Genomic DNA, 115,343 nt, shown 5'->3' with positions numbered 1-115,343 from the left:
ATCCAAGGTTACAGGCCCCACCATCTTCCAACGGAACTTCAGCACATGGATTAGTACTGGAAATAGGTCTGTCCACATAATTAGATGGTGAATACTTGCTCATGTGGCTCCAGAAAATCAAACCGGGTTCTGCTGTTTTGTAATTTCCTTCAACAAACGCATCCCACACTTCGCGAGCCTTTATCAGGCGGCGAATTTCCCCGGAAGGCTCACTTCCAAAATAGAGTAAAAAGTCACCACTGTAACGAACGGCTAAATCATAAGGCTGGTCATCAAGTTGAACGACAAAATCGCCAAATACATCGCGTTTTTTCGCATCAGCTAAATCATCATCATTCAACATTTTTTCATGATTTTTATATAGAAAATCATTTAATGAATTCAAGTTTTGAAAAACATTTAATTTCTCGTAATCGTTTATGTCCTTGGAAGGAATAGTAATTGAATAGTGATGTCCCGCATCCTGGTAAGCGCTTGTAACCAGTTTTTTATTGTACTTTTTGTAGACAACGATTTTATCCGTACCATAGCTTTTCTGCTCTTCTACAGCCTGCATAAATTCATCTGATACTTTTATGCTGATGTTTGCAAAACGCACCTGGGTATTTTCCATAACCTGGCGTTCAATTTCTTTTAGCTGTGGTTCATCAAACTTGCCGCTCCAACGTGCTTGCTCTATGATTTGCTCTGTCACCCAATTAGGAATTTTCTTAACACGAATAAATTCTGTGATATCAGGATGTTTTACATCGATGGTTAGCATTAAAGCACCACGGCGGCCACTTTGACCAATTAAACCGGTTGTTAAAGAATAAAGCTCCATAAAGGAAACTGCCCCGGTCGAGCTATCGGCAGCATTATGTACAACAGAATTTTTAGGACGCAGCGGAGAGATGTCAACACCAATACCACCACCAAATGAATATGTTCGCGCACATTCATAAGCGGCATTATATAAAGATTCGATATTGTCTTCTTCAATTTTGGAAACAAAACAATTAGCAAGGGTTTTTAGACGAAAAAGATCACCAGCACCAGCTAACACACGGCCGCCAGCAACAAAGTGGCCTTCATACAAAGCCTCGTAAAAAGTGGAAGCCCACTCCTCACCTTTAGCTTTATTACTTTCTATTGCAGAGACAAATGCAGCGAGCCTTGTAAAAATATCTTCAGGCCTTTTTTCAATCAGCTTGTTATCAAGATCTTTTACATAGTATTTTTTTTCATATATGTTCTTGGCAAGTTCATTATCCCCAAGGTACTCATTAGTTGGATGAACAGGTAGCGTGCCCTCTTCCTGTTTTTTTCGCAGCATTTGATACAATTCCTGGTAGAGTTTCAAACTCTCAAGGCTAATCAAATCCTTATATTTGCCCTTATGTGCGAACATATTTGTAAACATAATCTCTCCCGAATGATCTGTTTAAATCCTAATCCGTTTTGCCATCCTTGAAATCCGAGTCTTTCAAAACAGATACTTTTACATTTTTTAATAGTTTTTAGCCGAAGCAGGGGACATCAATAAAATATTTAAATATTAATCAATTAACTGCTTTTATAATGGAACAATAAAATTGTGCGGTTTTTATTGATTTGTTATGTCGTGTGAACGGAGTAAAATATGCCACTTTCAGAAACAGAATTCAAGGAAAAACTTAATTATTTTTTTCTCAATCCATGATGATTTTTCAACAAATAAAATTTGATTTTGGAAAGAAATATTGCACCAATCAATTTTTAAAGGATAATTCCGACATTCCATATTTTTTCATGCAATTATTCCAACATACGGATATGATATTGCTCTAAAATTTTGTGATACTCTTTGGCTAACAAATACATTCTTGGCCCGGGTATTAAAAAGTGATTGCCTGTTATCACAAAGATAGTATTATTTTTTACAGCAGGCACTTGCAGATCGCCCCACTCTTCCTTATTCAGTTCAACCTCGGATAAACCCCAGTTTTTATTGGACTTAAACTCAATTATTATTTCTGGGTCAGCATGCAACAAATCTTCCCGGTTAATCTGTACAAAAGGTGAGTCTAAATCGGGGAAGGAATTTCTCCCTCCTGTCCAAACCCAAAGTTCATTTATAAATGCACCAGGACCACTTATCCCTATATTACGGGTTGTCCCTGCATCACGCCCCAAAACAAGTATGGCTTCCGGTGTTATGTCCATGGATTTAGATCTATAAAAATCCAATGAATCCCTGATATCTGAGACCATCTTTTTGGCTTTCAAACTTGTCCCGGTTAGCACACCGATTGAGTCGATAGTAAGATAGATATCATCAACCGTTTTCTCAGGCAAAAGGACTATTCTAAATCGATCTTTTCCAAGCTTCTCAGCAAGGTTTTTATAGGACTCTGTGGCCAGGATTAAATCGGGTTTTAAAGCTGTAATTTTTTCAAGATTTGGATTAAAAAGCCCTCCAATGCTCTCTTTTTCCTTTGCCCCAACAGGAAAATTACAATAATCTGAAACACCAACAATTTGGCCCTGTACGCCTAACGAAAATAAAATCTCTGTAATATTTGGCGCCAGGGATATAATTCGTTGTGTTTCCCCACTTGGAGCTTTACCCGCACATGAAAACAGGAACGTTAGTATTGCTAAATAGAACAAATTTTTCAAAAAAATATTTCCTTAATTTACAGAGAATAATTTAAACCAAGGTATAAACCTCTGCCTCGTGTTGAATACCCTCTTATTTCTGAATATTTTTTATTCAGTATATTCTCAATACGAACATTCATTTTTAGTTGGCTTATAAATCTATAGCTGGTACTTATGTCTATGATTGTATAATCTGACACAGCAATTTTGTCCAACGAACCATAAGGACCAATTGTTGTATTGTAAAACACATCATCCCGTTTGCCCACATGGCGGATTTGTGTGTTAAAAATTAAATTGCTCTGTGGCTTAAAAGTTATGGAAAGATTTGCTGTAGTTGATCTCCTGGTCAATCCATCAATTTCAATATCTTTTGTTATAAAAGATCCGTTATTATAAACCTGAACATGATGTCCCTGAACTTGCTCTACATCGGCATCATTTATTGAATATTTTTGTTTCCCGGAAAGCAAACTGGCATTTCCACTAATAAAAACATTATCAAAAATTTTGGATATAAAACCAAATTCAACACCCATAGTTGTCATCGTTCCAGCGTTAATATAAGTATCTCCACGATCATCAAAAAAGGTTAATGAATCAATCGCTGTGGCGCCATTCCATAAATAAACATACTCATGAATATCACTAATTTCATTATTAAACAAGGCTGCAAAAAAACTGTGATTCTCATTAAAATTGTATTTAAATCCCAATTCTTGAGAGAATGATTTTTCAGGTTTGAGATTTGCATTTCCGCGGGTTATTCCCGATGAAAAATTTGCATCTGGTGTGTAGAGGCGATACAGTGATGGTGCGTTATAACCGGTTGCAACCGATCCATAAAGAAGTGCGTTTTCAAATTTGTAGGATGGATTTACTTCAAAAGTAAAAGCTTTGCCAAAAGTTGAATGATCGAGGTATCTGCCACCAAAGGCAAGGTTGAAAGCTTGCATTGACTCATTTAAAAGTGCACCATTTATATCAAAATGTGTAAACAGGCTTTGTGTTTCGGTTTCTAAATCCAAACTATCCAAACTGCTGCGTGCTTCATAAACTCCCCAAACACTATTCGAATAGATGTAATTGTTTGAGGTCATTGTTTCTTTACTGAGCCCGGCCCCCAAAAGTATGCCCAAATTATCTTCTTTATACTTAATGTGGAATTCATTATTTGACGTACTTCCATCAAAAATTGCGCTTACATATGTCTGGTCATAATTACCCAAATTATCAATTAATGAGGAATCATCAATTGCTTTTCTGTTCATGTCGGAATAGCCACCTAGAAAACTAACCTTTAAATAATCATTGATTTTATAGGTAGCATTATAGCTAAGCAGTGCACGTTCAAAATCCAGAATATAGTTGTCATCATCCGCAAAAGCACCATCATCAATATCCGTTTTTTGATCTGTGTTTTTGTAGGAAATAAAAGCATCCCAATAATTATTAATAAATCCTATTTTGGCAGAACTCTCCAATTTTTCGAAATTGTCTTTCTCAGAATTTCTGAATTTCAAGCTATCCGGCACATTGTTTATTGTTGCGTTCTGGCCATTGATTTTTGAATTGAACAACTCACCATTCAAATAAAATCCATTTTTGAAAGTATAGTTTAAAAAGAGGTTTTGATTGAAAAGCGAAGAGTTATTACCAAAGACTCCGGCCTGGGTTGAAAAATCAACATTAAATCCCGTTGCTCGGTTTTTCTCACTGATGAAGTTTATTACACCCCCGATTGCCGATGAACCATAAAGTGTAGAATGCGCACCTCTGATTACTTCGATTCGTTCAATATTCATCAGGGACATTTCAGAAAAATTGATACTATTTTCAATAGAAGATGGATCAGTGATACGCACACCATCAATCATCACCGCAGTGCTATTTGAATTAACTCCGCGCATAAAAATATTCTGTGCCGCTCCCGGGTTTTGACCATTGCCAATTATGGAAATGCCCTCTTTTTGAGCAAGAATTTCTGCCGGTGAAAGATAGACCGAATTGTCAATTACCTCTTTGGTAATAATTGAAAGGCTTCGGCTTACATCCGATGCTTTTTTCTCTGTGCGTGTGGCGCTGATAACAATTGTTGAGTCATACTTAAAAACTTCAAGTGAATCGTTTGTTTGGCTAAATAAATTTGATGACAGTAAAAACAGAAATAATAATTGAACAAGTTGAGAATAGTTGCCGGATGGTTTTTCCATTAGAATAATCCTTTAAACAGGTGAATGATGAAGCCACAAAAGGGGCGCTCTGGCGGAAAAGATATTCTATGAAAAAAGGATGTTTGACTTTGAAATGAAGTGTAAAGAAAGGTCATCCGGTTCTGCCCTCGAGAACATTTTGTGGATTAAAAATCTCAGCCGGTCTCCTGACTTAAGCTTCATCCTACTCACCCGCCTTCCCGTCCCGAGTCTCATCGGGTTAGTGGCGTGTTTGGGTTTTCGTCTGCTATTACAGTTGCGGGGCAGTGGCGGATTTACACCGCGCTTCCCGTTGCTAAAATTTGTTAATTAATTTTGATGAATGGAATATACAGGTTTGATTTTTTTTTTACAACCTGATTATTATTTAAATTTATTCATTCACAATACCAGGATTATAATTTGAAATTAAAACAGGCTTTTTTTCAAAGGGAAGATGTTGACCAAATTGCCAAAGAATTACTGGGCAAAATATTGGTAACAAATTTTGATGGTCAGCTAACATCAGGGAAGATTGTTGAAACAGAATCTTACGCCGGAGTTACTGATAAAGCGTCTCATGCTTATAGTGGCCGGCGCACAAAACGAACCGAAATTATGTATGGCCCGGCCGGGACAGTTTATGTTTATCTTATTTATGGCATTTATTCGCTGTTTAATATTGTAACCAATAAAAACGATATTCCCCATGCTGTTCTGATCCGTGCGATTGAACCAGTTGATGGGATTAATAAAATGCTGGAGCGGCGAAAAATGGAAAGGGCGAAATATAATTTATCTGCCGGACCGGGATTGTTAACCCAGGCTTTAGGCATCTCTACAATACACAATGCACAAAATGTAATGAATGGAAATATCTGGGTTGAAGACCACGGCTTAAAAATTCATGAAGGTGAAATCATTTCGCGGCCAAGAGTAGGCGTGGCTTATGCCGAGGAAGATGCAAAACTCTTAAGGCGATTTAGTATTAAGGATAATCCATGGGTCAGCAAAGCAAAGTAGTTTTAATATCCCTTTTATCCACTGATTCACACGGATTAGCGCTGATTAAAAACATAAAAGTTTTTTTAAATCCGTGAAAATCTGTGTAATCCGTGGCAAGCATTTATTTGTCATTCAGAACGGAGTGCAACGAAGCGAAGAATCTTTTATAATGAGATCCTTCACTCCACTTTGTTCGCTCAGGATGACACAAGTTTTGGAAATCCGTATTTATCCGTGGTAAAGGTTTGCCTGTCAATTTTTTGCAACAACTTGTTCCCCAACAAAAACACGGTAGGCCCAGGGTTCCAGCTCAAAATCTTCACTGTTTTCGAAAACAACATTTACGCCACTAAACAATTCTTTATAAGAGCCACCCAATAAACCGGAATCTAACTCTATCTCCTTTTGCTGATCGGAAAAATTTAAAACCACAACTACTTTATGCGGATCGGCAATCCGGGCAAAAGCAAAAACATCCTTATCATCCTCAGCATCAATTTTAACCATATTTCCCAGATGCAAAGCCGGATTATTCTGGTACAGATTAAACAGCCTGCTATAAAACTCCCGGAATGTACTCTCCTTCCAGTCTATCTGGTCCTTATCAAAAAACTTTAGCGGTCTGTCCAAACCGGCTTCCTGGCCGCTGTATAAAAGTGGTTTACCCGGAAGTGTAGCTGTTAAAACGGCACTTACTTTTGCAGCATCTCCCAGCCGCTTGGCTACTGTACCGTTCCACGAATTCTCATCGTGGTTGGTTGTAAAACGCATCCGAAAAGCGGACTTTGGGAATAATCTTTCCGAAGCAAGAAGGACGGAATCTATTTGAGTTGAATTGCTTTTACCTTTGGCAATCTTGTTTAATGTGTGAAACATTTTCCAATCATACGTCATGTCAAAAGCACGGTTGTGTAGAAAGGCAGTCTCTGATTCTGCCAGCATAAACACCTGTTTTATAGCATCTAAATCTCGCCGCGTCTGGTCCCAAAAATCCGTTGGAACCAAATCCGCCATATCACAACGGTAGCCATCGATATCGAACTCAGTAACCCAATATTTCATTGCCTTTAGCATATAATTGCGCATATCAAGATTATCATAATTAAAGTCAATCACATCCGTCCAATTCGGATCTGGTAAAGCAAAGTTTCCATTTTTATCTTTTGTATAAAATTCGGGATTGGATTTTGTCAACGGATTATCCCAGGCGCTGTGGTTGGCAACCCAGTCAATAATCACAAACATCCCGGCTTCATGGATTGCTTTTACCAAATCTGCAAACTCTTCCTTGCTTCCAAAATCCGGGTTAATGGCCATAAAATCCCGAACAGAATAGTAACTGCCTAAACTTCCTTTTCTTTTTTCCTTACCGATTGGATGGATTGGCATAAGCCAGATGATGCCTACACCCAAATCCTTAAGCGCAGGTAAATGTTTTTGAAACGCTTTAAAAGTTCCTTCCGGAGTATACTGACGGATATTAACTTCATAAATTGTTTTATTAATACTCCAAACGGGATGGTTAACTACAGATACTGGTCGATAAATTTTCTCTTTTTTCTCTGAGCAAGCGTAAAAAAATGAAATAATTAAAAATAAAATGATTAACTTAGAGGCGTGCATAATAATCCTTAAAGATTGGTTATTTTGACCGCTTGAAGATAAAAGGCTGATGAGACAATTTCCATAATATTTTTATTTCACACCAAAATACTTTTGTGATACTTTTATTATTGTTTTCGTTGTAACCGGCAAAACAATTTCTCATCTACAGAAACAGAAAAAAGAAAAAATCAAATCCCGAAAAGGGAAAAAAAGAGGAGTATAAAATGTCCAACAATCATTATGAAGTACTTGTTCTTGGCTCAGGACCGGCAGGACTTACTGCGGCCATTTACGCGGCACGCGCTGATTTGAAACCACTCGTTTTAGAAGGCCACCAACCTGGCGGACAGTTGACAATTACTACCGATGTAGAAAACTATCCAGGCTTCCCAACCGGAATTATGGGCCCGCAACTTATGGAAGATATGCGCAAACAAGCACAAAATTTTGGAGCTACAACAAAATTTGAACGCGCAGAAAAAGTAGATTTTTCCAAACGGCCATTTACGGTTTATGGCGAACAGGAAACTTACACCGCCGATTCTGTAATCATTTCAACGGGAGCTTCGGCAAAACTTTTGGGCCTGGAATCCGAAACACGATTAATGGGCCGTGGCGTTTCTGCCTGCGCAACATGTGATGGTTTTTTCTTCCGAGATAAGGAAATTATTGTAGTTGGTGGTGGCGATTCGGCCATGGAAGAAGCAACATTTTTAACCAAATTTGCAAGCAAAGTTTACTTGATGCACAGACGGGAAGAATTTCGAGCATCAAAAATTATGGTTACCAAAGCCAAGGCAAATCCTAAGATTGAATTTCTGTTAAACAGCACGATTGATGAAATTGTTGGCGAAGAAAATGTAACCGGTGTAAAAGTTAAAAACACCAAAAACGGCGAAGTTAATGAAATGAAAATTGATGGTGTTTTTATGGCGATTGGCCACGTGCCAAACACCCAAATTTTTGAAATGCTGGATCAGGATGAAACAGGCTATTTGATCACCAAACCTGATTCTACCTACACAAGTATTGATGGTGTTTTTGCCTGTGGTGATGTGCAAGACCATACGTATCGCCAGGCCATTACTGCTGCCGGCTCCGGTTGTATGGCGGCCATTGATGCCGAGCGTTGGCTGGAAGCGCAATAATAAATATTATGATAATTTTCAAAGTGTCTTCAATTTTTTTGGAGGCACTTTTTTTACCTCAAATCATAGCTCCGCAATAATAACCTGAAAAACATAAATCCACTATTTCTTTTACAGTTTAACTTTGTAACTTATGTATGTTTTATTGCACATAATTGAAGGATTGCTGGACCATGCCCATAAACCAGCAGAAACTGACCAGAGGATAATATGGCAAATCGAAAAATATATTGGCTTATAATAGTTTCCATCCTTTTTACGGCCACTTTTTCTTTTGGCCAAAATAAGCAATGTTTGGTTAATGCCTTAACCGTTTCACAATCGGCTTATCTTGATGATCATAGTTATTTGGAGTACTCTATCCCTGATATGGAAACCCTTTCACATATTAGATATACTGCTAATTACGACTCAAGCTATAGTTTTAATATAGGGCTGGGTTATTTAGTTTTTGATTTAGGCTTTACTATGCACCTTTTTACAATTGGAAACAAACCTTTTGTTACCCGTTTCAATATTGGATCAAGTATTGTTGGGGACTATTTTCAGAACATTATTGCCATTGGCTTAGCGGATAACAAGCACTATCAAAGTAATATAAATATTTCTTTTTCTTACCAATGGTTAGGTTGGGGAAGGTTAAGTAGTTGCATTGCGAATACTGAGAATTTTCAAATCAGTGAAACATATTACCATATATATAAAATTACAGAAAACTTCAATATTGGGTTTTCAGCGGGTATTACTCAACGTTTTATAAGAGATTCTTTTGAGAGAAGCAGAAAATATTACAACTTGTTAAATTTTAACCTGTCTATATCTTACAAACTTAAATGAGGTCTTTATGTTTTAAACAAAATTTGGAAACAATGAACCCACATTCTCTTGTAGTCTTGCACAAACAAAGGAGAATGATAAAGGTTGGAATGTTTTTAGCACACCAAACAGGTCTTCTTAGAACTCTTCTCCGCCATTAAAATCTTCTCCATCTCCGCCGCCTCTGTTTCTGTCTTTTTTATTTTGCTGGCGGTTTATAAAATAGCGCACATTTAAAGTAATCTCAGGAAATTCCCGTTCATACAATCGATAGGTATAAAAATCCGTTCCTTTGGAAGTATGTTCGTAATTTGCCGTACCAAACATATCTCTTATTTGCAGTGTGGCAGAAAGCGTTTTGTTAAAGAACTCCTGTTTTAGAGCAAGGTGTGTATAAAAGAATCCCTCTCTCTCGCTTTGAGATGAAACCGATGCACTGTTGTAATTCATATTTAATTGCAGTTGGGCAGATTCCCACAATTTGAAGCGATTATTAAATCGTACATTCCAATTAAAACTTTCCCTGGAAAATGCTTCTTCAAAAATAGCACCTTCGATGCGGTAATTATACAGGTTACCCAATAAATTTACATTCCAATCCTTAACAGGATCAAAGTTGACCATCAGTTCTGTCCCGGATGAATAATCTGTGCCAACATTTTCGGTTGTATGCAAAGTTACAGTTTCATCATAAACAGAGCGCAGGCGTTCTATTTTATTATGATTTATGCGGTAGTAAAATTCCGTGGATAAAACAGTTTTTCCAAGCGCCGCCTGATAACCAGCTTCATAAGAATCTATATATTCGGGTATAATATCAGGATTTCCAACGCGCACATTAAAAGCATCAAACCAGGTTTCAAAAGGTTCAAGGTACCAGCCTCTGGGACGATCGATTCGCCTGGTGTAACTGGCCATTACCTGATGCCCATTTGCAAATTTATAGGATGAGTGAATCGATGGAAAATAATCCCAGCGGTTTAAAGTAAATGTATTAGTCGTTTCAACAAGCTCGATCTTTCGGTCTGTGTATTCTGCCCTGAACCCGAATTGATAGCCGAGCTGTCCAATCTTGGAAGCAAAAAGAGAATAAAGGGCATGCTCGTTACGCTGAGATTTTACATGATTGCTGAATTCATCGTGCAGCTCGTAACGGCCGCTTGTCGGATTGTAGGTTGAATACCCGGTAAGCTCATCGGACAGATCAAGTTCATTCTGGTACCCGGCTTCAAATTTGGTATCCTTGTTCAAAGGCAGGGTATAATCGAGCTTCGCCTGAAATTCTTCGTCCGGACCATCTTCGGTAGTTTTGATGCCGTTGACAATTGCAAAATTATTATCCAGCAATTCCGTATTTGTCGACTCTTTGCTGTCACCTGATTCATACTGGGCTTCGGCCCGGATTAAATGACCGGATTCATTAAATTTATGATCATAACTAGCATAGACTGAATATTCATCTCCACCGCGGCTTCTGAATGTATTGCTGGCCGTATTGATTTTCTCTGGTGCGAGATCAGTCCATTCTGAAAAATTTATATTGGCTATTCGTCTTCGTTCACGGTCCTGAAAATTTCCGCCAAAGGATAAAAAATCCGCAGGACTTAGTTGAATGCCAAGCTCACCACGTACCCGGAAACGGTCTCCTTCACGGTCGGATGTACCTTCGGAGTTTCGAAAAGACGATACATTTTCCTGCGTAGTGATATTCTCTTCCCTTTCATCACCATAACGCGCCCGCTGGCCATATCCGGCATCCATTGTAAGCTGATACTTTCCCGATTTATAATTAAGAATTGCCTGGCCTCCATAGCGGTTTCTGTACCCGCCGTTGCCCTCAACCAAACCATGAAACCCCAACTGTTTATTTTTTTTCATTACAAGATTTATAATGCCCGTGGTTCCTTCTGGATTAAATTTTGCCGATGGATTTGTAATAATCTCAATATTATCAATTGAGGCGGCCGATATCTGCTGCAGGATATCATTCGCTTCCAGAATGGTTGGCCTGCCATCGATTAAGACCGTAAAATTACTACTGCCGCGCAGGCTTACATTGCCTTCAATATCCACGGTAACCGATGGAACATTCTCCAGAATTTCAACAGCAGTCCCGGATGTTGCAGTAATTTGTTCATCAACATTAATTATTTTTTTATCGATTTGATATGTGATTGGCGAGCGCTGCCCCAAAACTTCAATATTATCCGTGCTCAATAAATCGGGCTGGATTATTATTTCTCCCATATCGAAGAGATCGTTTTCTTCTGTGATTTCAATATCTTCCACCTGTTTTATTTTGTAGCCGATGAAGTGAATCTCCATAAAATAAACACCAGGCCCGATGCCGTTTAATTCGAAATAACCATCATCATTGGTAGCAATGCCGCTGGTTTGTTTTTTCGTTTCCGAAGAAAATAAAAGAACATTGGCATATGAAATTGGGTGCTTGCTTTCAGCATCAATAATATATCCATGAATTACATGATCATTCTTTTTATTATTATTTTCAGGATAGATATTTGTGGCAAAAAGGAATAGAAATATTAGGACTATTTGTTTGAATCTTGGGATCATAAATAACAAGCCTTTTTATTGGATAAAAAACAACCCGGAATTCCTGGCTGTAACAAAATCAATTAGTGCTGACACAGCTTAACATTGAGCCGCACAATCTAATAATTTTAACTGTTTTGGCTATTTAAATAATCCTGCAATTTCAATAAGTTTTTATCTCAACAATAACATTTTTTTGGTCTGAGCAAAATCCTGTGCTTTCATTTTATAAGAGTATATTCCACTGGACAAAGTTTGTAGCCATATAATCATCGCTTGTGTAAGTGGTTGTATTTGCAGGTTTTCTATATCGTTTATAAAACAAGAGCCTTCATCTACTAAGATCCATGCCATACCGGATTTGTTAAAATCCTATCTCCCTTGCCTTGAGATCATCAATTTCCCAATCGAATTAACACCAGGTTTTTCCCGAAGCAAAACTTACAAACATGTTTTGAAAAATTCACATGCTTGCTTTAAATAGTCTTAGAATACAGACTCTCCATTCAATATTACTTATGAAAAGAATGTCCGGATTTTTAAAAATTTTACCAGTTGCCAAATCACAATGAATTACATATATTTTTTAATATAATTTTTAGATGATCGATATGATAAATATGAAAAGTATATTTCATCCTTTGAAAAAATCAATTTTGTTATTCTCGGTGGTAATGTGGTCTTGCTTTGGGGATGCTCCCCGTAACAACCCATTAGACCCTGAAAATTCGAATAGTTCAATCTCCAACCTTAATGGACGAGTACTTACCTATCGTGTACCTCATCAACCAATTCAAAATGCTAAAGTAATTTGGAATAATAACCGCTACGTTTTCTCTGATGACAAAGGCAATTTTAACTTTGATGATGTAAAAAAAGAAAATGGTTGGCTGGTATTTGAATCCGAACATTATTTTAACGACTCTCTGTATGTTGACTGGAATGAAATTAAACCTGGAATAGAACAATATCTTAATGCTATTCCAATTTTAAATACAGTCATATTTTACAGCAGTATTGAAAATGGTTACCCTGATCGCCAGGATATTAGTTTAAATTTCAAAGTAGATGTTTTCGATCCGGATAATGATATTGACAGTGTTTTGATAAACAGCAAATCAATGGGAGTAAAAACTTTTTTAGGTTATAACTTAGAAGAAAAGGTTTTTGAAAAAAGCCTGACAATGGGTGAATTAAATATTAATTCTGCTGAAGCTGTAATTGGGCAAGAATTTTTAATTAGTGTCAAAGACAATTTTGGTAATTTAATTCTGCTTACTAAAGAAGTTGTAAAACGAATCATAAAAGAAGAAGTTATTTTAGATAATCTTGAAGGAAGCGACACGCTTTCTGTGACACCTACGCTAAATTGGGACCCCATTGATCCGGGTTTCCCTTTTGAATTTATGGTAGAAATATATTTTGATGAACCCAACCCTCGGGTTGCTTATCGGTTAACCAATATCGCATCTACAATTACATCAATAACTCTGGAAACAATACTTGAAGAGAATCAATATTATTGGGTTGTCTGGGTAATAGACGAATTCGAGAACCGCTCTGCTTCTAAACAGAAACGCTTTTATGCCCGATAAAATCAACTTTACTTCCTCATTAAAATCTCTCCGCGAACTAACTACAGAACAGTATAATGTATTGTATCAGGTTACCCGTTTATTAAATGCACCAGAAATGCATGAACGGCTCATCGAAGAGGCGCTTGATCTTGTCGTATCCGGTATAAACGCAGAGCGTGGGTTATTTGTGCGTTATCTGGACAAATCAAATGATTTCCAGGTAATAGCTGCACAAAATGTTCTTAAAGAGCAAATGAAAGATGTCAGCCACTTTTCATCCGGGGTTTTGCAGGAAGTTATTTCCAAAAGAGAAGCCTGCCTATATCATGATGTTCAAAATGATCCACACATTTCACAATTTGAGAGCATACAGATTCAACAAATTAAATCCATTATAGGCGTACCTGTTTTTTATGGTGAAGCCATTTGGGGTGTTATTCTTGTTGACAGTATAAAGAACCGCCAGGAATTTACAGATGAAAATATGGAATTCCTGCATTTTTTTTCCAGCCTTATTTCACTTGGACTAAACAGGATTGAGCACCTGGAAAAGTTGCAAACCGAAAACCTGCAACTGCGCAACCAACTTGAAGCTTATCAAAACATTCCTCAAATGATTGGTGAAAGTGCGGCAATGAAAAAGTTTTCCGCAATGATTCATCGTGTTGCCCAAACCAATGCTACAGTTTTAATAACCGGGGAAAGTGGTACAGGAAAAGACTTGGCCGCACGGGCCATCCATACTTTAAGCCAACGCAAGGATCAATCTTATATTGCCCAGTTTTGTGGTTCTATCCCGGATACGCTTTTGGAAAGCGAATTATTTGGTTATAAAAAAGGTGCGTTCACCGGGGCAACTACAGATAAAAAAGGGCTGTTTGAAGTAGCAGATAACGGCACCTTTTTTCTTGATGAAATTGCCGACATCTCCATGGCCTTACAAGCAAAACTATTACGGGTTATTGAAAATCAGGAGATAATACGGTTAGGTGCAACTGAGTTTAAAAAAGTGGATGTACGTTTGATTGCTGCCACCAACAAAAACTTAAAAGAACTTTCCAAAACCGGGCACTTCCGCGAAGATCTTTTTTACAGGCTTAATGTTTTTCCTATTAAAATACCATCCCTGAGAGAAAGATCGGGCGATATTGCATTACTTGCCAGATTCTTTATCCAAAAGCATAGCAAAAGTAACATCACGCTTTCTACTGAGGCTTTAAAAACACTCGAATCATACAACTGGCCTGGAAATGTACGCCAACTGGAAAACACAATTCAACGGGCACTTATTTTATGTGATTCCGATAAAATCTATAATGAACATATTGTGATTGAGGATGAAGATAAAAAGTTTGATGAGTATGGCGGAACCTTGCGTGAACTGGAAAAACAAATCCTGTTAAAACGATTGGATAAATTTAACGGTAATCGCACACATACGGCAGAATCACTTGGTGTTTCCGTACGTTGGATTCAGAAACAACTAAAAAAGTTTGAAGAAAATGAAAGTTAATTATAAAACCATTCTTACTTGCTTATTTATTTTTATTATTCTTGGTTCATCTCTTAGCGCAAAAACAGGAAATGAAACCTCAGGAGTTGGAATTATCCTTGGTAATCCAACTGGTTTAAGTTTTAAATTTCTTGATTCAGGCGCAACACATTTTAATGGCGGTTTAAGCTGGTCTTTTAAAAATGAAACCAATCTTCAGATTCATATTGATTATATTTTTAAACGGTTCACTCCAATTTACATTAACAGGGATTTTTCATTAACTCCAACAATGGGTATCGGCGGCCATCTAAAAACAAAAGATTCAGAACTTGGTGTTCGTGTTCCATTTGGGCTGATGTATGAGTTTAGAGAAACACCTTTTGATATGTTTATCGAAATTGCCCCTGCTTTGGATTTAATCCCGGCAACAGATTTTGAATTTAGCATCGCAATTGCAGTGCGTTATTTGTTTTAAATTTTAATAAACCTTATTTTGGAGTTAACTATGAAGCACCTATCCAAACTGCTTTTATCGATTTTGTTGACCCTATCTTCAACTGCCTGTGTTAGCTTTAGTACATTGCAAACTCCAAAAGTTTTAGAAAATGATGAAAAAACCTTTGGGCTTGGAATTACTTCTCCCATCGACCAGGATGAGCTGGTACCAATACCGGAGCTTTATTTGCGTTGGGCTGCGTTTCAGGATATTGATATGGGAGCAAAAGTTACAGGTATTCCTTTTGCATTGGGCGTGATCGGAATGGATATAAAATATCAGGCCTTGACTATCGACTCCTCATTTTATGTTTCATTAGATTTTGGGCTTTCACATTCCAGTGGCGATTTTGGCTCTACGATTGGCTATTCGCCGGCAATACTTTTAGGAAATGAGCGCATTTTCGGCGGGGCAAAACTAATTATTGCAGATATTGAAAATGATGATGGTTTTCTGGGTAGTAAGAAGGGCGAAACTATTGGAACAATTTCTGAAATATTTATTGGTACTTCCATTGGAGACAAATGGCGAATTATGCCTGTCGCAAATTTAATGTTTTCTGATGATTTTAAAGAATCAATATTTCTTGCAACAATAGGATTTGAATACAGGTTTTGAAAAATCAATAATCAAAATATTTCTTTCCTGATGTAATAATTAACTCCTACCGAAAAAATCAGAAAATTGCTTTCATTAGAAAAACGAATTTTATGTGTTTCACTTCCTATGACTGATTTAAGTTCGGATTTTGTTACAAATCTGTCCATTTCAAAAACAACCTGAGGTTCAATTGAAACAAACTCATTCATAAACATCGCCAATCCACCACCAATTACATACCTATCTGAGCTTAGTGAGCTTTTTGTTTGAGAAAGAGTATAACCTGGTTCGCCAATAGTTGGGTCAAAATAAAGCAACTCTCTTTTAGAAGAAAGATCACTTATTGAGTGAGAATAGCTGGCTTTTAAAAATGAGAAAACATTTTCATTCACTGGAAAGAAAAATTGAATGATCGGGCCAAAATAAAGCAAATCACGATCCATTTCCTCTTTCGATATTGATGATGAAGATGATGAAGAGCGGTAGGCTAATTCTAATCCAACTGAAAAATTGTCTATTAAAAAAAATGACGCCTGAGGACTGATGTGCCATTCTGTAATATCAGTTTTACTATCACCCTTGCCTGTACTCCCCGTCTGAAAGCCAAATCCACCGCCAAGCTGGTAAGTGCCTTGTTCAATCTGTCCAAAAGATATCGTTGCCACAGCCAAAAAAATCAGAATCGTTTTCGTCATTATTCTTGCTCCGCATTAGGCTTTTAGAATCCGTACAAATTTTCGTTTTCCAACCTTTAAAACTTTTTCAGAATCATTTGTAATAATCTGAAAAGGATCATTTATCTTTTCACCGTCAATAGAAACTGCCCCGCCCTGAACCAAACGTCTCGCTGCGCCTTTTGACTCAGCCGTCTTTGTAAAAACCATTAAATCAACAATACGCATCTCCGGTTCATCCATTTTCATTTCGGGCATTTCATCCGGCACATCTTTTTTAACAAACAGGTTTTCAAAAGCTTTTTCGGCGGCATCAACCTGTCCTTCACCATGATACATGCGCACAAGTGTCCGGCCCAAATATTTTTTCAAATCACGCGGGTTTACAGAAGCGGTGTCCAGCTGATTTTTAATGTTTACCAACTCTTCCGCATCAACATCTGTGATTAGTTCAAAATAGCGGTAAATCATCTCATCAGGAATGGACATTGTTTTGCCGTAAATTTCATTACCTGGCTCATCAATGCCAATATAATTGCCCGTGGATTTGCTCATACGCTGTTTGCCGTCCAGCCCTTCCAAAACCGGAAGAGTTAAAATGCATTGGGGTTCCTGTTCATATTCTTTTTGAATGCTGCGCCCAATTACCAGGTTAAACTTTTGCTCAGTTGCGCCTAGCTCTACATCCGATTTTATCACAACCGAATCATAGCCCTGCATTAATGGATAGAAAAATTCATGAATACTGATCGGCTGCTGTCCGGCATAACGTTTTGAGAAATCATCGCGTTCAAGCATGCGCGCAACAGTAAATTTCCCTGCCAGGTTCATAACCTGCTCAAAGCTCATTTCCTTAAACCAGTCACCATTAAAACGAACCTGTGTTTTGTCCTCATCCAATATTTTAAAAAACTGATCCTGATAGGTTTTCGCATGGGCCATCACTTGTTCATGAGACAATCGTGGACGTGTACTTTTTTTGTCACTGGGATCTCCAACCATGGCCGTATAATCACCAATAATTACAACGACCTGGTGGCCTAAATCCTGAAAATGTTTAAGTTTGCGGATACCAACTGTGTGTCCCAAATGGATATCCGGAGCGGTTGGATCAAATCCCTGTTTAATAATTAATGGCTTTTCTTTTTTTATGGAGCGCTCAATTTTTTTTACCATTTCATCTTCGGGCAGCACTTCAATTGTTCCCCGTTTGATGAGATCCATTTGTTCATTTAAAGATGGAAATTTCATTTAAACTCCGGTTTGTTTTTGATATTGGATACTGGATTCTTGATACTGGATTCTTGATACTGGATAATTTATTGATTGTGTTGTACCGTTACTGAACTTAAAAATTTATTTAGTTTTTTTCCTAATATCTCAAGTCCTTCATGTAAACTTTTATACAATTTTTCATCGTTTAAAGAGCCTGTTTCAAAAATAGTTTCAAGATGATCGATAGTTTCATCATTTGAAGCTAGAGCATAAATAATAAAACGGAAAACCCACTTTGCTTACAAACTAGTGTCATTTCCAGTATCCAGTATCTAGTGTCCAGCATCAAGGTTAATATCTAATTTTACTTTGTCGATCCTGATCCCGTTTCATATCGCGTTCTGCTATGGAAGCACGTTTATCATATTTTTTCTTACCACGGGCCAATGCCAGGTCAACTTTTACAAGATGCCCTTTAAAGTAAAGTGTCAACGGCACAAGAGTAACGCCTTTTTCGTCGATTTGGCGGCGCAGTTTTTTTAGCTCCATTTTTGATACGAGCAACTTTCGGTCGCGCAATGGATCATGATTTACAACGGTTGACTTAGTGTATTGCGAAATATGCAGATTTATCAGCCATAGCTCATTTTTAACCATTCGGGCATACGCGTCAGTCATATTAGCTTTGCCATCCCGCAGGGATTTTACCTCAGTGCCAACCAGGACAATTCCTGTTTCAATCGTATTAACGATCTCATATTCATGCCGCGCTTTCCGATTGTTTACAATTGTCTTACTCATAAGCCTGTTTGAAAAATTGATGTATGGTTTAAAAAGGGCTAAGTTTACCTAAATAAGCTCAGATGATCAAGATCAGGAATATACAAAAAGTTACTTTTAATTTCTTTGGAAAAATATGAATCTCGAGAACAATTCTCTCTCTTTGGAATTGCCATTAAGCTGGGTTAGATCCAATACCAAACATATTAATAAAACAGAGCAAAAATTTTTAATAAATGGGATAAATTGGGTTAGCCTTGCTGAAATCCCCCGTTATAAAAAAATTAACTCAATAATTTCAAAACTTAAAACGCAATCACCACAAGGTTTAATTATCCGAGGATGCAATCCAAAACTAGAGCGGTTTTTAAAAAGCCTAAATTTTGAATCTTTTGCAGTAGGACAAGAAAGCATTATCGATTTAAATAAAAATGCCTTTGAAAAAAAATCCTTAAAGGAATTAGTAAGACGAGGAGAAAAACAAGGGCGGTTTAAAAAGGTAAAATTGGATTTTGAAAATATTAAACGGTTAAATGCATTAAGAACAAAATCTGCTCATGCAAACAAACCTCAACTTAATAATCTTTTTATAACCCAACCATCGATAAACACAGATATTTTTATATGGGAAAACGCAGGTGGGAATTGGGATGCAGCCATTTCACTATCAAAAACAAATAACTTTAAAATACAGACCGAACTTTTGATTCGTGATAAAAATGCCCCAACCGGTACAATGGAGGCGTTAATCTATTCTACATCTTTATGTCTAAAAAATGATGGCTTTAAAATGTGGAGCCTGGGAGAAGTACCTTTTATTTTTCCTAAAAACTACGACTCTAACTTCAGAGAAAAACTTGTTTCAATGCTTGGCCGCAAATTACCTTTTGCATATAACGCACAAGGTCTTTATGCATTTAAAGACAAGTTTACAACAGAATGGCAACCAATATATATATGCGGATTTCCCAATATATCAATACTGTCTTTATTTCAACTTGCATATTACAGTAACTATATGCGCCTTGCCTGCCACCAGCTTCTTAATAAACTAACTCTAAAAAAATAAAATCAGATATTTGTTTTCTTTAAAGGCCAGTAAAATGCGCCCGAATACACTATTTGTTCATCCGCTTTAAAAGTACATTTCATTACTACTAATTTTCCCAAACTGGGGCTAAAATGAAAACTCGTCAATCTGTAATAGGAGTCAATCTAGAGGTTCCTAATATCCAAATAGGAAAAATCTGTAATAACAAATTAGAAAACCTAATAGAAACTCAAATCGATCAAGGTGAGTCTCAAAAATTTATTTTAAATAAAATTGCTGACCATATCGGCGATTTAATGTCTGAGGATGTCGTTGGCATTGGCATTGGGTTGCCAGGTTTAATAGATCTTGAAAAAAATATTGTAACTGAAATTCACCGTATTCCATCTTGGAAAAACGTTAATGTAAAGAGTTTTTTTGAAAACAAGTTTAATGTCCCTTGCTATATTAATAATGATGCAAACTGTTTTGCCCTGGGTGTAAAATATTTTGGAAAAGGAAATAAGTGTAAAAATGTAATCGGGCTAATTGTAGGAGAGGGTTTTGGTGCAGGTCTTATAATTGATAACAAACTTTTTTCCGGCGGAAATTGTGCTGCTGGAGAATTTGGAATGATTAAATATTTAGACCAAAACGTTGAATATTATTCTAGTGCTTTATTTTTTAAAAATGTACATAAAACCTCATTTACTGAAATTCTAAGAAAGGCGCGAAAGGGAGATAAAAAAGCGCTAAAGATTTTTAATGAATACGGACACCATTTGGGCAGCGCATTGCAAAATATAATTTTATCTGTAAATCCCGAATTAATTATAATTGGAGGGATTGTTAGAGATGGATTTGAGTTTTATAAAAAAGCTATGTGGGGAAAAGTTAATGATACATTTTTTACGCCTTCAACAAAAGGCATCAGGATAGAACCACGAGCATTGCCAAACCTTGCTGTTTTAGGTGCTGCTGCATTGTATTATGACGAGCAACAAGCAAAAGTTCTTGAAATAGAAAAACAGCTTCGTACGCAGGCAGAAAAGGAAATCGAAAATCTTCTAAAAAATGTTGAGGAGGGAATTTTTATAATAAAAAATAGTCTAAAGTTTGGATCACAATACTCTGCTCAATTAGAAACGATTCTTGAATCAAAACGGCTGGCGGACAAAAATTTTATTAATTTTTTAAAAAACAAAATTAGTAATTCGGATATTACCACTACAAAAAACTATCTGGAAATGATGTTTGACGATAGTTTAGATGAGAAAATGATAGAAGAGCTAAACCCTTTGGATCAGATTAAGGTGAGATTTAATGAAAGCGCCAAAGCCAAAGAACTAATGTTTAGTTTTAAACGAATCCGCAATAAGAATATGAAAACCACAGAATTGTTTACAATGGTCAAAGATATAACCAAACAAGTGGAACTGGAAAACAAAGTTAAAGAATCAGAAATAAAAGCTAAGCGGCAAACAGAATGGGTTTTAGCTATTCTTAAAACAGAACCGGTAATGATGCGTGATTTCATCGAAGGAATTCAAAATGAATTTCAGTCAATCGATAGCATTTTTGAGTCTGCCGAACAAAACAAACAATATGAACCTGCATTATTAAATATTTATAGCTCTATGCATTTAATAAAAGGTAATGCCAGTATGCTGGACTTTTCTTTTTTTGCTGATAATGTCCACCAATTTGAAAACAAAATATCAGATGTTCTTTCAAAGAAAAAAATAATGTCAAAAGATTTAATAGAGTTGGTGAATGATTATTCTGAGATTAAAAATGCTGTTTACGAGATAAAAGAGTTTCTGGCCCAGGTAGGTAAATTAAACACTCAAATAAAACCAGAAAGTAATCCTCAGATAGTGAAAAGCCTGGAAAACTTTGTAGATAAAATGGCAAAAGAAAAGAGTAAAAAGATTATATTGCAAAGTGCTAATTTTTTAGAACCTGATATTCCTAAAAGGCTGCAGATATTAGTTAAAGATATTTCAATCCAACTGATTCGTAATTCGGTTGCACATGGTATTGAATCTCCAAAAGAAAGAAATAAAATGGGGAAAGAGGATCATGGAACACTCACTCTTAAATCCAAGAAAAATCAAAAACAATTTTCTTTTTCAATACACGATGATGGCCGTGGTATTCAAATTGATAAACTAAAAACAAAAATGCAGCAAAAGAAAGAATGGAAAGACATTAACCTTGACACTTTACCTGATAATGAAATTTACAAATCGATGTTTTTAGCCGGAATATCTACAAGCGAAAAGACTGACATGAATGCAGGGCGTGGCATTGGATTGGATGCTGTTCTTAAAAAAGTTGAGGGGCATAATGGAACAATTGAAGTAGAATCTAAGCAGAATAAATATTGTAAGTTTTCGATCGTTTTACCGTTATCATCAAATAACTAATAAAGAAAATATTTGCTGACAGAAGGATAAACAAGTTCCAGATAAACAATCTTCATTTCGGTTTTGTCAGCAATCAACTGCACATGCAGGATATCGCCAATTTTTATTTCAGCAGATTTAATCACTCCAAGATTTACATTATCATGAACAGTACGTTGATCAACATTTTTCAACTGGGCAAATCCATCCTGTAAAGCGGAGACTTCAAAATAACCTTCCAGCAATGTGGGATTAGAAGCTTCATTCGACAATAGAAAATCAACATAACTGTAATGCAACTGGAAATTCTGGGTTAAAGAAAAAGTTCTTTTTATTTCCTTAAGCTCATCCTGTTTAAAAATCACAAAAGCTTTGGCAAGTTTCGTATTGCCGTTTTGATCTATATAATCAAACAGCTTTGAAAAGAGACTTTCAAATTGATCAAAATCAACATTGTCATCCAGCAAGAAAACCTGTGGGAATATTAATGAGAAGAATTCTTCGATATATTCAAATTCAAAATCATCCAACCGGTTTACTTCAAGATAATCGTTTAAAAATGCCCTGAATTCTTTTAGCAGTTTTTTAGAAAAAGGTTTTTCAAGGAGATCAAAACTTTCAGTTTCAAAATTAGAGAATATTGCATTTACAGATACATGGTATACTTTCCATGCCTCGGATACGTCGTCATCAAGCTCTTCATTTTCCGGAACAATTTCTTCCCAAACATCTTCATCACCTTGTAAATCTTTTGTAAAAAGATCCGTGGCCAGATCGTTTGGTTTTTCGAGCAATTTAGGCCCATTGGCTTGAGTAAAGGAAATAATATGATCCATTGTAAATGTTGCCAGCTTAATCAGCTTGGGATCTTTTTCGTGTAAAACAACACCCATTTCATAATTATAAAAATCCAACAATGCATCAATAACAACATAATTCATAACATCGTGATATAAACAATCTTCACGGTTTGTGCAAGATGAGGTAATGCCATCAAATTCTGTAGTTACAAAGTTAATGCGTATTTCATTCTCTTCACTGGAAAAGGGTTTGCTAAGTTTATTTGGGCATCCTAAGCTGCAGCCGCCAAAACAATTTTTATCAAGAAAAAGCTGCAGGCCATCACCAATGTTAAATGCAAGTGCAGATATTTCATCACTGCTTAGATAAAAAAGCTCCTCCCGGTCAATTTTCGGAAAAAAGTCTCTCTCTAAAAGCAGACCTAAATCATTTATTAACAGGTAAATAAAATAGTCGAGATATGTTAATTCGTAAACTTCTTTTTCCCATGAGTTTACAAATTCTCTCGCAGTGATATATCCCTTGTTATAATTACTTTGCACTACATTCCTTCAATATTTTAACCATCATAATTTCTACAATTTTTAACTTCTTATCAACTCAAAGTTAGATGAAGTTCATAATATATTCTCGGTCATTAATTAAAGACAAATTAGCCTGTTTAACGTAATGGATAAATTAATAATTCCCTTATTGTCTTTATTTACAATTTGGGTGTATTTATGAAAATAATCTTGTTTATTTCTCTGTTGTCATTACATTTGGAAGCAATGTTTTACTTATGCCCACATTGATTTGGATTTCAGGAATAAAATTCACTTTTCAAACGTAATTAATAAATAACCCTACCCAAATTTAGTTTAATATTTTATAGGAGCCTGGTATGAACTATTTACCAAGATTAAAATGGATTCTATTATTTTCAACAATTGTTTGGTCTTTATCATGTTCTGAATCTTCAACAGGATCAAAACCTTTTACAGTAGACATAAATGATATTTGGATCGACAGTTCCACAGATATGGATCAGGATGGCTATCACTCTACTGTCGATATTGGTTTTAACCTTTCATCAAACCGGAATGCAACACTTGTTGCCATGGTTGGTATTCGTTCGACCGGAGGTCAGGATCCTACATTTTATTTATATAAAACAACCGAGTCTTTTACTCATGAAGGTACTGCGCCATTTACAATTTCGCTTGGAGATGAAGGCCAGGAGATAAGTACCGGCTGTTATGATTTTATTCTTCAAATATTTCTGGCTTCTGATTTAGAAGGATCGAGGGCGGCAATCTCATCGGAAGAAAACAGTGTTTTAGCAAGTATTTGTTTTGAAGAGCATGCCAATGATGAGTCACTGATTATTGCGCTGGAAAATCCTCTTTTTACTCCAATGGAAATTACACTGACAAATTATGGAACTAAAACAGCCAATCCTGGCGAAACGGTTAGTTTTATTATTACAGCGCAAAATCCGGGAACAGTAAATATTACTGCTTCAACTTATGGTAAGACAAGTGTAGGCGATCTAATTGGATCAATGATGGGATGGGATTTCAATTTAGATGTGTCGGGCTTAAGCACAGTTTCACGGCAGCTTGGCTTAACCCAGGATTACATTTTCTATTATGTAAATAACAGCAGTGCAACAAACCTTACACCATTTTGGGTAAACTATGAATCGGTTGAGCAAACAGAAGACAACATATTTTTCCCAAATGACAGCCAGACTTATTCAACCGGGTATTATAGAGCATACGGAAACACAAAAATTGCTGCAGGAATTCAGGGAACCCAAAATATCGTTCTTTGGGATGAGGCTACCCAAAATTTTATACCGTGGACAGAAAATCAATCCGTATTATTGACATATGCGGGAGGGCTGGTTATTCCAAGTTCTGATCCAATATCAAACAAAGGCCCTGTAAAAGCCGCGTCTGCTTTATCAAGAGTACAAAAAAATAAAAATAATGCCGATCAAAAAAATGAGATCATTTACGGGAAAGAAATAAAATAATTTTATTGATCAACCGGAGATCCTTATTCATTTATATCCGGTTGATCTTATTTTAAAACCTATTTTGTTGCCAGCTTAAAAACACGCATAAAGTTACCACCCAAAATTTTGCGAATAGATTCTTCTGAATACCCCCTTTTTACAAGCTCTTTGGTTATCGCCGGCATTTTAGAAATATCTCTCAAACCAATCGGAGTAAGTGAAATACCATCAAAATCTGAACCCAATCCAACATAATCATCGCCAACAAGTTTTACCACATAATCAATATGATCAACTACTGTTTTTACTGATGGGTAGATGGGATTGATTTTAGAATAGATATAAGCCGATCTGTCAAAATCATCAAATTTATCAATAACTCTCAAAGAATCCTGAATCACATCTGCATCTTTTCGGGATTGCTGGTAAGTATCATGAAAACCCTTTACTAAAAAGCCAGGATAAAAATTAATAAACATAACCCCACCGTTTCTTGCCAGGGCTTTTATCTGTTCATCTTTCAAATTGCGGCTATGCGGACAAATTGTATATACCGACGAATGCGAGGCAATTATTGGCTTTGAGCTAGTTTCAATCACATCATAAAAAGTTTGTTCACCGGAGTGAGAAACATCGACCAGCATCCCAAGCGAATTCATTTTTTTAACTACTTCACGTCCAAATTCATTCAACCCTTTGTTGCGCTTCCATGATTTTTTTATTTCATCCGCTGCACTTGTTGCCCAGGAAGGGCTGTCATTCCAGGTTAAACTTAAATAACGAACACCTCTTTTGTAAAAATAATCAAGGTTTTTTAGATCATCATCAAGGGCGCTTCCACTTTCAAGGCCAATACAGGCAACAATTTTATTTTGAGATGATATCAGCTCTATCTCCTCGATAGAAACAGCCTTTTCAATTTTCTGCGGATTACGTTTTAAAATCATGTCGAGCGAATCCAGCAAAGTAACTGATTGCTTATAAGTTGATTGCTTCTTTTTAGGATCAGGCCAGATTGCAAAGAATTCTACATCAACGCCACCCTGTTTTATACGAACCAAATCCACATGACCTTTTTTTGAAAACTTTTCAAGGTTTCTACCCGATGAAATTGAACTGTACAAAGCGTCGGCGTGCATATCTACAACTAACGCATTTTTATGGATTTGCTTATAATTGCTTTGGCCAAATATCAACAGTGGCAAAAAACTGATTACAAATATTCTTAGAAACATACTGCCCTTTATTTTATTATTACAATCTTACGTCCGCTTGAGACAGCTTTATTTTTAACAATTGGTGACACAAAATATATTCCGTCTGCTACCCTATTACCATGCTCATCAAGGCCATCCCATTTGTAATAATATTTATGAATTGTTGAAGCATAAAATGGTTTTAGCTTTTTTATCTCTCGTCCCAGATAATCAAAAACCTGTAGCTCCAGATTTCCCTGACCCCAATATTTTGCAACAATTGTAACATCCGAATTTGATGGATTTGGGTAAATATTTTCAATTTTAATCTCCGATGAATAACTACCGCCGGATTCATCCTGAACTGATTTCAAAACCCAGCCATCCGGATCAAAATTTACAGATAAAGGAACCTCAGAAAACTCCATCATATATATTTGTTCAACCCGGTTGTTTAAAATCTGGATAACTGTATCGTTTCCGGATGGAAAAATGAATTGAAGATCGATTGGCATTTCATAAACCGGATATGACTGTTCCTGCAATATGGTAATTTGAATCAAAGACTTTTTTTCTTCAGAGCTTGCTTGCTCCCAGCTAAAAGCATATCGTGGAAAAAAAGGATAGTTTAACCATTGATCAAAAAAAGCATCTAACTCTTTTCCTGATATTGTTTCACAAACATTTTTAAAATCTTCTGTACGCACAGATGTGTATTTTAATTCAGAAACATATGTCCGTAATGATTCAAAAAAAGCTTCGTCACCCAGAACATAACGCAGCATATGCAGAACCCAAGAACCCTTGTCATATACAATTCGGTCAAAAATATTAGAAACGACGCTGGTATCAGAAATTGTCAAAGCTCCATCGCCTAAATATTTCTGTGTTCCCATATATGATTTGTATGAATCAAATCCCGGTTCAAGACCCTGGAAGCCGGCCCACTCCGCATACAGTGCTTCGGAGTAAGAAGCAAAGCCTTCGTTTAGCCAAATGTCAGTCCATGAAGCACAAGTCAACGCGTCTCCAAACCACTGATGCCCTAGCTCATGCACATAAACATATTCCCAGCTTTCTCTTACATTGCCAATACTACTAATGGTTTGATGTTCCATGGCACCGCCCCAGCCAAATTGAGCCATGCCGTATTTCTCATCCGAAAAAGGATAAGACCCAAAGTAAAAAGTCAGAGCATCCAGATGATTTTTTACATTTGGAAAAACTGCACGGGCTGTTTCCTCAAACTGAGGATAAACATAATAATCAAGTAACATGGAGCTGTTGTCAGGCAAGGTATAACTATCGGTAAAGTGGGCATAAGGCCCAATGGCTAAAGAAACAAGATAAGTAGCGATGGGATATTTTTCTTGCCAATGGAATGTTCTTTTTTCACCAGCGATAATGTCAAATTGCAGCGTTCCATTTGAAGCAACAATTTGATCCTGCGGAACAGTGACAATAATATCAACCGAATCGGCTTTATCAGCCGGAAAGTCTTTGCAGGGCCACCAATATTTTGCACCGTAAGGTTCACTCAATGTCCACACATGGGGCGAGCCATCAATAAGCTGATCAAAAACAAACCATCTGTCATTTCCTGAATCTGGGATGCCGGTATATTCAATTTTAATCTCAATAATATCACCTAATAAAAGGGATTGGGATAGTTCAATTTCTATTTTTTGATTGCTGTGATGATAGCTTTTTACCGGGCCGGAAACCGAAGTAATGTGCATCGCATTATCCAGATCCAAAACCAGTGTATCTAAAACGTTTGTATTACTTTGAAACCTGCCGGTTACTTTGCCACTCAGTAGTTTTGGATTGAATTGAATATCGAGTTCGAGCTTATAATACAATGCATCGTATTTATTTTGAGGGTTATCGGATGTGCTTGTTCTATTTAATGACCTGGAATGCTGCCACAGTTTTTGTTTGTGTTTAAAAAGTGCTTCTTGCGCTGAAACTTCATTTTGAGAGAAGATATTTGTTGCGAGAAGAAAAATTATAGCAAATGTTTTCATCAGTGCAAATCCGTGAAAATCTGTGGTTAAAAACATTGTCCTATACACGATACTACTCTGTCAACTCAAGTGTTTCTTCCAGCTTTTGTTTTTCATAGAGATTGGCATACAACCCATTATTTAACAAAAGATCTTCATGTGTTCCCTGCTCTTCAATCTTTCCTTGCTCCAGAACAATTATTTTGTCTGCCCCTTTTATGGAAGAAATTCTATGAGACACCCAAAGACATGTTTTGCCCTTCATTACTTCGCGCAAATTGTTTAAAATCGCTTCTTCGGTGATTGTATCTACGGCGGATAATGCATCATCCAGTAATAAAATTCGTGGCTGTTTCAAGATGGCCCGGGCAATGGCCAGTCTCTGCTTTTGCCCTCCCGAAACATTAATACCTCTCTCGCCCAGCATAGTATCATAGCCATCCGGTAAGTCCAAAATCGAATCATGTATCTGGGCCATTTTTGCTGCCCATTCAATTTCTTCATTAGAAGCACCATTTACACCAAAAGCAATGTTATCGCGAATTGTCTCAGAAAAAAGAAACGTATCCTGCGGGATGTAACCGATGGCAGCACGCAGGCTTTCCAATTCAATATCCAGGATATCCCGGCCATCCACAAAAACTGATTTTGCAGGAGCATCAAATTCGCGCGTCAATAAATGCATCAAGCTGGATTTACCGGCACCCGTACGTCCAACAACAGCAATTATTTCACCGGAATGAATGTCGAGCTGGATGTCATTAAGTACATTTAGATCTGTTTGTGGGTAAGAAAAGGTGAGGTTCATAAACTGGATTTTTCCATCCACTTTTTCGAGAAGTTGACTATCCCTCTCTTCGATATCCACGTTTGCATTATAAATTCCCTGCAATCTTTTAAAAGCCGCTGTTCCTTGCAGAAAAATACCCATCACCCAGCCAAGAGCAATCGAAGGCCAAATCAACATGCCCATATACAAAGTAAAGGCCACAAAATCTCCGAGGGTAATAACGCCGCTTATTATAAGTTTACCGCCGAACAATAAAATTAACGCAGAGCCAATTCCCACAATCAACATCATAGAAGGTTGAAACGCAGCTTGTACGCGGGCATGTGCCATATTTTTTTTGATATAATCATCATTCAATTCATTAAAATGGTTTAATTCGCTGTCTTCTAAAACATAAGATTTTATTATGCGCATACCAGACAAGTTTTCCTGCGCTTTTGTACTTATACGTGCGAATTGTTCCTGTACTGCCAGATAACGTTTGTGGATTACAGCACCAATTCGATTTACAACGATGCCCATAACCGGGACCGGTAAAAGGGCGATCAGCGTCATTAATGGACTAATATTGAACATCATTACCGTTACAAAAATAAACATGGTGACAAGGTTTACCGTGTACATAACACCTGGACCCAGTACAGCCCGGATAGCATTTAAATCATTTGTGAGCCGGGACATTATGTCACCGGTATTATTGTGTTGATACCAGTTTCGATCCAGTGATTGCAGCTTTTTAAATAAAGCATTGCGAAGATCATTTTCCACCAGGCGGGAAACCACAATTACTGTCCGGCGCATCAGGAAACGGAAAAATCCGCTTAATGCTGTGAAGACGATTATTAAACCTGCAAACTTAAGCAGCTGGTTTATCTCAACAGTGTCTTTAATATAATCGATGGCATTTTTAACAATGGCCGGCGGGACAATGCCAATAAAATTTGAAAGGCCTATAAACAGGAAGCCGAAAAATACTTTTTTCTTGTAGCGCATCATATAGGGCCACAAGTAGCGCATCATTTCTAAAATGGAAGTTCTCCTATGTGTTTCTAGTAACGATGCAATCATTCAAAGTGATAGCATCGATTTTTTGAATGGCCAAGATTAAAGATTATGAGGATGTGATTCAAATACAATTTAGTAAATGGAATAGCCTTGTAGTATTTTGCAGGGCGCTCTGACATTTATACTCGATAAAATCGGTGTAAACAGTTTATCTCAAAATAAAAAAGGCGTGCAGGTGAAAAACCAACACGCCTTCTGGGAGAGAGTGAATGTGAAATAAACACTATATAAAGCTAAATGAAGATTTAGCTACCTCTGGAATGCTCCCAAATTCATTTTCTTCATCTGCTCCTTTTAGAATCATGAGAATTAGAAGTACTACCGCACCAATAACTGGGACAAAAATAATTAGAAGCCACCAGCCAGATAGGCTTATATCATGTAATCTTCTAACAGACAAAGCTATTCCAGGAATTAGAACCGCCAAACTATAAATTATCGCAACAACACCTGGGCCTCCCAATAGACCTTCAATAAATCCAAGAAAAAATGAAATAACTAAATTAAATATCCCGAACGTAAAGTATTCTCGCCGCCTTGCTCGACCAGAAAAATTAGCGTACTTCTTAAACACATCAAAATAAGCTGCTACGGCTCCTCCAAGAATCAGTAGACCGATAAGGTTTGGAACGGCCATTAAAGCATTTCCAATATTACCAAGATTCCAAACAATGTTTAAGTATTCCAGGCTTTCACCTGCAAGCGGCGTAATAATCGCTCCAACAAATAAGAAAGCAATAAATGTGTAACGGAATGGCATTATTACCTTATCACCACCCAGGTATTCGATACACTTTTCACCGTAATAAGACCAACCTATAAGTGTTGTATAACCAAATATAAAAGATGAAAAAGCGATAATGGTTCCACCTAATCCCCATGGAATAACACTATCAAATGCTTGCTGCGTAACCAGGATGCTGGTAATATTTCCCTCAACACCTGCACCACGCCATGCTTGTGTAAATGTGTATGCGCCGGTCAAAACAATTGTTAAAGTTGTCATTGTATTCACTAAAATTGTATCAATAAAAACACCGGTCATGGCTATAAGACCATTTTTTTCCGGGGCATCAGAGGCAGAAGCACCCTGCGCAATAGCCGCCGAACCAAGGCCTGCTTCATTGGAAAGCAATCCGCGACTAACCCCATTTTGAATTGCCAAACCAACCGAAGCGCCAACCAAAGGTTGCAGACCAAAAGCAGAAGCAAAGATAACAGAGTAAGCTGCAGGAATTTGATCAAAATTTGCAATAATAACCCACAAAGCAAAAAAGATGTAGAAAACAATCATGGCCGGTACAAGTTTTTCAGAAACATGGCCGATTTTTTTTATACCACCAATTATGACCATTCCTACCAACAGTGCGATTATTGCCCCAATGATGAAATAATAATAATCCGGTGCCTGCTCCCCGGAAACGCCACCAAGAAACATTTGGTTAATTGTATTTGCAAGGGAGGCTGTCATTGAGTTGGACTGGGCCATATTTCCAGTGCCAATTAAACAGGCAATCACACCAAAAATTGCAAAAGCGCCGCCAAGAATTTTTCCCCATTGCTTATTTTTCAAGCCGTTTTTTACATAATACATTGGTCCGCCGGCCATTGTGCCGTTGGGTGCTACTTCACGATATTGAACACCAAGAAAACCTTCAGCATATTTTGTAGCCATCCCGAAAATACCTGCAATCCACATATAAACAGGTGCGCCAGGCCCACCAATAGCAATGGCTGTTGCTACACCGGCAATATTACCGTTTCCAACAGTTGCTGCCAGTGCTGTCATCAAAGCGGCAAATGGTGAAATGTCTCCTTTTCCCTCTTCGGAACGGGATTCTTTGGAAAAGATTAATTTTAAGGAATGCCACATATGTGTGAACTGGATACCACGGGTCCAGATTGTAAGGATGATACCAGTTATTAAAAGTAGGCCAATCATTAGAGGCCCCCACATTATGCCGTCTATCTTCGTAGTAATTTGTAGAAACCAATCAAAAAATCCCATGTTTTTCCTTTCAGGTTTTTGTTGTTAACCGCAAAATGCGGGAAGAACGCGAAGAAGAACTATTTTAGAAATTATTTACAAAACGATGCATACCATCTTTAAGAAGCTTCACATTAAAATTAAAAAGTAATGCAGGTTTAAGATTCGTTACTTTTAAATAGTTTATTAATTGTGCTGAATCAATTTCAGTTATCTTTTTAACAGCTTTTGTTTCGATAATAATATTTTCTTCAACTAAAAAATCGCATCTAAAACCAATATCTAATTTTATATCTTCATAAGCTACCGGTAATCCCTTTTCCTTTTCAAAGGCAATATTACTTTTGCTTAATTCATAGGCAAGGGCTTCTTGATAAACAGATTCTAAGAAACCTGGCCCCAATGTTTTGTGCACCTTGATTGCCAATTCAATTATTTTATTTGAAAGTTTATTGAGTTCATCCCTTGTCATTGATGCAATCATCTCTTTTATTTCTTAGCGTTCTCTCCACTCTTTGCGGTTCAGCAAATCTAAAATATTTGGATGGTACTAAGTAACACAATAAAAATAACCAGAGGAATCACAAATTTTATTAATATTCCCCAAATGAGTTTGGCATTCCCAAAACCGGGTGAACCAATTTCAATCTCTTCATTTGCTTTATTTAATCCCCACTTCCAGCCAATAAACAGCGACAAAATTACTGCTCCAACAGCCAGTCCTATATCTCCAAACAGAAAACTCATCTGGCTAAGAAAATCAGGGTCCGCAAAAGATTCCGGGAAGATGGCGATATTTGTTAAAAATTCAGATGCCCCCTGCGACAACACAGATGGGATACCTAATATAAATGCGATAATCGCCACAATCCATACTACTTTTGGGCGTGATAATTTGTGTTCATCAATTACATAAGCCACCGGTACTTCAAGCAATGAAATCGTTGAAGTTAAGGCAGCTACTGAAAGCAGTATAAAGAAGATTGTACCAACAATTAATCCGCCTGGCATTGCGGCAAAAAGTTTTGGTAATACAACAAAAACGAGAAGTGGCCCTACCGCCGGATCTTCGCCCATGGCAAAAAGAGCTGGGAAAATTATTAGTCCGGCCATGATAGCAATCATAGTATCAAATATTGCCACGGCAATACCCGATGTAATAATATTATCTTCTTTACTGATATATGAGCCGTAAGTAATCATAGTGCCCATACCAAGGCTAAGAGAGAAAAATGCCTGACCGAGTGCGGCCAAAACTGTCGAAAATGTTATCTTCGAAAAATCTGGTTTTAAATAAAATTCTAACCCTTTTGTGGCTCCATCGAGAGTGAAAGAAAAAACAATAATGCCAATTAGCAATAAAAAAAAGACAGGCATTAATATTTTTGACCATCTTTCAATTCCTTCAGAAACGCCACGATAAACAACAAAACCGGTTAGAAATATAAAGAATGCAAAAAGTGGAACAACAACTGTTGGGTTCGCAATTAATTCCTGAAAACCTCCGGGATCACCCAACATCATTTTATAGATGTATAAAATTGTCCATCCGGCAATAACGCCATAAAAAGACAAAATACCAATCCCAATGAAAACGCCAAGATAACCGCCAATTTTCCAAAGAGAACCCGGTAAGATTGTTTGAATTGCTCCAACCGGATTTTTTTTTGTTGCACGCCCAAGAGATAACTCGGCATACATGTATGGCAATCCTATGGCAAAAACAAAAGCAATGTATAATAAAACAAAAGCTCCTCCGCCATTTTCACCTGCTACGTACGGAAACCTCCAAATATTTCCTAAACCAATTGCCGAACCAGCAGCAGCCATAATAAAACCAATTTTGGAATTCCATTGTCCCCTGTTTGCGTCCATGGGCGTTTTCCTCCATAAAATACTTTTATATGTTGAGTTTTGTTTTGATGAGTTTGGTAGTGCCGGAAAAATAAAGCATGAAATATATAAAAAAATTCGAAGAAAATGAAAGACCTATTTTTAAACAAGGAAAAATGTGATAAAAATCTAAATAAGCCTATTTTATCTTTAATAATGTCAAACCTACTCTTGCTTTCCCAAAAAACATGAATTAAATTTACCCCCCAAAGGGGTAACAAAGAATAATATTAAATCATTTTTAATTGATATGACCAACAAGTACCTGGAAAAATTAAAAGAATTAGGCATTTCCGAGAGGGAATCAAAAGTTTATCTCACAATGATAAACAAAAAAATGTTCTCTGCCGGAGAACTCCAGGAAGCAGTTGATATACCGCGCACAAAAATTTATGAAGTCCTGAAAAAAATGGTTAAACGGGGTATTTGTAAAGAAAAAAAGGTTGGTGTCACAAATATATATATTGCAGAAGATCCTAAAATTGTTTTGCAAAAGATAATAGAATATCAAAAAAAGGATCTTATTAAAAAGGAAAAAATAGCGGCCGGTTTATCAAATGTTCTTTCGCCTGTTTTTGAAAAAGGAAAAGAAAATAACCTTTCACAAGATTTTATAGAAATACTAAAAGACAAAAAACAAATCCATCACAAATATCTCAGTTTAGTTAATAATACTAAAAATGAGCTGCTAACATTTAACAAAGGTCCGTACGCATGTGATACAACTGACAAAGCTGTTGAACAGCAGGATTATGAAATGGACATTCTTAAGCGCGGGGCAAAATCACGAGGGATATACGAACGGGAAGAACTTGAAAACTATAGTTGGCTTTCTGATGGTCTTGAAAATGAAATCAACCTAGGCCATGATGCGCGGGTTATTGAAAAGCTACCGGTTAAGATGATTATTTTTGATAATGAAGCAGTGATGTTTGCGCTGGACAGTCTTGAAAGTGAATCAACTGAATTAACCATGATAGCCATCGAACATAATTCTGTTGCAAATGCCTGTAGGATTTTATTTGATTTTATCTGGAGCCAATCCACAAAACTAAAGATTTAATAACCAAATGAAACGTAATATATTATTCCTGACCTTTTTGCTTTGCTTGTCATGCGGGATTAAACAACCGGTAGAATTTACAAACAATATAGAAAAAGCTAAGATCATTATACATTCCGATCCAAAAGGCGCTCTTATATTCTTAAATGATGAATCTACGCAGAAATTTACGCCAGACACACTGACTGTAAATCCCGGAAACCACAAAATACAAGTTGCTTTAAATGGTTACCAATCAGACCAGGATAGTTTTTTAGTTACCGTGGAGCCTGATTCTGTTAAGTCAATTTATTTTCTATTGAGAAAACTAAATTCTTTTGGCGAACTGGTTGTTGAAACGACACCTGCAAATGCTGTCCTAATAATTGATGGAACTCCACAAAGTAAAACAACACCAAACGCATTTAAATTATCAACAGGCCCTCATACTATTATTATCAAAAAAAATGGCTATAAAGATTATAAGTTAAGCACAAACATTTCGGAAAATCAGCAACTAGTTGTCCAGAAATCATTACAAGTACAAAATGCTGTATTGCTAGAGTCTTTTGCGAATGTTTCTTGTGATCCTTGCGTACCTGCCACGGAAAACCTAGAATCTTTTAGCCATAACAATAACGATTCTACATTTTTCATTCTTGAATATTTTGCCAATTGGCCAAAATCAAACGATCCATTCTATCAAGTTGCGCCAACTGATGTTATTGAAAGAGTTATGCGTTATAACATTGGTGTACTTCCGGGAGTAAGGGTTGCCGGATCCTGGACAGATCCCTACTCCTTGTCTAAAATAACTGATTCTTATTCTGAAAAATATAATGAGATGAATGACGAAATTGGTGTAAGCGTAAGTAAGCTGCTTAGTAATGATTCTTTGAAAGTTGAAGTAGAATTGTTCCAAATGGAAGAAGTTGCCAATCTGGATGAAATGGTTTTGTTCTGTGCAATTACAGAAAACAATATTTCTTTTGATTCGCCGCCTGGAAGCAATGGCTTAAAAGATTTTAACTGGGTTTTCAGAGGATTTTTAAGTGATAAAAAAGGCGATAGTTTTGCAATAACAGAATCGGTGTATTCTAAATCTTATTCAAAGTTATGGAATAATAATTGGGACTATTCAAATATTAAAGTGATCGCATTTTTACAAAATAAAAACGACAAATCCATTAAATATGTAAGTGGACAATAACGCAGGAGTTCAAATGAAAAAGTATTTTACTTTAAGTGCATTGTTAATATTTATTTTTCTGTTTTTTAGTCAATCTCAAGCACAAACAAGGCGTATTGTTTTATTGGAAGAAGCAACAAACGCAAGTTGCGGACCTTGTGCTGCAAATAATCCCAGTCTGCAGGAATTTTGCTCTAAAAATTTTGGCGGTGTAATTACTGTACGCTATCATGCCTGGTGGCCAGGAAGCGACGATCCCATGTACGGCGCTAATAAAAGCCATAACGAAAACAGGATAAATTATTATAGTATAAACAGTGTCCCGGCTTATACAATTGACGGCATCTCGAAAGGAACGCCGGGAAATATCCCCAAAATGAGATCAGAGATGAATTCCCAACTAGCCAAGTTTTCACCAATAAAAATAAACGTTTCTGCTAAGTTTGCTGAGGACAGCGTAAAAACAAATATTCAGGTTTTGGGCTTACAGGATGTTGCTGCGACTAACTTAAAGTTAAGGGTTGCCATTATTGAACGTAAGAAAACTTACAACTCTCCTCCAGGATCAAATGGTGAAAAAATTTTTCATGATGTAATGCGCACAATGTTACCGACAGCACAGGGTACATCAATAGAGTCAATTACAAATAGTGATAGCTTATATTATTCATTCTCAGTTGCTACAAAAGGATACTGGCATTTGGATGATTTGGCCGTTGTAGCATGGGTACAATCTGACGACACAAAAGAGATAATTCAATCCAATATAAATATTCCCACCTTTTTTATGGAATCCGTCTCTGATGTTGAAAACCTGCATATTGTTGATCCTCAAAAAACGATAAACAAAGATTACTTTATAGCCAATGATAATTTGGACACGCTTAGTCTTTTACTTAAAACAACAGATGCAAAAGGAAAAGGTGATTGGCTATATGGGTTATCAGATAAAGTCGGCAGTTTTGACCAAAAAGAAGTTACGCTTGCCCCGGGAGACACATTGCATTTCAGCCTTGAAATCACAACTCCGGAAAGTGGTTTTTTTGAGCTAAACGTTTTCGCGGAAAACTTAAGCGATCCGGGAAATTTTGGATATGGGGTCAGCACAAATTTTTCAGCCGTAATTACAGCCAACAGCGATATCCTTTTTGTTGATGATGATGGTGGAGCATCTTTTGAAAACAACTTTTTCACAGCTTTGGATAAACTGGCGCCAGGATATATTTCAGTGGCACAAGGTAATCTTCAGGAATTCTTATCCAAAACTGATGTGCAATATGAAGCTGTTATCTGGAATGTTTCCTGGGGATTTCCTGCATTTGAAGCTGCAGATATTACTTTTATGTCAAACTACCTGGATAATGGCGGTAACCTGATGTTATTTGGACAGGATATCGGTTGGGATATTTTTGATTCAAATGGTTCTTCAACATCCCAAAGCGCAAAATCATTTTATCAGAATTATCTGGATGCAAACTATGATGCAGATGATGCCGGTGCATCAAAAATTGTTGGTGTTGCCAATGATCCTATTGGCGATGGTTTCAATTTTAATTTAGCTACTCCATATGGCTCAACAAGCAACTATGAAGAAAGTATTTCATCAAAAAGCGGAACATCGGTTGCAGCATTAAACTATTCCAATGGCAAAGGTGCTGCCCTGCGCCATGATAGCGGAACTTATAAAACTTTTTATATGGGCATTGGGCTTGAACAAATCAGTGGGCAGGAAAACAGGGATTTACTTGTTGATCGTGTTTTGAGTTGGTTTGGAATTGTTACCGATCTTGAAAAAGAAATAGTAATAAACCCAACGGAATTTAAACTTGCACAAAATTACCCAAATCCTTTTAATCCAATTACAACAATAAATTATACAATCCCAAAGAGCAGCGTTGTAACTTTAACGATCTATGATTCTATGGGAAAAAGTGTCCGGACTCTTGTTCACAAAAAACAAAATAAAGGTGCCTATAGCATTTCAGTTGATGCAGATAATTTAGCATCCGGGATTTATTATTATACCCTTAAAGCCGGAAATTTTAAACAAACAAAGAAAATGTTATTGGTCAAATAGCTATTGTTTCATGCACCCTTCGGCAAGATCAGGGTCCGATTAAAATACCAATTAGGACATTATTAAAAAGAGATAAAAATGAATAAATTAATACGTATGTTTTTTGCTTTAATTATGATTAGCGGAATAAGCTTTGCACAATCATACAGTGTTCACTTCGAAGATTCCAGCATCAGCGGCCAACCCATGGAAGAGCTGATAATTGAGGGAACTATTACCAACACGTTGGAAAGTGAAATAGTAGTTTTCATAACACGGGAAAATCAGAACCTTCCGGATAACTGGAGCAGCTCACTTTGCTTCAAAAGTTGCTTTGCACCATGGGTTTCTACTATTAGCGATACAATCCCCGGCGGAGGAGTATTGAATTTTAGTATTCATTTTAATACAACAACCGAACCTGGCAGTGGAGAAGCAACATTGTCAATTTCCCTGGAAAACAGTGCAGAAAAAAATGACTATAAATTAGCTGCCTCAACAAATCCTACCGGATTGGAAACGCCAGATGGTGAAATAACTTCTTTCAAACTTCTTGGTAATTATCCAAATCCGTTCAATGGGGAAACGCAAATTCAGTTTGAATCAAATCTGGCTTCAAATAATGCGCTGTTTAGGATTTTTAATATAATCGGAAAGGAAGTTTTTGCTGACAATTTCGCTGTAAAAACAGGTCTTCAAAAATATCATCTAAATTTAAACCAGGCGGATTTAGCAAGCGGCATATATTTTTACCAAATAATACACCCAGGTAAAGGTCATTTAAAACAAACTTTGTTTGGAAAATTTAATCTCATTAAATAACACATAGGTTATCATGTTAAAAAAAATCATTTTAGTCCTGTTTTTTGTCCCACTATTAAGCCCCGCCCAAAATATATCTCATTTAACTTTGAATGATATAAATGGCGAATCATTTTCTATCAATGAAAACCTGGATCATGATGCAACTGTAATTTTGTTTTGGGCCACCTGGTGCAAACCCTGCAAACTGGAATTTCCAAAAGTGCAGAAAGTTTTAGATAGAAATGAAGATATTGATATTCAGGTTTTGACTATCTCTCAAGATTCGCCCCGCAGCCTGGTTAAAGTAAAAGCATTTGCCCGCTCTCATAAATACGATTTTACGTATTTGATTGATCCGGATAAGGAAGTCGGCGAATCGCTTCTTGTAAGCGTTGTCCCACACTCTTTCCTGGTAAATAAAAAAGGAGAGATTGTTTACAGCCATGTTGGCTATCGCGAAGGTGATGAAGAAGTCCTTGAAAAAGAGATTTTAAAACTGCTTAAAACAAAAGAATAATTGAATACGATTAAATGAAAAAGATTCCATATTTACTGTTCCTTCTGTTTTTACTGGTTCACATACTGCCTGCCCAGCTGATCATAAAAAACCAGAGTGAGTACTCCAACTGGCAAAATGAAAACCGTACCATTTGGGAAAATTGGACCGACATTAATTATCAATATGATTTTCTTAAAACAGGTCTTCGCTTTGAAGTAAATGATCCGCCTGACCCTTCCAAATTTCAACAACCTGATCTTGTTAAAAAACATGAATTAACATACAAATTTGTTGAGCTAAACTACGAAGGTTTAACGGCCCGCTTAGGAAATTTTTATTCTATGTTTGGGCGAGGTTTGATTTTACGTACTTATGAAAACCGAAATATACCGGTAGACAACAATATTGAAGGATTGCAATTAAAGTACAGGACAAAAGTTTTTAACAGCCAAGTAATTGCAGGCAAAATACGTGATTCCTATAATCGCAGAGCAAAACTTTTTTATGGAACTGATTTAGGTGTAAAGTTAAATAAGGAATTAAAAATTGGTGCCAGTGCCCTTGTACAGGATAAGGACAAAAAGAAATCCATAATGGCCGCAAATATAAATTATATTTATGATTGGTTCGATATTTATCTGGAAGTTGCCTCCCCGCAATGGGAAAGGAAGTTAAGTAATTACATAGCCCTAAATGCCATTTTTGAAAAATTTACTTTAACAGCTGAACATAAGAATTATAATAATTTATTATTTCCTAATAAATATCAAATCGAATATGCTGCAGGTCCATCACTTTTACGCGAACATTCCTTTACACTTCTTAACCGTCATCCTCATCTGGTTGAAATGAATAACGAAATGGGTTATCAATTTGAGCTAACCTGGTTCCCTGATGACCTCTGGCAATTGATGCTTAATTACAGCCTTACAAATAACCAAAAAAATCAACGCCAGTTTGAAGAGTATTACTTTGAGGTAACCAGGCCATTTGGCGATTCCTGGGAAGTTTTAACCGCTCTTGATTGGAGTTATGATTTATCTAGCGGCACAGAAAATATTACGCCTCTGGTTGACTTATATTACAATTTAAATTCAAGAAACCAGATTCATGTTTCGCTTCAACACCAACATACATTAAACGTTAAAGATAAAAGTGAGTTTGACAGTGAGCTGGCGTTGCTTGAATTTTCACATTCACCTTGGTTAACAATGGCCTTGGTGGGCGAGATTACAAATGAAAACCAATTGAACAATGTTCCGAATAACAAAAAAAATACATGGCTATATGGAAATGTTATTTTTAGTTTTGGGGGCAGCCATCAACTTTCAGTTTTATATGGATCGCGCCAGGCCGGATTTGTGTGTGTTGGAGGCGTTTGCCGTTTAGAACCTGAGTTTGAGGGAGTTGAAATAAAACTAACCAACCGATTTTGATTTTTTGTAAAGTCATCCTATATCACCTCAACAATTGTAGCAAAAGCCTCCATATCAAATACGGGGATTTTCTTTACAAAACTTTCATCTATGTCACGTAGAATATAAGGTGGAATTGCCCTGAAACGAAGACGCACATTAACTGTCAATTCACTTCCGATAGATTGCGGTACAAAAATTGAGTATTGAGCTTTTTTAACTTCCAAAGGGGCAATACTTCCGATATAAATAGAATCTGCTGTAAAAACATCCGCCGAGGAACCGCCATTAAACAGGGCACTTTGAAAAATTACCAAGTTTGGGTCAGCACCGGGCTCCAAAACTGAATGCCCATCCTTAAGATCGCCATTGGCATCAAAGAAACCGCTTTTATAGATCGTATCGCCACCCGAACTTACAGATACTTCTAACCAGACTTGCCGGACAAAAGTTACAGAAGATGGTACATCGTGCCCGGTTAAAGTATTTTTAACTTTTACATCAACTTTAAGGACAGAATCCGGATTTATTGATGATGGGACATTAACTTCCATTTCCAAAGCGGTTTTTAAAAGTTTTTCAATCTGTTGTCTTTGTTTTTCCTGGTTTGGAAAATCATCAAGTAAAGAAACATCAACACCGACAAAATCGTGGCGATGCAAAAATGGTCTTTCTGGACCGTTAACCGCTGCTTTCCCGGAATAGGTTTCCATATGGCATCCCTGGCACTCTATATCCCAACTTTTATAAGGGCTTCTCTCCCACTCGGTAAAAGTAATTTCTGCTTCAACACCATTTTGGTTGATCAGGTCATGGCAGGGCAGACATATTTCCGATTTTGAGAAAACCTCTTTGCTTTCAGTTTTATGAAATGCACTTTTTACAGGTTGATCCAAATTAGCATACCGTTTTCCACTGGTAACATCAAAATGGTATTCCGCTTCCCCAACCGCTGTGGGCGATGCTTTTTCCATGAGATGACAGACATCGCAGGTTATGCCTTCCATAACTATGGGATCAGCATTTCCCCTGTCAAAGCCCATTTCAGTGTTACCTGTAAGTACGGCAATCGGGCTATGGCATTGCAGACAAAAACCGCCAAGGGTTTCTTTACCAACTTTAATGCTCAAATCACTCCTCATTTTAGTATTAAGAGGGTCTACAAAAGCATAGGCATGCATCGAACCTTTCCATTCATCATAATGTGTTGGGTGGCATCCTTTACAGGTAGTGGCCGATTCAAAATCAGAAAGGCTAAGTTGAGTAGGGTTCTCTTTCTTTTCCTTGTCAGTTCCGGAAGGTTCGGAACAGTTTTGAATGAGAATAAAATTTAAAACGCAAAAAAATAATATTTCAGATAATGAAGTAGTTCTTCTCATCTTGTCCTTTTCTAAATAAAGGTGCCAAAAATAGTACGTGAAATCATTCAATGTCAAACAGAAATGTACAAATGGCAAAATATAGTTTTACCGTTTTGATAAGATTATACTCGAAACATAACAAAAGACGATGTAGGATTTATATTAAAGTATAAGTGAAATCGTTTTTACCGTCATTATTCCGTCCTAAAATCGTATAGGAAACAAATAATTCCTCTATAAAAGAATTATAATCATTTTAATTTCATACCGTCAAATCTATGGACACCTAATAGCCATTATTTTTGCCTTCTATTCTATAATACTGAGCAGTAAGTTAGCTTCTGCAAAAGATTTTAAATAGTAAATTTGTTTTCTCATTAAAATATTCTTACACTTGCAAAGTAATTGAGCTATCAAGCATATGTCAATCAAAAAAAACAGGAAGAGAAAAACAAAATGCAGCAAACAAGTTCAAATCTAAAAATGTTCATGAACCTTTCAATGGTTCAGACTACAATAAATAAACGTTTTGACGCGCACTTGGGCGTGCATGGGATAAGTTTTAGCGAATTTATAATTATGTTTCACTTAAGTATTGCCCCACAACAAAAATTAAGGCGCATTGATTTAGCCGGCCGGGTTGGTTTAACAGCCTCCGGGATAACACGGCTTTTAGCACCAATGGAAAAAATTGGTTTGATAGAAAAAGAAACGAATCAACGGGATGCACGGGTTAGTCTTGTAAGACTATCAAATACCGGGACAAAGATATTGGGAGAAGCTTCTTTAACTTTGGAACATGCGGCAACCAGTATATTACAAAACGCCGATAATGAATCATTAGAAGCCTTGCATCGGCTTTTAAATAATCTTGGTGCAACGATAGAATAATACAAAAAAATAACTGAAAAGATAATTGTCCTTTCAGTTATTTTTATATTTGATTTCTATTTCGTTTAAATAATCAAACACCTGTTCAAGGCATTCAGTTAAATGTTTTTTTATTTCAAAATCCCAAAACCTAAAAACCTTATAACCCATATTTTTAAGTGTCTCATTATTATGCCTGTCCCTTTGCATGTTACGCTCAATTTTAGGAATCCAAAAATCCCGATTAGATTTTATCTTTTGTTTTTTCTCATTCCAATTATAGCCGTGCCAAAACTCACCATCAATAAAAATAATGAGCTTATATTTTTTACTTACAATATCAGGCTTTCCTGGGAGCTTTTTGTAATTGATTCTATACCTTATCCCTCTTCGCCAAAGTTCTTTTCTAAAGTCTAATTCAGGTTTCGTATTCTTACCTTTTATTTTAGACATTAACTCGGATCGTTCTTTAGTTGTATAAAAACCTTCAACATCCTTGAAACGCGGTACTTTTATTATTTCTTCATCATCATATTTCACCATGATTGGGGCCTTTGAAAAAAAATTTCAGCAAAATACAAAATCTATTTGCAAGACAAAACATGACTATCTAAATTAATAACCATGTATAATGTTTAACAACTTGGTTATTATGAAGGAATTCTACACTTTATCAGAAGTTGCTGATCTTTTAGGTAAAAGTAAAGAAACTTTACGACGGTGGGACAATAACGGAAAATTAAATGCAGTTCGAGAACCCATGAGCAATTACAGGGTATACCGAAAAGAGCAGCTCTCAATTTTTGATGAGCTCGATTTTTTATTTAATCCCGATCACAAAGACAACAAAATTGAAGCAAATTTTAAATACAATGTTATCGAGCTTTTTGCTGGTGCTGGTGGTTTAGCTATTGGATTAGAACAGGCTGGTTTAAGCTGTTTAGCGCTGAATGAAATAGACCATTGGGCAGCAGAAACACTAAGAACAAACAGGCCAAAATGGAATGTGATCGAGGATGATGTCAAAAATCTTAATTTAAAAAAATATGAAAATAAAGTAGATGTTGTAACAGGAGGGTTTCCTTGTCAGGCTTTTAGTTATGCAGGCAATAAGCTTGGGTTCAAGGATGCCAGAGGGACTTTATTTTATGAATTTGCCAGAATTGTTGATGAAGTGAAACCGTTGATTTGCGTTGGTGAAAATGTAAGGGGACTTTTAAATCACGACAATGGGCGCACACTAGAAGGTATGGTTTCGATACTTGATGAACTTGGATATAAGGTTCTAAATCCAAAAATACTTAAAGCAATTTTTTATAACGTACCGCAAAAGCGTGAAAGGATTTTAATTGTCGGAATACGAAAAGATATTGAAATAGACTTTGAGTTTCCAAAACCTTATAAAAAAATATATAACCTGAAAGATGCCCTGAAAAAAGGTGAACTTTATCCGACTGATGTTCCAAAATCAGGTGGTACAAAATATCCGAAACGTAAAAAAGAAATCTTGAAAATGGTGCCTCCTGGTGGATATTGGCGTGACTTACCACTTGAAACCCAAAAAGAATATATGATGAAAAGCTTTTATCTTGGTGGTGGCAAAACAGGAATGGCACGTAGAATGAGTTGGGACGAACCAAGTTTAACTTTAACATGCAGCCCGGCACAGAAACAAACAGAACGATGTCACCCAGATGAAACAAGACCATTTACGGTTAATGAATATGCACGTATACAAACTTTTCCGGATGATTGGAGTTTTGCCGGTTCAATTAATCAACAATACAAGCAAATTGGCAATGCGGTTCCGGTAAACTTGGCCAAAGAAATTGGGTATTCACTTGTTAGATTTCTAAATGATGTATATAAAAATCACCCAGAATTTTTGCCAAAAAAAGTCATCTATTCCTAAAAACTATATTAAAGATATTGTTTTGGATTTCCTGAAGGTGTGGCTCAAGCAAGACAATGATTTCATCAATTAAAACTGATATTTCTACTGCTTCGGTTTCAAATAATACATCATTTATTACTTTTGGTAAAATAGAATATACTTCTTCTAATGAATCAGGGCTACCAGTAACAAGTTCATAAACATTTGCCCCCCATACTTTTTTAACATTATCAATCTTATTAAAACCCTTTTTTATCCAAACATCTTCACCAGACCGCAATACTGAGTTTGCAATAACATACGCCCAATATGCTCTTGCTTCATGATTAGCTCTTGTAATTTCCTCTAATTTTCTACGGACACCTTTTAGGGCATCAGAACTACATGTGTTGAACTTATTTTTAATTTCAATAAAAATATTTTCCTCTTCATTTTTTAAATCTACTTCATTTCCAACTTGTAAATCTTCCCAGCCTGATACACCTCCCAATAACTTCTGATGAAACTCACCCATTTTCTGTTCAACAGATTTATCTAATTGACGCAGTATTTCTTTTTTTACCCATTCTGTTATTCCAATTTTCTCAATTTCAAAAGTCATTTTAAATGGATCGACTACATTGCTAAACAAGCTGCTCATAAATATATCACCTCGGTCAATTGCTTCTTCCAAAGAGATTTTTAATTGAGTTGCATTATTGTATGGTTCTAATACATGTCTTACACAATCCTTAAAATGATCATCTGAAACAAAATCTACATACATAATTATCAACCTTTTTAGAAATAAGGTGAATATACAAAACGATTTTAAATAAAGCTAAAATGTGACTCATCAATTCTTCCCGCTAAAAAAGTGGCGTTCTGATTTGCGGCCATTTTCATCAACTAAAACCAGCCTGTGCCAGCCATTTTCAAGACTCAGGTTTTTTACATGGGATTCGCTTGTTTCACCTGCATAAAAATCATCCAGATACCAAAAAACTTTTATATTTTCCTGGCGGTGAACAGCACGGATGGTCACTTTTTGATATAATCCATCATAATCACGCGGAACCCAAATGTGCGCATTTTCCGTAGGGTAGATTATCTCCAAAACGGGTTCATTGTGTTCTCCCGGGCATGCAGGATTGTGCATCGGCACCTTTTCAATTATCTGGCCTTGCTGGCGCAGGTATTGATTTATATCCGCAGGCAGAATAAGTTTTTGAACTTTATGATATGCACCTTCCTGCCAGCACAAAGAACAAACCTCGTATTTTTCTTTTGTGTCCACAAAAAGCGAACGGTGCCAGGGACAAAGGCGCATGGTTTTCATTAAGCGTGGTGCATCTGCAATAACCGGATCAGGGCAATGTTCTGAGTCGAGATTGCCACTCCATTTACAGATTTTTACATCACTTAATTCATTCTCCGGACGCTCAAACCAGTGTAAAGATTTGTCTTTGGGCAGCATGTTAAACAAATCAAAAAGGATAGGTCCGGCGCTGCGTGAACCGGCTAATTCAGGGTTACCTTCCCCGGTAAAATTTCCGGCCCAAACTGCTATTGTCCATTGGGGATTGACGCCAACTGCCCAGGCATCGCGCTGGCCATAACTCGTTCCGGTTTTCCAGGCCAATGGCCATTGGTTTTGAAACTGCTGCCAGTAGTATTCCGCTCCCGGACGGTTTACTTCTTTAAGCATTTGAAGAGTTAAATATGCTGCACCTTTTGAAATTATTGACTGTGACTCATTTAACCGCGGAGCCCGCTGAGTACGCCCCGATTGAAATCGGGATTTCGTTTCACTCAACAGAGTGTAATCTAAAATATTTTCTTTGATTTTGTTTTTGTTTATTGCATTTTTTTTCTTCGTGCTTTCTACGTCCTCTGAGGTAAACTGTTCTCTATTTATTAATGGAGTTGCCAGGCTGCAATACATTTGTGCCATTTCTAAAAGCGTAACTTCAGCGCCACCCAAAATAAGAGGCAACCCATAATCATCCGCTGATCTGAAAAGATGGTTAAGACCTGACAATTTCAAATATTCATAAAAATCTGCATAGCCAAATGTATTTAGTAAACGTACAGCAGGAATATTTAAAGAATGTGTCAAAGCTGTTTGCGCTGTTACAACACCACGAAATTTTTCATCAGCATTAGACGGTGAGAAAGGTCCATAAAAAGTTGGGATATCACGCATTTTTGTAGTTGGCAAAATCAGGCCGTCATCCATGCTTAAAGCATATAAAAGTGGTTTTAAAATAGAGCCGGATGAACGAGGTGCAAGAACACCATCAACCATTCCATTGTTTTCTTTGTCCCAAAAATCGTGAGATCCAATATAAGCTGTTATCTCGCCGGATTGTGTATTACACACTATAGCGGCCGCATTGGAAATACCTTGCTGTTGTAAATACCCGGCATGATTGCTTATTATTTCCTCAGCTCTTTTTTGTATTTTTTGATCGATTGAGCTAAAAAATACCCTGCCCTGTTTTACAGTTTTATTTATTTTAGTTGTAAAATGTGGCGCTTCAAAAGGCAAATCAAAAACTTTTGCAGGGATTTTTTCCAGCCGGGCCAATTGTAAATCCTGTTCAGAAATTATGCCCTCAATTTCCAGATTTTGTAAAAGCCGGTCACGTTTGGTTAATAATTTTTGCGGGTTGCTCTGGGGAGAAATTAGCCCAGGAGCGTTTGGTAAAACAGCCAATGTTGCAGATTCTGCCCAGGTAAGTGCGGTTGGTTCTTTACCAAAATAACGCCAGCTTGCAGCGCGGTAGCCAACAGTGTTGCCGCCATACGGCGCATGGTTTAAATACATGTTAAGGATTTCTGATTTGGAGTACCAAACCTCCAGTCGCACAGCATAAAACATTTCCAAAATCTTGCTCCAGATTGTTCTTTTTTTAGGATTACTTAATCTGGCCACTTGCATGGTTATTGTACTTGCACCACTTATAACTTTTCCCGATGAGATATTTTGCCAGGTTGCCCGCGCAAGGGAAATTAGGTTCACACCCGGGTGATAATCAAAATAACGGTCTTCAAATTGGGTAACACTTTTCTTCAGTTTCTCAGGCACAATCAGAGAATCATTAGGTGGGAAATGCCATTGTTCGCCTTTATTTAAAAAAACCGATAACATTTCTCCATTTCGGTCATAAACAATTGTGGAATAATCAACCGGGAATGGCTGGCTTACCGGCCATAAAATCAAAGACAAAAAAATGAATATCAAAGAAATAAAGACTATTGATTTTCGGTTTTTATAAAATGAGCGGGGCTTTGGAAATAATAGGTTCACATCAATTCTTTGGATTCCTGATTTGTAAAACAAAATTATTGAATATCTAACATCCAATCAAATAAGTAAACACACGCTGCAGTTTGGTTTTTATTATTGGTGATTATATTTTGCGCTATTCATGTGAATTCAACTCAATATCCGTGGAGATTTTATGAAAATTAAAGGTTCTATAGATATCAGCCAGCCTAAAAGTATGGTTGCAAAATTGTTTGCTGATCCGGGCAACCTAAAAGAGTACCAGGATGGATTTGTCAAGAAAGAATTGATCAGCGGCAGTGAAGGTCAGGAAGGTGCCGTTTCAAAAATGTATTATTCTGATGGCAAGCGAGATATGCTGCTCACAGAAACAATCACATCCAATCGTCTACCCGATTCATTTGAAGCATTCTACCATCATGAGCACATGGACAATACTATGAAATGTACGTTTTCATCACTTTCTGAAAACCAGACACGGTACGATTATGAATTTGAGTATACACGGATTAATTGGGTGATGCCAAAACTGATGGCCATTTTATTCCCGGGAATATACCGAAAACAAGGCGAAAAATGGATGAGACAATTTAAGGAGTTTGCAGAAAAACAATGAGTACATGGAAAGAACAATTAAAAGTTTACGATGAACTTGTAGCAAAATGCTCAAGATTTGAGCGTAAAGGTAAGACCATGCCCTATACTTCCGCCAACGGCTATATGTTTTCGTTACTAAATAAAGCAGGCGAAATCGGAATCCGGTTTTCTAAAGATGTCCAGGAAAAATACATGGATGAGTTTAATACAACCATCTATAAATCTTATGGCGCGGTTATGAAAGGATATATTTTGGTACCAGATTCAATGTTGCAAGATTTGGACAACCTGGCTTCCTATCTGGATGAGAGTTATGAGTATGTTATGACCCTCGAACCAAAATAAACCGGTCCATATTTAGACTGAGTAAACATAATTTACTACAAAACATTCGCGCGCTTTAATACAGGTAAAATATCTTGTTTAATTAAGAAAAAATTATGAAAGAATTGTTTAGGGAAATATTTGAATACCACTTTGAATTTAATCAGAGAATGTTTAAAGAAATAGAAAAGGAAATAAAGCATTTGCCTGAAACAAGTTTCCCTTTATTTTGCCATATTTTAAACGCCCATCAAATTTGGAATGCACGAATTTTATCCGGTGATTTATTTGGAGTAAATCAAATTCATGAAATATCAGAGTGCTCTAAAATAAATCTGGACAATTATCAGAATACGTTTAATATTTTGGATGATGTAGATTTTGGTAAAATAATTCATTATCAAAACTCAAGAGGTGAGAAGTTTAACAACAAGGTCAGTGATATTTTATTTCACATTGCCAACCATTCAACACATCATCGGGGACAAATAATATCAGATTTTAGAAAAAGTGGAATTCAACCCATCGTTTCAGATTACATTTTTTATAAAAGATAGTTTGAGGCAAAAAAATATAAGGTTAAAAAACATAACCATAAAAGCCGGATTATAAAACTATGAAATTTTTAAAAGCCTTGATTAGCAAAAATATAAATGGGAAGAAGGTACTTTTCCTTTTTGTTCTTACAAACCTTGTATATTCTTTTATGCTGGCATTTTCAATCCCAAAAGTAATGGCCCATTCAAACGGCATGAAATTACTGGATATGATGCCAACAGGATATAACTTTGAATACGTTAATTCACTTTTCAAACTCTTGGGGGAGAATGGTCGGGAGCTCTACTTATTCCTTCAAATTCCTGCGGACATGTTTTATCCTTTTCTCTTTGGAATCGGCTACTGCCTGCTTATTGCTTTTTTCTTGAACAAAATAAACAAGCTTGATAGCATTTTTTTCTATTTATGCCTGGTTCCACTTCTTGCGGGAATGGCTGATTACATAGAAAATATTGGGATAATCTTTATGCTAAATAGTTACCCTGCCATTACCAATTTTTCAGTGGAAATAACAAACTTATTTACGATTGTAAAAAGTGTGGCAACAACTATTTATTTTTTCGCCTTAATTATAGTATTAGTTTTATTTGGGATTGATTTTGTAAAGAGAAAGAGAGCGTAGGATTTCATTTTGTTATAGATGAGTGTCCGGCAAGCCACCCAGTTGAATATGCAATTTGCAAATTATAACCGCCTGTCTTGGCATCCACGTCAATCATTTCACCGGCAAAATAGAGATTTTTTATAATTTTGGATTCCATGGTTTTCTGGGATATTTCACTGGTTGGAATGCCGCCTGCTGTAATGATTGCCTCTTTAAAAGAACGGTGATGTGAAATTTTAAAAGGCAGATTTTTTAGTAAATGCCGGATTTGTTTTCGTTCTTTACCGGAAATCTGATGGCATTCTTTCTCCGAATCGATTCCCAAAAGCTCTATAAAAACCGGGATCATTTTTGAGGGCAACCAAAAACTGAAAATATTACCAATCTTCTTTTTGCCATGCTCATTCAAATCACGTTGTAAACGACGATCAAGTTTTTGTTCATCTAGCGCCGGCTTAAGATCAATGCTGACATCTACCCTGTTTTTCTTTTGAAGCTCATCAACTACAGTGCGGCTTAAAGTAAGGATAATCGGTCCCGACAATCCAAAATGCGTAAATATCATTTCACCAAATTCTTCAGCTATTTTTTTGTTTTCTACCCAAACAGATGCCCGCACATTTTTCAGATTAAGACCCTGAAGTTTTTGTGCAATGCCCCCTTCTGTTTCCAATGGTACCAATGCCGGCCGTGCTTTGACAATGGAGTGACCCACTCGCCTTGCCAACTCATAACCATCGCCATTGGAGCCTGTTGCCGGATAAGATTTGCCACCGGTTGCAATGATTATTTTTTCAGCCATAAGATTTTTACCATTGGCCTGAACCCCTCTGACAATATTATTTTCAACAAGCAGTTTTTCAACTTTTTCGCCGCATCGTATTTCCACTTTTAATTCGTTGACCCATTTTAATAATGCTTCCAAAACATCAGCCGCTTTATTGCTGGTTGGGAAATATCGGCCACCACGGCTTAAGCTGGATTCAACGCCATATCTGTGCAACAATGCCATAATATCATCGGAATAAAAATGCGAAAAAGCGTTACGTAGAAAACGGCCTTTGGGGTAGACATGTTTTATAAACTCGGTAATTGGTTTATTGTTGGTAATATTACAACGCCCTTTCCCGGTAATTAAAAGCTTACGCCCCTCAGAACGCATCTTTTCCAAAACCAACACTTTCGCACCTAATTCAGCTGCTCTTCCTGCAGACAGTAACCCGGCAGGGCCTGCGCCAACAACAATAAGATCAAAATTATTCATAAGAATTTTACACATGATTGCAAAAGGAGAATATAGCAAATTCGCTACAAACAAGGAAAGCCATTTGAGTAAAAACCATCCGTTTGAAAGATAGGACATAATTCGTAATCAAACGCGGTTTGCTTTTTAGAAAACCCAATTTAAATGGTTGAATCTACTAATTTTATATAGTATAGTTAAAGGGTGTGGGGAGATTGACTCACAATGGAAGTAAAAAACTCTAAACCGCATTTTGAAAGTGTATTAAAATGTCCCGAATCATAGTTTCAATTATTATTGTGGTTGAATTTAATAATAATACTCTTGCACATCGCAACTCACGTTTTAGACAGCTTAATCAGAAATGATATCGTAACAGTTTTCCCATTTGACCTTGACGGTGATAGCGATCTTGATATTATTTCTTCATCACTTATAGCAAATGAAATTATTGAGCTCTGATATTGTTGAATATTTCAAATCAAAAGGAAAAGGTGTCTACTTTTCTTGGGCAAGACCAACGTAAAAAATGAGGATATATCATGACTGGAAAATCAATTTTTGTAATTTTCTTTTTGTACTTAATTACCGGGTGTGTCACTCAAAAAGAAATTTCTGGCAAAATAGATATACCTAATTCGATTTTCGAGTATACAGCTGAGGGAAATGGGATACCATGTGTTGCTTTTACAGGTAGCGAGAATCTTGGGCATAGATTATATTCAGAGAAATTTCGAAATAAATTCTTATTAATCCACGCTGATCCAAGCCAATTAGATTCAACTATGGTAAGTACCTTAACTGTCGACATGATTTTAGATGACATAGAAAAGGTCCGTAAGGCACTTAATTTACCCCAAATAGCAGTTATTGGACACTCAATGTTTGGCACATTGCCTCTTGATTATGCATTGAAATACCCACAAAAAATTTCTTATTCAATTTCAACAGGATCAAAACCATCCAGAGCAAAGAAATACAAAGATATTATAAAGGATTACTGGGAAACAAATGCTTCAGATGAGAGGAAAGAGGTCTATACAAAAAACATGGAAGAATTTTCAAAGTTAAACATGAACAAACTTACTCCGACTCAAAAATTTGTTAAGTACTATACAGCAAATATCCCTAGATTTTGTTTTGATCTTCAATTCGATATGTCAGAATTTTGGGGAGATACAGAAATCAATATGGATTTTCTTGATCATTTTAGGAAAGAATTATCTACTTATGATAATTCTGCTAAATACAAAACAATAAGCACACCTGTCTTAGTCATATCTGGGCGTCATGATTATTCAGCTCCATATGTCCTGTGGGGCGAAATCAAAAATGAAAATCCTAGTTTAACTTTTCATGTATTTGATAATTCAGGACATAATCCAAGTATAGAAATACCAGAACAGTTCGATGATTTTGTGATTCAATGGCTTTACAGAAATTAAAATTAACCAAAGCTAGGGCCAACAACGGTTAACCACAAAACACCCGAATGTGCTGCAGAATTTTATTTTTTGTTCCTTCAAACAGATTGATGCAAATTAATATCCTAAATTGTATACCCGAAATAAAGTAACTCCGTTATTCCATAAATCATTACAAGGTTTTACAGGTCTGAAAGGACAGCCATAGTTTATGCCAAAAATACAAACCAAAGGAAATATTCAAATGACATATCTTAGAGAAAATCCAATTGAAATGAAGAGCGATGAATTCAAAAAAACAGGTGAGCAGTTAATTCATTCTATTTCTGACTTAATAAATAAAATTGGAGAAGGCCCTGTTACAAATGGTGAATCTCCAAAGCAACTACAAAACATTTTAGGATCATCACCCTTACCAGAAGAAGGCACTTCAGCCCAAGAACTGCTTTATAAAGCAACCGATTTGTTATTCAATCATTCGCTTTTTAATGGCCACCCGAAATTTCTTGGCTACATAACATCTTCTGCTGCTCCATTAGGCGCTCTTGCAGATTTGCTGGCAGCCTCTGTAAATCCCAATGTGGGAGCACAAATATTAAGCCCGATAGCAACTGAAATTGAAAAACAAACAATTCAGTGGCTTGCAGAATTTATTGGTGTTTCACCTTCTTATGGCGGTGTTTTGGTAAGTGGTGGAAACATGGCAAATTTCACCGCTTTTTTAGCTGCACGGACAGCCAAAGCCCCATCGAATTTTAAAGAAGATGGTTTCTCTGCTTCTGCAAAAATGACTATCTATTGTTCTAAAACCACACATACATGGATTGAAAAAGCAGCCATTTTATTTGGACACGGCACAAAATCTATACGCTGGATTGAAACTGACGAAAACAACAAAATGAATATAGATGCTTTAGAGAGTACAATTAAAAATGATTTAAAAGAAGGTGCCCAACCATTTATGATAGTTGGCACAGCCGGCGATGTTAGCACTGGCGTAGTGGATAATCTTTCTGCGATTGCTGCGGTTTGCAAAACCTACGATTTATGGTTTCATATTGATGGTGCTTATGGTATCCCAGCTGCAGTTATCCCTGAACTACGCTTTGTTTTTAGCGGTACCGAAGAGGCGGATTCTATTGCTCTTGATCCACACAAATGGTTGTATAGCCCTCTAGAAGCCGGTTGTACATTGGTTAAGAATCCCCAACATTTAATAGACACATACAGCTCAAATCCGGAATATTATAATTTTAGCAAAGACGAGGAAATCCCATCTCAAAACTTTTTTGAATTTGGGCTACAAAATTCCCGAGGTTTCAGGGCACTAAAAGTATGGCTCACTCTGCAACAAGCTGGTAAAAATGGTTACATTAAAATGATTAACGAAGATATAGAATTGGCAAAACTGTTGTTTGCCCTGGCGCTAAAACACCCTGAACTGGATGCTGTTACCCAAAACCTAAGTATCACAACTTTGAGATATATTCCTTTGGAGCAAACATTGGACAATACAAAAAAGGAAGAGTATCTAAATAAATTAAATGAAGCTTTACTTGATGAAACACAAAAGGCCGGTGAAATGTTTTTATCGAATGCAATCGTAAATGGAAAGTATTGTTTAAGGGCCTGCATCGTTAATTTCAGAACAACAGAAAAAGATATCGAAGAAATAATTGAAATAATCGTTAGAGAAGGACGAAAAACACATATCAAACTCTCTTCCTGAATTTATTTTCATAATTTGGAAAACAGAAATATTACAAATGATAATTAGATTAAACTTATTAACCCTAATAACTGTCTTGTCTGTTTAGGAATATCTTAAAGGTTCACTTGGTTTTCAATAGAAGAAAAAGGGAGTTCGGTTATTAAAAAATCAATCTTATATATTCTTGTACTTACAGCAGTAATTTATCTTTCATATGCCGAATTTAAAACGTCTGAAACAGAAAGAGCTGACTATACAAGTGCCATAAAACTGGATATTCCTCCCGGTTATAAAAATCTTTCTGCGTCTTTAAACCAAGATTCCATAGATGTTAATTTGGTTGCTGAATTATTTCTTAAAAATTTGGACATGGCGAAAGGCAAGCTTGGTGTCAAATATATTTCTGATGGAGGGGAAATAATTTATCTCCTAGATACTGAAGATAATTTTATCCGTAAATTCAAAACAAATATCTCCGGAACTATGTTACAATACACATGGCGTGGTGAGTTTAGGGAGCGTCTTAAATATGCAAGTGAGAATAATACTTTTAAACAATCGGGGTTGCCTGAAGTAGAAGTAAAAAACCTCTATCACTGAAACAGCACATAATAAATTTAATTAAGGGTGTTATGAAATATACCATTTATTTGTTAAGCCTTGTTTTATTTTCATCCTGCCAAAGTATCAATTCCGAATCTAAACTTTCCTTTTCAAATAATCTTGTAGGCCATTGGAAGGCTGCTGCATTTTCCGGAGAATTACATGAAAAGTGGAAGGTCACAAAAGATGGCTGGATTTTGCAGGAAGGGCATTATATTGAAAACAATGATACCACCTACAGCGCTAAAACTAAAATTGAAAAAATTGGGAAAGATTTAATTCTGTTCAGCGTAATTAAAAATTCTAATCCCAAAATATTTAAGGCAACACTGGACAACGCTGATTCAATAATTTTTGAGAATTCTGATTATAAAAATCCCCATAAAGTAAAATATGAATTTCTGGGAAACAGTAATTATCGGAGAACCATCACAGGAGTTGAAGAAGGCAGCCTGGTAACTTACCAATTTGATTTTGAAAGAATTAATTGAACTATCTTTACTATATCTATCATCCTAAATTGGAACTGCCCGAAAGAGGAAACCGAAAGGTGTTATTTCATATTAACAAGAAGTTCACTAAGCATAGTTTTAGCAATTTCATCCATCGTTTTTGTATTACTGGAATCAATTAGTTTTGAGGTTCGCTTTACCCCCGCATAAGAAACGCTTAATTGTTTATTCCCTTCGGTTTCCGTCAACCAGTATAATCCTGAATAATTTTGATTATCTACTGTAACAAATATCTTATTAATATCCATAATCTCTCCTAAAAATATAACACTATTAATAACTTTTTCAGCTACGACCTGAACCCCATTGGAAACTATTAGATTTTTTGCGTTCTGCCGCCTCATTCACAATTAATTGATTTCCATCAAGTTTGCTTTGGTTCATTTTTTTGATTGCCTCAATCGCTTCCGGTTTTGCTGGCATTTCTACAAAACCAAATCCGCGGTTTTCATGTGTGTGTTTATCTCTAATCAGTTTAACCTCACCTACCTGCCCAAAAACCGCAAAAGCAGCCCGGATAGATTCTTCCTTTGTCGTTTTTGAAATATTACCAACATATATATTCATTTTAGCTCCTAATAGTTCTTCTACTAAAAAAATACATAATAAAGCTTGCTGTTCCTATTATTAATTCATTTGTAAATATTCTATCTTTTAGCCACTTTTATAATAAGTGATATTGCACTACTTTAGCACTTTATTGCTTTGTTAACTTATCTGGTTCATAAATAATTTGTCATGAAAAAATGTTTATTTCCCATTGTGCTTGTGTTGGCTCTTTTAGTGCATAAACAAACAGAGGCTCATCCAACCGGTAATTTAATAATGGCCGGGGACAAAGTTTTATGGTCTTATGTTTATCCCATAGAAGATAAAGGGCATTATGCCTGCGTGATGATGTGGGATAAAAATTCTCAAAATAAACCAAAACCGCTCATTGTTTCTGAATTTAACGCCAGTGATTTTATGCTTTATGCCAATGATACCATTCTTTATATAATTGAAAGACGCTTCATTCAATCTGCTGATAAATATAAATTTCGAATTTTAAAATCGAACCAGGGTACACAACCCACAGAAATCTGGCCATGGCAGAATGATAAAATGCGAATTGGTGAAGGCGGTTTTAGAATGAACTCGGATAATGAGATTGTTTTTTGCAGATACCCAAATATTTATATCAAAAAAAAAGAAGGACAGACAAAACCTTATTTTGAATTTGCTGAACCCATAAAAAAAATTCGGGCAATCGGAAAGAACAAATTTTTATTAATCTCCGATAACCAAGTCTGGCTGACAGATAGCAGTGGAGATATTTTGCAAAATTGGAACAATTTAACAGAAAATGTAGAGGGCGAGATTGCCCTTAACCGTAACATGATTTTTGATGCGGATTGGCAAAAAGGCAAATTATTAATTGCCTATTGGGGCAAAAGATCTTTTGAGATTATTGGAGAAAATGGAAAGAGGAAAGTAATAAAACAGTATTCAAAACCGTGGGTGCCACATTGGGTTGCTTTTGATAATAGCCAAAAATTTTTATTTTCATCAAAAATGGAATTTAATGGAAATAATCCTGAACCAGAGTTGCTATTATTTAAAAATGAACCAATAGAAATTTGGACAAAACAATAAATTGGGATTAATTATTTCTAAAAGATAAAATTGAATAGAATAACCCGCCTTTCCTACATTTAACAATGCCAAACAATTATATCACTACAAAGAATTATCACACCCCAGGAAATCAACCAAGAGCATTCCTTGATAAAATGTCAATGGGTACATCAGCTTATTTTGCAATTCGTTTTATCAGCAAGTTGCTTGGAAACAGGCGCCTGGCCGTTGCAAATAATTTTGATACCCAAATGTGGGCAACCCGCTCCATGGATATTTTTAAGCTAACCGAAATGTGCGGTGCGCGTTACCATCTTGAAGGTCTTGATAATATAAATAAAACCAGCGAGCCGGTGGTATTTATAGGCAACCATATGGGTATGCTGGAAACAATGATCTTTCCCGGATTAATCGCCTCCCGTCGTGAAGTCACTTTTGTGGTTAAAGACAGCCTCGTATCGCACCCATTATTTGGGCCGGTTATGCGTGCACGCAAGCCGATTACTGTAGAACGCAAAGACCCAATGGCTGACTTTAAAAAAGTTATGAGCGATGGTGTAAAAAACCTGAGTGAAAATATTTCAGTAGTCGTTTTTCCTCAAAGCCAACGCAAAGTGGAGTTTATCCCGGCTGAGTTTAATTCCCTGGGAATCAAATTGGCAAAAAAAGCAAAAGTACCTGTTGTCCCTGTGGCTATCAAAACTGACTTCTGGAAAAATGGAAAATGGTTTAAAGACATTGGCCACCTGGATCGCAAGCTGCCCATTTACATTAATTTTGGTGAACCCTTTATTGTTGAGGGTCCCGGAAAAACAGAACATCAAAATGTAATCGATTTTATTAAAGATAATTTGAATAAATGGACATAATCTTCGCCAAGGAAAAAACCTATTGTGTAAGATAATACCCACAAGGTTTTTTGAGTAATTAACAATGACAAAAATCGACTACTTTGAAATCAATAAAAAGTCATGGAATACACGAACTGATTTTCACTATAATTCAAAGTTTTATGACAACGACAAATTTATTGAAGGGCAATCTTCCTTAAATGAAATTGAATTAAAATTACTGGGTGATATAAAAGGAAAATCTATACTTCACCTTCAATGTCATTTTGGGCAAGATACAGATTTCTCTTGGAAGGCTTGGTGCAAATGTAACAGGCGTGGATTTTTCTGAAAAGGCAATTGAAAAAGCCAAAGAACTTGCCTCCACTTCAGAAGTAAATGCAGATTTTATTTGTTGCAATATTTATAACTTACCTAAAAATTTAAATAAAAAATTTGATATAATATTTACAAGTTATGGCGTAATTGGCTGGTTGCCCAACCTAAACAAATGGGCAGGAATTATTTCACATTTTTCTAAGCCTGCGGGCAAATTCGCTTTAGTTGAATTCCACCCTTTTCTTTGGATTTATAACAATGATTTTACAAAAATCAAATATCGCTATTTTAATTCCGGACCAATTATTGAAGCCGAATCAGGAACCTATGCTGAAAAAAACGCACCAATAAACTTTGAAACTGTTGAGTGGAACCACAGCTTTGGTGAGGTTATAAACAGTCTGATCAAAAATAATTTTGAGATTAGTGCACTGGAAGAATTTGATTACAGCCCCTATAACTGTTTTGATAATATGATTGAATATGCGCCTAAGAAATTTCGAATAGAACATTTGGGTAATAAAATTCCAATGATCTATTCTATTGCTGCCAGCAAAAAACCAAATCCGTAAAATACATTAGTGTAGTTCAAAATGAGGTAATAGATGACTAATTTTGATCTTAGAAAACTTCAATATCCGATCGGGGAATTTAATAAACCTGACGTGATTGATGAACTAATCATAAAAAAATGGATTGCAGATATTGAGAATTTTCCGGACAATGTTGAATCATTAACAACTGATTTAAATGTTGATCAACTCAACTGGAAATACAGACCTGGTGGGTGGACGATTAAACAAGTTGTTCATCACTGTTCGGATAGCCACATTAACAGTATCATCCGTTTTAAACTTGCCCTTACTGAAGACCAACCTCAAATACGCCCTTACTTTGAAAACCGCTGGGCTGAATTGCACGATTCATTAGACAATGACATTTCTGACTCTCTTGCTTTGCTTAAGGCCCTCCACAGCAAATGGGCAAAATTATTGAAAAGTCTATCAAATATTGAATTGGACAGAAAATTTATTCACCCGGAACATGTAAATGCTATTTCTTTAAAAGAGAATATTGGCCTTTATGCTTGGCATTGTAACCATCATTTGCAGCATATCAGGCAAGCTTTAAAACATAAAAACAGTTTTTAGATTAGTAATAATGAATGACCAACTTGTTAGGCCTGAACATAAGATTCGAATTATTATTGGCATCATAATTTCCTTAACCATTGCAGCAGTTCACGCTTTTAGAATTGGCAGTTACCTGGATGGAGATTTATATATTCTGTATTATAGTTATGCTTCTGATATAATTATTCCGTTTGGGTTCTATTTTCTTTTAGTAATCAGTGAAACGGAAGTGCGCTTTCTTCAAAGATGGTTTATTAAAGCTTTTATCGTTTTTGGTGCGGCTACATTTACAGAAATTATGCAGGCTTTTGATTATTATTTTCTGGGCGTCACATATGATCCGGTAGATATTTTGATGTTTGCCATTGGCACACTGACTGCAGTATTTTTTGATAAATTCATTTTTGAAAGATTCTTACCAAATTGGAAAATTGAATCCTGATAATAATTTTCAACATAAGGAAATATCATGTTTAAAAAAGAAACCTATAAAAGCAGGCGTGCCCAATTAAAAAATCAATTTCATTCTGGCCTTCTCCTATTTTTGGGAAATGATGAAAGCCCGATGAACTATGCTGATAATACATTTCATTTCAGACAGGACAGTACTTTTCTATATTATTTTGGATTGGACAACCCGGGCTTGGTGGGTTTAATAGATTTAGATAACGATAAAGAAATTATCTTTGGGGATGATTTAACCATCGACGATGTAGTTTGGATGGGTTCACAACCTTCAATTATGGAACGCAGCGAAAAAGTTGGGATCTCCAAAACCGGCTCGCTAAACGAAATGTATGATTTTTTACAACAGGCGCTTACCAAAAACAGAAAAATTCACTTTTTACCTGCATATAGAGCAGAGCACCAAATAAAGCTTTTTAACTGGCTAAAAATCCCGGTAAATGAAACAAATAATAATGCTTCTATTGATTTAATTGTTGCAGTTGCTGAGCAGCGAAATATTAAATCTGCTGAAGAAATTGAACAGATTGAACAGGCAGTTTCCGTTACAGCTGATATGCATTTCGCGGCCATGCGCTTTGCAAAACCGGGGATGACTGAAGCACAGGTTGCAGCAAAGGTTCATGAGGTTGCTTTGGCAGACGGTGGGAATCTCTCTTTTCCAATCATCGCAACAATCAACGGACAAACCCTGCATAACCATTATCATGGAAATACTATTAAGGATGGCGATCTATTTTTACTGGATGCCGGAGCAGAAAACGAACTACATTATGCAGGTGATATGTCCAGCACTTTTCCGGTTTCGGCAAAGTTTACTGAGCGGCAAAAAGAGATCTACCAAATTGCCCTTGATGCACACAATGCAGCCATCAATGCTTTGAAACCAGGAATTGATTTTAAGGAAATTCATTTTACCGCGTCGCGCCACATTTTTAACGGATTAAAGGAAATGGGTTATACAAAAGGAGATACTGAAGAAGCAATTAACGCCGGCGCACATGCACTTTTCCTGCCATGTGGCACAGGACATTTAATGGGGTTGGATGTCCACGATATGGAAAATCTTGGAGAACAATATGTTGGTTATGCCGGTCAACAAAAGAGTACACTTTTTGGATTAAAGTCACTTAGGCTGGGACGAGAAATAAAACCCGGATATGTTTTTACTATCGAACCCGGGATATATTTTATTCCCGAACTTATTGACCTTTGGAAATCTAAAAAGAAGTTCACAGAATTTATTAATTATGAAAAAGTTGAAGAATACAAAGATTTTGGCGGTACACGTAACGAAGAAAATCTTGTGATTACCAAGGACGGATACAAAATACTTGGCAAACCTTTAGCCAAATCTATTGAAGATGTAGAAGCTGAACGCGCGAAAGCATTTTAAATACATGTTAATTATAAACGAACAAGACATTGAAAGTGCTGTTGCTCCACTGGAACTTGTTGGTGCAATTGAAAAAGCATACTTGATTCAGGATAAAAAAAGCACCCAAATTCCTGACAGGATGCACATTAATTCTGCTGGAAATACTTTGCTTGTAATGCCGGGGTTTATTGAATCTGCTTTTGGTACAAAACTGGTTTCATTGTTTCCTGAAAACAAAAAACTAAATAAACCGGTTTTAAGCGGAGTAATGATTCTTAATGATTCGCAAACTGGCGAGCCACTTGCTTTAATAAATGGGGCTAAGTTAACAGCAATGAGAACCGGCGCTGTTGGAGCAACTGCGGTTAAACATCTTTCCCAAAATTCTGCAAAAACATTTGGCATTATTGGTGCAGGTGTTCAGGCTTATCATCAGGCGCTTATTGTTGGCCACGTACAACCTTTTCAAAAACTTTTAGTTTGCGATAAAGAATGGCAAAAGGCAGAGCAGCTAAAAAACAAACTGGACTCAAAACTTGAAAATATTAAAATAGAATATACTGTTGATCCGGACAAACTGGTTTTAAATTCCGATGTAATTATCACTACCACAACATCCAACACACCTGTTTTTGATGCCGATGTAAAAAATCTCAAAAATAAAACTTTTATCGGGATTGGATCTTACAAACCGGATATGCAGGAATTTCCTTTGCAATTATTTGGAACTGTGGAGAAGGTTTATGTAGACACTCCTTTTGCAAAAGAAGAATGTGGAGATTTAAAAATCCCTATCGAACGCGGGATACTGAAAGAACATAATGTTCTCTCATTTTCTGCATTATTGACAAAAAAACAATCGCTAAATAAAACCTCAATTCGGCTATTTAAATCTGTAGGAATGTCTCTTTTTGACTTAACAGTGGCCGAGTTAATTTTTAATAATGCAAAAGAAAAAAATCTTGGAACAGAGGTACAAATATAAATGAAATCCATTCTGAAAAATTGGAAGTGGCAACCACCGAAAGATTGGCTGACAATTAAAACTATTGATCTTCATACAGGTGGCGAACCTCTTCGTGTTTATACGGATGGCCTGCCTGAGATCAAAGGTAAGACTATTCTTGAGAAAAGACGTTTTTTTCGGGATAACTATGATTATATCCGCACCGGAACTATGTTTGAGCCACGCGGACATGCAGATATGTACGGAGCTGTAATCACTGAGCCCACAACTGACGATGCCGATTTTGGAACTTTCTTTTTGCATAATGAAGGTTACAGCACCATGTGCGGCCACGCCATCATCGCCTTAACAAAACTTGTTTTTGATACCGGGATAATTAAAAAAGAAGCTGACGAACCTGAGTTAATTATCAATGCCCCGCCGGGGAAAATTTATGCCAAAGCTCTTCGCAAAAATGGAATTGTTCAAAAAGTATCTTTTAAAAATGTACCCTCATTCCTTTATCTGAAAAATAAGGAAATCGATGTTCCCGGGATCGGGCCGGTTCAATTTGACGTGGCTTTTGGAGGTGCTTTTTATGCCTTCTGTGATGCCGATAAATTGGGTCTTAAAATGGATGAATCGGATTATAACAAATTGATTGAATTCGGGCGAAGAATAAAACACGCTGTCATGGAAAATTTTGAAATCAAACACCCATTTGAAGAAGATTTAAGTTTTCTTTACGGCACCATTTTTACAGGGAAAGCATTTAATCCCAAAAACCATAGCCGAAATGTTTGTATATTTGCAGAGGGCGAAGTCGACCGATCTGCAACAGGATCCGGAGTTAGCGCCCGGGCCGCATTACATCATGCAAAAAGTGAATTAGCCCAAAATGAAAAAATAACCATTGAAAGTATTCTTGGGACAACCATGGATGTTCGGGTTTTAGAAACGACCAAATTTGGTCCGCACAAAGCTATTATACCGGAGGTTTCCGGGACAGCTTTTATCACGGGGCAAAATGAATTTTATTTCGATCCGGCTGATCCGTTAAAGAATGGATTCATATTTAGATAAATATTTAGAAATGCCCTGAAAGGAAAATCATGTTAAAAAAGATATTATTAATTCTGATCGTTTTGTTATTAGGATACCAGACTAACCTGTTTGCATGCACAATAATAGTTGTTGGTAAAAAAGCTTCGGCAGATGGTTCTAACATTATTTCACACACGGATACAGGCCAGGATTCGAGAATTTTTGTAGTTCCGGCAATGACATTTAAGCCGGGAGAAAAAGCAGCCGTTTATTGGGGCATTCAGGATGCAGACAGGCCTTTACATGATGATGGAGAAATCCTGGGATATACCCCTCAGGTAGAAAAAACCTACAAATATTTTCAATCAGCATACTCACATTTAAACGAATTTCAACTTGGGATCGGTGAAAGCACGACGGCCCAGCGCAAAGAGCTAATATGCACCCGCGAAAATGGCAAACAAATAATGACCATCGAGCAAGCTCAGATTTTTGCCTTGCAACGGCATAAAAAAGCAAAAGAAGCTGTGCAGTTTATTGGTGATTTAATGATGACTTACGGCTTTTTGCCATCAAGTGGTGATGGATCTGAAACGTTGGTAATTGCCGATACGGATGAAATTTGGGTTTTTGAAGTTTTTGGTGTTGGACCGGGCTGGACACCGGAAAGTGGAAAACCGGGAGCCATTTGGGCAGCTCAACGCGTACCTGATGACAAAGCAACCATGATTCCAAACTGGAGCATCATCAAAGAAATAAATGAGGAAGACACAGATAATTTTTTGGTTTCTAAAAATTATAAGCAGGAAGCCATTGACCGCGGCTGGTACGATCCTGCATCCGGAAAACCATTTATCTGGCAGGAAGCTTATACTCCCCTTCCTGTTGAATATGCCACCGGTAGGTTTTGGCTTTTTCATCAAAGATTTGCTCCAAATTACAGAGAATGGCCTGATCGTTTTATTAAAGATGATCCATACAAAAGCCTTAAACCTTATTATCAAATAGTTGAACCGGTTTCAATTTATCCCTTTGCTGTTAAGCCAGAAAAAAAGATCTCCGCCCATGATGTAATTGCATTTCAGCGTTCAACTTTTGAAGGTACTATATATGATATGACCTCCGATCCGCACTGGTTGGTCCCGGCCGACAGCGGGAAATATGTTAAAAGCCCTTTGGCAACACCGTTTCCCGGTAGCGACTTGCGAAAATTATTAAAACTCACCTATCGTCGCCCTGTTGCCAGGCATCGCGGGCATTACGGAATGGTGCTTCAACTGCGCGGTTGGCTGCCAAACGAAATTGGCGGTGTTTACTGGGTTTATCTGGATAATCCATATTTTAGTCCCTATGTACCAATTTACTCCGGAAATCTTTCAGTAGCAGAAACATACAATATTTATGACCCGGAAAAGTATGATGAACGGTCAGCTCGCTGGGCAATTGATTTTGTTGATAACCTTGCCAATTTAAAATTTCAGAATATTGCTGAAGATGTTCGTGCTGCACGAAATCCCTTTGAGAAAAAAATAATCGATGGTCAGCAAAAGATTGAAGAAGAGGCCATGAAGCTATATAAAAAAAATCCTAAGGAAGCACAGAAATTCTTAACAAACTATTCCAACGGATTAATGAATGATGTTACTAAAATGTATCTCAATTTGCGTGATCAAATAATTACAAATTACAGCAACAACCACGAATAAAATATAGGTTTTGAGATCAAAATTAATGATGCCAAAGTGGGCGATTTAGAAGTTCTAAATGCTATAAGTATTGAATCGAAAATGCATTGGGGCTATCCAAAAGAGTGGATCGAGAAATGGGTCGATGATTTAACCCTGACCGAAAATGATTTTGCAGATCAAAAAATTTTTAAACTTGAAAAAGACAAAGCCATTATTGGCTGGTGCTCAATCCAGGAAAATGAAACAAGTTATGAAGTAATGAATTTGTGGGTAAAACCAGATTTTATTGGCTCAGGATATGGGAAAATTTTACTACATGAATCTCTAAAAAAAGTAGCTTCTAAGAAGAAATCCATAATCGTTGAAGCTGATCCAAATGCAGAGGCGTTTTATGCCAGCCAGGGATTTGTTACCTACGACAAAATAGAGAGTTATCCCAAAGACAGCTTTTTACCTTTAATGAGAAAAGAACAATGAGCAGCACAATTTTAAAATTCTTAGTTATAATTTCTTTATTTCTATTTTCATGCAAAGAAAAATCAAATCCACAAACAGAGCACGACCAAAACCCGACAATAGAAGAAACATCATTAATTATTTTGGGCACAGTGCAAGATGCAGGCGCACCACACATTGCTTGTTCAAAAGATTGCTGCCGTGGTTTGTTTAAAAATCCTGATCCGGATAAAAAAGTAGTCTCCCTTGGAGTGATCGATCCTCAAAATAAAAAAAGCTACATCTTTGAAGCCACTCCAGATTTTCCTGAACAGATGAAGATGTTAAAAAATCTTTCCACTTTTTCCACAAAAGAAACACCGGATGGTATTTTTCTGACTCATGCACATATCGGGCATTATACGGGTTTAATGTATCTTGGCAGAGAAGCAATGAACGCAAATGACGTTCCAGTTTATGCCATGCCTAAAATGAAATCTTTTCTGGAGCATAATGGGCCCTGGAGCCAACTGGTTAACATCAAAAATATTTCTATTCATGAAATTCAAAACCGGAAGGAAATAAGCTTAACACCAAACTTAAATGTTGTACCGTTTTTGGTGCCACACCGCGATGAATACTCTGAAACTGCTGGATTTAAAATTAGCGGGCCTAATAAAAAAGCATTATTTATTCCGGATATAGACAAATGGGAAAAATGGGACAGCGAAATTATTGCAGAAATTGCCAAAGTAGACTACGCCTTTTTAGATGCTTCCTTTTTTGATGGAGAAGAAATAAACAATCGTGACATTTCTGAGATTCCACACCCGTTTATAATTGAAAGTATGAACAAGTTTGAAAATTTGTCTGCCCGTGAGAAGAGCAAAATTTATTTTATCCACTTTAACCACACAAATCCGGTATTAAATTTAAAAAGCACACAGGCAAAACAAGTTATTTCAAATGGATTTAACATTGCCAAAATAAATGACATTTTTGGTCTGTAATTTTTAATGGACAAATTTAAATTTACACCTTTCCCAAACCTTAATTCACCGCGTCTGGCTTTGAGAGCATTGCAAATATCTGATGCTTCTCAGATATTTCTAATCAGGTCAGATTCTTCAGTGAATAAATATTTGGACAGGCCTGCTCAAAAAAGTAATAAAGAAGCTGAATCATTTATTTCAAAAATAAATCTTGGTGTAAAAAACAACGATTGCGTTTATTGGGCTATCTCAAAAAAAGACAACCCAAAATTGATTGGCACAATTTGTTTGTGGAATTTTGCTTCTGACAAAAATAGTGCAGAGGTTGGTTATGAATTACTTCCGGATTTTCAGGGTCAAGGAATAATGAATGAAGCCCTGAAGTCGGTAATTGAATTTGGATTTAATGAAGTTGGCTTGGATTTTATTGATGCCTATTCTCACTCTCAGAATATCCCCTCCAAAAAATTATTAGAAAAAAATAACTTTGTGCAAAATCTTGCCAAAACTGAAACAAGTAATATAAATACAATTGTTTTTACTTTATTTAACCAGAACCGAACAGGAACAAACAATGCTAAATAGACTGATTTCCGAGTGCCCAAAATTTGTAGACCTAACAAACACAGATCATCTTGAGTTGGTAAAATCGACCGTAGATTCTTTGCTAATGAATTATTCTGAACTAACAAAAATAATTGAAATTGAAAAAGAACTTATTGCTAAAAATGACACGTCATTAATTTTTATTCTGTTGGCATTGAAAATTGCTAAATCCAAACTGATGGTTGCAGAAATAAAAGAACCTGTAAAAATTTCTGTTGTTTTTGCTGTATACAAAGAACACAAGCGTATTTTAGAAAAAAGTGAACATCCACACGGTGAAGATTTTCTAAGGAAAAAAGTTACTCAGTTAGAATACCTTTTTAATGATTTGCCAAATTTCCAATAGGAATTAATAATTGTAGATGATGGATGTCCGGAAAACAGCGGTAAAATTGCACAAGATATTGTGGATAATGATCAATTGAATGACAAAGTGAAAGTCCTGTTTCTCGAAGAGGCAATCGAACAAAAACTGCCTATAATTAAACCCCTATCATCGACCAGCGAGAGTCAGAAAGGCGGCTCCATTATTTATGGAATGGACTATGCGGCCAGACAAAGTAGCTCAAAAAATCACATCATTATTTTCACAGATGCTGACCTATCAACACATTTAGGCCAGGTTGGTTTGTTAATTAACCCGATTTTAAATCAAAACAAATCTGTTGCGATTGGATCACGGCGTGAGGAAGATTCTGTTGTTATTAAAGCAGGTAAACGAAATGATCGGGGGAAGCTGTTCATTTATTTGTGGAAAAGATTAATCCCAAATCTTGGTAAAATTATTGATACTCAGTGTGGTTTTAAAGCCTTCAAAAAAGATATGGCCTCCACAATAATCGACAATATAATCGAGAAGAAATTTGCCTTTGATATTGAACTGCTGCTAAAATCGGAAATGGAAAAAAGTAATTCGATTGAAAAAGTGGCCATTGCCTGGATTGATAGCGAAGCCGCTTCTACCACTTCTGATTTACAACCCTATTTGCCGATGCTCAAATCTATTGTAAAAATGCAGAGAAAATATTTCCCGGATAATATACAAGCTGAGAAATTTGCCAACTTTATTGATGGACTTGACGATTCCAGTTTTGATAAGCTTTTAAATAATATTCCGGCTGGAATTCTTGAGAGAGAACCTTTGGAATATAGCACATATGATGGCGTTTCTGTTTCGGATTTAATTAAAGAATAATTTATTCTCGATAGCATTTGTTACATTGAAATAATTTTCCAGAATACGTGTTATAACCCTATAACAAAAACTTATAATCAACTTTGGAAAATTTTATGAGTAATCAAGAATCAAATCCATTCGAAGGTTCTGAGCTTACAACAATATTAGTAGTTTCTGATTTGGCCAAATCCAAGAAATTTTATATTGATCAGTTGGGAGGAAATCTTTTCAGGGAATATGGCGGAAGCTCTGTAGTTTTGGAGTTATTAAAGCATTGGATTTTATTAGTAACTGCCGGCGAACCGACCAAAGACAAGCCGGATATTTATTATAAACCTCCTTATGACAAAAACAGTGTCAGCCACTCTTTTACAATCCGGGTAAAAGATTGCCAAAAATCTTACCAAATTCTAAAATCAAAAGGTGTTTCATTCGTTACTCCGCCTTATAATTGGGGTGCCGAAACGCGTTGTTTTTTCCAGGACCCTGATGGTCATTTATTTGAGATAAGTGAATATAGAGAAGGATAAGAACATAAAAAAAGGCGGCCAATGCCGCCTAATTTAAAAGCTGTCATTCCTGAATTCTTTTATCAGGAATCTGAAGCTTGATAGAAGTATCAATAAAAACTACTTATATAAATCCACCAATTCCTGCAATTTTTCAAACAGCTCCGTTTTATAATTCTCCGATGATGGATCAGCGCTATAAGTCGCATCCAACAATTGAATTGTAACCAGACAATCATCAAAAAGCTTTGCTGCATATTGGCTAAGAGCAATATTTAGTAGAATATCATTTTTATCAATTCCGCTATCATATCGAAAAATAAAATCGGTTGACTTATTCAATGTTTCGCGGCCATAGTCAATCGCATTATTGTAATTTTCCATGATTGCATATTCAAGCAAACTCAGTCCGGCAATTGCATCCACATTTGATGGATTTAATCCACGACTGGTTTTCAGGTCATTGTAACCATATTCATTTTGCTCATCGCCTAAGCGCATTCGGCTAAAACCCAAACCCATGTATGCATCCGAAAGTGAGGCCGTTGCATTTTTTGCTATCACTAATCGAAAGTGTGACTCTGCCAAGGCATAATCATCTGACTGGAAATAATTAACAGCTCGGTTCATCGCTTCTGATGCAGCAATTGAGCTGATACTAACCGTAAAAACATCATCACGAAAAACGGCTCCGCTTCTGTTTCGGATTGTAATTTGCGTACTCCCGGTCTGGCCAGGATTTAAAGTCAAAGTTAATATCCTGTTTTCTATAACAGCCTGCAATAATGTGGGATTTGTGTTTCCATATACTTCATTTTCAGGAAGAACATTAGGATCATTTTTAATCGTGTAAACATCATCCAGAATATAACTGTAAACACCAACACCTTCTTCGGCAACAATGTTTTCAATATGCCCCTGGATATTACGAATATCATTGCTGCTGATAACCGTTTTCTTACATCCAAAAGCTAAAACTATTAGCGTAAATAAGAAGAAAAATTTTATTGTTTGCTTTTTCATTTTTAGTCTCCTTCCTACTTAATTAGTATCATTTTTTTGTTAATTAGTTTTTTACCGGCTTTTATCTGGTAAATGTAAATTCCTGAAGCAACTTTAACACCATGTTCATTTAAACCATTCCACTCTGTTTTATGGTAGCCCGCATCAAGTTTTTGATTTAATAATTGCTTTACCTTTTGCCCAAGAACATTATAAATATTCAACGATACATTTTGCTCTTTTGGCAAATCAAAACGGATTGTTGTAACCGGGTTAAAAGGATTCGGAAAATTTTGATACAATCTGAACTGTTTGGGAATCGGAATTCGATCGCTGTCATAAAACACCGCAAAGGTACCTGTCTGGTTTGCCAATTGCATTAATTGATTATTTTCACCTTGTCCGCCAATAAAAACCCATTCTCCGTTTTCCTTATCCAACCGGTATAAACCAATTTTTCTTTTTTCTTCTTCAGGTATATCAATTTCTTTTAGATCGTATTTTACAGTGAAACCCTCGTCAACAGTGCTTGAAGCAGAAAATGTCATATTTTGACTTATCCGCATCATGTTCTTTTCAAGCTCCTCTTTCTCTGCCTTATAATACTCTCCATAAAAATTTCCATTTGCATTAAATGAAGCCGGGCTTAGTTTTATGGATGTATTTTCATTCAGCGAAATCAATGAAGATTTGCCCAAACTAATTTGATTAACACTCAACTTGCGGACATCTTGCGTCAGGTTTTCAGAGAGATCGCTGGCCAGGATATAAAATGTATTTTCACCATATTCCTGTACGTGATATTTCGCCAGATAAATATTTTCTCCACTATCAAAAACTTCTGCCGCAAAGGCGTCTTCTTTTCCAGTTGGCGACACCGCTCTCACCAAAGGGGCTTCTTTTAATAGCTCGCTTGATGTAATATAAAGCCGTACATGATCCGCCAAACCGGGTTCAGTGGAATATAAAAACGCACTTCTTATTTCGGGCGCAACTTCATCAATACCCGCAAATGAATGTGGATTTTCAATGCTGCCGACAATACCATCTGCCGTAAATGGGATTGTTGTGGTAACCGGCAAAGACACTCCGTGTGATGAATTGATGACTTCAAAAGTAAGTTCTTCTCCCGAAATAGAATTACTGTAAACCGTCATAAATACCATGGCCTTATTAATTTCCGGATAAAACTTCACATCGGCTTTGCCACGCAATGAATCATTTACAATGGCCAAAACGCTGTAGTTTGAATCACTGATTGTTGTACCGCCCAACTGAACTGATCCGATTATTGTCATGTTATTTTCATAATTATAGGCGGACAATTCATTACCGGCAAGATTGGGTTGTTGATTGGGTTGAATGTTTTTACCCGGATTTATAATTGAGGATCCTGAACCGGAAAAAGAGATAAACCCATCTTTTGCAGATTTTAGCAAATAGCCTTCACCAGGATTTAAAGTTGTTAAACCACCTTGCCAGGAACTTGAGGAAGCATCATATACAGAAAATGCATCCTGGCTTTTTAAACGGTCACCATCTGAGTAACTAAAACCTGTAAAAGCATTGTTTAAATCCACATTGTTCTGCTGCAAATAACCAATCCAGTTCCAGCCGCTAAACACCTGGATAGATTCTTCTGAAACATTTATTGTATCCCCGGCAAATCTCAGGTTTTGCTCATTGGCAAGAAAAATGCGGTATGATTTTCCAACTTCAATATTTTGCAAATCGCCTATCCAGTTTGTTTTGTCCGATTCGCTTGATAACTCATTGTTATAAAAGGTTGCAATTCCCTCCTGGCCTTTTATAACATCACCGGAAGTAGCATTTAAATTACTTAAAATGTTTTCAACACTCATATCACTTTGTTCAAGATTAAGGGAAAACCAGTTCCAGTTTGGTGCAAGCGTAATATTTTGTGCTTTACCCGATGGTGTTAAAACAAATGGGCTTAGCAATAATCCAACAGAGCCATTATTCTCAAAAGTGATCGTTTCTGCAATAAAGCCGGACTCTTCTCCCTTTGAGGCATCCCAGCTTCGGAAAGTAACTGTCTCACCGGATTGTTGGTGGCTGTAAATAGTAATAAATGCCAGATGGTTATCCTGTTCCGAAACATGAGTTAGGTTTACTTTGCCCCGGATTTCATTCCCGACAAAAGCCGCCACAATATCTTTTTCATCTGAAGAAAATCCATCACCTTCTTTTAGCTGTGCAATAACATCCATTGAGTATTGATAATTTGAAAAATTGAAAGCCCAGGATGGTGGCTCCGATAAAACAGTAACATCTATAAATAATGGATCATCACCCTGCCCGCTTACCTGAACGGCAACTGTATCCAAATAGCTGCCCTGTTCTAACTGATCACTTATTGTAAAATTAATTTCTATTTGCCCACCAGATGGTATGGTGCCATTGGTCGGATCAGCGGTTAACCAGCTTGGAATACCCGTCAGGCTAAAACTATTTTGTGCACCACCTACATTAACCAGCTTTGCTTTAAATGTTTCCTGGCTGCCTTTATACACATTTATATTGGCATTTGAAACCACCCAATGCAAAGCATTCTGGTTTACTGTAAACGACCAGCTTATATCTTCTTTTAAGCCATTGCCGTTTTTATCTTCCACGCCGGATACTGTAACTTTCAGATTTTCGCGTTCAAGAGTTGCTATATCAACCAGTGGTGTTATAATTAACGTTTTGCCACTGCATGCAACATCTATCGGAATGTCAATACTGGTTGCTGTGTTTATCATTTTAACATTATCAGAGTTTATTTGCGGACAATTCAGATTCGCCGTAAAGCTAATTGAAATATCTTCACCAATATTAAGGACGCCATCCGAAGGTTGTGGTTTTCCAAAAACCAGTAAACTGCTGCGGTCGATTACTCCCTGGGAAATTTTAGAATAATTGACGCCATCAGTTCCGCATTTTGTTTTTGCCCGAAGCTCATAATTTCCATCATCTAATCCGGAAACATCCCAGAACTCGTAAATAAACTCAGCAGGTAGCTCAGAGCGTAATTTTGCGATTGCCGTTTTCCAGCTGCCACCAACCTTTCGATACTCCATACTTACACTTTCAAGTTTTGGATTAGTTGTATCATACTCTCTCATAATTATCAGCAATGAATCGTTTGAACTTTGGTTTACCAGCCAGTTATTATCCGGCTTAAACAATTCCACACCCGAACAAGGACTTTGATAATTCACAGAAAAAGTAACCGTATCAGAGATAGACGGATCGCAAAGCGCATAAAAACGTAGTTGCAGGTTTTCATACGAATATGAAACGGGACCTCTGCGTACAGCCATAGTTGCAGTTATCTGTTGTCCGGCCGGAATCCTGTAATCAATAAAATCCTCAATCACCACACCGCCAACACTAATTACAGCACCATCAAAATTGCTGGATTGGATGACACCTAATTTATAATCTCGTGTTTCGCCACTTTGGCTTAAGTTACCCAGGTTCAAAACGAAACTGGCTGGGTCAAATGGAGGAATATCATTTTGCTCAAATTTATCGATTGTCAGGTTTGTTGCATCGCGTGGCTGAGTTCCCGGTTCCCATGGACAACTGCTTGTCCCTGCTACAAGATCAAAAACAGGTGTTGAATAAACATTATCTTTCTTGATATCCACACTAAAGAAGTCACCCGGATCATTATCTCCCAGAACATAGCCAACGGTTGTTGATTGCGAAAGAGTTGTGTCACGTGCTTCAGAAGTCGACCAGCGGAATTTTGCCGCTGCACCAATTTCAACATCTGCAAAATCACCATCCCCAATACCAACACCTATTTTCAGTTCCGAATCTATAAATATGGTGAAATCAATGCTGATCGTTGAATCCTGCGTGTTTGTCTCAGAATACTCACGCGTTGTGCCGGCGCTAAAAGAGATATTTCTTTCAAAAGTGGCACGCTCTTTTTGCTGATCGTTTTTCTCCAGAACCTGCTCCCAAACATCAATAAAGGAACCCAAAAGCGCTACAGAATCAGGCGATGCAAGGCTTCTTAAAAGGTGCAGATTTGGCAAGAGGGTTTTTCGAATATGATTTTCGGTATAAATGTAAGTTGTATTAACTTCCTCAGAACCCCAAACCAGTGAAGTATCCTGGATAACCGTACAACTCGCTTCATCATATCTGATTTCATCCGTCAATGCATAAATCATATTAAATGAAGCGCCCATAAAAACATCACCCTTTTCACCCGTGATATCTTCATTGCCGGACGTTGAGAAACGTTCTGTTTGGGAAAATGTGGTAGAAACAGTTGTGCCATTATTATTATCGCGCCCAGCTAAAATCTGGCCTTCGATATGTGTACGGGCGCCAATCACAATCCCGGTAAATGGAACGGGAATACCGGCTCCGATTTTTATATCCGTATAAAGCCCTGCCGCACCGCCAACAGAATGTGACATTGTAAAATTTTGGCTAAGTGAACTACCTTTTTCAAGATAAGCATAGCTTTCATCACCGGGAGGATCTCTAAGAATTAAGAGGGGCAATTCCGGGGTTTTTGTTACAAAAGTTTGTTCACGCGGTTTATGACCTGTTACCACAACCCATTGTTCAAAGGCAGCATTCTTCCCTTCCACATCTGCAGTAACCTGAAATAGTTTTTGAAAAGGATGTGCACCGCCATCGAGGATATTAGGCTCGCCAATTTGTGTTGTATAAAATGCCCGGCCATCTTTCAATGGCAAAGTAACAGGCACAGCAGGATTGCCACCCAGATCATCAAAAATCTTAATGGATCCTGTATCTACCAGGCATGTATCGCCGGAATATTCTTCAAAAACTTCAATTTGAAAAGTGTAAACATCGTATTGGTTTATAATTGGCACATTAAACGGCGCTGAAGCATCAGCACAAACACCCGGGAAGCCGCTTACTTTTATCTGCGGTGGATTGCGGTAAATGTAATTTAAAGTTGTGTCCTGAAATGTAAGATCAGTAATTACAATTGGGAAAGTTTCCGTAATAACCGGGTTTGGCGGATCAAGCGAAAGCACCTCAACGATATATTCCTGAGATGGCAAATTAAGACTATAGTTTCCATTTACGTCTGTTGTAATCTCTTTTGAATAACAACCCACCTGGTTTTTAGATGTAATGCTGATATTTGCACGCCCGATAAATGCATCGCAACCACCTCCAACACGGCCGGCAAGTTCACTTGTTGTCATATCAGTAAAATCCGCATTTGCAACATCATCGGTGATGGTAAAAACCAACTCTGCCGGTTCAAATACATGTGGAAAAGAAGTGTCTCCAAAAACAGGAGTAATTGTATAATTGCCCGGCTCTTCAATGGAAAGCAGATATTCACCCTGGGCATTTGTTTTTATGCCGGTAAAAGTACCATTTCGATAGATATCAACACCTGCTACAGCACAATTCGTTCCGTTCAAAACAATTTTTCCGGAAATTGCAAAAGAGGTAGTGTCGGTAAAATCTACATTGGCCGAAGCAGGCGCATTTAATTCCAGAGTTCTTTCCTGGCTGGTAGGATCAAATCCGTGACGAAGTTTAAAAACGCTTATATCAAAAGGATTACTTTCATTATAAAAAATATTGTTAACTGAATAAAACCCAGTGGGATCAGTTAAAACAATTGTTTCTACCGGGGCATGATCTGTTGAAAAAGAGACTCCATAACCTTGAACATGGTTGCCACCAGCTTTGGAGAAATCACCTGCGATATTTAGCGGTTGCCTGCCTTCGGAATCAAATGGCCAGTAAGATACAAGACCATCTTCATCGCCTCGTAAGGTCAGATTTATTTGACTATTAATTATGGAATCACTGACAACATGATCCCATAATTGAATTTCATCAAGTTGCCCAAGATAGGCCTGAACCGGATCAAAACCTCCGCCAAATGAATCCTGATCCTGGCCTAAAACAATTGACCCGTTATTTTGTAATGTTGCTCCTGTTGCCAATGTACCGGACCAAACCTGAATACCATCCTTAAGCAGCCTTATTGCCCCATCAGATTTTTGCCAGGTAACTGCAATGTGATGCCAAGCGTTGTCAACAGCACTAATATTTGTTGTTCCTGTCCCTGCACCATTTATAAAAAATTCAAAATTGTTTGGATTGTAAATCAAAACTGTATTATCACTGGCAGGTGTTGCATAAGAGAATATAGCTCCCGTTTGCGAAGTGGCATTCGACTTCATCCAAAATGATAAAGTAAATGCGCTTTCGGCAAAAGATTTAATCGGTTTACGGATCATATAATCCTGGGTATTATCAAAAAGTAAAGATTGGCTTGAATCGCCGTTTGCAGGATTAATTGAAACTTGTACATTTTTAACACCAGCGCCACGTACTGTTTTTACTTTTCCGGAAATCTTACCATCTGGTCTGATAAATCCATAATCGCGGGCTGCGCCAAGTTCAGCACCACCGGAGATTGGAACGATACTATACTGATAGAGTTTGCCGGGAACCGCATCATAATCAAAATAAGAAGTAGCATTTTTACTGGTAATCCCAATTTCTTCATCACCCCTAAGTATTTTAATTTCTTCTGCAAAACTGGCAACATTTTTCCAGGAAACTTTGACGCGATTATTATAAATCCCATCCGCTGCATTTGGAAACATTGGGAAAGTTTTTCCATTAACACTAACTCCACCGGATTCAACCCCGGCAGATGCATTATAACCCTTAATTGTATACGTGTATTCTTCTCCATTAATAATATTTTCATCTGTATAGGTTAAGGTTGCTCTTGGTACTGTAGCAATCAACGCACCATCTCTGTAAATCCTAAAATGTGTGGCATAATCAGAATTACTATTCCAGTTTAATACGATTTCTCCAATAAAATCTTCGTAAGAAGCAGTTTGGCTGTAAGGAACCCTGAATGATGATGTGGATCCTCCGTTTGAAACGCCACCAGATGTAACAGAATAACTGAAAGTTGAATGAGTGCGCACATTCCATGTATCAGACTGACCTGGAGTAATGTAAGCCCTGTAGGATAAACTTGTTGTACTGGCAAAAAAACTACCATTACGATAAATATAATATGTTACATAGCTGGCAGGAATATTTGTCCCTTTGCCCCAACTCAAATCCACCCAGTAATCACTTGTCGCATCACTGGCAGAAAAACTGGTTGGGTTTTTCAAAGCAGCTGTTGTAGCGTTTGCATCCGAGGAGTAGGAACCATCGCAAAGAGTTCCTGAATAGGTGTATTTATATGTAAAATCAACCCTTCTGTTTGGCCCGGGATAAACTGTTTTACTACCATTATTTGCATTTCCTGAAATAGGGTCACCGGCCCAACCTGGAGACCAGCTTATATTTCCGCTTGAGCTGGATGGAATAACACATGGGTTTGAATAGCCTGACCAGGAAGCGGTGATGTAATAATCAGAACCGCCGGCTGATGCACTGAAACTACCCTGTGCGTCTGTCCTTGGCAATGAATCAACAGAAGCTTCGGTTTTTTGCACTGCACCTGTTTGTTTCGGATAAGTTATTGTGATGGATTCTGTACTTGTTCCAGAAGCTGGTTCGGTAGCCAAATCCTGGGCAACAGTAAAGTTTATAAATAAAAAATGAATCAAAACTAAATAAAATAGTTTTAGATTTTTGGTGAAATTGATTTCAGCCATACCAGCCTCCTGATGTTGTTGGGTACATCATCTACAAAAAAAATGTGATTTGAAATAGGGATTGTCAGATCGATTCGAAAAATACTATTTCAATTAACTAAACTAATAACGCAGTAAATTCCCTACAAAGTGATAATCGTTTTTTTGAATAGATGATTATTCAATAGTAAACAGCCGGAAGGGTTAAAAACTGTGGGTGAAGATTAGTGCGCTAAAAAATACCAAATTAAATATCTATCCAATTATTACGATAATCATAAGTAAACAAAAACAGACTTCGAGGTAAAACAAATGCCTATTTTATGGACCAGCTCAATGAGTGTTGGAAACAAAATTGTTGATTCCGATCATCAAAAATTATTTAAATTAATTAATATTGTTGAAGAAGAATTAAACAGTGAAAAAAAAGAAAATATTGAAAATGCTCTTCGTGAATTAGAAAACTATACAGAAGAACATTTTACTAGAGAAGAAGCTTTAATGAAACTGGGAAGTTATTCAGGCCATTTTCAACATTTCAAAAAGCATCATAATTTGAAGAACCAATTGAAAATTATTAAAAAGGATATTTTAAATGATCTGAATAACCCAAAAAACTATGACAATCTAATCGAAGTATTAAGAAAGTGGCTGCTTGACCATGTTTTAGTAGAAGACTTAAAAATGAGACCATATTACAAAAAGTTAATTTAATCCCGATTTGTTAAGCCACCGTTTCAATTAAATACCAACTTTCAAAACACCTTCTTCTAAAATCACATCATATGAATAGCCAGCTCCAAAATCTTTATTAAGTATTACCTTACCTTCAAAAATGACTATATCACCTACACTCACAACTTCATTTGTAGTAATTGTAATATCATTATTTTTACCGTCTTTTGTTCCATCTTGTAAATGCACCCAATTTTTACCCATAATTTGTGCGTTAAATTTTACAACCTGGCCTTTTATGATAATTTTGCTATTTGCATAATCGTCTTTTTTAGAAAATAGTTGCTCGATGGTAATCCCGCCTTTTGCGGGGCTTACAGAAATATCTTCCAACTGGGGTGTGGTTGACCGGCCATGCGCTGAGCCCATTGATGTGCCGGTGGATGAAAGTGCCGGACTATCACTTATCTTGTTGACAAAATATATTTTATCAAATGTGCGGTTTACTTCTTTGCTTGTAAAGTCTCTCATTTCCATGGCTGAAGCATAGTAAATAACCTGGCCTTCTTTTACATCTTTGGGAGATGTTGCAATCCAATTTTTCTGGTCATTTTCTTTCACTTTTAAGTACATATATGTTTTGCCGTTTACAATTTCCTGTACTACAACTTTATGCATATTTGGGCTTAATCCCTCGGCTGACGTTTGCTGATCCTCTGTTTGACAGGCATTCAACATTGTAAATAAAACTACCATTACAAATAATTTGAGTTTCATATTATACCTTTCTTAGCAATACTTTATTAATTGATTTATCTTTATTTGATAAATCCCAATTTAATAAAATTTTCTTTGTCTTTCATTTTTTATATTACAGTGTTTGAAAGCTAAAAAATCTATTGGAATTTGGTGGAAAACAAAAAAAGGAGATTAATGATCTCCTTTTCTGAATTTCTTTTTGGATTTCAATTATTATTTCATCAAAACCATTTTTTTAGACTGTTCAAAATTATCTGCTTTGATTTTATAAAAGTACATGCCACTCGAAACGGGATTATTGGAATTATCCCTTCCATTCCAGACAACCTGATGAGTACCGACTTTCTGATTTTTGTTAACAAGACTGACCACCTCTTGGCCTAAAATGTCATAAACAACCAAACTAACGTCACTACTTTTAGGAATAGAATAAACAATTAAGGTTGTTGGGTTAAATGGATTCGGGTAGTTTTGTTTTAAAGAAAACTTTACAGGAATATTTAAATCTTCCAGGCCAGTAGCCTTCTCTACTTCTACAACAAATGTATCCATTACAACAGATCCACTGTCATCAGCAACACTTACCAAGAGTGTATCAAAACCGCTAAAATTACTACTACTTAGAAACAGCGAATCTGCTGAGACCACGCCGTTCACATTTCCGTTTGATGAGATTGAAATCTCGCTCAAAAAACTATCATTTGCATCCACATCACTAAAATAATCATTAATTGTCACATGAAAAACATCCATGCTATTTTCGGCTATTATTGCATCCGGAATTAATGCAATACGTTGTGGCGCATCATTTACCGGGCTAACTGTAATAACAACTTTTGCAGAATCGCTGCCTCCATTGCCATCAGAAATGTGATAATAAAAACTGTCGGCCCCATTGAAGTTTAAAGCTGGTGTGTAGAAAATAAGGCTGTCTCCATTAGTAAAAGTTACATTGCCTTGTGTAGCAGCTCCAACGTTGGTTATCATTTTATCGTGTCCATCGGCATCTGTATCATTAAAGGTTACATCCATTGCAATCTGTGAGTCTTCATCAACCACATAATAGTCATCAATAGCCAATGGAGCTTCGTTTACTCTAAACTCCCGGTAATTGACTCCAGGCTGCGAGTAATTATAAAAGCCAAACCGGCCGGCACGGAATTCACCGGAAACATCAAATATTTGTGTAGTATCGATTGAAATTCGAACCCTGTTTGATTCATAAATTAATTCAAAATTATAAACAACATTGCGGGCCCAACCATTGTCACCATAGTTTGTAGCAAGAACTGTTTGTGTGGTGTCCATGTGATCCCAATATGGGTGGGATGTATTAGTACCGGATGGCACTTCAACAATTCCTTCCACCTTAGACAAAGTAAATCCCTCCTGCGCACCTGACTGTGTATTTCCCTTCCAGTCCATCAGATAAAAATCAAAATACTCTTCTGCTGAATCCGGACGCAAATAGCCAAAAACAAAGCCGATATAATCGTCATCACTGCTATCAACAAAGAAACTGCCCCTAATGGTTACATTACTAAAAGTATCCGGACTGACAAAAAAAGTAGGTACATCGTTTTTACTTTGGCGAACAGAAGTGCTGTCCTCGGAAATGGTCCAATTACCACTGGATGGCAGGCCTTCGTGTTTCCAGTCGTATAATTTAACCGCTGTTAATTGTGCAAAAAGTGTGGATGTTGAAATGAATAACATAAAAACCGCAAATAAATAGCGCATGGTTGTCTCCTTTTCAAACACGTTTATTACAATAATTTCTAATTAATGAATCAACAGAAACCCAAAAACAAGTATAATTTGAAAAGGAAACAATCGCCGTGACAATTCTCAAGAAAAGGGACGTCAGATTATTCAGTTCCTGTTACATTTAGACCTAGTTTGCGCGCAATATCCAACGTGATGTCGACAATTTTGTCCTGATTGACATAAAGGATAATAGGTTGTGCTGCTCCAATATTGGATCGCAATACTATGTCGATGCTCTTTTCTTTGGCGGTTGCCTGGATTGCCTGGTCCACTTTTTCAAAGATTGGTGCATAAAGATCTGACTGTCTTTTAGCAAGCTTCTCCTGGCTCGTACCTTCAGTTCTCTGTATTTCTTGTTGAAGCTGAATCAACTCATTTTCACGCTCCTTGCGGCGCTCTGCTGAGAGCAATGCTTGTTGCTTCTGGTAATTATCTAGCTTAGTCTCATAATCTTCGTACTTTGCCTGGAGCAAATTTTGTTCTCTTTGGGTCTCTGCCTGGAGGGTCTGTTGCACCTGCTGAAACTCCGGCATGGCAGCAATAATACGTTCATGATCAGTATAGCCGATTTTGAGGCCGGCAAGCTGAGCCAGAGCATTTGTGCTTAACACTGAGAGAAAAAGCAAGGTTATTATTGCGATGATTGCGGGTCGGTGCTGAAAACTTAATCGTGTTTGCTTTACCGTTTTTCTTATAAAAAAATTGGAAATACTTCCCATGGCCAGCCTTCTTTCTTTTGGTATTAAAGTATAATGTGGTTTCTTTATTCTAAATATAGGTTAATAAAGGATAATGTACATTATGTCTTTTTACCAAAAACCTACTATCGATTTACGATAAGATGATTTGCCACAAAAAAGAAATCATATCCGAGTGGAATTCAATTACGACACCTGTTATGCTTTTTATATTGATTGGATAAAAGATTTAGCCAAGTTAAACATCCTTTCAAAATCATCCCATTCTAAAGTTTCAAATTTATCATTCACATGATGATAAGGTTGCTTTCCGTCTTTTGTAAAAAGGTAAAACCCCTTTATTCCATTTCTAATAAAGAAATAATGGTCACTATTCGGAGCATTCTTTCTGCTTCCAAGCTTTCCTAAAGACAAATCATCGTTTATTGATTTCAACTTTTGAAAGAATTCGGGGAAATTTTTTCCACCAACCGCCATAATTCCATTTTCAGCTGAAGCAGCCATATCAAAATTAATTAAAAATTTCACCCTTTCTAATTCAATTTCTGGGTTTTTCTGGAAATATTTTGATCCAACTAAACCAACATCTTCCCCGGAGAAAAATGTAAATAGTAATGAATTCTTAATAGGATTGTCTTTGAAGAATTTTGCAAGGCTCAAAAGAAGTGAAACACCACTCGCATTATCATTTGCACCAGGAAAGTAAACACTATCTCCCAAGGCTCCTAAATGGTCATAATGAGCGCATAGCATGATAATTGAATCTTGAATTGATGTACCTTTTATAAATCCAAAAATATTCTTAGTATCAAAATCATCAAAATCAGATTCGACTTCCAGTTCAACTTTTTCTATTGGATTTTGTAGAGAACTCTTTAATACTCTTACTATCGGAATTTGCAATCTTGTGTACGCTGCTCCGAAGGTTAATTTATCTTGAATCAAGACTATAGCTTTTGCTCCTAATTTTTGGGCAATTAAAATTCTGGTCGATTCAGAAGTAAATTTTGAAAATTGTTTGTTCTTTTTAAGATGTTGTGGAAGTTCATTATCAATTATTATAATTTTCCCATTTGCTGATAGTCCATTGTAATCATTTAACCCTGCATCTGGTATGAAAATACCATTATCTACATATACAACTTTATTGCTAGAAATATCGCCTGATGAGCTGTGTTCATGTGGAATGAAATCAGTACCTAATTTTAACCATTTATCATTTATTATTAAATGGGGTTCTCTTTCAAATATATTTACTTCTACTTCAAATTCTTGACTGTAAGAATCATCTATTTTGTCAAGTCCAATATTTAACAATTCACTTTCGATAAATTTTGCAGCTTTAATATGACCATCATGTGTATAGCCCCTTCCCATTAAATCTTTCGAAGTTAAATATTTTACAGATTCTTTGGCGTAATTGATATAATGATCATTTTGAGCAAATGAAATTAAAGGTAATAAGAATAGTAGTAGTTTTTTCATTTGATTTCCTTAAAGGTTTAACGTTTAGGTTTAAATGAATTAACAATGAAACACGAAATCTTACTTCTCGTGTTAATCCCTGTACAAATATTTGCTATGTTTTATTGATTGACCAAATAAATAACCCTGAGGCTTTAAAAATTGAAACTTACCCACCATTCAAAACTGCCAAAGCCTCTTCTGTTTCACCGTTCATCAACACCTGCAAAGTGTTGCCCTTAGTAGAAGCTGGTATATCAACAACTTTTATTACTTGTGCAAGGTTGGAAAAATCCGGCAATATTTCGGCAAACTTGTTTTCAGATTTTAGCAGAAAATCCTCATTAAATAAAATTCCTTCATCATCCGGGTAAAGCGGAAGATATCGAATATTTGCTTCAACCAAATCCTGGAAAAAATGTGTACCAAAAGAAAGATCGGGAGTATAGTCTTTTTGCTTGCGGGCAATTTCAATCAGCATGGAGGTATTATTTATATCCGAATAAGTTACGCTTACTCCAAGTTTTATATCTCCACGGCTGCCCCAACGGCCTGGGCCCATTAAAATAAATTGTCGTTTTGGCAATAGTTTGTTCAACCTGCCAACAGCACGACCGACAGCATGCAGTTGCTGATAATCCGAAATTTCGCTGTATTTTTGCGGGCTTACATAAACGAGGTGTGAAATATCCTGAACATTCCCGTTGGAAATATAGCGGTTGGCCGAAAATAAAATCTTATCTTTGGGAATGTTTACCGGAATGATCGCAGGTTCGCTATGCACACCATAACTTTGGCTACGGCATTGTAACAGGTAAAAATTTTCACCGTCATGTGCAAACTCAATATCTATAGGATGATCATATTTATCCTGCAAAATTTTCAATATTTCCCTGACTTGTTTAATAAATGGCGTGCTTTCCATCAACCCTTCAAAAGTCACTACAATATTTTCATCATCGTAATTTGTACCGATTACCCGTGGTTGCTGAAGATGATCTTCCTTGATTATTGAAACCAGTTTATTGATGGATGGAAAATCATTACCGCACTCTTTAAACATTGTTTGAATATCCAAAGATTCGAATGTACAGTTTTCCATATTTATGGCATCGATATATTTGGGTGAGTAGCGGATTATTTCATCGAGCGTAACATTAACCCGCAAATTTGGTTGCCCAGGCGCCACCAGCACAGGATAATCATCACTAAGGCGATCAACAGCCCGTGTGCCCAAACCGGGTACAATTCGCAACAGGCCATCATTTCGTTTAATACGGCTGGACCAACGAAACTCATTTTGGCTGAATGCAACCCCGGCAAAAGCCGGAACAAAATATTTACCAACTTTTTTGCCCACCACCTCTTGGATTAAAATACCCATCTCTTCGTGATAATCCAGTATTCCACGTCGTGTACGATACTCAATTGGATTGGGCCCAAAAGTCGATGCATATACTTCGGCAATGGCATCCATAATTTCAGCAAGACGATCTTCTTTGCTTCCCTGGTTGGCGATAAACAGGCTTTTATATTTCCCGGCAAAAGCTGAACCCAGGCGGTCTTCCAGCAAACTGGAGCTGCGTACGATGAGTGGAACTTCACCAAAATCATCCAATGCAAGAGAAAGCCCGTTGATGATCTCCGGAGAGAATGTAGAATTTTTAAAGACATTCACCACATAAGGATATTCATGGCGAACCTGCTCAATATCTTTATATTTTTGCTCAATAATATCTTCCAGATTATTGTAAGCCATGAACTTTAAAATGCCATCTGAAGTTAGGTACCACGTTTTGGGGGTCTTTATTTCCCGAAACAGCTCATTTTCGCGCGAGGCATTCTTAAGGATTTGTTTGGCCAAAAACAACCCGGAGCTTTTTCCCCCTAATTTTCCATGGCTGCCAACAGGATAAATAATGCTGTGTAACAAATCATTAAAATCATCCACCTCAATCGATTGTTTGGCAATATTTATAAATCCCGGCTGGTCACTTAACATGCGGCGAATCAGGGCCACTCGAAAACTCATTTCTCTTGGAATTGAAAGTTCCAGTCCGTGAGGTGTTAGATGATGATAACGCTCTATGGCGCTGCTAATCTGCGCAAGAGAAGAACCGGTATCTTCCAAAATATTAACCAGAAACCCGGAACGGTCTTCCTTAATCCATTTTTGAATGCTGGTTAAAACATCAGCAACACCCATATTTTTAACCGCCACTTCAAAAATATCATAACTAAGAGCAAGCAGATCGATCCCTTTCTGCCTTTGATATGGGACGTTCACTTCTTGCAACAATTCATTTTCCTGCTGGTAGGCCGGGCTAAATTGTTCAAGTAATTGCTGCGCCTCCTTAACTCCGGTCCAACTGAGAAAATTAACCATTTTTCGTGAAATTCGGATTAATAGTCTTGGATCTGTTTTTGTTAATAAATCGAGTATGACGCCCCACTCACTTTTGCTTTCTTCCTCGCTGCCTTTCTGTTCTTCAAAAACTGTTTTAAGCTGTTGGTGCAATACATACATACCAAATTGTTCGGCAATTGTATTTAGCAATTTACGCTCTTCTTTAAGAAATGGGCCTTCTGTTTCCTTTGGCCTTTCTTCAGTATAGTAGACTGTAATATTCCCAACAATCTCATCTTGTACTTTTATATCTGCAGATTGAAACCAGGCTGATTCTTGAAAACCTTCTGTCTCAAAAACAGATCTGTGCAATAACAGTTTTGCATGGCAAATATCTGGAAACTGCCATCCGGGAGGAATTGATTTTACCAACAACTCGCAAATTTCTTTTGTTGATTTTCCCGGGTTGCTTAATAATTCCTGGATTTCATAAAGACAATTAAGTTCTTTTGCCCGCTCTTTTAAATCGAGGACTAATTTGTCTACAGGTTTGTTGTTATTCATTTTTTGCTTCTTTTATTTAATCAATTTCCAAACAGTCAAGAGCCGATCCAACTGAGTGAATCTGGCTGTCTTTTTAAAAAAAAGTGATTACGGTTTATTTATAATTCCGCTTCCACTCCGCCCATCAACTTTTATCTGCAAAGGGGAATCCAACTTAACATGACGTACAAAATCTGTTTCTTCTTCGGCCGGCTGATTGTTTAGCCAATCCCAATCAATATTATGTGGGCCATTAAATTGCACCGAGAAGTATGTTACTCCGAAGCTGGTTAGGTTATGAAAAAAGTGCGATCCCTGGCTCAACTCTACATTCATATTTTCCAATGTGGCTTCTACAATTGTCTTTGCTGCTGATACCTGGCTCCAGTCGACCGGAATTCCCAGCCATGGATCAGAACTGCCCCAACGTCCAAAACCAATCAGCACATAATCACGATTTTCCCTCACCATTTTTTTATTTATGGATTCAATCTCATACGCAATTTTTTGAGTATACTTTGCCTCAAATTTCTCCGGCCGTACATAGACGATTTCCTGAATAGATTCATTCAATCCATTACCCAGCGTTTTTAGAGAAGCCGCCAAATTAGAGTCCTTGTCAAACTCATCCGGACTTATTTCAATTTCATCATTTGAAACAACCATATGCCGCACCTGAAGCAATCCAAAACGGTGTTTTTGATCTGCATCTTTGCCGTCATTAAAAGTCATAGCAAACTCAATTTCAACAGGATTTTCAAACGCTTTTTCACAAATGTTTAACAAAGATTTTATACAATCGTTTAATGGAATATCATCTAACTGCAATAACGGTGCAAAAGTCAAAATCCTCGCTCCATCTGCTCCTGTACCAATAGCCAGACGACCTGAATATTTATCAACCGTGGAAGCTAAAAACGGTAGTGCGCCATCCTTATCCGCGATAATAATATTCTCATTGTTCATGTATTCTGTTTCATTTATGGGATCATAAGCAGGCGCTTTCCCCATATTGACAGCCCAGAAATTTGTCTGCGTCTGTTTGAGCATATCGCCAACATTTGCAAAAGGCGGATTAATTGTTGGATAAGCCGGTGAGTATGTCCAGCATAGACCGCCATCAACAATTGTTTTACCAAGCCCTAATGCAAGATTTACAACACCGTCTTCCGGATTTGCCCGGCTCATTGGATAAAAATTATAAGATCGAGCCACACCTGAAAGCTGAGGATAATATCTGTCATCGTGTCGTTGGCCAACCACTTCCTGAATAATGACAGCCATCTTTTCATCTTCAATTTTGTGCTTTGTAGCTTTAATATAATTCTTAGCTGCCTTAAAAAAGGTGGATGCGTAAACAAATTTTATAGCTTCAACCAGTTTCTTAAATCGTGTATCCGCATCATGCTGATTATTGGGAGTCATCTTTGTTCCGTAAATACCGGCAAAAGGCTCAAACATGGCATCTTCCAATCTGCTGGATGAACGCACTGCCAGCGGAGAATGGACTTCGTTTACCAGAGCACGCAGATCGCCAAGTATGGCAAATGGCAATTCTGCTTTCTGGAAAGCATGGGAAATACGGTCATCCGGTCTTTCCGATAAAGCGATTTCATAAAGATTATTATTCTTCATGAAGGCATCAAACACATCGGTGCGGATTACTGCAAGTGTTGGAATATTAACCTGGATGTTAGAAAAGGAATTCAGATCATCTGATTCATTTAAAGAATTATTTATATCTGCCAAACTTTGGGCTTTGCCGCCAAGCGAACCTGTCCCAATAAATGTGATGCGTTTTTCCGGATCGAAAAATTTTCGGTTAAATTGAGAGACATTTTTTTCAGGCATAATTATTACCCATTTTTTTATTCACAAGAAACGACTTAACAACTTACCTGTCATTCCTGTATTTTTAAGCAGGAATCTAAAAACATTTCAGATTCCCGATTGAAGCATTCGGGAATGACACCCCAATACAATTTGTGATTCTTTGCTTTGTTATACCTCGCTCTGAATGTCAGTCATTTCCATTTATGCGTAATTCCAATCCACTTTACTTTCACACCCAGCCGCGGTCCTTACAAGCCTGGGCAACACGATCCACCGCAATAACATTAGCAGCATCGCGCATGTATAATTTATTCGAAAGTGCAAAATCACTTACAGCTATAAAAGCTGATGTCATTTTTACATCAAGCTTGCCCAGGACCTCATCCTTTTCCCAGAAATAATTCATATTGCTCTGCACCTGTTCAAAATAACTACAAGTAACCCCGCCTACATTAGCCAGCAAATCCGGGATCATAAAAATATTTTTCTCTTTGATAAATTTATCGGCTGCGGGCGTTGTTGGGCCATTGGCCGCTTCCGCGATTATCTTTACACTACTTCTTATTTTGTCTGCGTTTTCCCCTGTAATCTGGTTTTCCAATGCAGCTGGCACCAGGATATCAACATCCTGCTCCAACCAGGCATCACTATCTAAAACCTCATAACCAAGATCTGCTGCTTTTGATTTTTTGATGCCGCCAAATGAATCAGTAATCGCCCTCAACTGCTCCAGATCAAAACCGTCTTTTTTACGATAAGAATAACTTTTTTGCTCTTCCTGATCCCAACATGAAACACAAACAGCTTTGCCTCCCATTTGTTGATAAAGCTCAATTGCATGCTGAGAAACATTTCCAAAACCCTGGAAACTTGCCCGTGTATTTTCCGGGTTGATATCCAACTCTTTTAACGCTTCGCGCACGGTGATCATCACGCCATAACCGGTTGCTTCTTTTCTGCCAAGCGAACCACCCATGCCAACTGGTTTGCCAGTGATAAAACCAGGCCTTCGTTCACCGGTAATTTTTTCATATTCATCCAACATCCATAACATGTGCTGGGCACTGGTCATCACATCAGGAGCGGGGACATCAGTATAAGGACCAACATTTTTTACAACCTGCTGCACCCATCCGCGACAAATCTGCTCCTGCTCATTGAGGCTCAAATTATGCGGATCGCAAATAACGCCACCTTTTCCACCACCAAGAGGTAAATCTGCAACCGCTGTTTTCCAGGTCATCCACATGGCCATAGCGCGGATGGTGTCAATTGTTTCCTGAGGATGAAAACGGATACCGCCTTTTGCCGGGCCGCGTGCATCATTATGCTGGATGCGAAAACCACGAAAAATTTTCTTGGAGCCATCGTCCATTCGCACCGGAATAATAAAATTGAATTCGCGGATTGGGCTGCGCAAAAGATCACGCGTTACTGTTTTTAGCTCCAATAAATCAGCGGTTTGGTCAAATTGTTTTTGGGCTGTTTCGAAAGGATTGTAGGCGGAATTGTTCATTTTCAAACTCTCTTTTAAATATTGTTAAATCAAAATCTTTGTAGATTTCTCTGTACTAATTTAACAAATAAAAAAGTGTTTAAAAAGGATAGAATTGGAAACTTTTAAAAATAACCTAATAGTTTTGGGCATAAACCCAATCAGGAATACATGGTTACATCCCGATATTTAATGAAAGTTTATTATCCATTTTAAAAATAATATTGGCTCACCCATTAAATTTATTGGAAGCATCACAAAAATCTACTATAATTAAACCATTAAAATATATGTCTCCAAAAGTATCGGGATATCCGAGTAAGATTATGAACCTAATTGGTCTGGAGCCCAAATAATGAAACGAAGAACATTTATTACAAAAACCTCTCTGGCCACCGCCGGGATTTTATCGCTTGGGAAAAATGTTTTTACCATGCCAGATAAAGCTGACATACTTATAAAAAATGCCCAAATTTTAGATGGCACCGGTGTGCAGATCTGGCAAGCCGATTTGCTCATTCAAAATGACAGAATCCGCGATATCGGGCATTTTAATTCTACTACAGCCAAAAAAACAATCGATGCCAGCGGTCTTTATCTTTCACCCGGATTTATCGACATACACACCCACAGCGATGATGATATCTTGCTTTATCCGGGTGCAGAAAGCCGCATCACACAGGGAATAACCACCGAAGTAACCGGTAATTGTGGCTATTCGGCTACTCCTTTAAAAGGCATGGATCGAGAAAAGAGAGCGAAGTCATTTAAAGATGATGGTATTGAAGAAAGCTGGACAGATGTTGACTCCTACTGTAAAATTATTGACGAAAAAGGCATTGCACTAAACCAGGCTCTCTTATTGGGGCAAGGTACTTTGCGCAGAAATGCTATCGGATTGGTTGACCGCCATCTCACCAAGGATGAGTTAAAATCAGTTTTGTACGAGCTTGAGAAGGGTATGGATCAAGGCGCTTTTGGCTTTTCCACGGGTTTGGAATATACGCCCGGGGCTTTTACCCCAACCGAAGAATTAATTGAGCTGGCAAAAGTTACAGCACGGCTTAATGGGCTTTATGCCACACACATGCGCGATGAAGAACAACGTCTTTTGTCCGCCATCAGCGAAGCACTAACGATCTCTCGCAAATCTGGTGTACGCCTGCAAATATCTCATCTAAAAGCAAATGGAAAAGCTAACTGGGATAAACAAATTGCTGCACTAAATATGATTGAGTTGGCCCGTGCAAAAGGCGTTGATGTTATGTTTGATGCTTATCCTTACAACGCATCTTCGACAACTCTAACCGTCTTCTTGCCGCACTGGTCACGCGAGGGAGGTTCAAAACAATTGGGTCAAAGATTAGCAGATCCGGCAACCAGGGAAAAAATCAGCAAAGAAACTGATCATAAAGTTATGTTTGATCTTGGCGGTTATGAGCTGATTGTCATTAACAGTTTAAAAAACAACCAGAATTTGATTGGTAAAAATATAATTGAAATTGCTGAACTTTGGAATGCAGAACCCATTGAGGCTGTTCTCCGGCTTCTCGAAAAAGAAAACTTTTCGGTTGGTTTTGTCGGGCATGGTATGAACCCGCAAAATGTAGAAAAAATTCTGGCCCATCCATTGGCAATGATTGGTTCCGATGGTGATAGCCAGGCACCATATGGACCCGCAGCAAAAGATCGTCCGCACCCACGAAGCTATGGTACATGTACGCGTGTTTTGGGTTATTATTGCCGTGAGCAAAAAATATTCGATTTACCGACAGCCATAAAAAAAATGACTTCCATGCCTGCCGATCAACTTGGTTTAACCGACCGTGGAAGAATAGCCAAAGGCAACATAGCAGATCTTGTACTTTTTGATTTTGATGAAGTCAAAGACCTCGCAACATTCAACGACCCGCACCAATACTCAACCGGGATTGAATACGTTTTTGTAAATGGTACAGCAGTTATCCAAAAAGGTGAAATGACAAATGCGAAGCCCGGGAAAATGTTACGGAGTTAAAAAAAAGGACAAATTCCATGAAAACATATTTTATACTTTTTCTATTTTTCTTTTTTGGGTGTAGTTCTAATTCTAAGACTGAATATAAAATCGTCTACAACGTCGGCTATGATATTGAAGCTGATGATTACGAAATATTTATCATGGATATGGATGGCTCTAATAAAAAAAATATTTCCAACTGGAAAGGCGTGGATTGGGTTTATCATGCGCATAAAAACAAAATCTTTTTTATTTCTGATCGCGACACTACCCACCGTTTTTATTATCTCTATGAAATGGATATAAATGGGCAGAATGTTAGGAAAATTAGCAAATTCCGCTTACGGGATAGCTGGCTTGACAGCCGTAAAAATGGTCAGGAGTTGATTGTATCGCCTCACAAATCTGTTGATTCGGTTTTTTACTTGATTGATCTGGATGGGAAAATCCTGCAAAAAGTTTCGACCGGATTGCCTTATAATAGCGATCCATGTTTTTCCCCAGATGGCAAACAAATCGTTTTTAGGGGCGCTACGAAAAAATCTAAAAGGGAAAAAGGATTTATTGATGAATTGTACCTGATAAATGATGAGGGAAAAGCTCTTAAACAATTAACCCATTATCCTCCAAATGATACTACCGCTGAGTGGTATGCTTATAAAGCAGGAACGCCAAGATGGAATTCAAAAGAAAATTTTATAAGCTATCAATCAAAACAAAATGGCTCGTATAAACTTTTTGCTGTAACCCCGGATGGCAAAAAACAATGGCTGCTAACAAGTAGCGATAAGGAAGAAGGCTGGCACGACTGGAGCAGCGATGGCCAATGGCTGGCTGTTGAAATTTTTGACGCCGGACAATCGCAGTTTGATATTGCTTTAATTGACTGGCAAACAAAAAATATGAAAATATTGACTGATACAACTTACAAGTACCAGCAAGCACCTGTGTTTGTAGAGATTCCCAATAAATGATGTTCATGGTCTATGAGTCTAAGATAGCTTAATCTTGTTATCTTAAATCCCAAAACCAAAACCAATTTTCATTTCTAAAATATAGTCTGATGCTTTTGCCTTTTCATCAAAAGGTATTCCAAGCAGGATTGTTTTGTCAAACTCAATTCCGTATCTTTTAAAACTTCCGCTTATTGAAATATTTTTAGAAATGAGGGCATACTCGACACCCAGAATCTGGCTTGTTCCTGTAAAACCATCGTTATTCTCATCCTTCCAAACAACATCTCCTTTGCCCCATACCAGGAAAAATGCTGAGATTGCACCACTCGGGGTTTTAGATTCTTGCCAAAAAAACGGATTAATTTTTAATTGAAAATCCTCCGTATCATAATCCATTTTTATCACTTTGTTTGGGATACTTTTAATAATGCTGTTATTGTTAAAATTATGATCCGAAATACCAAAATTGTATTCAAACTGAATGATGTTTTGATATCCGGTAATGAAACCGTAGGACCAGGTTGGAAGACCAATTCCAATCCCAAAATCATCTCCTAAAAGTTTTTCAATTTTAGAAGAAGAGAGAATTGAGAACCCCATTCCACCATAAACATGAACATAGCCGATTGAGATTGAATTATCAGAAGTTGACGATGATGTATTGTTTTGGTTTATTAGAGATTGAGACTTTTGGAAAGTATCTGAAAAGTCATTCCTCAAAGTTGGTGAAAATTTGCCTTCAATCTCTTGTTGTGAATACGCGTTTGTAAAAAAAAGAAAAATAGCAAAACCGGCAATTAATCTGAGAACTGGAAAAGCATTCAACATGGTTTATCCTTTTGAAAACATTTAAGTGAGCCATAATTAATATTTAAACTTAGGTTTTATTTATCCGACCAAACAGCAAACTCGTTTCCATTTGGATCGCTAAAATGAAAACGGCGGCCACCCGGAAATGAAAATATTGCTTTGGTTATTGATCCACCTTTTTCATCAATTTTTGTCTGGGTTTGTTCCAGGTTATCGCTATATAAAACAATCAATGCGCTACCCGTTTCAGTTGAAACATTTAACCCGGATTTAAAAAAACCGGCATCGATCCCCGCATTTGTAATTGAGCAGTAATCCGGGCCGTAATCTACAAACTCCCAGCCAAAAGCGGCTGCAAAAAAATCCTTTGTTGCCTGGATATCTTTTGCCGGAAATTCCACATAATTTATTTTTTCATGATTGCTCATTTGCTTGCTCCGTTTAGCTGGTAATAAAATCAAGCACATTGCCAAGCGTGCTGGCTTCGGCTTTGTAGATTTCCGTGTACTTGCAGCGGGTACAGGTTACAGTTGTAAATTTTTTATTTTGCACATCAAATATTTTTGCAAATCCGCCACCGGTTGCAGCAAATTGGTCGGTATCAAATTCCTGATTTCTACATTTGGGGCATTGCCAGTTTGTGTGTTGCATTTTTTCTCCTATTGTTTTAGCACCTCGCATTAGAGGTTTAACCGTGTAAAACCTTAAACATCTGAATCATTTTGTGATTTAAATTTTTTCTGTTTACAAAAGTATTCTTCATAATACTTAGCTCCATATTCGTGAAAGCCAAGTTTTTTATTTTTTGATGAAGCCGTTGCAAAGTACTCCCAGAAATCCATTGAACTAAAAATCTTTCCTATTTTGTCAGTTGGTATCGAAAAAAGCTTATCTTCAAAAGTGCTGTATTTTTTATGCTTAAACTTTACAATAAAATCTTGGGCTCCTGAATAAGATTGTTTTGCTAAATTTAAAGTATCTTTAGCATTGTCAGCATCAACTATATTATTTTGGAATAGTAATTTCACTTTTATTAATATCTGTGTAAAGAGATTTTTCTCTCCCCTGAAATAATTGAAGAGATATGTCAGTAATAAGGTCTAACTTATCTATAGGAAATGGTGGCTTTGAGAGTAAAGTCATAAGAGCAGAAAGTAATTTTTTATTATGATCTTCGAAGTTTTGAATAAGCGTTTTCTGCACCGCTGGGTCTGTTAAATTCCTTCCAAGCCCCAAAAATGCCTCGACAGCTTTACCACTTTCTTCGATGCTTGAACATGCTAAGAAATAGCACCGTGCATATGATTTATTTTTAAATAGTAAATTTGATTCTTCAATTAATGCGTCACTATTCTTTAAAGCTCCTGAATAATATTCAACCAACAATTCTTCAGTAAGAGTAATTTTTCTTTCTGATTTTAGAATTCGTCCTATCTTCATCCCTACCATAACCTTTTTTAGACAGCATATGCTAATACTTATATTTTTGAATTGTGTGAACTCTTCGGATAGTAAAAGTTAATACTATCTGATAGATTCTTTATGACTTTATTTATTCGCTCAATACTTGATTCCATAAACTTTTCATATATTTTATTCATCCGCAGTATATCCTTATGAGCTTGGCTAATTTTAATAGCATAATTTAGAAATAATACGGCAATATGATTATGCAGATGATTTTTACACAGCTCTTTTAGCGGTTCAGCATAGATGTTAATAATTGTATCTAAATCTTCATTATCATCACTTTCTCGAAATTTTTTCTGAATTTCTACATATCCTAAAAGAAATGGATCTTCAGGATTAACTTCCCCTCTCTGAACAGCCCCAGCAATATTATCAAAAGTGCGAAGAATGAAGCTTAATGCATCATTTATCTCATTATTATATCGTCTTAAATCAGCCTTATAATTTTCGAAATTACGCTCTGATATCTCATTCGTTTTTAGATACTCAATTATGATGATAATACTTTTAAATCGTTCATAATTATAATCCTTTTGTAAAAATATTTTGTGGAGATCAACGTATTCAATTTTTTGTAATGCATAAAATGGTGCTTCATTTAATAACGGAAAATATAAGCCTTTTTTATCGGCCATCAATTGATCTTTTAACTTTACATATTCTTCTTTATATCTAATTAGTTCATCTTGTACTTCTCTGAGCAACGTATAAATACTCTTTTTAAGACTTTTAATTTTTAAGATTTTTAAAATGAAGGGAACAGACAAAGCTAAAATTGAAATAACAATTGAAATGATTGCAACTATTACTGCGGGATGCGTCCACATATTAATAGGTGTCTTAATTTCAGGCGGAGCTGTTTTTGCAATATAAATACTGTCAGCTAAAGTAGATATTGCAACATGAATTGAATCCATATTCATATTCCCTAATATATTTTAAACTAAATGCATCTAACAGTTTAAGCGAGAAATTTTCTTGTTTTGATTTGATAACTTTAAGTCATAAAAAGAATATATACAACCAAAAATAATAGTCTAAACCCTCATTCAAAAACCGCCGCAACCAAAAAACATCAATTTTCCCCTCACTTGATTCATCTGCTAAAAACCGGGTTTCATCGTAAAAACCGCGACATCCATCCAAAAGAGAAAACAATCTTTATACCTGTCCATATATTTAAAGCGAAAACACAAACCCAACCCGGAGGAAGTTATGAAATTTTTAATTATCAGCTTTACACTTTTAAGTGCCCTTTTTGCCCAGGAAGCAGAAATTGATTCACTGGAAAATATCGTCAAAGCTGATGATCAAAATATTGAGGCCATGTTTGAGCTGGCAAAAATATATCATGACATGGTTGTAGTGGAAGAAAACGATGATGCTGATGAGCGCCCGGAAGAATTGTTTATGGCTATCCTGGAAATAAAAAAGGACCATGCTCATGCGCTGGCTTACACTTAAAGGCCGCGATTTCTGACTAACTATAAAACATTTCATAGTGAAAGTCTATTGCGTTTTATTTCAAAGAAAGTTTCTTGTTAGATAGTATCTCAAATTTAGTTGAATACCCCAGGATTTATCTTCCTCATAATATGGGTTATAATAAGAACCATTATAATAAATCGAAACGTCATCGGAAGTACTTTCTGTAAAATTATAAGATATTTGAGTATTAAGTGATAAATTGTTTTCAATAAAGTAAATAAAATTAACATCTGCAAAATACTCATCAACGCGCTCCCAGGATTCACTTGAGGCAAAACCGGATTCAAGCCCAATGTCCAGTTTCAATAAAACTCTATCTGTTAAGTTCCACAAGTTAAATATCTGCAACCCGCCTTTACCAAAATAATCATATGGTGTATTTTCGTTTATTGTCTTAGATACAGAACCAAAAAAGTTTGTACCAATTTGATAAGAAGTATTTATGTTATGATAGTATTCTTGCTCAAAATACAACCCTAATAGAAATAATTCTGTGTCAACCCCATTTGAGTAATCCCTTTTTTCATAGTTTATTAAAAGTCCACCATTCACATCAAAACCTTCGAACCTATCTCCAGTTATTTCATTAAAGGCTTCACCCAAATACATAATTTCCCATGGTTGCATTTCTGATAGTTTACTTAATACACTTTTGGGCAATTGAGAATAAAAATATTTTTCCGGCCTGTCATAGATTCGGTTGTATATAGATTTTTTACTAAAAAGTTCGGCAAGCTCCGCTAAATCATTTGATGTAAGATCATCAATATGAGTAATATTTTTAAGACGTTCATTAAATCTCAGTGCTCTAAAAACCGGTGTAATATTGCGCACCCTTCCATAACCTGTTCCAAATTGAATTGAAGGCTGGTATTCCCTGATAATATCCAAGCTTTTTGATTTGTATTGGTTTCCTGAATTTATTTGATTTGATTCATTCTCTCTCTCGTAGTATCTAAAATAATTTTGTGTGGAAAATTTTAAAAAAGAGTTACTCTTTAAATACCGCCTTATATCTAAGTTCAAATTATAATTTAAATTCAAAACTGAACTATTGTAATCTCTTGAAGAATAAAAGTCATCATCCTCTCCTTTTGAATAGTTATAATATGAGGATAAAGAACTGCTGATTGAAAAAATTTCTTCCTCACTTTCAGAGTAACTAAAATAGCTTGGCCTAAAATTAATACTCAACCCGGTTCTATCTCTTAAGTCTTTATCCTTTAAAGTTTCCTTTCCTGAAATCGATCCATAAAAATCCAAATATAATCTCTGATAGCCCCAATCAGGTAATCTATAATCATAAAGTAAATGTTTCTTTGTGCTATCAATATCTTTGTTCAAACTTACAAGACTGTCTATTTGGTCCTGACTTGCTGCAAATGAGTAGAATAAAAATATTAGTGCAAAAATTTGAAAAGTTTTCATGATAGGCCTCTAAATGTAAAATGGAATTATTGTAGTTTTATATTTAGTTAAAGGCTACAAAAATAATGCCATTTTTAAATTGACAGGATTGGTTGTTGTTACGCAGTTTTTTCCCGTTTAAAAACTAAATAATCTGTTAATTGAATTAACACTTATGATAACCAAGTATTCATATTAATTGAGAAAACTATTTTGCCCATTTTTCAAATCCTTCTGCAGGTTTCCATTCTAAACCCGGCTCAAAATAGTCCCACAAAAGATTTGAAATTTGCCTGATTAAAACATAACCGGCATTATCAAAATCCCAGCTTGTATCTTTTTGGTTTTTTGTAATCACACAAAAAACATAATCCCCAGATGGCCCATTTACCAGAACTACCTCAGAACGTGATTGACTAACGGCACCTTGTTTTGATGCTGCTTGTACAAAAGGTGGTATTTGGGTGAGCGCAACATCGTTCAAATAAATATTACACAAAACACGGTACATTTCTTCATCTGCAGATTTGCCTACTGCTTTACCCTGGTGAATGCTAACCAGTAATTCTGCCATTTCTTTTGGAGTGGTTTGCCCCCATCCATATTTTTGCCAATCCTCTTTTCGCCCCTCAGTCCGGGAATTGACCCGTGTCATTTCAAAACCATTATCAGAAAGGTAGCCATTAATATCTGTTCCTGTTCCTGCAAGGTGTTGAAGCCAAAGGCTGGCCGTATTATCACTCGTTGTAATCATTAGCATAACTAGTTTGCTGAGAGTGATTTTTTCTCCATCTTTAAATGAACCCAAAAGATCGGATCCGGGATAAAGCAATGAATCTTTGTAAATCAATTCCTGGTTATATTTTAATTCACCCAAATTAATTTTATCAAAAATAGTAAGCAAAATGGGTACTTTGATCATACTGGCTGTAGGAAATATTTTTTCAGAATTAATGGAAGCAGATTTTCCCGTGGAAAGATTTTTAACAAAAATGCCAACCTCCCCTTCAAAACCAACAACCGTTTTTTCAAGTTTTTTCTGCAATACCGGATCTACTTTTGCTGTTGTAAAAGATATAAGTCCGGCAACAATAAAAATTATTAACATAAAAATGTTTTTTATATTCATAGGAAAATCCGTTTAGTTTAAAACTTTATTAATTTAGCGATGCCTCAAGACCAATGCCAAGAACACCTTCAACCATTCTTTCAAAATCTTCATCCACATAAATTTTGTAAAAAAGTTTAGGTGTTATGTTTTTACCTTTGTAGGCAACACCAAAATCCAGGGCGTTAATAAAACGGTCTGTAAATTCATCAACATCTTCAGAAATAATAGCTATTCCGATAAACTCTAAACCAAAATATATTTTGGGTGTTTCGATACCCATATTTAAACCAAAATGGGCAACAAACTCCGTGTCAGCTTTATTGTCACCCGTGGGTACAAAAACACTTGGGCCAATTTCAAAACCAAAACGAAAACCATTATTATTTGTTTTTTGAACTGCATAATTAAAATATAAAGTTATTATGTCAGGAGAATATTTTTGCATTTCATACGCATTTGGAAGTAAACCAAATGGTGCTGCTTTCTCATCAGCTGTTGGTAAAAAGACCCCAAATAAAGCACTGGATCTTCTGCCGTCTGTAACTTCATTGTTTGATTGGACCCCAATAAAAACGTTCCCCACTCCGCTTTCTTCAAACTCTGGCTCATTCTCTACACGCAGGTTCACTTCCCACTTAACATTACTGATTGGTAACGATGTTACAAAATTATAATTTAAGGTGATTGGAATGTTTGCAGACAACTCATAGAGGCCGGAAAAAGTTGAATAATCTGTTGGACTATCTAACCATGATTTCATAAAACTGACCGCAAATTGTGCCCTATTCGATGGAAAGCCTTGCATGTTAAAAGTTTGGGCAAAAATGCCACCTGTCATGACAAATAAAATCAAAAATGTTTTACTCGTTCTAAAAAGATATCTCATTATTCTACTCCTGGTTCGGTTGAATAGTATAGGATTTGTTACCTGGTTATACGATTTAGGAGACGTATTTAAATAAACCTACAACCTTTAATTGCAAAAGGCAATTCAATTAAAGGCTTTTTATGTCTAAAATGGAAGCAAAAAATAAATAGGTGTAATAAAAATTCTTTTTTCATACTAAAGAAGAAAATTGAAAGTTAATCCAATACAAGGAGCTTAGTATGAAGACAATTATAAATCTTTTCATTTTAGTAGCTATCTCAACATCAACCATTTTTCCTATAAAAGAAAACCCGGCTTTTAAAATAAAAATATATGGCGATGGGCCAAACATGTTTCTTATTCCGGGTGCCACCTGTTCCGGTGAGGTATGGAATGAAACAGTGGAAAAATACAAAAATGATTACCGGATTCATGTTTTTACGCTTGCCGGATATGGTGGTGTAGAAGCTTTAAAATCTGATGAGATTTTGCCGGTAATTAAAGATGAGCTAACGAAATATATTCTTAAACATAAAAGTGAAAATAGTATTCTTATCGGTCATAGCATTGGCGGCTTTCTGGGAATGTGGATGGCCTCAGAAGACAACAATCTTGTAGATAAAATTATTATTGTCGATGCCTTGCCTTTTTTACCAGCCGTAACAAATCCGGCTTTGACGGAAGAAATCGCAAGAACCTCATTTGCAAATTTTAAGGATTTTTACATTAATATGGATAGCACCACAGTGGAAACAAACCAGCGTATGGTTTTGCAGGGTATGATAAAAAACTCCGGGAAAATTGAGTTTGTTCTTCAACAGTCCATCAAATCCGACAAGCGTACAATGGGCGTAACCATGTATGAATTAATGAGCCGTGATTTGCGAGATGATATAGCGGGTATTACAATCCCAACATTAGTATTAACAAGTTTTGACGACAGTTATGATACTTTAATCGGAATGACCGAATCAAAAAAACAGGCACTCTACCAGGATCAATTCAAATTATGGAAATCAAGCAGAGTAAAATTGATCGGCAACTCGCGCCACTTTATTATGCTGGATAACCCTGTAACGTTTTTTGAAGAGATCGATGCTTTTGTGAAAGAAAAAAAGATGTCATTCTGAGAGAAATGAAATGTAACGAAGAATCCCGTTGACGTAGAAAGTAAAAATACCTGATAAAAAACGATGGGATGCTCCACTTTCGTTCAGCATGACAGGATTAATAAAAACAGAAGAAGATATGAGCAACAAAGACCAACTATTTCAGGAAATAATTGACAAGCACAAAGATAAAATCTATCGCATTTGTTATGCCTATTTGTATAATAAAAAACTGGTGGATGATCTCTTTCAGGATGTATTAATAAATATCTGGAATGCTTTGGACCGTTTTAAAGGTGAAGCGCAAATCACAACCTGGCTTTACAGGATTACAATGAACACCACAATCACCTTTAATAAAAATTATGAGAAACAGAAGAAACTCTTTACAAACGAAATCCCGCTAAACATAAAGGATGAATGTGCCCAGACAAGTGAGATTCACAATCAACAAAAAATTGACAAACTAATGCAGTCAATCCAAAAATTAAAAAAAGATGAAAGACTGATTATCAGTTTTGTATTGGAAGAACTATCCTACAAAGAGGTTGCTGAAATCCTTGGGATTAGTGTAAACAGCGTTGGTGTAAAAATTAATCGTATCAAAAAAAGATTATTGGGGATTTATAAAAATGGATGAATTTAAAAATTTAGTTGAAGACTGGAATAGCATCAAAGGTGAAACACCTACAACTTTGAAAGACGCGGATTCGCTTATGGAAAAGCTAAAAAAAATTCAACGCAAGATCCTGTTCTCCAACTTGTTTATGAGCGTTGCCTTTGCATTAACTTTTATCGTACTGGGCTGGGTTTATACTTCTTTTCCCGATCATGGCCCATATTTTTATGGCAGCCTGATCTCAATGTTTATTTTAATGATTGTCACGATGGGATTTTCCTGGTACCAGGTCTTGTTTTGGAGAACACCGGATATGAGCCAGGATATGCTCAGTTTTTCAACGCACATGATAAAAAAATTGAAATATTTGATTTGGATGACAAAAGTATATGTTCCGTTTTACACGCTTATGCTGGCACTGGCTTTTCTATTCTATTTTCAGGATTTACTTGCCGATGCAAGTTTTCAGTTTAAGCTGATTGCTTACACGCTAACATTTGGCTGGATATTTGGAATAGGCATATTTTCCTGGATCCGCAAAAGGAAAAAGCAGAAAATTGAGATTATCCCAATTATTGAACAACTACAGGAAATACAGAAATCCCTTTCATCCGTTTAGAAGGCTAATACATGTCCTTGTAATCACGGGATACTTTGGCAATAACTCACCTCAAAATGATAATGTTTTATAGTTTTAGGGTGGACATAAATATAGAACATAAGTTCAAAACCCACCTGGATTAATCATTTCATTCCCCACAATTACCTTTTAGGTTATGAAGCAAAAACAGCTAGCTCTGCCCAGAAGGAAAAATGCTAAAACAAAAAAACAGATCGTAATTTGTATTAGTAGTAGTAAATTATTATATTTTTGTCTTTTGGAGAGATATTTATGAAACAAGACCGTCTAAAATTGTTGGTATCACTTGGGCTTAACCAGTTGGAAGCAGAAGTATACACTTTATTATTATCTCAAGAACCGATGACTGCCTACCGCGCTGGAAAACTTTTGGGAAAACCTACAGCTAATGTTTACAAAGCAATCGAATCTTTATCCACAAAAGGGGCCATAATTGTAGAAGAAGGAAATAACCGTTTATGTAACGCTATTTCCCCGACAGAATTTTTAAATCAGCTAAAACGGGATTTTTTAAATAAAACAGAACAAGCATCAGATGCCCTATCAAACCTAAAGCCAGAAATTGATGATGAAAGAATTTTTCAGTTGAAATCATTGCCCCTTATAATAGAACGATGCCATAATATGCTTGAAAATTGCCAAACCATTGCAGTGATAGATGCATTTCCAAAACCGCTAGATGCTATTAAACCGGCAGTTGAGGCTGCTACCAAACGAGGTGTGGAAATATTTATTCAAACCTATCAACCTATAAAAATAGAAGGGGCACAAATTACGCTAACACATCAATCTAAAAAAGTGCTTGAATATTGGAAAAGCCAACAGCTTAATATCGTCACAGATGGAAGGGAACACTTAATAGCCCTATTTAACGAATCATTTTCTGATGTTTATCAGGCAACCTGGAGTAAGAATCTGTATTTATCATGTATGCTGCATGCCGGGTTTATTAGAGAACATACAATTCACAAATTAATGGCTGTAGAAAAAAATGAACAGATGGTAGAAGAAATAAACAAGATACTCACTCAGCAAAAGTTTTTTTACAATAGCATGATTCCGGGACAAAAAGAGTTGTTTCTTCGCCACGCGACCCTTTAAAATAATCAATCAATAATTAAATCCGGGGTAAATTATGAACATAAAGAAAACACCATTAACCGCCTTTATTCTTGGCAGTATAATTTATGTTCTTTCGATAATGTTAACTGCCCTATTTTCCCTGATTTTTATTGAAAATTTGGCAACAAAATATATTTGGTTGGATCAATTTGTCCTTAAGTCAATACTTGTGGTGTTGTCGGTTTTGGCAATTATATTTATTGGAAAGAGTACTTTATCGGCCTATGGCTTTAGAAAAGGAGAAAATGTAAAATGGCTCTCTGTTTTCTTTACCGGAGCCGGTCTTGGAGCATTGGCAACAGTTTTAATTTTAGCAACTCCGGCTAAAGGAGTTCCTGAATTAAAGAATTACGGTATAATTCAATTAATCCTTTTAGTATGGTTTTACTCAAGTATCACAGAAGAAATTCTTACAAGGGGGTTTGTCCAGGGTTTTCTTGAGCCATTGAAAACACAGACAATCTCATTTGCTGGAAAAACAATTAGCATTCCGGTTTTTACAGGGGCTTTACTTTTTAGTCTGTTGCATTTAAGTCTGTTTTTTAAAGGGGCAGATATTTACACAGCCGTAATAATTATTTTCTTTACATTCTTGTTAGGCCTATTAGCCGGAACCAATAGGGAAAAATATAAAAGCATTTATCCCGCAATTGTAACCCATATTGCATTTAATATAGGCGGATTATTTGCTGGTATTATTTTCAATATTTTAAAAATAATTATTACAGGACAACATCCTTAATTAAAGACCAATCTTTAGAAATGGAAATTGCAACGGTTTAACTTAAAATGAAAATACTTATATTTTTAATATTCATAATTGTACCTCCAATCTATTGTCAAACGCTTTCAGGATTAATTTTTGATGAAACCCAGGAACAACCTCTGGTAGGTTGCAATATCTCAATCCTTGGTACAAACCGCGGGGCAATTAGCAATAATGAGGGGGCCTACATTCTGGATTTAGTACCAGGAAAACACCAAATAGTTTTTCAATTTATCGGTTACAAAACAGATACACTTTCCTTGACGATAAAAAATAAAAATATCACCAAAACCATTTCATTAATAGCACAACCTTTTATCTCAGATCAAATTGTTGTATTTGCCGGGCAGTATTCTGAAGCCGAGCAGCTAATCCTACGCGCCTCACGAGAGAAAAAGAAAAACCTGAACCTTGTTCAAAACTATTATTGTAAATCCTATACAAAAACATCTATTTCCGGTTGGGCCGACAGTTTAAAAGACCAATATGCGATGCTCATCGAGGCCTATTCTGAACTCACCTGGAATGCTCCCGATGCCTGGCATGAAACAGTGAAAAGCATTAAAACCAGCGCCAATATACCACATTCACTTCCCTGGTTTAACAGCAATACTTTTTTAGATGTCAATGCTGACAGGATCAATCTTGCCAAAAAGGAAATTGTTGGGCCAACTGCGCCAGATGCGATAGAATTTTATCATTATGAAATTGTAGACACACTTTTTCAGGATAATCATCGCATTTTTAAAATGGAGGTTAAACCAAAAGAAAATTTACGGCCACTTATGTCAGGCTACATTTTCCTTATCGATAAACTTTTTCTCATTCAAAAAGTGGATGTCCAGCTCAATCAAAATGCAAATCATGAAATGTATGAAGATATCCATATTATTCAGCAATACAGGCCTTTTGAGGATAATATCTATTTGCCATATTATTCCCACCGGGAAAGTGCCTGGAAATTTGGGCTGCCTGGCTTTCCAAAAATGAAATACCGTAAAAGCAATTTTCGCGAAGATTATCAGATCAACAAAGACAAAAACACATCACTTCAAGGAATTACCAAAATAGAAATTGAGGAAAGTGTATCTTTCGATTCCGTGAAGATGAATATTCCACCATTGTCACAATCGGAAGTAAAGGGCTATGTGTTTTTGGATAGCCTGGTAAACAATGTGACCAAGGTAAAAGTTGTAACAAGCGTGATAAAAATAATTGACTATTTTTCAGATTTACGAAAACTGCCTCTTGGTAATTTCTCTGATTTTTACCGGTTTAACCGTGTTGAGGGAAATTTTGTTGGCCTGGCTTTTGACTCAAAAAAAATAATAAAACCTTTTGACTTAAAGCTTGCATATGGTTATTCCTTTGGTGATGAAAAAAGCAAATTCTCAATTAATCCCGGTTTTTCATTTGCAATTGGTAACACCGGCGTCGGGATAGGCCTCACCCACTTCAACTCTATTGAATCTAGAGAAGATAAAAAACTATTACCTGTCTGGTACAACACTTTTCAAAGCTTTTTTAAAAATTCCGACTATTTTGATTATTATTATTCAAAAGGCTCAGAAGCTAACTTAAACCTTAAAAATGGAAAATATAGTTTAGGCTTTTCTATTTTTGATCGTCAACACAAAAATGCATCTCGCCATTTGCGATATGGCCTCTTTTCCGGTGATAACTTTATTCAAAATCCAACCATTACAATAGGAAACGATAAAGGTTATAAGATCCAGCTTAATTATTCATCAATCGCTTTTAAAGAAACGCCTTTTTTGGATAAGAGAGAAATTAGAAACCGGAATTATTTAGACTTAGATTTATCTTTTGAAAGGGCAACAAAAAAGTACTCTGATTTTAATTATCAAAAAGTAAATGCATCCGTTTCGCTTGGGCAAAATACTTTCTTTTCAGGATTTTTAGATTTGAGCTTTCTGGCTTCGTTGGGCTCGGATGGATTGCCAATACAGAAGTGGAGTGAACTGGAAGGTGGTTTTTCTGGGTACCACCGTTTTAAGACTTTTCGGACACTCGATCAGAATACAATTCTGGGCCGTAATAAGCTCGCCCTTTATAGCGAACATAATTTTCACAATAGCTTGTTCCGTGCCAGCCATATACCTTATATAGAGGATATTAAATATGATCTGCTCTTTATTTATAACGGTGGTTGGGCTGGTAATAAAAAATTTGAAAACCTTTTATCGAAAAATTTCTATAGCGAAGCAGGGTTTGGAATCGGGCGAATTTTCAATTTTTTACAGATAGACTTTGTCTGGCGTGTTCGTAATTTTAGCAATTCAAGTGGTTTTGAGATTTCTATAAAACCAATGGAAATTGAATTTTAAATTTGAAGGAAAACTCTGGTATTGACTTTTGTTATACCAAGACGTATACTTTTTAAAAAAAGGATGAAATATGGCAGGTATAAAAACAGCAATTTCTTTAGAACAGGGTTTATTAGAGCAAATAAAAAAAAATGCAGAAGAAATGAATATATCCCGAAGTAAGTTTTTTTCAATTGCAGTAAAAGAATTTATTCAACGTCGGCAAAACCAAAAAATGCTGGCAAAATTGAATAGTGTTTATGGGGATGAAATGGATACAGATAAGTTTGAAAACCAAGATGCAATGCGGAACAAACAATTTCAATTGCTTAAGGACGAGCCGTGGAAATAAAGCAAGGTGATGTTTTTTGGATAGATTTGGGCATACCAAGCGGTTCAGAACCGGGATACCGTCATCCACATGTTGTTATACAAAATAATGTTTTTAATTTAAGCAAAATAAATACAGTGGTGGTTGCAACAATAACATCTAACCTAAAACGAGCTAACGCCCCCGGAAATATACTTTTAAACAAAGGGGAAGCAAACCTTTCCCGAGATAGTGTTATAAACATCTCACAAATCTTTACTGTTAATAAAAATGACCTGATTGAAAAAATTGGAAGAATATCCAACAAAAGAATTAATCAGGTTTTAGAAGGATTAAGCCTGCTATTTGAACCAAAAGAGCTTCTTTAAAAAACAAAAATCATTGTTCATCCCAGTTTGAATGTGCCAACTTCTTATTTTCTTCCTTTGCGGATAAGAATTCCTGCTTAACATCCTCTGCATGAAAAATATATAGCTTGTTATCTTCAATATGAAATGTAGCAGGATCGCTATCTGCCGTGAATCCTTTGCTGACCGCAAAAGCACAATAGCCGCCAAATTGCGGTGCATATTTTTCAGGATTAGCTGCAAACATATTTTTTGTGGAATCGCTTGTAAAATGCCACTCTGCATTATTCCAAGTATGGGTAAATTGAGCATCACCTTTTACTGCAGATTTTTCTGTAAAGTATGCAACCGGGTCATTGCCGTTTAATGCAAGCCCTTCTTCTAAATTCATTTCATCATGCATGCCCATGGAAATAGGATAAATCTTGTCATTTACAGACATAACAATTGTAACAACAATCAGAACAAAAATAATACCACCGGCAATCATCAATACTTTTTTCATTTTTTACCTCCTAAGATCTGGTTTAATTGTTAAACGATTTGGATTTTGAAATATGGACATTTTTTATAGAATCTATGGTTGTAATAAACCTGTTAAATATTAAATTTATTTCCATTCGAGATTACAGCTTTTATTATCCCTTAAATTTATCAAAAAAAATGGACCTATATGTTAAACCAAAAAGAAATTATTAATCTGGTAGAGGAATATGGCAATCGCGTAAATGAAGGCCGTCCTATTCGCAAAATTATTGAAGACGGTGACTTGCCCAGACTTTCCGGCGCAACAGTTTTGGATGGAAAAGTATCCGACTCCGTTTTTGCCGAAAACCTTAAAACAAAAAATGGTATTCCCATTCGTTTGATGTTTCGGGGTAACCGTATTTCAACACACGATGAAAACCGCGGTGCAATCCCTTTTAAAGATCAGGTTCTAGCTCAAAATCATGACCACATGCTTAATCTTGTAAAGTATGTTTTGGGCACTTCTCAGTTTGATGTACCTGGTTTAAAGCCAAGCTCAACTGTGATTCCTGCAGAAAATCTGCAGCTGATTATGCTGGAAAATGTATTGCGCATGTACATGGCAGAGAGCTCTACATCTACCTCTTTATATCAGCACTGGCTTAAAGCCAAAGAAGAGGGACTTGATAATTTTACTTATGCCCTGCATGCAATTGAAGTTAACAGTTTAGTTCCCAATGGACCACTGGCATATTTAATGGACACTCCCTCAACAAAAGACAAAATTGATAAAACAGTAGACCCTTATTACCTGGTTGAAAATAACATTTGCACGCAGCAACAATATAAACAAATCCGCAATGCATCTATTATGGCCTTTGGAATAATCACCCAATACCTAAAAGAAAAAGGTATGGTGCTGGTCGATACAAAAACCGAACACGGTATTAATTCTAAAGGCAAGATTGTTTCGGCTGATGAACTTTACACCATGGATTCATCACGTTTTTGGAAATTAAACGACGATGGTTCAATTGCCAGCCGCGATAACAAACCTGTCTCTTTTTCAAAAGAATTTGCCCGTGGAATGGTGAAAGAAAAAGGCCAGCAGTTTACTGAAGAGCAAAGTAACGAGATTGCCGTGAGGTATATTCAAGGTTTACAGAATTTAACAGGTAAAAGCTTTGAACCGGATTTAAGACCCCGTGACCAGCGGATTATTGAGTCAACAAATTTAATTCTGGATTATTTATTGTAAAAATTCGTTAAGGTAAATATGGTTGCATTATTGCATCCCTAATTTTACCAAAATCACTATTTTAGAAATGAATTGAAATTATGAAAGAACAAATAAAACTAATCTGTTTTGATGCAGACGACACACTTTGGGTCAATGAGCCTTATTATCGTGAAATTGAAAAAAGGTTTTCCGCACTCATGAAAGAATTTATTGATGAGGATGCCTGCCAGGAAGAATTGTTGAAAATAGAAATTAATAATATTGGATTATATGGGTATGGCGCAAAGAGCTTTATGCTTTCTATGATTGAAACCGCTTTAAAAATTTCTGATCATAAAATTAACCAAAGTAAAATTGGCCAAATCCTGGAGCTTGGTAACGAGCTTATCAATAAACCAGTAGAGCTTTTAGATGGTGTTGAGAATGTTTTAAAGAGCCTCAAAGATAAATATCGTCTAATTGTTGCAACCAAAGGTGATTTACTGGACCAGGAACGTAAGCTGGATAAATCGGGACTTGAACAATATTTCCATCATATCGAGATAATGAGCGAAAAAGAACCCGCAAATTACAAAAAATTAATCGCTCACTTGGATATCCCGGTTGGCCAATTTCTTATGGTCGGCAATTCAGTAAAATCGGATATATTGCCTGTATTGGAAATTGGTGGTCACGCTATTCACATCCCATGTGAAACTACCTGGGCTCATGAACATGTGGAAAATCATAGCACATCAAATCCACGTTTTCAAAAAGTAAATTCTATTTCAGAAATAACCGGATTACTTCTTTAACTGCGTATTTTCCATCCTTAATTTAAAACTGGACTGAAATTTGAGCTGGATAAAAATAATCGAATATGATCAGGCAGATAATCACCTAAAAGCGATTTATGATAAAGTAAAAGGTGCTGATGGAGCTATTGATAATATTTTAAAAGCCCATAGTTTGCGGCCTCACACTTTAACGGGCCACATGGCTCTTTACAAAAACGTCCTTCACAACCTTAACAATTTACTGCCCAAATGGTACCTTGAAACAATTGGGGTTTACGTGAGCATTCTCAATAAATGCGGTTACTGTGTTGATCATCATTTTGCAGGTTTACAAAGACTAATTAAAAATGAAAATGACTGGGATGCTGCAAAAATAAATAAATGTTTAAAAGCCGATTCTCCTCAACAATATTTTAAAAGCAAACTTCTTGCAGGATTGGAGTATGCCAAGGTTTTAACTCTTACTCCAGCCAAAATTGAAAAAAATAGAATTGATGAAATGCGAAAATCGGGGCTAAGCGATGGTGAGATTTTGGAAATAAACCAGGTGACCGCTTATTTCAATTATGCCAATAGAACTGTTTTGGGGCTTGGAATAGAAACAGACGGAGAGCAGCTTGGGCTTTCTCCAAATGACAGCAATGATCCAAATAATTGGGAGCACCGGTAAAACTTCACAAAAAGTTATATTTGTTAACATTTACATAAAATCTCCCCATAATGCTTTCGAACCCTTTCTACGATACGTATATTGGCCTCAATTCAAAACCAAAGGATAAAAATGAGCTTACAAAAACAAACCCGGAAAATAATTTTTATTACACTTATTTCAGGATTATTTTTAACCCTGTTTTCAGTTTATGCTTCTACAACCAATTTTTCGAAAGGTGATGAAAAAGATATGAGTGAGATGAATTTAGAAACAGCCACTTTAGGTGCCGGATGTTTTTGGTGTGTGGAAGCCGTTTTTCAGGATCTGCGAGGCGTGCACTCTGTTATCTCCGGTTATGCCGGAGGCCATGTAAAAAACCCGTCTTACAAAGAAGTGACAAGTGGCAAAACAGGCCATGCTGAAGTTGCGCAGATCAAATTCGATCCCAAGGAAATAAGTTACGAAGACCTGCTTTACGTTTATTGGCTTACACATGACCCAACAACACTAAACCGCCAGGGAAACGATGTTGGCACTCAATATCGTTCGGTTATTTTTTATCATGATGAAAAGCAAAAAGAGATTGCAGAGAAATCAAAAAAAGAGACCGATGCAAATAAGGTTTACCCTGATCCGATTGTAACTGAAATTGAAGCACTTACCGAATTTTACGAAGCAGAAGGATATCACCAGGACTATTTTAATTTAAATCCCAACCAGCCTTATTGCCGTTTTGTGATTGACCCTAAAGTGCAGAAAATGAAAAAAATGTTTAAAGACAAGTTGAAGTAAAGACTTAAAACAAAAAAGATTTTAATACGGTAGGTAAATTAATTCACTTTATCTGCCTTTTTTTCTAAAAGCCTTTCCTCATCAAGAGAATTGTAACCACTCGAATTTTCAAATCGCAATTCTTTTTTTCTACTTCCCCAAATACAAGACCAGGTTTTAAATCATTTTCTTTCAAAATAATCTTTTTGAACTTAGATTAAACCCGTCAAATAATTTAAAACCAACCAATAGAAAAATTATGAAGCTATTTCCCAAAATTCTTTTATTCTCTGTGCTAATTTCAACTTATTTAGTTGCCCAAAACTCAATCATAATAAATGAAATTTTGGCGAGTAATATTAATACTTTTCGTGATGAACACAAAGATTATGATGATTGGATTGAGTTGCATAACGCAAGTACAGAAGCAATTGATGTTGCCGGTATGTTTTTAAGCGACGATCCCGACAATCCGCAGAAATGGCAAATTCCTTCCGGTTTTTCTGAAACAATACTTTACCCCGATAGCTTTCTAATTTTCTGGGCAGATTCCGAACCAATCGAAGGCGTGCTTCACCTTGGTTTTAAACTTTCGTCAACCGGAGAAGATGTACTGCTAACTGATACAGATGGGACAACGATTGTTGACCAAGTTACTTTCCCGGCCCAAACAGCAAACTACTCTTTTGGCCGATCTTCTTTAGATGGAACCTTAAAATATTTTCAACATCCAACACCAGGCCAAATTAATGGCCATGGCTATGCCGGCATAACAGTTTCACCACAACTTTCTGTAGAAGCAGGAAATTATCCCGGCAATGTTGATGTAAGTTTAACTTCAGATGATTCAACAATAGCATACACATTAGATGGTAGCCTTCCCAAAACAACATCCGAGTTATTTTCAAACTCCGTAAACTTGCCTGGCTCATCAGTTTTTTCGGCCAGGGCATTTAAAGAAAATCATATTCCATCAATCCCGGCTGCAAAAACCTATTTTATTTCTGAAAATTTTAATTTGCCTGTTTTATCTGTTATTACGGATCCTGCAAATTTATTCAGTGACTCAATAGGGATTTATCCAAATTATATCAAAGGGAGCGCAGCATGGGAAAGACCGGTTGATATGGATTATATCAAATCCGGAAATGCAGAATTCTCAATCCGAAGCGGTATACGAATTCAGGGACGGACATCCCGTGTCTTACCGAAAAAATCCTTCCGCATATTTTTCAAAACAGGTTACAGCATGGATAGATTAAACTATGATATGTTTGACCTGCCGACAGTGCAATCATTTAAGAATCTTGTATTACGAGCCGGATATGATGATGATATTTCCCCGGCAAACAGTAAAGGCACGCTGCTGCGCGATCCATTGACAAGCGGGCTTTGGCAAAAAACCGGCGGTCTAACAGCATCAGGAAATTTTGCAATTCTCTATCTTAATAATGACTATTGGGGTATATATAATATCCGGGAAAGTATTAATGAATATTTTATAGAAGATCATCTGGGTCTGGCGGATTTTGACCTTATCCGCTATGATAAAAAAGGGCCGCTTTTGCAATGGGGCACATTTGATGAATGGAATGCTATGTGGGATTTTTTCGAAAACAGTGATTTTACTAGTGATTCCGTTTATCAAAAAGCGACCACCATGATTGATATAGAAAACTTTACTTCACTTCAGGCATTGGTACAATGCACAGAGTACCGCAGTTGGCTTTGGGGCGTTTTTGCTTTTAAAGAAAAGGATGCGGCCGGTCGCTGGCGTTGGGCAATTTGGGATATGGACCGAACTTTTACAGACAAAACCTGGGAAAACGTCGCCTTTTATCAGAGTACGGTAAATGAACGTTGGGGCAACCTGATGATGAAAAAATTGTTGGAAAACGAATCTTATAAAATAAAGTTTATTAACCGTGTTTCAGATTTTTTTAATGAGCTTTGCAGGAGTGATAGTGTATTTACAATGATTGACTCACTTGCCGGACTTATATCGGATGAAATCCCAAATGAAGCTGTGCGTTGGAATAGCTCGGTAAGCAAATGGAATGATAACCTTGATCATCTTCGTGATTTTGCAACCGACCGGCCGGATATTGTCAGGAATCATATTAAAGATCATTTTGGCCTGGATGCTGCAAAAACAATTACAGTTACACAGGATGAGAATAAAGGCAGCCTAAAAATAAATTCTATTAATGTAGATCAATTTTCATGGTCCGGAAAATACTTCCCGGGAATCCCGATTCAGGTTACAGCCATCGCGAAACCAGGTTTTGAGTTTGCCGGTTGGAGCAATTCAGAATTAGAACAGAATAGTTCTATAACAGTTGACCCTGCAGATATTTCAACGCTGGAACCTATTTTTATAAATGCATTTGAATCTGATTATTATGAAATAATTGCCCCGGCAGTTGTAAAAACCAATGATCTTGTTCCAGTAATTTTTAGAGTACGATCTGTTAACAAAGAGATAAACGCCCTTGTTTCAGATTCCCTCACTTTCCTTCATGGCGATGCTTTCGCTGACTCCAGCTTTAAGCTAAAAAAGGGAACCGGTATCTTTTTTGGTGAAAACAGCAGTGAATCAGATTTTCAACTTTATATAAATCGAGAAGGATTTGAAAGTGAAAGCAAAAATATAAAAGTAGATAATACTTTGGAACAAGTGCATTATTCCGGGTCAATCTCCGGCGAAATGATAGTTTGGGATAATCAGGTTGAACACATCATTGACGACGACTTGAATATTACAGGTGGTTCAACCTTGTTAATCAAATCTGGAACACGTGTTAAAGTAAAAAGACATGTAAATATTGCAGTTGCAGGTACCTTATTAATTGAGGGCAATAAAAACTATCCCGTTGTATTTTCAAGTTATAACCCTGGTGAATCCTGGGGTGGAATTGAATTTTACAACTCCGACTCACGAATAGAATACAGTTTTTTTCTTGAGGGTGGTGGTGACCCAACAAAAGGATGGGCGCATATGAACATTCAACCCACTTTGTTTGCAAAGGAAAACAGCTCTGTCACAATGGATAATGTTTATATTTTAAAATCTATTGGTAAAGCCGTGGGGAGCATATACAGTAATTTTACTATGCAAAACAGTGTTACATCAAGGGCTTTGCATGGCGGAGAATTTCATCATTCTAAGGTACATATTAACAAATGCTATTTAATTGATATCCCTGATGATCTGAGTGGTCCACCCTCCTCAGATTTTGACAATGATGGATTTCATATAGATTATGGTGCCACAGATGGCAGCTATTCACTCATCGAAAACAGCTTTTTTATTGATGGTAAGGACGATGCAATTGATCATAATAGAGGCAACCTAATGATAAAAAACTGCTGGATTGAGGGGTGGGTACATGAAGGCGTTGCGGCATCAGGTAAAGATACAGTACGAATTTTTAATACCGTTTCGTTACGAAATTTTAATGGATTTGAAGCAGGTAATGGCAGTCCGCAAGTTTTTGTAGATCATTCTGTGGCAATAAATAATGTTCATGGATTGCGTTTTGGAGATAGTTATCATACCCCAAATACTGGTCATATTACAGCAACAAACAGTATCTTTTATAATAACAGTAATCTAAATATCCGTAATTATACTAAGGCCGAACAGGGACCGTATGAAGGTGGAATTGATGTTTCGTACTCCATGACTAATGATACGCTTTATGATGATTTGCCGGGCAATATAACCGGCGTTCCATTATTTGATGAGTATTATTTTTTGAAACCACAATCACCCGGAACCAGCGCAGGTATTGGCGGGAGTGATATGGGCCTGGTTGATGAACTCAGTTTAAAATCCAGCTCGGTAATAATAAATGAGATTATGTATAAGGCATCGCTTACGTATGAAACCGAAGACTGGATCGAACTTTATAATCCTTCTTCTAATGCCAAAAATATTTCCGGTTGGGTTTTAAAAGATGACAAAGATGATACACCATTTACCATTCCCCAAAATACTATAATAGGAGCGAATGGATATCTTGTTTTTTGCCGAGATACTACTGTTTTTAAATTGCAGCATCCTGATGTAACAAACATTGTTGGGAACCTGCCTTTTGGGCTCGGCAAAGATGGTGACATAGTTCGGTTATTTAGCAGTTCCGGCATTGCTATAGATCATGTTGAATTTGGGATAAGTGCGCCATGGCCTTCTGCGCCGCGTGGCAATGGGCCAAGCTTAGAGTTAACAAGCCCTTTTAAAGACAACGCATTAGCAGATTACTGGATTGCTTCTCAAATAGTTAAAGGAACACCCGGATCTCAAAACACAGTTTTTACATCAATCAAGAAAAACCCAAAGGTTGTTTCCGAGTACGAACTCTTTCAAAACTATCCAAATCCATTTAATCCTGTAACAAATATTAAATTTAATTTAGTTGAGCCGGCAAAAGTGTCGCTGACTATTTATAATATTCGTGGGCAAAGAGTTATAAAAATATTAAAGAACTTTCCAAAATCCTCCGGAAGTCATAAAATGGAAATTGATCTTTCAGGCTATGCGAGCGGTGTGTATTTTTATCAACTTATTATGAACGTCAAAGAAAAAAGACCCATTGTTCAAACTAAAAAAATGATCTTATTAAAATAGTATCAAATGATACCATAGCTTGTCTTTTTAGAACATTTAATTGCCTAAAGGGATGAGCTCAATATACTGTTGAACGACGCGTTTAGACAAGCGTGTAATTAAAGAAATAGAATTAATATCA

General features: G+C 36.6%; 99 protein-coding genes, 1 pseudogene and 1 riboswitch (1 of these 101 running past the window's edge). Of the genes and pseudogenes, 58 read left to right on the top strand and 42 right to left on the bottom strand.

Annotated elements, in window-relative coordinates; all coding sequences use genetic code 11:
- The 3 genes from HND50_14035 to HND50_14025 form a co-directional block, all read right to left on the bottom strand.
- Positions 1–1,402, bottom strand: the 5' portion of a protein-coding gene (locus HND50_14035) for an adenosylcobalamin-dependent ribonucleoside-diphosphate reductase (GenBank protein NOG46356.1). Its footprint begins 1,100 nt before the window's first position; only the first 1,402 of its 2,502 coding nucleotides appear in the window; its start codon is at positions 1,400–1,402; the stop codon falls past the left edge of the window.
- Positions 1,403–1,776: 374 nt separating this feature from the next.
- The gene (locus HND50_14030; protein ID NOG46355.1) at positions 1,777–2,640 is read right to left on the bottom strand and encodes an ABC transporter substrate-binding protein; all 864 of its coding nucleotides are present in this window, start codon (positions 2,638–2,640) and stop codon (positions 1,777–1,779) included.
- A 17-nt stretch (positions 2,641–2,657) separates the two neighbouring features.
- The gene (locus HND50_14025) at positions 2,658–4,835 is read right to left on the bottom strand and encodes a TonB-dependent receptor (protein ID NOG46354.1); all 2,178 of its coding nucleotides are present in this window, start codon (positions 4,833–4,835) and stop codon (positions 2,658–2,660) included.
- Between the two features lie 139 nt (positions 4,836–4,974).
- A riboswitch (cobalamin riboswitch) is annotated at positions 4,975–5,173 on the bottom strand.
- Between the two features lie 64 nt (positions 5,174–5,237).
- Between HND50_14025 and HND50_14020 the strand changes: the two genes are divergently transcribed.
- Positions 5,238–5,837, top strand: a complete 600-nt coding sequence (locus tag HND50_14020; GenBank protein NOG46353.1) for a DNA-3-methyladenine glycosylase — start codon at positions 5,238–5,240, stop codon at positions 5,835–5,837.
- Positions 5,838–6,071: 234 nt separating this feature from the next.
- Here HND50_14020 and HND50_14015 read toward each other — a convergent pair whose 3' ends face one another.
- Complete coding sequence (locus HND50_14015; GenBank protein NOG46352.1) at positions 6,072–7,442, bottom strand: alpha-amylase; 1,371 nt, start codon at positions 7,440–7,442, stop codon at positions 6,072–6,074.
- A 206-nt stretch (positions 7,443–7,648) separates the two neighbouring features.
- Here HND50_14015 and trxB point away from each other — a divergent pair, with 206 nt between their 5' ends.
- Both trxB and HND50_14005 read left to right on the top strand, forming a co-directional pair.
- On the top strand, positions 7,649–8,572 hold the full coding sequence (trxB, locus tag HND50_14010; GenBank protein ID NOG46351.1) for a thioredoxin-disulfide reductase: 924 nt from the start codon (positions 7,649–7,651) through the stop codon (positions 8,570–8,572).
- A gap of 210 nt (positions 8,573–8,782) precedes the next feature.
- Complete coding sequence (locus HND50_14005) at positions 8,783–9,409, top strand: hypothetical protein (protein NOG46350.1); 627 nt, start codon at positions 8,783–8,785, stop codon at positions 9,407–9,409.
- A gap of 117 nt (positions 9,410–9,526) precedes the next feature.
- Here the strand turns inward: HND50_14005 and HND50_14000 are convergent, their stop codons facing one another.
- Positions 9,527–11,965: a TonB-dependent receptor gene (locus HND50_14000; GenBank protein ID NOG46349.1), complete on the bottom strand. Its 2,439-nt coding sequence runs from the start codon at positions 11,963–11,965 to the stop codon at positions 9,527–9,529.
- A 599-nt stretch (positions 11,966–12,564) separates the two neighbouring features.
- Here HND50_14000 and HND50_13995 point away from each other — a divergent pair.
- The 4 genes from HND50_13995 to HND50_13980 are packed head-to-tail and all read left to right on the top strand — an operon-like array spanning position 12,565 to position 16,130.
- Positions 12,565–13,539, top strand: coding sequence for a hypothetical protein (locus HND50_13995; protein ID NOG46348.1), 975 nt, complete (start codon positions 12,565–12,567; stop codon positions 13,537–13,539).
- Positions 13,529–15,034 (top strand): sigma 54-interacting transcriptional regulator, encoded by a 1,506-nt coding sequence (locus tag HND50_13990; GenBank protein NOG46347.1) that lies wholly within the window; start codon positions 13,529–13,531, stop codon positions 15,032–15,034. The genes HND50_13995 and HND50_13990 overlap by 11 nt, the downstream gene beginning before the upstream one ends.
- Positions 15,024–15,491: a DUF3996 domain-containing protein gene (locus HND50_13985; GenBank protein NOG46346.1), complete on the top strand. Its 468-nt coding sequence runs from the start codon at positions 15,024–15,026 to the stop codon at positions 15,489–15,491. The genes HND50_13990 and HND50_13985 overlap by 11 nt, the downstream gene beginning before the upstream one ends.
- 30 nt (positions 15,492–15,521) lie before the next feature.
- Entirely contained in the window at positions 15,522–16,130 is a 609-nt protein-coding gene (locus HND50_13980) for a hypothetical protein (protein NOG46345.1), read from the top strand.
- A gap of 11 nt (positions 16,131–16,141) precedes the next feature.
- Here the strand turns inward: HND50_13980 and HND50_13975 are convergent, their stop codons facing one another.
- The 4 genes from HND50_13975 to smpB form a co-directional block, all read right to left on the bottom strand.
- The gene (locus tag HND50_13975; protein ID NOG46344.1) at positions 16,142–16,807 is read right to left on the bottom strand and encodes an outer membrane beta-barrel protein; all 666 of its coding nucleotides are present in this window, start codon (positions 16,805–16,807) and stop codon (positions 16,142–16,144) included.
- 15 nt (positions 16,808–16,822) lie between these two features.
- The gene (locus tag HND50_13970; GenBank protein ID NOG46343.1) at positions 16,823–18,037 is read right to left on the bottom strand and encodes a tyrosine--tRNA ligase; all 1,215 of its coding nucleotides are present in this window, start codon (positions 18,035–18,037) and stop codon (positions 16,823–16,825) included.
- Between the two features lie 68 nt (positions 18,038–18,105).
- Positions 18,106–18,279, bottom strand: a complete 174-nt coding sequence (locus tag HND50_13965) for a four helix bundle protein (GenBank protein NOG46342.1) — start codon at positions 18,277–18,279, stop codon at positions 18,106–18,108.
- 73 nt (positions 18,280–18,352) lie between these two features.
- Positions 18,353–18,802: an SsrA-binding protein SmpB gene (gene smpB / locus HND50_13960; protein ID NOG46341.1), complete on the bottom strand. Its 450-nt coding sequence runs from the start codon at positions 18,800–18,802 to the stop codon at positions 18,353–18,355.
- Between the two features lie 115 nt (positions 18,803–18,917).
- On the opposite strand from smpB, the gene HND50_13955 reads away from it, so the two are divergent.
- Together HND50_13955 and HND50_13950 are read left to right on the top strand one after the other, a co-directional pair.
- Entirely contained in the window at positions 18,918–19,850 is a 933-nt protein-coding gene (locus tag HND50_13955; GenBank protein ID NOG46340.1) for a DUF2156 domain-containing protein, read from the top strand.
- 113 nt (positions 19,851–19,963) lie between these two features.
- Complete coding sequence (locus HND50_13950; protein NOG46339.1) at positions 19,964–22,240, top strand: ROK family protein; 2,277 nt, start codon at positions 19,964–19,966, stop codon at positions 22,238–22,240.
- Here the strand turns inward: HND50_13950 and HND50_13945 are convergent.
- Positions 22,237–23,562 (bottom strand): hypothetical protein, encoded by a 1,326-nt coding sequence (locus HND50_13945; protein NOG46338.1) that lies wholly within the window; start codon positions 23,560–23,562, stop codon positions 22,237–22,239. The two genes, HND50_13950 and HND50_13945, sit on opposite strands and share 4 nt — an antisense overlap.
- A gap of 341 nt (positions 23,563–23,903) precedes the next feature.
- Between HND50_13945 and HND50_13940 the strand changes: the two genes are divergently transcribed.
- The gene (locus HND50_13940) at positions 23,904–25,040 is read left to right on the top strand and encodes a hypothetical protein (GenBank protein NOG46337.1); all 1,137 of its coding nucleotides are present in this window, start codon (positions 23,904–23,906) and stop codon (positions 25,038–25,040) included.
- Positions 25,041–25,099: 59 nt separating this feature from the next.
- On the opposite strand, the gene HND50_13935 is transcribed toward HND50_13940, so the two are convergent.
- From HND50_13935 to HND50_13910, 6 genes are all read right to left on the bottom strand, one after another.
- Complete coding sequence (locus HND50_13935) at positions 25,100–26,257, bottom strand: membrane dipeptidase (GenBank protein NOG46336.1); 1,158 nt, start codon at positions 26,255–26,257, stop codon at positions 25,100–25,102.
- Positions 26,258–26,265: 8 nt separating this feature from the next.
- On the bottom strand, positions 26,266–28,245 hold the full coding sequence (locus tag HND50_13930) for a hypothetical protein (protein ID NOG46335.1): 1,980 nt from the start codon (positions 28,243–28,245) through the stop codon (positions 26,266–26,268).
- A gap of 52 nt (positions 28,246–28,297) precedes the next feature.
- Entirely contained in the window at positions 28,298–30,082 is a 1,785-nt protein-coding gene (locus tag HND50_13925) for an ABC transporter ATP-binding protein (protein ID NOG46334.1), read from the bottom strand.
- Positions 30,083–30,302: 220 nt separating this feature from the next.
- Positions 30,303–32,087 (bottom strand): amino acid carrier protein, encoded by a 1,785-nt coding sequence (locus HND50_13920; protein ID NOG46333.1) that lies wholly within the window; start codon positions 32,085–32,087, stop codon positions 30,303–30,305.
- Positions 32,088–32,151: 64 nt separating this feature from the next.
- Entirely contained in the window at positions 32,152–32,538 is a 387-nt protein-coding gene (locus tag HND50_13915) for a GxxExxY protein (GenBank protein ID NOG46332.1), read from the bottom strand.
- A gap of 59 nt (positions 32,539–32,597) precedes the next feature.
- Complete coding sequence (locus HND50_13910; GenBank protein ID NOG46331.1) at positions 32,598–33,941, bottom strand: sodium-dependent transporter; 1,344 nt, start codon at positions 33,939–33,941, stop codon at positions 32,598–32,600.
- Between the two features lie 268 nt (positions 33,942–34,209).
- On the opposite strand from HND50_13910, the gene HND50_13905 reads away from it, so the two are divergent.
- The 6 genes from HND50_13905 to HND50_13880 all read left to right on the top strand — a co-directional run bounded on the left by HND50_13905 (position 34,210) and on the right by HND50_13880 (position 40,985).
- On the top strand, positions 34,210–35,022 hold the full coding sequence (locus HND50_13905) for a hypothetical protein (GenBank protein NOG46330.1): 813 nt from the start codon (positions 34,210–34,212) through the stop codon (positions 35,020–35,022).
- A 7-nt stretch (positions 35,023–35,029) separates the two neighbouring features.
- On the top strand, positions 35,030–36,211 hold the full coding sequence (locus HND50_13900; GenBank protein ID NOG46329.1) for a PEGA domain-containing protein: 1,182 nt from the start codon (positions 35,030–35,032) through the stop codon (positions 36,209–36,211).
- 13 nt (positions 36,212–36,224) lie between these two features.
- Positions 36,225–38,267, top strand: a complete 2,043-nt coding sequence (locus tag HND50_13895) for an Omp28-related outer membrane protein (protein ID NOG46328.1) — start codon at positions 36,225–36,227, stop codon at positions 38,265–38,267.
- Between the two features lie 78 nt (positions 38,268–38,345).
- Positions 38,346–39,068 (top strand): T9SS type A sorting domain-containing protein, encoded by a 723-nt coding sequence (locus HND50_13890; GenBank protein ID NOG46327.1) that lies wholly within the window; start codon positions 38,346–38,348, stop codon positions 39,066–39,068.
- A 13-nt stretch (positions 39,069–39,081) separates the two neighbouring features.
- On the top strand, positions 39,082–39,567 hold the full coding sequence (locus HND50_13885) for a TlpA family protein disulfide reductase (protein NOG46326.1): 486 nt from the start codon (positions 39,082–39,084) through the stop codon (positions 39,565–39,567).
- 14 nt (positions 39,568–39,581) lie between these two features.
- Entirely contained in the window at positions 39,582–40,985 is a 1,404-nt protein-coding gene (locus HND50_13880; protein NOG46325.1) for a hypothetical protein, read from the top strand.
- A gap of 17 nt (positions 40,986–41,002) precedes the next feature.
- On the opposite strand, the gene HND50_13875 is transcribed toward HND50_13880, so the two are convergent.
- The gene (locus HND50_13875; GenBank protein ID NOG46324.1) at positions 41,003–42,343 is read right to left on the bottom strand and encodes a hypothetical protein; all 1,341 of its coding nucleotides are present in this window, start codon (positions 42,341–42,343) and stop codon (positions 41,003–41,005) included.
- Between the two features lie 483 nt (positions 42,344–42,826).
- On the opposite strand from HND50_13875, the gene HND50_13870 reads away from it, so the two are divergent.
- Positions 42,827–43,216 carry a winged helix-turn-helix transcriptional regulator gene (locus HND50_13870; GenBank protein NOG46323.1) on the top strand — a complete coding sequence of 130 codons (390 nt, stop codon included), beginning with the start codon at positions 42,827–42,829 and terminating at the stop codon, positions 43,214–43,216.
- A 33-nt stretch (positions 43,217–43,249) separates the two neighbouring features.
- On the opposite strand, the gene HND50_13865 is transcribed toward HND50_13870, so the two are convergent.
- A complete protein-coding gene (locus tag HND50_13865) occupies positions 43,250–43,738 on the bottom strand; it encodes a very short patch repair endonuclease (protein ID NOG46322.1) in 489 nt (162 codons plus the stop codon).
- 109 nt (positions 43,739–43,847) lie between these two features.
- Here HND50_13865 and dcm point away from each other — a divergent pair, with 109 nt between their 5' ends.
- Positions 43,848–45,107 (top strand): DNA (cytosine-5-)-methyltransferase, encoded by a 1,260-nt coding sequence (gene dcm, locus HND50_13860; GenBank protein ID NOG46321.1) that lies wholly within the window; start codon positions 43,848–43,850, stop codon positions 45,105–45,107.
- Here the strand turns inward: dcm and HND50_13855 are convergent.
- Positions 45,094–45,855 carry an Eco47II family restriction endonuclease gene (locus HND50_13855; protein ID NOG46320.1) on the bottom strand — a complete coding sequence of 254 codons (762 nt, stop codon included), beginning with the start codon at positions 45,853–45,855 and terminating at the stop codon, positions 45,094–45,096. The genes dcm and HND50_13855 overlap by 14 nt on opposite strands.
- Before the next feature lie 69 nt (positions 45,856–45,924).
- The gene (gene pbpC / locus HND50_13850; protein ID NOG46319.1) at positions 45,925–48,381 is read right to left on the bottom strand and encodes a penicillin-binding protein 1C; all 2,457 of its coding nucleotides are present in this window, start codon (positions 48,379–48,381) and stop codon (positions 45,925–45,927) included.
- Between the two features lie 154 nt (positions 48,382–48,535).
- Between pbpC and HND50_13845 the strand changes: the two genes are divergently transcribed.
- From HND50_13845 to HND50_13830, 4 genes are all read left to right on the top strand, one after another.
- Positions 48,536–48,976: an SRPBCC family protein gene (locus tag HND50_13845; protein ID NOG46318.1), complete on the top strand. Its 441-nt coding sequence runs from the start codon at positions 48,536–48,538 to the stop codon at positions 48,974–48,976.
- Entirely contained in the window at positions 48,973–49,302 is a 330-nt protein-coding gene (locus tag HND50_13840) for a hypothetical protein (GenBank protein NOG46317.1), read from the top strand. Before HND50_13845 ends, HND50_13840 begins: the two co-directional genes overlap by 4 nt.
- A 95-nt stretch (positions 49,303–49,397) precedes the next feature.
- The gene (locus HND50_13835) at positions 49,398–49,838 is read left to right on the top strand and encodes a damage-inducible protein DinB (protein NOG46316.1); all 441 of its coding nucleotides are present in this window, start codon (positions 49,398–49,400) and stop codon (positions 49,836–49,838) included.
- Between the two features lie 59 nt (positions 49,839–49,897).
- A complete protein-coding gene (locus tag HND50_13830; GenBank protein NOG46315.1) occupies positions 49,898–50,461 on the top strand; it encodes a hypothetical protein in 564 nt (187 codons plus the stop codon).
- 4 nt (positions 50,462–50,465) lie between these two features.
- On the opposite strand, the gene HND50_13825 is transcribed toward HND50_13830, so the two are convergent.
- A complete protein-coding gene (locus HND50_13825) occupies positions 50,466–51,722 on the bottom strand; it encodes an NAD(P)/FAD-dependent oxidoreductase (protein NOG46314.1) in 1,257 nt (418 codons plus the stop codon).
- Positions 51,723–52,228: 506 nt separating this feature from the next.
- Here HND50_13825 and HND50_13820 point away from each other — a divergent pair.
- The 4 genes from HND50_13820 to HND50_13805 all read left to right on the top strand — a co-directional run bounded on the left by HND50_13820 (position 52,229) and on the right by HND50_13805 (position 55,915).
- Positions 52,229–53,131, top strand: coding sequence for an alpha/beta fold hydrolase (locus HND50_13820; GenBank protein NOG46313.1), 903 nt, complete (start codon positions 52,229–52,231; stop codon positions 53,129–53,131).
- 223 nt (positions 53,132–53,354) lie between these two features.
- Positions 53,355–54,839 carry an aminotransferase class V-fold PLP-dependent enzyme gene (locus HND50_13815; protein NOG46312.1) on the top strand — a complete coding sequence of 495 codons (1,485 nt, stop codon included), beginning with the start codon at positions 53,355–53,357 and terminating at the stop codon, positions 54,837–54,839.
- 318 nt (positions 54,840–55,157) lie between these two features.
- Entirely contained in the window at positions 55,158–55,421 is a 264-nt protein-coding gene (locus HND50_13810; protein ID NOG46311.1) for a hypothetical protein, read from the top strand.
- Between the two features lie 32 nt (positions 55,422–55,453).
- Positions 55,454–55,915, top strand: a complete 462-nt coding sequence (locus HND50_13805; GenBank protein NOG46310.1) for a hypothetical protein — start codon at positions 55,454–55,456, stop codon at positions 55,913–55,915.
- A 62-nt stretch (positions 55,916–55,977) separates the two neighbouring features.
- Here the strand turns inward: HND50_13805 and HND50_13800 are convergent, their stop codons facing one another.
- Positions 55,978–56,184 carry a hypothetical protein gene (locus HND50_13800; GenBank protein NOG46309.1) on the bottom strand — a complete coding sequence of 69 codons (207 nt, stop codon included), beginning with the start codon at positions 56,182–56,184 and terminating at the stop codon, positions 55,978–55,980.
- Positions 56,185–56,221: 37 nt separating this feature from the next.
- A complete protein-coding gene (locus HND50_13795) occupies positions 56,222–56,503 on the bottom strand; it encodes an RNA-binding protein (protein NOG46308.1) in 282 nt (93 codons plus the stop codon).
- 216 nt (positions 56,504–56,719) lie between these two features.
- Between HND50_13795 and HND50_13790 the strand changes: the two genes are divergently transcribed.
- The 15 genes and pseudogenes from HND50_13790 (at position 56,720) to HND50_13720 (ending at position 69,116) form a co-directional block, all read left to right on the top strand.
- A complete protein-coding gene (locus tag HND50_13790) occupies positions 56,720–57,571 on the top strand; it encodes a hypothetical protein (protein NOG46307.1) in 852 nt (283 codons plus the stop codon).
- Between the two features lie 65 nt (positions 57,572–57,636).
- Complete coding sequence (locus HND50_13785) at positions 57,637–58,422, top strand: 1-acyl-sn-glycerol-3-phosphate acyltransferase (protein ID NOG46306.1); 786 nt, start codon at positions 57,637–57,639, stop codon at positions 58,420–58,422.
- 64 nt (positions 58,423–58,486) lie between these two features.
- Positions 58,487–59,294, top strand: a pseudogene (locus HND50_13780) (class I SAM-dependent methyltransferase).
- Positions 59,295–59,327: 33 nt separating this feature from the next.
- Positions 59,328–59,873, top strand: coding sequence for a putative metal-dependent hydrolase (locus HND50_13775; GenBank protein ID NOG46305.1), 546 nt, complete (start codon positions 59,328–59,330; stop codon positions 59,871–59,873).
- Positions 59,874–59,883: 10 nt separating this feature from the next.
- The gene (locus tag HND50_13770; GenBank protein ID NOG46304.1) at positions 59,884–60,297 is read left to right on the top strand and encodes a hypothetical protein; all 414 of its coding nucleotides are present in this window, start codon (positions 59,884–59,886) and stop codon (positions 60,295–60,297) included.
- A 27-nt stretch (positions 60,298–60,324) separates the two neighbouring features.
- Positions 60,325–61,716, top strand: a complete 1,392-nt coding sequence (locus tag HND50_13765) for an aminopeptidase P family protein (GenBank protein ID NOG46303.1) — start codon at positions 60,325–60,327, stop codon at positions 61,714–61,716.
- Between the two features lie 4 nt (positions 61,717–61,720).
- Positions 61,721–62,683: an ornithine cyclodeaminase family protein gene (locus HND50_13760; protein NOG46302.1), complete on the top strand. Its 963-nt coding sequence runs from the start codon at positions 61,721–61,723 to the stop codon at positions 62,681–62,683.
- Positions 62,684–63,727, top strand: a complete 1,044-nt coding sequence (locus tag HND50_13755; GenBank protein NOG46301.1) for a proline racemase — start codon at positions 62,684–62,686, stop codon at positions 63,725–63,727.
- 29 nt (positions 63,728–63,756) lie between these two features.
- Positions 63,757–65,394 (top strand): peptidase, encoded by a 1,638-nt coding sequence (locus HND50_13750; GenBank protein NOG46300.1) that lies wholly within the window; start codon positions 63,757–63,759, stop codon positions 65,392–65,394.
- A gap of 36 nt (positions 65,395–65,430) precedes the next feature.
- A complete protein-coding gene (locus HND50_13745) occupies positions 65,431–65,853 on the top strand; it encodes a GNAT family N-acetyltransferase (protein NOG46299.1) in 423 nt (140 codons plus the stop codon).
- Positions 65,850–66,821 carry an MBL fold metallo-hydrolase gene (locus HND50_13740; protein NOG46298.1) on the top strand — a complete coding sequence of 324 codons (972 nt, stop codon included), beginning with the start codon at positions 65,850–65,852 and terminating at the stop codon, positions 66,819–66,821. The genes HND50_13745 and HND50_13740 overlap by 4 nt, the downstream gene beginning before the upstream one ends.
- A 6-nt stretch (positions 66,822–66,827) precedes the next feature.
- The gene (locus HND50_13735; protein ID NOG46297.1) at positions 66,828–67,388 is read left to right on the top strand and encodes a GNAT family N-acetyltransferase; all 561 of its coding nucleotides are present in this window, start codon (positions 66,828–66,830) and stop codon (positions 67,386–67,388) included.
- On the top strand, positions 67,378–67,755 hold the full coding sequence (locus HND50_13730) for a hypothetical protein (protein NOG46296.1): 378 nt from the start codon (positions 67,378–67,380) through the stop codon (positions 67,753–67,755). Before HND50_13735 ends, HND50_13730 begins: the two co-directional genes overlap by 11 nt.
- A gap of 75 nt (positions 67,756–67,830) precedes the next feature.
- Positions 67,831–68,604, top strand: a complete 774-nt coding sequence (locus HND50_13725; GenBank protein NOG46295.1) for a hypothetical protein — start codon at positions 67,831–67,833, stop codon at positions 68,602–68,604.
- A 95-nt stretch (positions 68,605–68,699) separates the two neighbouring features.
- Positions 68,700–69,116 carry a VOC family protein gene (locus tag HND50_13720; protein NOG46294.1) on the top strand — a complete coding sequence of 139 codons (417 nt, stop codon included), beginning with the start codon at positions 68,700–68,702 and terminating at the stop codon, positions 69,114–69,116.
- Between the two features lie 99 nt (positions 69,117–69,215).
- Here the strand turns inward: HND50_13720 and HND50_13715 are convergent, their stop codons facing one another.
- Together HND50_13715 and HND50_13710 are read right to left on the bottom strand one after the other, a co-directional pair.
- Positions 69,216–70,118, bottom strand: coding sequence for a hypothetical protein (locus tag HND50_13715; protein NOG46293.1), 903 nt, complete (start codon positions 70,116–70,118; stop codon positions 69,216–69,218).
- Between the two features lie 14 nt (positions 70,119–70,132).
- Entirely contained in the window at positions 70,133–77,755 is a 7,623-nt protein-coding gene (locus tag HND50_13710) for a T9SS type A sorting domain-containing protein (GenBank protein NOG46292.1), read from the bottom strand.
- A gap of 291 nt (positions 77,756–78,046) precedes the next feature.
- On the opposite strand from HND50_13710, the gene HND50_13705 reads away from it, so the two are divergent.
- A complete protein-coding gene (locus tag HND50_13705) occupies positions 78,047–78,448 on the top strand; it encodes a bacteriohemerythrin (GenBank protein ID NOG46291.1) in 402 nt (133 codons plus the stop codon).
- A 27-nt stretch (positions 78,449–78,475) separates the two neighbouring features.
- Here HND50_13705 and HND50_13700 read toward each other — a convergent pair whose 3' ends face one another.
- The 7 genes from HND50_13700 to HND50_13670 all read right to left on the bottom strand — a co-directional run bounded on the left by HND50_13700 (position 78,476) and on the right by HND50_13670 (position 89,336).
- Positions 78,476–79,186: a hypothetical protein gene (locus HND50_13700; protein NOG46290.1), complete on the bottom strand. Its 711-nt coding sequence runs from the start codon at positions 79,184–79,186 to the stop codon at positions 78,476–78,478.
- A gap of 195 nt (positions 79,187–79,381) precedes the next feature.
- Positions 79,382–80,908 (bottom strand): cadherin-like domain-containing protein, encoded by a 1,527-nt coding sequence (locus HND50_13695; protein ID NOG46289.1) that lies wholly within the window; start codon positions 80,906–80,908, stop codon positions 79,382–79,384.
- 128 nt (positions 80,909–81,036) lie between these two features.
- Positions 81,037–81,654 (bottom strand): OmpH family outer membrane protein, encoded by a 618-nt coding sequence (locus tag HND50_13690; GenBank protein NOG46288.1) that lies wholly within the window; start codon positions 81,652–81,654, stop codon positions 81,037–81,039.
- 186 nt (positions 81,655–81,840) lie between these two features.
- The gene (locus tag HND50_13685) at positions 81,841–83,118 is read right to left on the bottom strand and encodes a M28 family peptidase (GenBank protein NOG46287.1); all 1,278 of its coding nucleotides are present in this window, start codon (positions 83,116–83,118) and stop codon (positions 81,841–81,843) included.
- A gap of 148 nt (positions 83,119–83,266) precedes the next feature.
- A complete protein-coding gene (locus HND50_13680) occupies positions 83,267–86,008 on the bottom strand; it encodes a pyruvate, phosphate dikinase (GenBank protein NOG46286.1) in 2,742 nt (913 codons plus the stop codon).
- Positions 86,009–86,095: 87 nt separating this feature from the next.
- Positions 86,096–87,838 carry a hypothetical protein gene (locus tag HND50_13675; protein ID NOG46285.1) on the bottom strand — a complete coding sequence of 581 codons (1,743 nt, stop codon included), beginning with the start codon at positions 87,836–87,838 and terminating at the stop codon, positions 86,096–86,098.
- Positions 87,839–88,049: 211 nt separating this feature from the next.
- Entirely contained in the window at positions 88,050–89,336 is a 1,287-nt protein-coding gene (locus tag HND50_13670; GenBank protein ID NOG46284.1) for a Glu/Leu/Phe/Val dehydrogenase, read from the bottom strand.
- 334 nt (positions 89,337–89,670) lie between these two features.
- On the opposite strand from HND50_13670, the gene HND50_13665 reads away from it, so the two are divergent.
- Both HND50_13665 and HND50_13660 read left to right on the top strand, forming a co-directional pair.
- The gene (locus tag HND50_13665) at positions 89,671–91,332 is read left to right on the top strand and encodes a D-aminoacylase (protein ID NOG46283.1); all 1,662 of its coding nucleotides are present in this window, start codon (positions 89,671–89,673) and stop codon (positions 91,330–91,332) included.
- Between the two features lie 17 nt (positions 91,333–91,349).
- Complete coding sequence (locus HND50_13660; protein NOG46282.1) at positions 91,350–92,288, top strand: hypothetical protein; 939 nt, start codon at positions 91,350–91,352, stop codon at positions 92,286–92,288.
- Positions 92,289–92,330: 42 nt separating this feature from the next.
- On the opposite strand, the gene HND50_13655 is transcribed toward HND50_13660, so the two are convergent.
- Genes HND50_13655 through HND50_13630 form a run of 6 tightly spaced genes read right to left on the bottom strand, consistent with a single transcriptional unit; the run spans position 92,331 to position 95,467 of the window.
- Positions 92,331–93,098 carry a hypothetical protein gene (locus tag HND50_13655; GenBank protein ID NOG46281.1) on the bottom strand — a complete coding sequence of 256 codons (768 nt, stop codon included), beginning with the start codon at positions 93,096–93,098 and terminating at the stop codon, positions 92,331–92,333.
- Positions 93,099–93,154: 56 nt separating this feature from the next.
- Positions 93,155–93,508: a VOC family protein gene (locus tag HND50_13650; GenBank protein ID NOG46280.1), complete on the bottom strand. Its 354-nt coding sequence runs from the start codon at positions 93,506–93,508 to the stop codon at positions 93,155–93,157.
- Between the two features lie 13 nt (positions 93,509–93,521).
- The gene (locus HND50_13645) at positions 93,522–93,731 is read right to left on the bottom strand and encodes a GTP-binding protein (GenBank protein NOG46279.1); all 210 of its coding nucleotides are present in this window, start codon (positions 93,729–93,731) and stop codon (positions 93,522–93,524) included.
- A gap of 53 nt (positions 93,732–93,784) precedes the next feature.
- A complete protein-coding gene (locus tag HND50_13640; GenBank protein NOG46278.1) occupies positions 93,785–94,108 on the bottom strand; it encodes a hypothetical protein in 324 nt (107 codons plus the stop codon).
- On the bottom strand, positions 94,086–94,520 hold the full coding sequence (locus tag HND50_13635) for an AbiV family abortive infection protein (GenBank protein NOG46277.1): 435 nt from the start codon (positions 94,518–94,520) through the stop codon (positions 94,086–94,088). Before HND50_13635 ends, HND50_13640 begins: the two co-directional genes overlap by 23 nt.
- A 38-nt stretch (positions 94,521–94,558) precedes the next feature.
- Positions 94,559–95,467 carry a hypothetical protein gene (locus HND50_13630; protein NOG46276.1) on the bottom strand — a complete coding sequence of 303 codons (909 nt, stop codon included), beginning with the start codon at positions 95,465–95,467 and terminating at the stop codon, positions 94,559–94,561.
- A gap of 298 nt (positions 95,468–95,765) precedes the next feature.
- Here HND50_13630 and HND50_13625 point away from each other — a divergent pair, with 298 nt between their 5' ends.
- Positions 95,766–96,014 (top strand): hypothetical protein, encoded by a 249-nt coding sequence (locus HND50_13625; protein ID NOG46275.1) that lies wholly within the window; start codon positions 95,766–95,768, stop codon positions 96,012–96,014.
- A 60-nt stretch (positions 96,015–96,074) separates the two neighbouring features.
- Here HND50_13625 and HND50_13620 read toward each other — a convergent pair whose 3' ends face one another.
- From HND50_13620 to HND50_13610, 3 genes are all read right to left on the bottom strand, one after another.
- Positions 96,075–97,466, bottom strand: coding sequence for a hypothetical protein (locus HND50_13620; protein ID NOG46274.1), 1,392 nt, complete (start codon positions 97,464–97,466; stop codon positions 96,075–96,077).
- Positions 97,467–97,653: 187 nt separating this feature from the next.
- A complete protein-coding gene (locus HND50_13615; GenBank protein ID NOG46273.1) occupies positions 97,654–98,568 on the bottom strand; it encodes a serine hydrolase in 915 nt (304 codons plus the stop codon).
- A gap of 34 nt (positions 98,569–98,602) precedes the next feature.
- Positions 98,603–99,442, bottom strand: coding sequence for a hypothetical protein (locus HND50_13610; protein ID NOG46272.1), 840 nt, complete (start codon positions 99,440–99,442; stop codon positions 98,603–98,605).
- 221 nt (positions 99,443–99,663) lie between these two features.
- On the opposite strand from HND50_13610, the gene HND50_13605 reads away from it, so the two are divergent.
- From HND50_13605 to HND50_13570, 8 genes are all read left to right on the top strand, one after another.
- Positions 99,664–100,554: an alpha/beta hydrolase gene (locus HND50_13605; GenBank protein ID NOG46271.1), complete on the top strand. Its 891-nt coding sequence runs from the start codon at positions 99,664–99,666 to the stop codon at positions 100,552–100,554.
- Between the two features lie 118 nt (positions 100,555–100,672).
- On the top strand, positions 100,673–101,173 hold the full coding sequence (locus HND50_13600) for a sigma-70 family RNA polymerase sigma factor (protein NOG46270.1): 501 nt from the start codon (positions 100,673–100,675) through the stop codon (positions 101,171–101,173).
- Positions 101,166–101,771, top strand: a complete 606-nt coding sequence (locus HND50_13595) for a hypothetical protein (protein NOG46269.1) — start codon at positions 101,166–101,168, stop codon at positions 101,769–101,771. Before HND50_13600 ends, HND50_13595 begins: the two co-directional genes overlap by 8 nt.
- A 273-nt stretch (positions 101,772–102,044) precedes the next feature.
- Positions 102,045–102,893, top strand: coding sequence for a TrmB family transcriptional regulator (locus HND50_13590; protein ID NOG46268.1), 849 nt, complete (start codon positions 102,045–102,047; stop codon positions 102,891–102,893).
- Between the two features lie 34 nt (positions 102,894–102,927).
- A complete protein-coding gene (locus HND50_13585; GenBank protein NOG46267.1) occupies positions 102,928–103,656 on the top strand; it encodes a CPBP family intramembrane metalloprotease in 729 nt (242 codons plus the stop codon).
- A gap of 47 nt (positions 103,657–103,703) precedes the next feature.
- A complete protein-coding gene (locus HND50_13580) occupies positions 103,704–106,028 on the top strand; it encodes a carboxypeptidase-like regulatory domain-containing protein (protein NOG46266.1) in 2,325 nt (774 codons plus the stop codon).
- Positions 106,029–106,098: 70 nt separating this feature from the next.
- The gene (locus tag HND50_13575) at positions 106,099–106,359 is read left to right on the top strand and encodes a CopG family transcriptional regulator (protein NOG46265.1); all 261 of its coding nucleotides are present in this window, start codon (positions 106,099–106,101) and stop codon (positions 106,357–106,359) included.
- Positions 106,350–106,706, top strand: coding sequence for a type II toxin-antitoxin system PemK/MazF family toxin (locus HND50_13570; protein NOG46264.1), 357 nt, complete (start codon positions 106,350–106,352; stop codon positions 106,704–106,706). The genes HND50_13575 and HND50_13570 overlap by 10 nt, the downstream gene beginning before the upstream one ends.
- Before the next feature lie 10 nt (positions 106,707–106,716).
- Here the strand turns inward: HND50_13570 and HND50_13565 are convergent, their stop codons facing one another.
- Positions 106,717–107,190, bottom strand: a complete 474-nt coding sequence (locus HND50_13565; GenBank protein NOG46263.1) for a YHS domain-containing protein — start codon at positions 107,188–107,190, stop codon at positions 106,717–106,719.
- Positions 107,191–107,358: 168 nt separating this feature from the next.
- Between HND50_13565 and HND50_13560 the strand changes: the two genes are divergently transcribed.
- The 5 genes from HND50_13560 (at position 107,359) to HND50_13540 (ending at position 115,222) form a co-directional block, all read left to right on the top strand.
- On the top strand, positions 107,359–108,411 hold the full coding sequence (locus HND50_13560; protein ID NOG46262.1) for a phosphoribosylaminoimidazolesuccinocarboxamide synthase: 1,053 nt from the start codon (positions 107,359–107,361) through the stop codon (positions 108,409–108,411).
- Positions 108,412–108,491: 80 nt separating this feature from the next.
- A complete protein-coding gene (locus tag HND50_13555) occupies positions 108,492–109,187 on the top strand; it encodes an HAD family hydrolase (GenBank protein ID NOG46261.1) in 696 nt (231 codons plus the stop codon).
- Positions 109,188–109,227: 40 nt separating this feature from the next.
- Positions 109,228–109,839: a peroxidase-related enzyme gene (locus tag HND50_13550; GenBank protein ID NOG46260.1), complete on the top strand. Its 612-nt coding sequence runs from the start codon at positions 109,228–109,230 to the stop codon at positions 109,837–109,839.
- Positions 109,840–110,070: 231 nt separating this feature from the next.
- Positions 110,071–110,613 carry a peptide-methionine (S)-S-oxide reductase MsrA gene (msrA, locus tag HND50_13545; GenBank protein NOG46259.1) on the top strand — a complete coding sequence of 181 codons (543 nt, stop codon included), beginning with the start codon at positions 110,071–110,073 and terminating at the stop codon, positions 110,611–110,613.
- Positions 110,614–110,851: 238 nt separating this feature from the next.
- The gene (locus tag HND50_13540) at positions 110,852–115,222 is read left to right on the top strand and encodes a T9SS type A sorting domain-containing protein (GenBank protein NOG46258.1); all 4,371 of its coding nucleotides are present in this window, start codon (positions 110,852–110,854) and stop codon (positions 115,220–115,222) included.
- Positions 115,223–115,343: the final 121 nt, after the last annotated feature.

The organism is Calditrichota bacterium (assembly GCA_013112635.1).
Lineage (GTDB): Bacteria > Calditrichota > Calditrichia > Calditrichales > J004 > JABFGF01.
The sequence above is the reverse complement of the archived record's forward strand: the minus strand, read 5'-3'. Positions and strand labels throughout refer to the sequence as shown.

Excerpts from the sequence above, each read along its gene's own strand:
- HND50_13775 (NOG46305.1), top strand. The coding sequence starts at position 59,328 with ATGACTAATTTTGATCTTAGAAAACTTCAATATCCGATCGGGGAATTT.
- HND50_13925 (NOG46334.1), bottom strand. The coding sequence starts at position 30,082 with ATGATTGCATCGTTACTAGAAACACATAGGAGAACTTCCATTTTAGAA.
- HND50_13600 (NOG46270.1), top strand. The coding sequence starts at position 100,673 with ATGAGCAACAAAGACCAACTATTTCAGGAAATAATTGACAAGCACAAA.
- HND50_13930 (NOG46335.1), bottom strand. The coding sequence starts at position 28,245 with ATGAAAACATTTGCTATAATTTTTCTTCTCGCAACAAATATCTTCTCT.
- trxB (NOG46351.1), top strand. The coding sequence starts at position 7,649 with ATGTCCAACAATCATTATGAAGTACTTGTTCTTGGCTCAGGACCGGCA.
- HND50_13715 (NOG46293.1), bottom strand. The coding sequence starts at position 70,118 with ATGAAAAAGCAAACAATAAAATTTTTCTTCTTATTTACGCTAATAGTT.
- HND50_13580 (NOG46266.1), top strand. The coding sequence starts at position 103,704 with ATGAAAATACTTATATTTTTAATATTCATAATTGTACCTCCAATCTAT.
- HND50_14025 (NOG46354.1), bottom strand. The coding sequence starts at position 4,835 with ATGGAAAAACCATCCGGCAACTATTCTCAACTTGTTCAATTATTATTT.
- HND50_13830 (NOG46315.1), top strand. The coding sequence starts at position 49,898 with ATGAAATTTTTAAAAGCCTTGATTAGCAAAAATATAAATGGGAAGAAG.
- HND50_13595 (NOG46269.1), top strand. The coding sequence starts at position 101,166 with ATGGATGAATTTAAAAATTTAGTTGAAGACTGGAATAGCATCAAAGGT.
- HND50_13910 (NOG46331.1), bottom strand. The coding sequence starts at position 33,941 with ATGGACGCAAACAGGGGACAATGGAATTCCAAAATTGGTTTTATTATG.
- HND50_13980 (NOG46345.1), top strand. The coding sequence starts at position 15,522 with ATGAAGCACCTATCCAAACTGCTTTTATCGATTTTGTTGACCCTATCT.
- HND50_13820 (NOG46313.1), top strand. The coding sequence starts at position 52,229 with ATGACTGGAAAATCAATTTTTGTAATTTTCTTTTTGTACTTAATTACC.
- HND50_13915 (NOG46332.1), bottom strand. The coding sequence starts at position 32,538 with ATGACAAGGGATGAACTCAATAAACTTTCAAATAAAATAATTGAATTG.
- HND50_13765 (NOG46303.1), top strand. The coding sequence starts at position 60,325 with ATGTTTAAAAAAGAAACCTATAAAAGCAGGCGTGCCCAATTAAAAAAT.
- HND50_13940 (NOG46337.1), top strand. The coding sequence starts at position 23,904 with ATGAACTATTTACCAAGATTAAAATGGATTCTATTATTTTCAACAATT.
- HND50_13740 (NOG46298.1), top strand. The coding sequence starts at position 65,850 with ATGAGCAGCACAATTTTAAAATTCTTAGTTATAATTTCTTTATTTCTA.
- HND50_13610 (NOG46272.1), bottom strand. The coding sequence starts at position 99,442 with ATGAGATATCTTTTTAGAACGAGTAAAACATTTTTGATTTTATTTGTC.
- HND50_13660 (NOG46282.1), top strand. The coding sequence starts at position 91,350 with ATGAAAACATATTTTATACTTTTTCTATTTTTCTTTTTTGGGTGTAGT.
- HND50_13975 (NOG46344.1), bottom strand. The coding sequence starts at position 16,807 with ATGACGAAAACGATTCTGATTTTTTTGGCTGTGGCAACGATATCTTTT.
- HND50_13895 (NOG46328.1), top strand. The coding sequence starts at position 36,225 with ATGAAAAAGTATTTTACTTTAAGTGCATTGTTAATATTTATTTTTCTG.
- HND50_13735 (NOG46297.1), top strand. The coding sequence starts at position 66,828 with ATGGACAAATTTAAATTTACACCTTTCCCAAACCTTAATTCACCGCGT.
- HND50_13805 (NOG46310.1), top strand. The coding sequence starts at position 55,454 with ATGAAATATACCATTTATTTGTTAAGCCTTGTTTTATTTTCATCCTGC.
- HND50_13990 (NOG46347.1), top strand. The coding sequence starts at position 13,529 with ATGCCCGATAAAATCAACTTTACTTCCTCATTAAAATCTCTCCGCGAA.
- HND50_13840 (NOG46317.1), top strand. The coding sequence starts at position 48,973 with ATGAGTACATGGAAAGAACAATTAAAAGTTTACGATGAACTTGTAGCA.
- HND50_13575 (NOG46265.1), top strand. The coding sequence starts at position 106,099 with ATGGCAGGTATAAAAACAGCAATTTCTTTAGAACAGGGTTTATTAGAG.
- HND50_13880 (NOG46325.1), top strand. The coding sequence starts at position 39,582 with ATGAAAAAGATTCCATATTTACTGTTCCTTCTGTTTTTACTGGTTCAC.
- HND50_13770 (NOG46304.1), top strand. The coding sequence starts at position 59,884 with ATGAATGACCAACTTGTTAGGCCTGAACATAAGATTCGAATTATTATT.
- HND50_13950 (NOG46339.1), top strand. The coding sequence starts at position 19,964 with ATGAAAACTCGTCAATCTGTAATAGGAGTCAATCTAGAGGTTCCTAAT.
- HND50_13555 (NOG46261.1), top strand. The coding sequence starts at position 108,492 with ATGAAAGAACAAATAAAACTAATCTGTTTTGATGCAGACGACACACTT.
- HND50_13705 (NOG46291.1), top strand. The coding sequence starts at position 78,047 with ATGCCTATTTTATGGACCAGCTCAATGAGTGTTGGAAACAAAATTGTT.
- HND50_13760 (NOG46302.1), top strand. The coding sequence starts at position 61,721 with ATGTTAATTATAAACGAACAAGACATTGAAAGTGCTGTTGCTCCACTG.
- HND50_13755 (NOG46301.1), top strand. The coding sequence starts at position 62,684 with ATGAAATCCATTCTGAAAAATTGGAAGTGGCAACCACCGAAAGATTGG.
- HND50_13855 (NOG46320.1), bottom strand. The coding sequence starts at position 45,855 with ATGTATGTAGATTTTGTTTCAGATGATCATTTTAAGGATTGTGTAAGA.
- HND50_13835 (NOG46316.1), top strand. The coding sequence starts at position 49,398 with ATGAAAGAATTGTTTAGGGAAATATTTGAATACCACTTTGAATTTAAT.
- HND50_13730 (NOG46296.1), top strand. The coding sequence starts at position 67,378 with ATGCTAAATAGACTGATTTCCGAGTGCCCAAAATTTGTAGACCTAACA.
- HND50_13720 (NOG46294.1), top strand. The coding sequence starts at position 68,700 with ATGAGTAATCAAGAATCAAATCCATTCGAAGGTTCTGAGCTTACAACA.
- HND50_13635 (NOG46277.1), bottom strand. The coding sequence starts at position 94,520 with ATGAAGATAGGACGAATTCTAAAATCAGAAAGAAAAATTACTCTTACT.
- HND50_13605 (NOG46271.1), top strand. The coding sequence starts at position 99,664 with ATGAAGACAATTATAAATCTTTTCATTTTAGTAGCTATCTCAACATCA.
- HND50_13785 (NOG46306.1), top strand. The coding sequence starts at position 57,637 with ATGCCAAACAATTATATCACTACAAAGAATTATCACACCCCAGGAAAT.
- HND50_13900 (NOG46329.1), top strand. The coding sequence starts at position 35,030 with ATGAAACGTAATATATTATTCCTGACCTTTTTGCTTTGCTTGTCATGC.
- HND50_14015 (NOG46352.1), bottom strand. The coding sequence starts at position 7,442 with ATGCACGCCTCTAAGTTAATCATTTTATTTTTAATTATTTCATTTTTT.
- HND50_13650 (NOG46280.1), bottom strand. The coding sequence starts at position 93,508 with ATGAGCAATCATGAAAAAATAAATTATGTGGAATTTCCGGCAAAAGAT.
- HND50_13630 (NOG46276.1), bottom strand. The coding sequence starts at position 95,467 with ATGGATTCAATTCATGTTGCAATATCTACTTTAGCTGACAGTATTTAT.
- HND50_13845 (NOG46318.1), top strand. The coding sequence starts at position 48,536 with ATGAAAATTAAAGGTTCTATAGATATCAGCCAGCCTAAAAGTATGGTT.
- HND50_13645 (NOG46279.1), bottom strand. The coding sequence starts at position 93,731 with ATGCAACACACAAACTGGCAATGCCCCAAATGTAGAAATCAGGAATTT.
- dcm (NOG46321.1), top strand. The coding sequence starts at position 43,848 with ATGAAGGAATTCTACACTTTATCAGAAGTTGCTGATCTTTTAGGTAAA.
- HND50_13800 (NOG46309.1), bottom strand. The coding sequence starts at position 56,184 with ATGGATATTAATAAGATATTTGTTACAGTAGATAATCAAAATTATTCA.
- HND50_13690 (NOG46288.1), bottom strand. The coding sequence starts at position 81,654 with ATGGGAAGTATTTCCAATTTTTTTATAAGAAAAACGGTAAAGCAAACA.
- HND50_13935 (NOG46336.1), bottom strand. The coding sequence starts at position 26,257 with ATGTTTCTAAGAATATTTGTAATCAGTTTTTTGCCACTGTTGATATTT.
- HND50_13970 (NOG46343.1), bottom strand. The coding sequence starts at position 18,037 with ATGAAATTTCCATCTTTAAATGAACAAATGGATCTCATCAAACGGGGA.
- HND50_13825 (NOG46314.1), bottom strand. The coding sequence starts at position 51,722 with ATGTGTAAAATTCTTATGAATAATTTTGATCTTATTGTTGTTGGCGCA.
- HND50_13685 (NOG46287.1), bottom strand. The coding sequence starts at position 83,118 with ATGAAAAAACTACTACTATTCTTATTACCTTTAATTTCATTTGCTCAA.
- HND50_13795 (NOG46308.1), bottom strand. The coding sequence starts at position 56,503 with ATGAATATATATGTTGGTAATATTTCAAAAACGACAAAGGAAGAATCT.
- HND50_13905 (NOG46330.1), top strand. The coding sequence starts at position 34,210 with ATGACCAACAAGTACCTGGAAAAATTAAAAGAATTAGGCATTTCCGAG.
- HND50_13585 (NOG46267.1), top strand. The coding sequence starts at position 102,928 with ATGAACATAAAGAAAACACCATTAACCGCCTTTATTCTTGGCAGTATA.
- msrA (NOG46259.1), top strand. The coding sequence starts at position 110,071 with ATGAGTGAGATGAATTTAGAAACAGCCACTTTAGGTGCCGGATGTTTT.
- HND50_13655 (NOG46281.1), bottom strand. The coding sequence starts at position 93,098 with ATGTTGAATGCTTTTCCAGTTCTCAGATTAATTGCCGGTTTTGCTATT.
- HND50_13890 (NOG46327.1), top strand. The coding sequence starts at position 38,346 with ATGAATAAATTAATACGTATGTTTTTTGCTTTAATTATGATTAGCGGA.
- HND50_14000 (NOG46349.1), bottom strand. The coding sequence starts at position 11,965 with ATGATCCCAAGATTCAAACAAATAGTCCTAATATTTCTATTCCTTTTT.
- HND50_13700 (NOG46290.1), bottom strand. The coding sequence starts at position 79,186 with ATGAAACTCAAATTATTTGTAATGGTAGTTTTATTTACAATGTTGAAT.
- HND50_13865 (NOG46322.1), bottom strand. The coding sequence starts at position 43,738 with ATGGTGAAATATGATGATGAAGAAATAATAAAAGTACCGCGTTTCAAG.
- HND50_13560 (NOG46262.1), top strand. The coding sequence starts at position 107,359 with ATGTTAAACCAAAAAGAAATTATTAATCTGGTAGAGGAATATGGCAAT.
- HND50_13565 (NOG46263.1), bottom strand. The coding sequence starts at position 107,190 with ATGAAAAAAGTATTGATGATTGCCGGTGGTATTATTTTTGTTCTGATT.
- HND50_13540 (NOG46258.1), top strand. The coding sequence starts at position 110,852 with ATGAAGCTATTTCCCAAAATTCTTTTATTCTCTGTGCTAATTTCAACT.
- HND50_13625 (NOG46275.1), top strand. The coding sequence starts at position 95,766 with ATGAAATTTTTAATTATCAGCTTTACACTTTTAAGTGCCCTTTTTGCC.
- HND50_13670 (NOG46284.1), bottom strand. The coding sequence starts at position 89,336 with ATGAACAATTCCGCCTACAATCCTTTCGAAACAGCCCAAAAACAATTT.
- HND50_13985 (NOG46346.1), top strand. The coding sequence starts at position 15,024 with ATGAAAGTTAATTATAAAACCATTCTTACTTGCTTATTTATTTTTATT.
- HND50_13590 (NOG46268.1), top strand. The coding sequence starts at position 102,045 with ATGAAACAAGACCGTCTAAAATTGTTGGTATCACTTGGGCTTAACCAG.
- HND50_13710 (NOG46292.1), bottom strand. The coding sequence starts at position 77,755 with ATGGCTGAAATCAATTTCACCAAAAATCTAAAACTATTTTATTTAGTT.
- HND50_13885 (NOG46326.1), top strand. The coding sequence starts at position 39,082 with ATGTTAAAAAAAATCATTTTAGTCCTGTTTTTTGTCCCACTATTAAGC.
- HND50_13870 (NOG46323.1), top strand. The coding sequence starts at position 42,827 with ATGGTTCAGACTACAATAAATAAACGTTTTGACGCGCACTTGGGCGTG.
- HND50_13815 (NOG46312.1), top strand. The coding sequence starts at position 53,355 with ATGACATATCTTAGAGAAAATCCAATTGAAATGAAGAGCGATGAATTC.
- HND50_13620 (NOG46274.1), bottom strand. The coding sequence starts at position 97,466 with ATGAAAACTTTTCAAATTTTTGCACTAATATTTTTATTCTACTCATTT.
- HND50_13920 (NOG46333.1), bottom strand. The coding sequence starts at position 32,087 with ATGGGATTTTTTGATTGGTTTCTACAAATTACTACGAAGATAGACGGC.
- HND50_13875 (NOG46324.1), bottom strand. The coding sequence starts at position 42,343 with ATGAGAAGAACTACTTCATTATCTGAAATATTATTTTTTTGCGTTTTA.
- HND50_13675 (NOG46285.1), bottom strand. The coding sequence starts at position 87,838 with ATGCCTGAAAAAAATGTCTCTCAATTTAACCGAAAATTTTTCGATCCG.
- HND50_13995 (NOG46348.1), top strand. The coding sequence starts at position 12,565 with ATGAAAAGTATATTTCATCCTTTGAAAAAATCAATTTTGTTATTCTCG.
- smpB (NOG46341.1), bottom strand. The coding sequence starts at position 18,802 with ATGAGTAAGACAATTGTAAACAATCGGAAAGCGCGGCATGAATATGAG.
- HND50_13680 (NOG46286.1), bottom strand. The coding sequence starts at position 86,008 with ATGAATAACAACAAACCTGTAGACAAATTAGTCCTCGATTTAAAAGAG.
- HND50_13955 (NOG46340.1), top strand. The coding sequence starts at position 18,918 with ATGAATCTCGAGAACAATTCTCTCTCTTTGGAATTGCCATTAAGCTGG.
- HND50_13750 (NOG46300.1), top strand. The coding sequence starts at position 63,757 with ATGTTAAAAAAGATATTATTAATTCTGATCGTTTTGTTATTAGGATAC.
- HND50_14005 (NOG46350.1), top strand. The coding sequence starts at position 8,783 with ATGGCAAATCGAAAAATATATTGGCTTATAATAGTTTCCATCCTTTTT.
- HND50_13665 (NOG46283.1), top strand. The coding sequence starts at position 89,671 with ATGAAACGAAGAACATTTATTACAAAAACCTCTCTGGCCACCGCCGGG.
- HND50_13695 (NOG46289.1), bottom strand. The coding sequence starts at position 80,908 with ATGCGCTATTTATTTGCGGTTTTTATGTTATTCATTTCAACATCCACA.